The 113,042-nt window shown below is 67.7% G+C and carries 117 protein-coding genes, 2 tRNA genes, 5 pseudogenes and 1 riboswitch (2 of these 125 running past the window's edge); of the genes and pseudogenes, 87 read left to right on the forward strand and 37 right to left on the reverse strand.

The window, feature by feature from the left end; genetic code table 11:
* The 4 genes in view from V9G04_04135 to V9G04_04150 are tightly spaced (at most 35 nt apart) and all read right to left on the reverse strand, a layout consistent with a single transcriptional unit that may run on beyond the window.
* On the reverse strand, window positions 1-470 hold the 5' portion of the coding sequence (locus tag V9G04_04135) for an acyltransferase (protein MEI2712491.1). Its footprint begins 598 nt before the window's first position; 470 of the gene's 1,068 nt are visible here — the first part of the coding sequence; it begins with the start codon at window positions 468-470; its stop codon lies off the left edge, out of view.
* 35 nt (window positions 471-505) lie between these two features.
* Entirely contained in the window at window positions 506-1,405 is a 900-nt protein-coding gene (locus V9G04_04140; GenBank protein MEI2712492.1) for a glycosyltransferase, read from the reverse strand.
* The gene (locus V9G04_04145) at window positions 1,398-1,793 is read right to left on the reverse strand and encodes a DUF2304 domain-containing protein (protein ID MEI2712493.1); all 396 of its coding nucleotides are present in this window, start codon (window positions 1,791-1,793) and stop codon (window positions 1,398-1,400) included. The genes V9G04_04140 and V9G04_04145 overlap by 8 nt, the downstream gene beginning before the upstream one ends.
* Window positions 1,790-2,572, reverse strand: a complete 783-nt coding sequence (locus V9G04_04150) for a glycosyltransferase family 2 protein (protein MEI2712494.1) — start codon at window positions 2,570-2,572, stop codon at window positions 1,790-1,792. The genes V9G04_04145 and V9G04_04150 overlap by 4 nt, the downstream gene beginning before the upstream one ends.
* Before the next feature lie 98 nt (window positions 2,573-2,670).
* Here V9G04_04150 and V9G04_04155 point away from each other — a divergent pair, with 98 nt between their 5' ends.
* From V9G04_04155 to mnmA, 10 genes are all read left to right on the forward strand, one after another.
* Window positions 2,671-3,387, forward strand: a complete 717-nt coding sequence (locus V9G04_04155) for a TIGR03936 family radical SAM-associated protein (protein MEI2712495.1) — start codon at window positions 2,671-2,673, stop codon at window positions 3,385-3,387.
* The gene (locus tag V9G04_04160; protein ID MEI2712496.1) at window positions 3,384-4,577 is read left to right on the forward strand and encodes a winged helix DNA-binding domain-containing protein; all 1,194 of its coding nucleotides are present in this window, start codon (window positions 3,384-3,386) and stop codon (window positions 4,575-4,577) included. Before V9G04_04155 ends, V9G04_04160 begins: the two co-directional genes overlap by 4 nt.
* 347 nt (window positions 4,578-4,924) lie before the next feature.
* Window positions 4,925-8,092 (forward strand): Rne/Rng family ribonuclease, encoded by a 3,168-nt coding sequence (locus tag V9G04_04165; protein ID MEI2712497.1) that lies wholly within the window; start codon window positions 4,925-4,927, stop codon window positions 8,090-8,092.
* 181 nt (window positions 8,093-8,273) lie between these two features.
* Window positions 8,274-8,585, forward strand: coding sequence for a 50S ribosomal protein L21 (gene rplU, locus V9G04_04170; protein ID MEI2712498.1), 312 nt, complete (start codon window positions 8,274-8,276; stop codon window positions 8,583-8,585).
* A 57-nt stretch (window positions 8,586-8,642) separates the two neighbouring features.
* A complete protein-coding gene (gene rpmA / locus V9G04_04175; protein MEI2712499.1) occupies window positions 8,643-8,897 on the forward strand; it encodes a 50S ribosomal protein L27 in 255 nt (84 codons plus the stop codon).
* A gap of 84 nt (window positions 8,898-8,981) precedes the next feature.
* Window positions 8,982-10,526 carry a GTPase ObgE gene (gene obgE, locus V9G04_04180; GenBank protein ID MEI2712500.1) on the forward strand — a complete coding sequence of 515 codons (1,545 nt, stop codon included), beginning with the start codon at window positions 8,982-8,984 and terminating at the stop codon, window positions 10,524-10,526.
* Window positions 10,523-11,635: a glutamate 5-kinase gene (proB, locus tag V9G04_04185; GenBank protein ID MEI2712501.1), complete on the forward strand. Its 1,113-nt coding sequence runs from the start codon at window positions 10,523-10,525 to the stop codon at window positions 11,633-11,635. The genes obgE and proB overlap by 4 nt, the downstream gene beginning before the upstream one ends.
* 66 nt (window positions 11,636-11,701) lie before the next feature.
* Window positions 11,702-12,688, forward strand: coding sequence for a matrixin family metalloprotease (locus V9G04_04190; GenBank protein MEI2712502.1), 987 nt, complete (start codon window positions 11,702-11,704; stop codon window positions 12,686-12,688).
* A 60-nt stretch (window positions 12,689-12,748) separates the two neighbouring features.
* Window positions 12,749-13,924 (forward strand): cysteine desulfurase family protein, encoded by a 1,176-nt coding sequence (locus tag V9G04_04195; protein ID MEI2712503.1) that lies wholly within the window; start codon window positions 12,749-12,751, stop codon window positions 13,922-13,924.
* Window positions 13,924-15,030, forward strand: coding sequence for a tRNA 2-thiouridine(34) synthase MnmA (gene mnmA / locus V9G04_04200; GenBank protein ID MEI2712504.1), 1,107 nt, complete (start codon window positions 13,924-13,926; stop codon window positions 15,028-15,030). Before V9G04_04195 ends, mnmA begins: the two co-directional genes overlap by 1 nt.
* A 369-nt stretch (window positions 15,031-15,399) precedes the next feature.
* Here mnmA and V9G04_04205 read toward each other — a convergent pair whose 3' ends face one another.
* Window positions 15,400-16,098: a hypothetical protein gene (locus tag V9G04_04205; GenBank protein MEI2712505.1), complete on the reverse strand. Its 699-nt coding sequence runs from the start codon at window positions 16,096-16,098 to the stop codon at window positions 15,400-15,402.
* Window positions 16,099-16,228: 130 nt separating this feature from the next.
* Here V9G04_04205 and V9G04_04210 point away from each other — a divergent pair, with 130 nt between their 5' ends.
* Window positions 16,229-17,221, forward strand: a complete 993-nt coding sequence (locus V9G04_04210; protein MEI2712506.1) for a methionine synthase — start codon at window positions 16,229-16,231, stop codon at window positions 17,219-17,221.
* Window positions 17,222-17,686: 465 nt separating this feature from the next.
* Here V9G04_04210 and V9G04_04215 read toward each other — a convergent pair whose 3' ends face one another.
* Both V9G04_04215 and V9G04_04220 read right to left on the reverse strand, forming a co-directional pair.
* A complete protein-coding gene (locus V9G04_04215) occupies window positions 17,687-19,309 on the reverse strand; it encodes an MFS transporter (protein ID MEI2712507.1) in 1,623 nt (540 codons plus the stop codon).
* Window positions 19,310-19,332: 23 nt separating this feature from the next.
* Window positions 19,333-19,929, reverse strand: a complete 597-nt coding sequence (locus tag V9G04_04220; protein MEI2712508.1) for a TetR/AcrR family transcriptional regulator — start codon at window positions 19,927-19,929, stop codon at window positions 19,333-19,335.
* A gap of 136 nt (window positions 19,930-20,065) precedes the next feature.
* Here V9G04_04220 and V9G04_04225 point away from each other — a divergent pair, with 136 nt between their 5' ends.
* The 6 genes from V9G04_04225 (at window position 20,066) to V9G04_04250 (ending at window position 25,092) form a co-directional block, all read left to right on the forward strand.
* Window positions 20,066-21,193: a hypothetical protein gene (locus V9G04_04225; GenBank protein ID MEI2712509.1), complete on the forward strand. Its 1,128-nt coding sequence runs from the start codon at window positions 20,066-20,068 to the stop codon at window positions 21,191-21,193.
* 36 nt (window positions 21,194-21,229) lie between these two features.
* Window positions 21,230-23,374, forward strand: a complete 2,145-nt coding sequence (gene ligA, locus V9G04_04230) for an NAD-dependent DNA ligase LigA (GenBank protein ID MEI2712510.1) — start codon at window positions 21,230-21,232, stop codon at window positions 23,372-23,374.
* Between the two features lie 10 nt (window positions 23,375-23,384).
* Entirely contained in the window at window positions 23,385-23,678 is a 294-nt protein-coding gene (locus tag V9G04_04235) for a hypothetical protein (GenBank protein MEI2712511.1), read from the forward strand.
* Window positions 23,679-23,757: 79 nt separating this feature from the next.
* Window positions 23,758-24,456, forward strand: coding sequence for a hypothetical protein (locus V9G04_04240; protein ID MEI2712512.1), 699 nt, complete (start codon window positions 23,758-23,760; stop codon window positions 24,454-24,456).
* On the forward strand, window positions 24,437-24,733 hold the full coding sequence (locus tag V9G04_04245) for a hypothetical protein (GenBank protein ID MEI2712513.1): 297 nt from the start codon (window positions 24,437-24,439) through the stop codon (window positions 24,731-24,733). The genes V9G04_04240 and V9G04_04245 overlap by 20 nt, the downstream gene beginning before the upstream one ends.
* Window positions 24,733-25,092: a hypothetical protein gene (locus V9G04_04250; GenBank protein MEI2712514.1), complete on the forward strand. Its 360-nt coding sequence runs from the start codon at window positions 24,733-24,735 to the stop codon at window positions 25,090-25,092. The genes V9G04_04245 and V9G04_04250 overlap by 1 nt, the downstream gene beginning before the upstream one ends.
* Before the next feature lie 276 nt (window positions 25,093-25,368).
* On the opposite strand, the gene V9G04_04255 is transcribed toward V9G04_04250, so the two are convergent.
* Window positions 25,369-25,953, reverse strand: a complete 585-nt coding sequence (locus tag V9G04_04255; protein MEI2712515.1) for a hypothetical protein — start codon at window positions 25,951-25,953, stop codon at window positions 25,369-25,371.
* Between the two features lie 27 nt (window positions 25,954-25,980).
* The gene (locus V9G04_04260; GenBank protein ID MEI2712516.1) at window positions 25,981-26,700 is read right to left on the reverse strand and encodes an isocitrate lyase/phosphoenolpyruvate mutase family protein; all 720 of its coding nucleotides are present in this window, start codon (window positions 26,698-26,700) and stop codon (window positions 25,981-25,983) included.
* A 55-nt stretch (window positions 26,701-26,755) separates the two neighbouring features.
* On the opposite strand from V9G04_04260, the gene gatC reads away from it, so the two are divergent.
* The 8 genes from gatC to V9G04_04300 all read left to right on the forward strand — a co-directional run bounded on the left by gatC (window position 26,756) and on the right by V9G04_04300 (window position 35,911).
* Window positions 26,756-27,067, forward strand: a complete 312-nt coding sequence (gatC, locus tag V9G04_04265; GenBank protein MEI2712517.1) for an Asp-tRNA(Asn)/Glu-tRNA(Gln) amidotransferase subunit GatC — start codon at window positions 26,756-26,758, stop codon at window positions 27,065-27,067.
* Window positions 27,064-28,605, forward strand: a complete 1,542-nt coding sequence (gatA, locus tag V9G04_04270; GenBank protein ID MEI2712518.1) for an Asp-tRNA(Asn)/Glu-tRNA(Gln) amidotransferase subunit GatA — start codon at window positions 27,064-27,066, stop codon at window positions 28,603-28,605. The genes gatC and gatA overlap by 4 nt, the downstream gene beginning before the upstream one ends.
* Window positions 28,602-30,143, forward strand: coding sequence for an Asp-tRNA(Asn)/Glu-tRNA(Gln) amidotransferase subunit GatB (gene gatB, locus V9G04_04275; protein MEI2712519.1), 1,542 nt, complete (start codon window positions 28,602-28,604; stop codon window positions 30,141-30,143). The genes gatA and gatB overlap by 4 nt, the downstream gene beginning before the upstream one ends.
* Before the next feature lie 242 nt (window positions 30,144-30,385).
* Window positions 30,386-30,457, forward strand: a riboswitch (cobalamin riboswitch).
* Window positions 30,458-30,560: 103 nt separating this feature from the next.
* Window positions 30,561-31,631 (forward strand): hypothetical protein, encoded by a 1,071-nt coding sequence (locus V9G04_04280; protein MEI2712520.1) that lies wholly within the window; start codon window positions 30,561-30,563, stop codon window positions 31,629-31,631.
* Complete coding sequence (locus V9G04_04285) at window positions 31,628-32,494, forward strand: hypothetical protein (protein ID MEI2712521.1); 867 nt, start codon at window positions 31,628-31,630, stop codon at window positions 32,492-32,494. Before V9G04_04280 ends, V9G04_04285 begins: the two co-directional genes overlap by 4 nt.
* A complete protein-coding gene (locus tag V9G04_04290; protein MEI2712522.1) occupies window positions 32,491-33,567 on the forward strand; it encodes an energy-coupling factor transporter transmembrane component T in 1,077 nt (358 codons plus the stop codon). The genes V9G04_04285 and V9G04_04290 overlap by 4 nt, the downstream gene beginning before the upstream one ends.
* Complete coding sequence (locus V9G04_04295; GenBank protein ID MEI2712523.1) at window positions 33,564-35,135, forward strand: ATP-binding cassette domain-containing protein; 1,572 nt, start codon at window positions 33,564-33,566, stop codon at window positions 35,133-35,135. The genes V9G04_04290 and V9G04_04295 overlap by 4 nt, the downstream gene beginning before the upstream one ends.
* Window positions 35,132-35,911: an ECF transporter S component gene (locus V9G04_04300; GenBank protein ID MEI2712524.1), complete on the forward strand. Its 780-nt coding sequence runs from the start codon at window positions 35,132-35,134 to the stop codon at window positions 35,909-35,911. Before V9G04_04295 ends, V9G04_04300 begins: the two co-directional genes overlap by 4 nt.
* A gap of 4 nt (window positions 35,912-35,915) precedes the next feature.
* On the opposite strand, the gene V9G04_04305 is transcribed toward V9G04_04300, so the two are convergent.
* Genes V9G04_04305 through V9G04_04315 form a run of 3 tightly spaced genes read right to left on the reverse strand, consistent with a single transcriptional unit; the run spans window position 35,916 to window position 38,542 of the window.
* Entirely contained in the window at window positions 35,916-37,037 is a 1,122-nt protein-coding gene (locus V9G04_04305; GenBank protein ID MEI2712525.1) for a PQQ-dependent sugar dehydrogenase, read from the reverse strand.
* Window positions 37,038-37,086: 49 nt separating this feature from the next.
* A complete protein-coding gene (locus V9G04_04310; protein MEI2712526.1) occupies window positions 37,087-37,959 on the reverse strand; it encodes an EamA family transporter in 873 nt (290 codons plus the stop codon).
* 10 nt (window positions 37,960-37,969) lie between these two features.
* Window positions 37,970-38,542, reverse strand: a complete 573-nt coding sequence (locus tag V9G04_04315) for a PadR family transcriptional regulator (protein MEI2712527.1) — start codon at window positions 38,540-38,542, stop codon at window positions 37,970-37,972.
* A gap of 41 nt (window positions 38,543-38,583) precedes the next feature.
* Here V9G04_04315 and V9G04_04320 point away from each other — a divergent pair, with 41 nt between their 5' ends.
* From V9G04_04320 to V9G04_04330, 3 genes are all read left to right on the forward strand, one after another.
* On the forward strand, window positions 38,584-39,552 hold the full coding sequence (locus V9G04_04320) for an ATP-binding cassette domain-containing protein (protein ID MEI2712528.1): 969 nt from the start codon (window positions 38,584-38,586) through the stop codon (window positions 39,550-39,552).
* Window positions 39,549-40,385, forward strand: a complete 837-nt coding sequence (locus V9G04_04325; GenBank protein ID MEI2712529.1) for an ABC transporter permease — start codon at window positions 39,549-39,551, stop codon at window positions 40,383-40,385. Before V9G04_04320 ends, V9G04_04325 begins: the two co-directional genes overlap by 4 nt.
* A gap of 400 nt (window positions 40,386-40,785) precedes the next feature.
* The gene (locus V9G04_04330; protein ID MEI2712530.1) at window positions 40,786-41,517 is read left to right on the forward strand and encodes a hypothetical protein; all 732 of its coding nucleotides are present in this window, start codon (window positions 40,786-40,788) and stop codon (window positions 41,515-41,517) included.
* Window positions 41,518-41,570: 53 nt separating this feature from the next.
* Here the strand turns inward: V9G04_04330 and V9G04_04335 are convergent, their stop codons facing one another.
* Complete coding sequence (locus V9G04_04335) at window positions 41,571-42,068, reverse strand: threonine/serine exporter family protein (protein ID MEI2712531.1); 498 nt, start codon at window positions 42,066-42,068, stop codon at window positions 41,571-41,573.
* A gap of 39 nt (window positions 42,069-42,107) precedes the next feature.
* Window positions 42,108-42,800, reverse strand: a pseudogene (locus tag V9G04_04340) (threonine/serine exporter family protein).
* A gap of 262 nt (window positions 42,801-43,062) precedes the next feature.
* Here V9G04_04340 and V9G04_04345 point away from each other — a divergent pair.
* The 4 genes from V9G04_04345 to V9G04_04360 are packed head-to-tail and all read left to right on the forward strand — an operon-like array spanning window position 43,063 to window position 47,378.
* On the forward strand, window positions 43,063-43,515 hold the full coding sequence (locus tag V9G04_04345; protein ID MEI2712532.1) for an SRPBCC family protein: 453 nt from the start codon (window positions 43,063-43,065) through the stop codon (window positions 43,513-43,515).
* A 58-nt stretch (window positions 43,516-43,573) separates the two neighbouring features.
* Window positions 43,574-45,256 carry a dihydroxy-acid dehydratase gene (gene ilvD, locus V9G04_04350; GenBank protein MEI2712533.1) on the forward strand — a complete coding sequence of 561 codons (1,683 nt, stop codon included), beginning with the start codon at window positions 43,574-43,576 and terminating at the stop codon, window positions 45,254-45,256.
* A complete protein-coding gene (locus V9G04_04355; protein MEI2712534.1) occupies window positions 45,256-46,128 on the forward strand; it encodes a hypothetical protein in 873 nt (290 codons plus the stop codon). The genes ilvD and V9G04_04355 overlap by 1 nt, the downstream gene beginning before the upstream one ends.
* 41 nt (window positions 46,129-46,169) lie before the next feature.
* Entirely contained in the window at window positions 46,170-47,378 is a 1,209-nt protein-coding gene (locus V9G04_04360; protein ID MEI2712535.1) for an aminotransferase class V-fold PLP-dependent enzyme, read from the forward strand.
* Here V9G04_04360 and V9G04_04365 read toward each other — a convergent pair.
* Window positions 47,365-47,811, reverse strand: a complete 447-nt coding sequence (locus V9G04_04365) for a hypothetical protein (GenBank protein MEI2712536.1) — start codon at window positions 47,809-47,811, stop codon at window positions 47,365-47,367. The genes V9G04_04360 and V9G04_04365 overlap by 14 nt on opposite strands.
* Window positions 47,812-47,853: 42 nt before the next feature.
* Here V9G04_04365 and V9G04_04370 point away from each other — a divergent pair, with 42 nt between their 5' ends.
* The 13 genes and pseudogenes from V9G04_04370 (at window position 47,854) to V9G04_04430 (ending at window position 60,287) form a co-directional block, all read left to right on the forward strand.
* Window positions 47,854-48,579: a GNAT family protein gene (locus tag V9G04_04370; GenBank protein MEI2712537.1), complete on the forward strand. Its 726-nt coding sequence runs from the start codon at window positions 47,854-47,856 to the stop codon at window positions 48,577-48,579.
* Between the two features lie 13 nt (window positions 48,580-48,592).
* Window positions 48,593-49,000, forward strand: coding sequence for a VOC family protein (locus V9G04_04375; GenBank protein MEI2712538.1), 408 nt, complete (start codon window positions 48,593-48,595; stop codon window positions 48,998-49,000).
* Between the two features lie 19 nt (window positions 49,001-49,019).
* Complete coding sequence (locus V9G04_04380; GenBank protein ID MEI2712539.1) at window positions 49,020-49,694, forward strand: 4a-hydroxytetrahydrobiopterin dehydratase; 675 nt, start codon at window positions 49,020-49,022, stop codon at window positions 49,692-49,694.
* Window positions 49,695-49,963: 269 nt separating this feature from the next.
* A pseudogene (locus V9G04_04385) lies at window positions 49,964-51,736 on the forward strand (acetolactate synthase large subunit).
* A gap of 7 nt (window positions 51,737-51,743) precedes the next feature.
* Window positions 51,744-52,274 (forward strand): acetolactate synthase small subunit, encoded by a 531-nt coding sequence (gene ilvN / locus V9G04_04390; GenBank protein MEI2712540.1) that lies wholly within the window; start codon window positions 51,744-51,746, stop codon window positions 52,272-52,274.
* Between the two features lie 57 nt (window positions 52,275-52,331).
* Window positions 52,332-53,360, forward strand: coding sequence for a ketol-acid reductoisomerase (gene ilvC / locus V9G04_04395; protein MEI2712541.1), 1,029 nt, complete (start codon window positions 52,332-52,334; stop codon window positions 53,358-53,360).
* A gap of 95 nt (window positions 53,361-53,455) precedes the next feature.
* Window positions 53,456-54,484, forward strand: coding sequence for a hypothetical protein (locus tag V9G04_04400; GenBank protein ID MEI2712542.1), 1,029 nt, complete (start codon window positions 53,456-53,458; stop codon window positions 54,482-54,484).
* Between the two features lie 42 nt (window positions 54,485-54,526).
* A complete protein-coding gene (gene efeU / locus V9G04_04405; protein ID MEI2712543.1) occupies window positions 54,527-55,384 on the forward strand; it encodes an iron uptake transporter permease EfeU in 858 nt (285 codons plus the stop codon).
* Between the two features lie 28 nt (window positions 55,385-55,412).
* On the forward strand, window positions 55,413-56,570 hold the full coding sequence (gene efeO / locus V9G04_04410; GenBank protein MEI2712544.1) for an iron uptake system protein EfeO: 1,158 nt from the start codon (window positions 55,413-55,415) through the stop codon (window positions 56,568-56,570).
* A complete protein-coding gene (efeB, locus tag V9G04_04415; protein ID MEI2712545.1) occupies window positions 56,571-57,791 on the forward strand; it encodes an iron uptake transporter deferrochelatase/peroxidase subunit in 1,221 nt (406 codons plus the stop codon). It abuts the gene before it with no gap.
* Between the two features lie 64 nt (window positions 57,792-57,855).
* Window positions 57,856-58,461 (forward strand): nicotinamide riboside transporter PnuC, encoded by a 606-nt coding sequence (gene pnuC, locus V9G04_04420; GenBank protein MEI2712546.1) that lies wholly within the window; start codon window positions 57,856-57,858, stop codon window positions 58,459-58,461.
* Window positions 58,458-59,474 carry an AAA family ATPase gene (locus V9G04_04425; protein MEI2712547.1) on the forward strand — a complete coding sequence of 339 codons (1,017 nt, stop codon included), beginning with the start codon at window positions 58,458-58,460 and terminating at the stop codon, window positions 59,472-59,474. The genes pnuC and V9G04_04425 overlap by 4 nt, the downstream gene beginning before the upstream one ends.
* 108 nt (window positions 59,475-59,582) lie before the next feature.
* Entirely contained in the window at window positions 59,583-60,287 is a 705-nt protein-coding gene (locus V9G04_04430; protein MEI2712548.1) for a DsbA family oxidoreductase, read from the forward strand.
* Window positions 60,288-60,291: 4 nt separating this feature from the next.
* Here V9G04_04430 and V9G04_04435 read toward each other — a convergent pair whose 3' ends face one another.
* Together V9G04_04435 and V9G04_04440 are read right to left on the reverse strand one after the other, a co-directional pair.
* Window positions 60,292-60,579, reverse strand: a complete 288-nt coding sequence (locus tag V9G04_04435) for a YdeI/OmpD-associated family protein (protein MEI2712549.1) — start codon at window positions 60,577-60,579, stop codon at window positions 60,292-60,294.
* A 15-nt stretch (window positions 60,580-60,594) separates the two neighbouring features.
* On the reverse strand, window positions 60,595-60,864 hold the full coding sequence (locus tag V9G04_04440) for a hypothetical protein (protein ID MEI2712550.1): 270 nt from the start codon (window positions 60,862-60,864) through the stop codon (window positions 60,595-60,597).
* Window positions 60,865-60,991: 127 nt separating this feature from the next.
* Here V9G04_04440 and serA point away from each other — a divergent pair, with 127 nt between their 5' ends.
* On the forward strand, window positions 60,992-62,599 hold the full coding sequence (gene serA, locus V9G04_04445; GenBank protein ID MEI2712551.1) for a phosphoglycerate dehydrogenase: 1,608 nt from the start codon (window positions 60,992-60,994) through the stop codon (window positions 62,597-62,599).
* A gap of 92 nt (window positions 62,600-62,691) precedes the next feature.
* On the opposite strand, the gene V9G04_04450 is transcribed toward serA, so the two are convergent.
* On the reverse strand, window positions 62,692-64,125 hold the full coding sequence (locus V9G04_04450; GenBank protein ID MEI2712552.1) for a PLP-dependent aminotransferase family protein: 1,434 nt from the start codon (window positions 64,123-64,125) through the stop codon (window positions 62,692-62,694).
* A gap of 61 nt (window positions 64,126-64,186) precedes the next feature.
* On the opposite strand from V9G04_04450, the gene V9G04_04455 reads away from it, so the two are divergent.
* Window positions 64,187-64,876 (forward strand): hypothetical protein, encoded by a 690-nt coding sequence (locus tag V9G04_04455; protein MEI2712553.1) that lies wholly within the window; start codon window positions 64,187-64,189, stop codon window positions 64,874-64,876.
* A 1-nt stretch (window position 64,877) separates the two neighbouring features.
* Here V9G04_04455 and V9G04_04460 read toward each other — a convergent pair whose 3' ends face one another.
* A complete protein-coding gene (locus V9G04_04460; protein ID MEI2712554.1) occupies window positions 64,878-65,444 on the reverse strand; it encodes a class I SAM-dependent methyltransferase in 567 nt (188 codons plus the stop codon).
* Window positions 65,445-65,689: 245 nt separating this feature from the next.
* Here V9G04_04460 and V9G04_04465 point away from each other — a divergent pair, with 245 nt between their 5' ends.
* From V9G04_04465 to V9G04_04475, 3 genes are all read left to right on the forward strand, one after another.
* A complete protein-coding gene (locus V9G04_04465; GenBank protein MEI2712555.1) occupies window positions 65,690-65,818 on the forward strand; it encodes a hypothetical protein in 129 nt (42 codons plus the stop codon).
* A 48-nt stretch (window positions 65,819-65,866) separates the two neighbouring features.
* A complete protein-coding gene (locus V9G04_04470; protein MEI2712556.1) occupies window positions 65,867-66,928 on the forward strand; it encodes a 3-isopropylmalate dehydrogenase in 1,062 nt (353 codons plus the stop codon).
* 99 nt (window positions 66,929-67,027) lie between these two features.
* Window positions 67,028-68,101 carry a branched-chain amino acid aminotransferase gene (locus V9G04_04475; protein MEI2712557.1) on the forward strand — a complete coding sequence of 358 codons (1,074 nt, stop codon included), beginning with the start codon at window positions 67,028-67,030 and terminating at the stop codon, window positions 68,099-68,101.
* 45 nt (window positions 68,102-68,146) lie between these two features.
* Here V9G04_04475 and V9G04_04480 read toward each other — a convergent pair whose 3' ends face one another.
* Window positions 68,147-68,269 (reverse strand): hypothetical protein, encoded by a 123-nt coding sequence (locus V9G04_04480; GenBank protein ID MEI2712558.1) that lies wholly within the window; start codon window positions 68,267-68,269, stop codon window positions 68,147-68,149.
* 12 nt (window positions 68,270-68,281) lie between these two features.
* Between V9G04_04480 and V9G04_04485 the strand changes: the two genes are divergently transcribed.
* From V9G04_04485 to V9G04_04515, 7 genes and pseudogenes are all read left to right on the forward strand, one after another.
* Complete coding sequence (locus V9G04_04485; protein ID MEI2712559.1) at window positions 68,282-68,695, forward strand: DsbA family protein; 414 nt, start codon at window positions 68,282-68,284, stop codon at window positions 68,693-68,695.
* On the forward strand, window positions 68,692-68,817 hold the full coding sequence (locus V9G04_04490; GenBank protein MEI2712560.1) for a hypothetical protein: 126 nt from the start codon (window positions 68,692-68,694) through the stop codon (window positions 68,815-68,817). Before V9G04_04485 ends, V9G04_04490 begins: the two co-directional genes overlap by 4 nt.
* Window positions 68,818-68,872: 55 nt before the next feature.
* Window positions 68,873-70,645, forward strand: coding sequence for a serine/threonine-protein kinase (locus V9G04_04495; protein ID MEI2712561.1), 1,773 nt, complete (start codon window positions 68,873-68,875; stop codon window positions 70,643-70,645).
* A 133-nt stretch (window positions 70,646-70,778) separates the two neighbouring features.
* Window positions 70,779-72,366: pseudogene (cimA, locus tag V9G04_04500) on the forward strand (citramalate synthase).
* A 103-nt stretch (window positions 72,367-72,469) separates the two neighbouring features.
* On the forward strand, window positions 72,470-73,855 hold the full coding sequence (locus tag V9G04_04505; GenBank protein ID MEI2712562.1) for an amidase: 1,386 nt from the start codon (window positions 72,470-72,472) through the stop codon (window positions 73,853-73,855).
* Window positions 73,856-73,966: 111 nt separating this feature from the next.
* Complete coding sequence (locus V9G04_04510) at window positions 73,967-74,590, forward strand: LysE family translocator (protein MEI2712563.1); 624 nt, start codon at window positions 73,967-73,969, stop codon at window positions 74,588-74,590.
* Between the two features lie 11 nt (window positions 74,591-74,601).
* Window positions 74,602-75,159, forward strand: coding sequence for a GNAT family N-acetyltransferase (locus tag V9G04_04515; protein ID MEI2712564.1), 558 nt, complete (start codon window positions 74,602-74,604; stop codon window positions 75,157-75,159).
* 64 nt (window positions 75,160-75,223) lie between these two features.
* Here the strand turns inward: V9G04_04515 and V9G04_04520 are convergent, their stop codons facing one another.
* From V9G04_04520 to V9G04_04530, 3 genes are read right to left on the reverse strand one after another with little or no spacing between them, the layout of a single operon-like run.
* Window positions 75,224-75,829, reverse strand: a complete 606-nt coding sequence (locus V9G04_04520; protein MEI2712565.1) for an energy-coupling factor transporter transmembrane protein EcfT — start codon at window positions 75,827-75,829, stop codon at window positions 75,224-75,226.
* Window positions 75,826-76,518 carry an ABC transporter ATP-binding protein gene (locus V9G04_04525; protein ID MEI2712566.1) on the reverse strand — a complete coding sequence of 231 codons (693 nt, stop codon included), beginning with the start codon at window positions 76,516-76,518 and terminating at the stop codon, window positions 75,826-75,828. The genes V9G04_04520 and V9G04_04525 overlap by 4 nt, the downstream gene beginning before the upstream one ends.
* Window positions 76,515-77,117: a biotin transporter BioY gene (locus V9G04_04530; protein MEI2712567.1), complete on the reverse strand. Its 603-nt coding sequence runs from the start codon at window positions 77,115-77,117 to the stop codon at window positions 76,515-76,517. The genes V9G04_04525 and V9G04_04530 overlap by 4 nt, the downstream gene beginning before the upstream one ends.
* Before the next feature lie 237 nt (window positions 77,118-77,354).
* Between V9G04_04530 and V9G04_04535 the strand changes: the two genes are divergently transcribed.
* Window positions 77,355-77,822 (forward strand): TetR/AcrR family transcriptional regulator C-terminal domain-containing protein, encoded by a 468-nt coding sequence (locus V9G04_04535; protein MEI2712568.1) that lies wholly within the window; start codon window positions 77,355-77,357, stop codon window positions 77,820-77,822.
* On the opposite strand, the gene V9G04_04540 is transcribed toward V9G04_04535, so the two are convergent.
* The gene (locus V9G04_04540) at window positions 77,795-78,394 is read right to left on the reverse strand and encodes a pentapeptide repeat-containing protein (protein MEI2712569.1); all 600 of its coding nucleotides are present in this window, start codon (window positions 78,392-78,394) and stop codon (window positions 77,795-77,797) included. The two genes, V9G04_04535 and V9G04_04540, sit on opposite strands and share 28 nt — an antisense overlap.
* Window positions 78,384-78,677 carry a DUF2087 domain-containing protein gene (locus V9G04_04545; GenBank protein ID MEI2712570.1) on the reverse strand — a complete coding sequence of 98 codons (294 nt, stop codon included), beginning with the start codon at window positions 78,675-78,677 and terminating at the stop codon, window positions 78,384-78,386. The genes V9G04_04540 and V9G04_04545 overlap by 11 nt, the downstream gene beginning before the upstream one ends.
* A 1,069-nt stretch (window positions 78,678-79,746) precedes the next feature.
* Here V9G04_04545 and V9G04_04550 point away from each other — a divergent pair.
* On the forward strand, window positions 79,747-80,145 hold the full coding sequence (locus V9G04_04550; GenBank protein MEI2712571.1) for a DUF2237 domain-containing protein: 399 nt from the start codon (window positions 79,747-79,749) through the stop codon (window positions 80,143-80,145).
* 118 nt (window positions 80,146-80,263) lie between these two features.
* Here the strand turns inward: V9G04_04550 and V9G04_04555 are convergent, their stop codons facing one another.
* Together V9G04_04555 and V9G04_04560 are read right to left on the reverse strand one after the other, a co-directional pair.
* On the reverse strand, window positions 80,264-80,779 hold the full coding sequence (locus V9G04_04555) for a hypothetical protein (GenBank protein ID MEI2712572.1): 516 nt from the start codon (window positions 80,777-80,779) through the stop codon (window positions 80,264-80,266).
* 246 nt (window positions 80,780-81,025) lie between these two features.
* Window positions 81,026-81,919: a 3-methyladenine DNA glycosylase gene (locus V9G04_04560; protein ID MEI2712573.1), complete on the reverse strand. Its 894-nt coding sequence runs from the start codon at window positions 81,917-81,919 to the stop codon at window positions 81,026-81,028.
* A 99-nt stretch (window positions 81,920-82,018) separates the two neighbouring features.
* Between V9G04_04560 and V9G04_04565 the strand changes: the two genes are divergently transcribed.
* From V9G04_04565 to V9G04_04615, 11 genes are all read left to right on the forward strand, one after another.
* Window positions 82,019-83,065, forward strand: coding sequence for an ECF transporter S component (locus tag V9G04_04565; protein ID MEI2712574.1), 1,047 nt, complete (start codon window positions 82,019-82,021; stop codon window positions 83,063-83,065).
* On the forward strand, window positions 83,025-83,846 hold the full coding sequence (locus tag V9G04_04570; protein ID MEI2712575.1) for a fumarylacetoacetate hydrolase family protein: 822 nt from the start codon (window positions 83,025-83,027) through the stop codon (window positions 83,844-83,846). Before V9G04_04565 ends, V9G04_04570 begins: the two co-directional genes overlap by 41 nt.
* Window positions 83,839-85,308, forward strand: coding sequence for a glutamate--tRNA ligase (gene gltX, locus V9G04_04575; protein ID MEI2712576.1), 1,470 nt, complete (start codon window positions 83,839-83,841; stop codon window positions 85,306-85,308). The genes V9G04_04570 and gltX overlap by 8 nt, the downstream gene beginning before the upstream one ends.
* Window positions 85,309-85,311: 3 nt before the next feature.
* Entirely contained in the window at window positions 85,312-86,256 is a 945-nt protein-coding gene (locus tag V9G04_04580) for a CPBP family intramembrane glutamic endopeptidase (GenBank protein MEI2712577.1), read from the forward strand.
* Between the two features lie 63 nt (window positions 86,257-86,319).
* A tRNA-Gln gene (locus tag V9G04_04585) sits at window positions 86,320-86,391 on the forward strand.
* 96 nt (window positions 86,392-86,487) lie between these two features.
* Window positions 86,488-86,563, forward strand: a tRNA-Glu gene (locus V9G04_04590).
* A 220-nt stretch (window positions 86,564-86,783) separates the two neighbouring features.
* Window positions 86,784-88,346, forward strand: a complete 1,563-nt coding sequence (locus tag V9G04_04595; GenBank protein ID MEI2712578.1) for an AlkA N-terminal domain-containing protein — start codon at window positions 86,784-86,786, stop codon at window positions 88,344-88,346.
* Complete coding sequence (locus tag V9G04_04600) at window positions 88,343-88,828, forward strand: methylated-DNA--[protein]-cysteine S-methyltransferase (protein ID MEI2712579.1); 486 nt, start codon at window positions 88,343-88,345, stop codon at window positions 88,826-88,828. Before V9G04_04595 ends, V9G04_04600 begins: the two co-directional genes overlap by 4 nt.
* Before the next feature lie 57 nt (window positions 88,829-88,885).
* A complete protein-coding gene (locus V9G04_04605; GenBank protein MEI2712580.1) occupies window positions 88,886-89,473 on the forward strand; it encodes an NUDIX hydrolase in 588 nt (195 codons plus the stop codon).
* 38 nt (window positions 89,474-89,511) lie between these two features.
* Window positions 89,512-90,003: a SigE family RNA polymerase sigma factor gene (locus V9G04_04610; protein ID MEI2712581.1), complete on the forward strand. Its 492-nt coding sequence runs from the start codon at window positions 89,512-89,514 to the stop codon at window positions 90,001-90,003.
* Window positions 90,000-91,169 carry a hypothetical protein gene (locus V9G04_04615; GenBank protein ID MEI2712582.1) on the forward strand — a complete coding sequence of 390 codons (1,170 nt, stop codon included), beginning with the start codon at window positions 90,000-90,002 and terminating at the stop codon, window positions 91,167-91,169. The genes V9G04_04610 and V9G04_04615 overlap by 4 nt, the downstream gene beginning before the upstream one ends.
* 55 nt (window positions 91,170-91,224) lie before the next feature.
* On the opposite strand, the gene V9G04_04620 is transcribed toward V9G04_04615, so the two are convergent.
* Both V9G04_04620 and V9G04_04625 read right to left on the reverse strand, forming a co-directional pair.
* Window positions 91,225-91,614, reverse strand: a complete 390-nt coding sequence (locus V9G04_04620; GenBank protein ID MEI2712583.1) for a hypothetical protein — start codon at window positions 91,612-91,614, stop codon at window positions 91,225-91,227.
* Between the two features lie 47 nt (window positions 91,615-91,661).
* A complete protein-coding gene (locus tag V9G04_04625; GenBank protein MEI2712584.1) occupies window positions 91,662-92,384 on the reverse strand; it encodes an IclR family transcriptional regulator in 723 nt (240 codons plus the stop codon).
* A gap of 104 nt (window positions 92,385-92,488) precedes the next feature.
* Here V9G04_04625 and leuC point away from each other — a divergent pair.
* From leuC to V9G04_04640, 3 genes and pseudogenes are all read left to right on the forward strand, one after another.
* A pseudogene (gene leuC, locus V9G04_04630) lies at window positions 92,489-93,892 on the forward strand (3-isopropylmalate dehydratase large subunit).
* Between the two features lie 95 nt (window positions 93,893-93,987).
* Window positions 93,988-94,588: pseudogene (gene leuD, locus V9G04_04635) on the forward strand (3-isopropylmalate dehydratase small subunit).
* A 138-nt stretch (window positions 94,589-94,726) separates the two neighbouring features.
* The gene (locus V9G04_04640; protein MEI2712585.1) at window positions 94,727-95,377 is read left to right on the forward strand and encodes an HU family DNA-binding protein; all 651 of its coding nucleotides are present in this window, start codon (window positions 94,727-94,729) and stop codon (window positions 95,375-95,377) included.
* 46 nt (window positions 95,378-95,423) lie between these two features.
* Here the strand turns inward: V9G04_04640 and cofC are convergent, their stop codons facing one another.
* Window positions 95,424-96,074, reverse strand: coding sequence for a 2-phospho-L-lactate guanylyltransferase (gene cofC, locus V9G04_04645; protein MEI2712586.1), 651 nt, complete (start codon window positions 96,072-96,074; stop codon window positions 95,424-95,426).
* Between the two features lie 98 nt (window positions 96,075-96,172).
* On the opposite strand from cofC, the gene V9G04_04650 reads away from it, so the two are divergent.
* Together V9G04_04650 and V9G04_04655 are read left to right on the forward strand one after the other, a co-directional pair.
* Window positions 96,173-96,937, forward strand: coding sequence for a lysophospholipid acyltransferase family protein (locus V9G04_04650; GenBank protein ID MEI2712587.1), 765 nt, complete (start codon window positions 96,173-96,175; stop codon window positions 96,935-96,937).
* On the forward strand, window positions 96,934-97,941 hold the full coding sequence (locus V9G04_04655; protein ID MEI2712588.1) for an NAD(P)H-dependent glycerol-3-phosphate dehydrogenase: 1,008 nt from the start codon (window positions 96,934-96,936) through the stop codon (window positions 97,939-97,941). Before V9G04_04650 ends, V9G04_04655 begins: the two co-directional genes overlap by 4 nt.
* Window positions 97,942-98,000: 59 nt before the next feature.
* Here V9G04_04655 and V9G04_04660 read toward each other — a convergent pair whose 3' ends face one another.
* Genes V9G04_04660 through V9G04_04670 form a run of 3 tightly spaced genes read right to left on the reverse strand, consistent with a single transcriptional unit; the run spans window position 98,001 to window position 100,267 of the window.
* Window positions 98,001-98,612, reverse strand: a complete 612-nt coding sequence (locus V9G04_04660; protein ID MEI2712589.1) for a hypothetical protein — start codon at window positions 98,610-98,612, stop codon at window positions 98,001-98,003.
* Window positions 98,612-99,157 carry an RNA polymerase sigma factor gene (locus tag V9G04_04665; GenBank protein MEI2712590.1) on the reverse strand — a complete coding sequence of 182 codons (546 nt, stop codon included), beginning with the start codon at window positions 99,155-99,157 and terminating at the stop codon, window positions 98,612-98,614. The genes V9G04_04660 and V9G04_04665 overlap by 1 nt, the downstream gene beginning before the upstream one ends.
* A gap of 30 nt (window positions 99,158-99,187) precedes the next feature.
* Window positions 99,188-100,267 (reverse strand): PLP-dependent transferase, encoded by a 1,080-nt coding sequence (locus V9G04_04670; GenBank protein ID MEI2712591.1) that lies wholly within the window; start codon window positions 100,265-100,267, stop codon window positions 99,188-99,190.
* Window positions 100,268-100,298: 31 nt separating this feature from the next.
* Here V9G04_04670 and V9G04_04675 point away from each other — a divergent pair, with 31 nt between their 5' ends.
* Entirely contained in the window at window positions 100,299-101,423 is a 1,125-nt protein-coding gene (locus V9G04_04675; protein MEI2712592.1) for a D-alanine--D-alanine ligase family protein, read from the forward strand.
* A gap of 86 nt (window positions 101,424-101,509) precedes the next feature.
* On the opposite strand, the gene V9G04_04680 is transcribed toward V9G04_04675, so the two are convergent.
* Together V9G04_04680 and V9G04_04685 are read right to left on the reverse strand one after the other, a co-directional pair.
* Complete coding sequence (locus V9G04_04680; GenBank protein ID MEI2712593.1) at window positions 101,510-101,983, reverse strand: DUF3515 domain-containing protein; 474 nt, start codon at window positions 101,981-101,983, stop codon at window positions 101,510-101,512.
* Between the two features lie 31 nt (window positions 101,984-102,014).
* The gene (locus V9G04_04685) at window positions 102,015-102,251 is read right to left on the reverse strand and encodes an Lrp/AsnC ligand binding domain-containing protein (protein MEI2712594.1); all 237 of its coding nucleotides are present in this window, start codon (window positions 102,249-102,251) and stop codon (window positions 102,015-102,017) included.
* 88 nt (window positions 102,252-102,339) lie between these two features.
* Here V9G04_04685 and V9G04_04690 point away from each other — a divergent pair, with 88 nt between their 5' ends.
* Window positions 102,340-103,332: a thiamine-phosphate kinase gene (locus V9G04_04690; GenBank protein ID MEI2712595.1), complete on the forward strand. Its 993-nt coding sequence runs from the start codon at window positions 102,340-102,342 to the stop codon at window positions 103,330-103,332.
* 151 nt (window positions 103,333-103,483) lie between these two features.
* Here the strand turns inward: V9G04_04690 and rpmB are convergent, their stop codons facing one another.
* Window positions 103,484-103,669 carry a 50S ribosomal protein L28 gene (gene rpmB / locus V9G04_04695; GenBank protein MEI2712596.1) on the reverse strand — a complete coding sequence of 62 codons (186 nt, stop codon included), beginning with the start codon at window positions 103,667-103,669 and terminating at the stop codon, window positions 103,484-103,486.
* 218 nt (window positions 103,670-103,887) lie between these two features.
* Between rpmB and V9G04_04700 the strand changes: the two genes are divergently transcribed.
* From V9G04_04700 to V9G04_04740, 9 genes are all read left to right on the forward strand, one after another.
* The gene (locus V9G04_04700) at window positions 103,888-105,558 is read left to right on the forward strand and encodes a DAK2 domain-containing protein (GenBank protein MEI2712597.1); all 1,671 of its coding nucleotides are present in this window, start codon (window positions 103,888-103,890) and stop codon (window positions 105,556-105,558) included.
* On the forward strand, window positions 105,558-107,765 hold the full coding sequence (locus V9G04_04705) for an ATP-dependent DNA helicase RecG (protein MEI2712598.1): 2,208 nt from the start codon (window positions 105,558-105,560) through the stop codon (window positions 107,763-107,765). The genes V9G04_04700 and V9G04_04705 overlap by 1 nt, the downstream gene beginning before the upstream one ends.
* Before the next feature lie 7 nt (window positions 107,766-107,772).
* On the forward strand, window positions 107,773-108,363 hold the full coding sequence (gene rsmD / locus V9G04_04710; protein MEI2712599.1) for a 16S rRNA (guanine(966)-N(2))-methyltransferase RsmD: 591 nt from the start codon (window positions 107,773-107,775) through the stop codon (window positions 108,361-108,363).
* On the forward strand, window positions 108,363-108,842 hold the full coding sequence (gene coaD, locus V9G04_04715) for a pantetheine-phosphate adenylyltransferase (GenBank protein ID MEI2712600.1): 480 nt from the start codon (window positions 108,363-108,365) through the stop codon (window positions 108,840-108,842). The genes rsmD and coaD overlap by 1 nt, the downstream gene beginning before the upstream one ends.
* A gap of 100 nt (window positions 108,843-108,942) precedes the next feature.
* Window positions 108,943-109,518, forward strand: coding sequence for a YceD family protein (locus V9G04_04720; protein ID MEI2712601.1), 576 nt, complete (start codon window positions 108,943-108,945; stop codon window positions 109,516-109,518).
* 10 nt (window positions 109,519-109,528) lie between these two features.
* Window positions 109,529-109,714 carry a 50S ribosomal protein L32 gene (rpmF, locus tag V9G04_04725; GenBank protein ID MEI2712602.1) on the forward strand — a complete coding sequence of 62 codons (186 nt, stop codon included), beginning with the start codon at window positions 109,529-109,531 and terminating at the stop codon, window positions 109,712-109,714.
* A 59-nt stretch (window positions 109,715-109,773) separates the two neighbouring features.
* Complete coding sequence (rnc, locus tag V9G04_04730; protein MEI2712603.1) at window positions 109,774-110,445, forward strand: ribonuclease III; 672 nt, start codon at window positions 109,774-109,776, stop codon at window positions 110,443-110,445.
* Window positions 110,438-111,283 (forward strand): bifunctional DNA-formamidopyrimidine glycosylase/DNA-(apurinic or apyrimidinic site) lyase, encoded by an 846-nt coding sequence (gene mutM, locus V9G04_04735; GenBank protein ID MEI2712604.1) that lies wholly within the window; start codon window positions 110,438-110,440, stop codon window positions 111,281-111,283. The genes rnc and mutM overlap by 8 nt, the downstream gene beginning before the upstream one ends.
* Window positions 111,284-111,594: 311 nt before the next feature.
* Complete coding sequence (locus V9G04_04740) at window positions 111,595-112,008, forward strand: hypothetical protein (protein ID MEI2712605.1); 414 nt, start codon at window positions 111,595-111,597, stop codon at window positions 112,006-112,008.
* Window positions 112,009-112,023: 15 nt separating this feature from the next.
* On the opposite strand, the gene V9G04_04745 is transcribed toward V9G04_04740, so the two are convergent.
* On the reverse strand, window positions 112,024-112,692 hold the full coding sequence (locus V9G04_04745; GenBank protein MEI2712606.1) for a methyltransferase domain-containing protein: 669 nt from the start codon (window positions 112,690-112,692) through the stop codon (window positions 112,024-112,026).
* Between the two features lie 23 nt (window positions 112,693-112,715).
* On the opposite strand from V9G04_04745, the gene V9G04_04750 reads away from it, so the two are divergent.
* Window positions 112,716-113,042: the start of an FAD-linked oxidase C-terminal domain-containing protein gene (locus V9G04_04750; GenBank protein MEI2712607.1), read on the forward strand. 1,047 nt of this gene lie beyond the right edge of the window; 327 of the gene's 1,374 nt are visible here — the first part of the coding sequence; the start codon lies at window positions 112,716-112,718; its stop codon lies off the right edge, out of view.

Below are 113,042 nucleotides of genomic sequence, written 5' to 3' on the forward strand. Positions count from 1 at the left end.
GGCACCACGAGATAGCAGAAGAACTCGGCCGGCAGTGTCCACAGTGAGCCGTTGACGGCGAAGGGGTAGGGCAGTTGCTCCCAGACGCCCGGCAGCGGATAACGCGCCCGCATGACCAGGTTGTTGAGGTAGTCCCACGTGGCCGAACTGCGGAAGTAGTCGCCCACCGGGAGGCTGGTCACCAGCGGCCCGATCACGAAGACGCAGATCAGGACACAGGCGATCAGCGCGGGCATGATCCTCAGCAGGCGCGCGGCGAAATAGGAGAACAGGTCTCGTTTGCGCACCCAACTGATCGTGATCAGGTAGCCACTGATCGAGAAGAAGATCACCACACCGAACGTCGAGATCGCATAGCCGAGGAAACCGGGCACCTCGGCTGGGCGGCCCACCAGGTGGAAGGCGTGTCCGAGGATCACCATGGCCGCGCCGATCAAGCGCAAGGCGTCGTAATTGTTGCTGCGAGTCATCGCGCAGGACGCTACCGCTCAGTGTGCCGGTCGGCCTAAAGCAGCGTGGCGGCGTGACGTACGACCGCGCGCAGCGCTTGCGGGTCTCGCGACTTGAGCGCAGCCGGGACCAGGGTCAGGCCGTGCAAGCGGGATGTCCAACGCAGCCGGGCGGCTCGCCTCGCCTTGGGCCAGCCTCGCGCGGCCATCTGGTCGACGGCTTGGGCGTAGTAGGTGCGCTCGTCGGGCAGGCGTCGGCCGGTCAGCAGGCTGGCCGACGACGCGCTCTCGGTGTGGCGCCGGTAGGCGAAGACGACCTCGGAGTCGAGGACCAGCGACTCACCCCCGACGGCCATGTCCACGACCAGTGCCATGTCCTGGATGATCGGCAGGCCGTCGCGGAAGGGATAACGCCGGATCACCTCGGTGCGAAACACCAACGACGGCCAATACAGCCAGTTGCCGTGCAGCAGGCTCGTAGCCAGCCGTTCGCCTCGAAGGACCAGTGGAGCGTCGGCGTGGGGACGCAGCGCGCGCTTGACCTTGTCGCCGAGCGGCTCGGCCGGATCTCCGTGCTCGTCGATCACGCGTACGCCCGGCTGGATGATGCCGGCGTCCGGGTGCCGCGCGTGCAGCGCCAGTACCCGGGAGACGAAGCCGGGCAGCATCAGGTCGTCGCAGCCCAGGAACATCATCAGCGGCAACTGCGCCAGATCCCGGCACGCCTCGTAATTGGCGGTGATGCCCAGGTTGACCTCGTGGCGTACGTAGCGGATGCGCGGGTCGGTCTCGGCTGCGAAGTGGGCGGCGACCGACTCGTCGGGATAGCAGTCGTCCACGATCGTGAGCCGCCACCGGGCATCTTCTTGGGAGCGGACGCTCTCGACGGCGTCGTAGAGGAGTTGAGGGTCGCCCCAGAAGGGCAACATCACCTCGAGCAGCGGCGCGTCACCCATCCTGGTCGGGCTCCTGCTCACTCGTGCGTGGATTCTCGCCCCGCTGCTCGTCGAGTCGTCGTACGTCCAGCCGCAAGAGCGCGAGTTCCTCGGCCAGGGTCCGGGTCTGTGCCTCCAGGCGACCGAGCTCATAACTGTGCTGCAGGCTCAAGACCAACAGCACGATCGAGGCGACGAAGAAGAGCAGGTTGGTCGGCACTTCGAGGCCGATGAACCGGCTGATTCCCTCCAGAACGGGCGGGAACGCAGCGAGGATGAATGCCCCGACCGAGATCACGAACCAGATGACGGCGTACTTTTCGCGCAACCGGTGGCGGCGCATCATCTCGAACAGCGTGAAGAGGATGATCAGCGAGCTCGTGAGTCCCAGCAGGATCGGGCCGGTCATGAGGCGGCCTCCTGCTGCCCCTGGGTGATGACCGAGTGGGTGGCGCCCTCGTCGAAGGCGGCCGGCCATTTGCGTACGAGCGCCAGGCCGAGCGCGACGACGGCGCGCATCAGATAGAGGGCGGCGCGGGCCGGGGACGTGCTGGCCCGACCGGTTCGGCGAGGGCGCATGTCCACCGGGATCTGCACGACCTTGCAGCCCATCCTGCTGGCGATGACCAGCGATTCGACGGTGTCGCCGAGGTATTCGGCCGGGTAGTGCGCTGCGAAGATGGCGATGGCGCGACGGTTGCCGGCACGAAAGCCCGACGTGGTGTCGGTCAATCGAGCCCGCGTTACGAGGGAGAGCACCCGCGCGAGCAGCACCATCGCCCAACGGCGCGGGCCGCGGACCCGATAAGGGTCGTCGGCGTGGGCGAACCTTGCTCCGATCGCCACGTCGCAGTGGTCGAGCGCTGCCACGAGTCCGGGGAGGAACCGAGGATCGTGCTGGCCGTCGGCGTCGATCTGGACGGCCACGTCGTAGTCGTGGCGCAGCGCGTAGCGATAACCCGTCCGCATGGCGCCCCCCACGCCGAGGTTGAACGGCAACTCGCACACCAGGGCTCCGGTCTCACGAGCGCGCAACACGGTGGCGTCGCCGGATCCGTCATCGACCACGAGCACGTCGACCTCGGGGTTGGTCGCCTTGATCTCGGCCAAGGTGTCGGCGATCGAGCCCTGTTCGTTCCATGCCGGGACGATCACCAGAACGCGCGGAGTCGGGCTCGGGTGGGGCATGTACGAAGGCTAGCAACGGGCAACCTGGCGCAGCGGCTCACCATTAGGCTCGTCCTTCGAGCAGGGCCAAGAACAAGGCCAGAAACAAGGAAGGTCCCGTGTCTCGCGAGCAACCACCCCAGCAGGCACCGCCGGTACAGCGGCTTCGGATCCGGTACGCCAAGCGCGGCCGACTCCGGTTCACCTCCCACCGTGACTTCTCCCGGGCTTTCGAGCGTGCGGTGTTTCGGGCTCGGTTGCCGATGGCGTACTCCTCGGGCTTCAACCCGCACCCGCGGATCTCGTACGCCGGTGCCTCACCGACCGGCGCGGCCAGCGAGGCCGAATACCTCGAGATCGGCCTGCGTGAGGTGATCGACCCCGTGGTCGCACTGGCTGCGTTGGCCGACTCGTTGCCCGACGGGCTCGACGTGCTGGAGATCGTGGAGACCCCGACGGAGAACCGCACCTCGTTGACCGAGCGGCTGACGGGCAGTCGGTGGCGGATCGAGGCATCGGGTGCCGGTGAGCCGGCCGCCGCGGCGGTGGCGACCTTCCTGGCGACCGACGAGCACCCGGTTCAGCGGATGACCAAGAAGGGTTTGCGTACCTTCGATGCCCGCGCTGCTGTGATCGCGCTGGTCGTCGCGACCAGCGATGAAGGCCGGCTCGTGCTGGATCTGGTGCTCAGGCACGGTGAGCCCTCGGTGCGTCCCGATGATGTCGTACGCGCCCTAGTCGAGGCCGGTGCGGTGTTGGACGGCCCACTGTTCAGCCGGCTCGCCCAGGGAGTCCTCGACGATTCCACGGGTGAGATCGGCGATCCGTTCGCGTGAACTTCGTGCGTACGGTCAGCGACGCCGAACGTCGAGCGCGACTCGGTCTCAGGCACGCGCTCGCCCCCGGGGCGCGGCTGGGTTCGGCCGAGGAGGTCACCGATGCTCTGGTCGTGTTGCATTCGACCGAACCGCCGACGGTGCACCTGTCCGCCGCCGCGCGGTTGCGCGATCCTTCGCTGGACGAGGTCGAGCGCGCCCTCTATCGAGACCGGACGCTGGTCAAACAACTGGCGATGCGGCGCACGCTCTTCGTCTTTGCCCGCGAGTTGCTGCCCGCGGCCTGGGGGAGTGTTTCTGCGCGAGTGGCGCAGCAGGAAGCGGCCCGGCTTGCCAAGGAGATCGTCCGACATGGCGTCGCCGAGGACGGTGAGGCGTGGGTAGCGACGGCATGCGCTGCTGTGCTCGCGCGGTTGCGAGGCGGCGACGAGATGTCCGCGACCGCGCTGCGCGAGGAGTTGCCGGAGATCGAGGGGCGCACCCAGGCAGACCCGACCCGACGCTGGGCGGTGGCGCAATCGTTCGCGCCACGCGTCCTCACGCTGCTAGGTGCGCGCGGGCAGGTCGTACGCGGGCACAACGCCGGGCATTGGCGCATCTCCAAACCGCTGTGGACGGCGACGTCGACGTGGTTGGGAGACGTGCCTTCTCCCTGGACCCGCGAGGCGGGGTACGCCGAGTTGGTGCGCCGGTGGCTGGCCCGTTTCGGTCCCGGCACCGAGGCCGACCTGGTCTGGTGGCTGGGCGCCACCAAGGCAGCCGTACGACAGGCGCTCATCGACGTGGAGGCGGTCGGCGTCGGCCTGGAGGACGGCAGTGCGGCCTGGTTGCTGCCGGACGATCTGGACGAGGTCTCGGCTCCGGAGGAATGGGTCGCCCTGCTGCCCACCCTCGACCCGACCACCATGGGATGGCGGGGCCGCGACTTCTACCTGGATCCGAGGTTGACGCCGTTCCTGTTCGACACCAACGGCAACGCTGGGACCACGATCTGGGTGGACGGCCACATCGTGGGTGCGTGGGTGCAAGACGAGCGAGCGCGGGTCGTGCCGGTCGTGCACGCGGGAGTGACGGCACGACAACGAGCCTTGATCGAGGCCGAGTCGGAGCGACTGACCGGGGTCCTGGACGGTGAAGAGGTCCGCAGTGTCTACAAGTCGGCTCTGATGAAGGGTGAGCCGCTCCCGTGATCGCGGCGTCGCCCGCTCCAGTGTGATGTTGTGCGATACTGACCCTCGATCGAGGCACCCCGGCCCGTCCGGAGTGCTGAGATCCGACGACGTTCTCGCCGGTCCTGATGCCCGTCCGCGGGCCTGGGGTCCCGGCACGACGAGTCCGATCGCCGCCAGCCCGCGACGCGGCCTGAACCACAGGCCCAGCGACCGCGGTAGGCCGACGATCTGGCCCGTTCGACGCACCAGCGGGGAGTGTCGCCGCCACGCAAGCTTTGTGCGGCCCGGACCGCGCCCGTCCGATCTCGGACGAGCACGTCCTCGGGTTGCGCCTACCTCCGCAGCGATGCGGACTGAGGAGCACCATGCTCGACAACGAAGATCTCTCCGGCGAATCGACCCGCGAGGCAGCGGCGCCCGACACGCCCACAGACACTCCCACAGATTCAGGGCCTGGCACGCCGGAGGCGGCCGCGGCCCCCGTGATCCGCAAGACCACCCGCAAACGGGCCACCAAGAAGGTCGCGTCCACTGACCCGACGAGCGAGGGTCAGGACACGTTGCCGCCGCGCGACGCCGCGGCAGACCAGTCGGTGGACTCGACGTCCACCGAGGAGAGTCAGCCTGCCAAGACACCGCGCAAACGGGCACCTCGCAAGCCCAAGGCCGTCGAGGTGGCGCTCGACGAACTGGCTGCGGAGGCTGCCCCCGTGGACGAGAGCAACTCCGAAGCGGCGAGTGCGGCGCCCGCGAAGAAGGCCCCCCGCAAGCGCGCCTCGCGCAAGAAGGTGGCGCCCGAGACGCCAGACGCGACGGGTTCCGTGGAAGCGGCGGATGCCTCGCAGGACACCTCCGAATCGTCGGATCGACCCGCGGTCGGGGCGCCGCTGTTCCAGGCGCCCGAGACTGCTGCTGCCGAGACTGCCGCCTCCGAAAAGGGCGGCTCGCAGAAGTCGAAGTCCACGCGCAGGCGGAAGAAGTCCAGCCCTGCCGTCGAGCCCGAGGCAACCGAGGACACGGCGCCGGACGAGGCCGGCGAGTCAACTGACCCGGAAGCGGAGACCACACCGGACTCGGGGAGCGGTGACGAGTCCGCCGAGACCTCCGAACGCCAGACTGATGACGGCGAAGACGCCGTTGCCGACGACGCTGACGACGACTCCTCGGACGACGACTCCGGGCAGGGCCCGGCGCGGCGTCGTCGCCGCAGGGGAGGGCGTCGCCGTCGTCGTCCCGGTGCTGGCGACGAGTCCGATGCCGAGGCGTCCGACGCCGAGGGTGAGTCGGGAGACCCCCAGGCCGCCGACGATGCCCAGGAGTCCGAGAGCACGACGTCACGTCGTCGCCGTCGGCGCCGCCGGGCGGGCGAGGAGAGCGACAACGCCTCCGACGACCCGGCCAACACCGTCACCCGCGTACGCCGTGGTCGCTCCGTGGAGGACGAGATCACCGCGGTGTCGGGGTCCACTCGCCTGGAGGCCAAGAAGCAGCGTCGCCGCGAGGGTCGCGAGGCCGGCCGTCGCCGCGCGCCGATTGTGACCGAGGCGGAATTCCTGGCCCGGCGTGAGTCTGTCGACCGGGTGATGGCCATCCGTCAGCGCGACGATGTCACCCAGATCGCGGTCCTGGAGGACAAGGTGCTCGTCGAGCACTATGTCGCGCGGGAGTCGCAGACGTCGCTGATCGGCAACGTCTACCTCGGCAGGGTGCAAAACGTCCTGCCGTCGATGGAGGCCGCTTTCATCGACATCGGCAAGGGCCGCAACGCCGTGCTTTATGCCGGTGAGGTCAATTGGTCGGCGCTGGGCCACCCGGAGGGACAGCCCCGCAAGATCGAGTCGGTGCTCTCGTCGGGGCAGGCCGTGATGGTCCAGGTCACCAAGGACCCGATCGGGCACAAGGGTGCTCGTCTGACCAGCCAGATCTCGTTGGCCGGTCGATTCCTGGTCTACGTGCCCGACGGCACCACGTCCGGCATCTCGCGCAAACTGCCTGACACCGAGCGCACCCGCCTGCGTACGGTCCTCAAGGACATCGTCCCCGACACCGCCGGGGTGATTGTGCGCACCGCGGCCGAGGGCGCCGCCGAGGACGAACTCACGCGTGACGTCGAGCGGCTCAAGGCCCGCTGGGACGACATCGAGAAGAAGGCCGGCAAGGGCAACTCCCCGCAGTTGCTCTATGGCGAGCCCGACCTGACGCTGAAGGTCGTGCGCGACCTGTTCACCGAGGACTTCGCCAAGCTCGTCATCGAGGGTGACGACGCCTGGGACACCGTGCACGGGTACGTCGAGCACGTGGCCCCCGACCTGGCGGAGCGGATGGAGAAGTACGACCCCGCCGAGGCGAACAACGGCGGTCGCGGCCTCTTCACGCAGCTGCGCATAGAGGAGCAGATCCACAAGGGCCTGGACCGCAAGGTGTGGCTGCCCTCGGGTGGTTCTCTGGTGATCGACCGCACCGAGGCGATGACCGTGGTCGACGTCAACACCGGCAAGTTCACCGGTTCCGGCGGCAACCTGGAAGAGACCGTCACCAAGAACAACCTCGAGGCAGCCGAAGAGATCGTGCGCCAACTGCGGTTGCGCGACATCGGCGGCATCATCGTGGTCGACTTCATCGACATGGTGTTGGAGTCCAACCGCGATCTCGTGCTGCGTCGCCTGGTCGAGTGCCTGGGTCGCGACCGCACCCGTCACCAGGTCGCGGAGGTCACCTCGCTCGGCCTGGTGCAGATGACCCGCAAGCGGATCGGCACCGGGTTGTTGGAGGCATTCTCGGAGTCGTGTGATGCCTGCTCCGGCCGCGGTGTGATCGTGGCCGAGGCGCCGGTCGAGCCGAAGCGGTCGCCCGATGACAACGGCGGCGGTCGCTCCCGGCGTACGCGTGGAGGCCGCGGTCGCGGCGACAACGACGCGTCCGGCAACAACTCCGGCAACGGTCGGGGCACCGGTTCGAACGGCAACCAGAACGGAAGCCAGAACGGCAACCCGGCCCGTCCGGCCGTCCCGAGCCCCCGCGATGTAGCGGCGATGGCCAAGCCGGAATCTGGCGAAGCCGCGGAGCCCGCGGAGGTGGCCGAGCCCGTCGAAGCGCCGGAGGCGGTGGCTTCTGTCGAGTCAGCCGTGTCGGAACCGACTGCACCCGAGCAGAGCGTGCCCGACGCAGCCGAGCAGCCCGCTGCTGACACAGCCGAGCGGTCCGTTGCCGCGCCGCGGGTCGTGACCCGGACGCGTCGGCGAGCCGCGAGCCGCCCCGCGGGCCCGCCGGTGGTCTCCGACGGCGCAACTCCGGCGGAGTCGGCCCCTGACGCGGCCGGCGACGCCACGTCTGAGGGCGACCCGGCTCCCGGGAGCGACCAGAGTCTCGAGCGCGACCAGAGTTTCGAGAGCGACCAGAGTTTCGAGAGCGACCGGGCCCCCGAGGGCGGCTCAGTCGCCCAGGAGGCTCCCGAAGCGCAAACCGGTGCCGCAGACGAGTCGGGGACGACTTTCGAGCACGTCCCGGTCAAGCGCCGGGGGCGCAAACGCTGAGCACTCGCCGACGGAGCGCGAACGGGGGCCCGCGTTTTGGCCCGGTGACACCCGATCCCGTACTGTTGCTCCTCGGCGTGTTCCGCATGCCGCCCGCGTGCCCCACCGCTCCATATGGTCGGTTGGCGCGCACCGGGTTCCACAGTTTTAGCAAGCCGAGCAGTTCGACGAGGAGAGTGCCGTGTACGCGATCGTGCGCAGTGGCAGCAAGCAGCAGAAGGTTGCCGTGGGCGACGTCATCGAGATCGACCGCCTCGACCCCAAGGTGGCCGGTGAGGGTGACGTTGTTTCGCTTCCCGTCGTGATGGTCGTCGACGGCGACAAGGTCACCGCGACCGGTCTCGACAAGGCCAGCGTCAAGGCCGAGGTCACCGGTGCCACCAAGGGCCCGAAGATCGTCATTCAGAAGTACAAGAACAAGACCGGGTACAAGAAGCGCCAGGGTCACCGCCAGAAGTACACCCAGGTCAAGGTCACCGACATCTCCCTCTGAGTCTCGGCCCGGACACCAGGACCAGACACAGCCTCATCGCGAACAAGGACTGAAGAAATGGCTCACAAGAAGGGTGCCGCGAGCACCAAGAACGGTCGTGACTCCAACGCCCAGCGCCTCGGCGTGAAGCGCTTCGGCGGACAGGTCGTCAAGGCCGGCGAGATCATCGTGCGCCAGCGTGGCACGCACTTCCACCCGGGCGCAGGCGTCGGTCGCGGTGGCGACGACACCCTGTTCGCGCTCCAGGCCGGTGCCGTCGAGTTCGGCACCAAGCGTGGTCGCAAGGTCATCAACGTCGTCCCGGGCGAGTGACGCACCGGCGACACTGAAACTTCTGCGCGAAGGGCGTCCCGATCTCGGGGCGCCCTTTCGCAGTTCTCAACCCCAGGAGCACCCATGGCAGTCCCCACGTTCGTCGACCGTGTCACCTTGCATATCGCGGCCGGACGCGGCGGCAACGGCGTGGCGAGCGTGCACCGGGAGAAGTTCAAGCCGCTCGGTGGCCCGGACGGCGGCAACGGCGGCCCGGGCGGCTCGGTGATCCTGCGCGTCGACCCCGACGTCACGACGCTCATCGACTACCACCACAGCCCGCGGCGCAAGGCCGAGAACGGCGGACACGGAGCCGGAGGACACCGCAACGGTGCGCACGGCAGCGACCTGGTCCTGCCTGTTCCGGACGGGACGTTGGTGGCGGCCCGCGACGGCGAGGTGCTGACGGACCTGGTCGGGGCTGGCAGCGAGATCGTGATCGCGCAGGGCGGAAAGGGGGGTCTGGGCAACGCGGCGCTGGCCAGCAGCAAGCGCAAGGCACCCGGCTTCGCACTGCTGGGCGAGCCGGGCGACGAGCTGGAGATCGTGCTCGAACTCAAGGTCGTCGCCGATATCGGCTTGGTCGGCTTCCCCAGCGCGGGCAAGTCAAGTCTGATCGCCTCGATCAGCCGGGCGCGGCCCAAGATCGCCGACTATCCGTTCACCACGCTGGTGCCCAACCTGGGCGTCGTGCGCGCTGGCGACACCACCTTCACCGTCGCCGACGTCCCCGGTCTCATCGAAGGGGCTGCCGAGGGTCGCGGTCTCGGGCACGACTTTCTGCGCCACATCGAACGATGCGCGGCGATCGTGCACGTGGTCGACACCGCGACGATCGAGCCGGGCCGCAACCCGGTCGACGACCTGGAGATCATCGAGGACGAGCTGCGTCGCTATGGCGGCCTTGAGGACCGTCCTCGGCTGGTCGCGCTCAACAAGATCGACGTGCCCGACGGCGCCGACATCGCCGAAATGGTCCAAGAGGATATCGAAGAGCGCGGGCTGCGGGTCTTCCCGGTGTCCGCAGCCTCGGGTGCGGGCACCCGCGAACTGATCTTCGCGATGGCGCAGATCGTCGAGCAGGCCCGCAAGGAGCGGCCCGCAAGCGAGGCCAAGCGGGTCGTACTGCGACCGCGCTCGGTCGACGGGGCCGACGACTTCACGATCTCCGAGACCGAGGACGGTTGGCGCGTACGCGGCACCCGCCCCGAACGCTGGGTCCGCCAGACCGACTTCTCCAACGACGAGGCAGTCGGCTTCCTGGCCGACCGCCTCAACCGACTCGGTGTCGAGACCCGGCTGCTCGAACTGGGCGCGCAGGAGGGCGACGCCGTGCTCATCGGTCACCCCGACAACGCGGTCGTCTTCGACTTCAAGCCGGGCATCGACGCGGGCGCGGAGAATCTCGCCCGCCGCGGCGAGGATCAGCGCTTCCACGAGCAGCGCCCCGCTGCGGGGCGTCGACGCCAGATCGACGCGGCCTTCCCCGAGCGAGGCGAGAACGAAGCACGTGCCGACGTGGCGCGGCGCATCGACCGCCCAGATGAATACGGGCCGAGCAGTTATGAGATCGGGTCGCAGGAAGACCCGGACTGGGCGGAGTACGACCCGAGCCGAGAAGAGTCGTGACCAGACGCCAGGTCGCCGCCGCCAAACGGATCGTCGTCAAGGTCGGCTCGTCCTCCCTGACCACGGCAGCAGGTGGCATCGACCCCGAGCGCGTACGAGCGTTGGTCGATGTCCTCGCCGGGGTGCGATCACGTGGGGTCGAGGTGGTGCTGGTGTCGTCCGGCGCCATCGCGGCCGGTCTGGCTCCGCTCGGGCTCGCCAAGCGCCCCAAGTCGCTGCCCGCGCAGCAGGCCGCCGCCTCGGTCGGTCAGGGCCTGCTGGTGCACCGCTATACCGAGGAACTCGCTCGCCACGGCGTGATCGCCGGCCAGGTGCTGCTCACGGTCGATGACGTCACCCGGCGCAGCCACTACCGCAACGCCTATCAGACCTTCGCCAAGCTGCTGGACTTCGGCGTCCTGCCGATCGTCAACGAGAACGACACGGTCGCTACCTCCGAGATCCGGTTCGGCGACAACGACCGGCTGGCCGCGCTGGTCTCGCACCTGGTGCATGCCGACCTGTTGGTGTTGTTGTCCGACGTCGACGGTCTCTATGACGGTGACCCGCGCAACCCGGGCACGTCACTGATCCCCGAGGTCGCCTCCTTCGACGACCTCGCCCACGTGCGGATCGGCAAGACCGGCGCAGCCGGGCTCGGCTCCGGCGGAATGCAGACCAAGGTCGAGGCGGCTCGGATCGCGACCGGAGCCGGGATCCCGGTCGTGCTGACCGATGCCCCGAGCGCTGGTCGCGCCCTCGCCGCGGAGGAGGTCGGCACCCTCTTCCGGCCGACTGGGCGGCGCCGACCGACCCGTCTGTTGTGGTTGGCGCACGCCACCGAACCCAGGGGCCGACTCGGGCTGGACGCGGGCGCCGTACGCGCAGTGGTCGAGCGCCGCGCATCTCTCCTGGCGGCCGGACTCACCGGAGTCGAGGGCACCTTCTCGTCTGGAGACCCGGTGGATCTGGTGGACCCCGACGGCACCCCCGTCGCCCGAGGGCTGGTGAACTTCGACTCCGTGGAGATCCCGGCCCTGGTCGGGCGTACGTCTGCCGAACTCAAGCGAGATCTCGGTGCCGGCTACGAGCGCGAGGTCGTGCACCGCGACGCCCTCGTACTGCTCTGAATTCTGCCGTCCTCCACCTCGGACGGGTGTGCCCGCGTGCTCGGCCCAACGCGTACGCTGCCGCTCATGTCTTGGATGACCCGCCTGCGTCTCCTCGGCGCTCTGCTCGGCCTGACGGTCTCGGCTGCTCTCGTGGCGGCGCCTACTCACGCTGCGCCCACCCACGCTGGGCCGAGCGCCGACGTGGTGCTCGCACGCGCCTGTGCCGGCCAGGCGCCGATCGAGGCGACCGTGCTGGCGCGTGGCGCCGCCTGTGACCTGACCGGGCGGTTGGTCGTCTCCGGCGGCGCATCCGCGGTCGTACCCCCGCAAGGGCAGGCCGTGGTCTCGGTGGGCGACTCCGGATCAGGTGCGCCCCAGCGGTTGATCGTGGAGCACTTCGACGGGGTCGTACGCACCCGTACCACGCTGCCGGGCGACCTCGACAAGGCCCGAGCCCCCCTGCCCGCGTGCCAGGACAAGGCCTACAAGCTCTACCCGGACGCACCGCGGTGGAAGAGTCGGCTGCGCTATTCGTACAACAAGACCGGCCAGCTGGCGGGCTTCTCCACCAAGGCGCAACTGCGCGCGGTCAAGCGTGCGGGTCGCACCGTCTCCTCGGGTCGCAACGACTGCGGCCTGGACGACAAGATCGACGCGTACGTCGGCTATCTGGGCACCACCTCGCTCAAGCCCGGTATCCGGGCGACCAAGGACGGAGCCAGCTGCGGCGCTCAGGACGGCAAGAACGTCGTCGGCTGGGGCAAGCTCGGCGGGGACAGTGCCGGCTGGACGTGCTTCTACTACGACGGCAAGGGCCGGATCTTTACCGCCGACATCCTGCTGGAGGCCTCCGACGGTCTGGGTGTGGGCGTCGACCCGAAGTGCACCGACGTGTTGGACCTCCAGTCGCTGCTTACCCACGAGTTCGGGCACGCGTACGGCCTGGACCACATCTCCGAGGCGCACTGGAACCTGACGATGCCGCACCTGCTGCCGTATTGCAGCAAGGAAGACCGCACGCTGGGGCTGGGCGACTACCTGGGCCTGAAGAAGCTGTACGGCCTGCGCTGAAGGAGTTCTCGATAGGGGACAACCTGGGAACAACCTGGCGGCATCTAGGCTTGATCAGCCATGACTGTCTATCTCGACCACGCCGCGACGACGCCGATGCTGCCCGTCGCCGTCGAGGCGTTGAGCGCGCGGCTGAGTGATGTGGGCAACCCGTCGTCGCTGCACGCGTCGGGGCGTGCGGCCCGTCGAGTGGTGGAGGAATCGCGCGAGACGATCGCCGCCGCGCTCAACTGTCGCCCCGGTGAGGTGGTGTTCACCTCAGGTGGCACCGAGGCCGACAACCTGGCCGTCAAGGGAATCTTCTGGTCGCGCCGAGACGCCGACCCTCGACGCGTACGCATCCTGTCGACGGCCGTCGAGCATCATGCGGTCCTCGACCCGCTGATCTGGCTGGCCGAGCACGAAGGCGCCGAGGTCGAGTTGCTGCCGGTCGACGAGGAGGGCCGTCTCGACGTCGCGGCATTGGAGGCGGCGATCGCGCGCGATCCCGACTCGGTGGCGCTGGTCACCGCGATGTGGGCCAACAACGAGGTCGGCACCGTGCAACCACTGGCCGATGTCACCCGGATCGCGCGTGCGGTGGGGATCCCGGTGCATACCGACGCCGTCCAGGCCGTGGGTTCGGTTCCGGTCGATTTCGCCACGTCAGGCGTCGACGCGCTGACCTTCACCGGGCACAAGCTGGGTGGACCCTTCGGGGTGGGGGCGCTGGTCGTACGCCGTGAGGTCGACGTGACGCCGCTGGATCACGGCGGGGGACAGGAGCGCATCCGTTCCGGCACGCTGGACACTCCCGCGATCGCGTCGATGGCGGCTGCGGTCGAAGCCGCGGTGAAGTCCCAAACCGAGCATGCTGCGCAGGTGAGCGCGTTGCGAGACGACCTGGTCCGCCGTGTCATCGAGGTGGTGCCGGACGCCCATCTGCACGGAGCTGGGCCCGGACCCGAGCGGCTGCCCGGCAACGCCCACCTCGGCTTTCCAGGCTGCGAGGGGGACTCCCTGCTGATGCTGCTCGACGCGCGCGGCATCGAATGTTCGACCGGCTCCGCGTGCTCGGCCGGCGTACCTCAGCCCTCCCACGTGCTGCTCGCCATGGGATGCGAAGAGGAGCAGGCCAGGCACTCGTTGCGCTTCACGTTCGGGCACACCTCGGTGCCAGGCGACGTCGACGCTGTGGTGACGGCGATCGGACCGGCCGTCGAGAGGGCGCGCTCGGCCAACTCGAGGATGCGCTGATGCGGGTCGTCGCCGCGATGTCCGGGGGAGTCGACTCGGCGGTCGCCGCCGCGCGCGCCCACGAGGCGGGCCACGACGTGGTCGGCGTACACCTCGCGCTGTCGCGCAACCCCGCCTCTTATCGCTCCGGCGCTCGCGGCTGCTGCACCATCGAGGACAGCAACGACGCGCGCCGCGCGGCCGACGTGATCGGCATCCCGTTCTATGTCTGGGATCTCTCCGAGCGCTTCCACGAAGACGTGGTCGAGGACTTCATGGACGAGTACGCCGCAGGGCGTACGCCCAACCCCTGCCTGCGTTGCAACGAGAAGATCAAGTTCGCCGCTGTATTGGATCGGGCTTTGGGGCTGGGCTTCGACGCGGTCGCCACGGGTCACTACGCCGAGTTGCGGCAGGGCGCGGACGGGCTGATCGAGATGCATCGCGCGGTCGACCACGCCAAGGACCAGTCGTACGTCCTCGGCGTGCTCGACCAGGACCAGTTGCGGCACGCGATGTTCCCCCTGGGTGACACCACGAAGCCCGCCGTACGCGAAGAGGCGGCCCGCCGCGGTCTTCTCGTGGCCGACAAGCCGGACTCGCACGACATCTGCTTCGTCGCCGACGGCGACAACGCCGGCTGGTTGCGAGAGAAGCTCGGCGAACGGGCGCCCAACCATGGTGGCGCGATCGTCGACGAGGCCGGTGAGGTGGTCGGGTCGCATGACGGGACGTACGCCTTCACCATCGGCCAGCGCAAGGGGCTGCGGATCGGTCGCCCGGCACCCGACGGCAAGCCGCGTTTCGTTCTCGACATCGAGCCGGTGTCGGGCACTGTGACGGTCGGCCCCCGCGAACACCTGGCTGTCACCGCGATCGCGGCCGACCGGCCGCGCTGGTGCGGCACGGTTCCCACCGTCCTCGACGGCGAGGATGTGACGGTGCAGTTGCGCGCGCACGGGGACGAGCACCGCGCGCAGGTCGTTGTCGAGGGCGAGCACGTGTCGATCGAGTTGCTCGACCCGGCGTACGGCATCGCGCCCGGCCAGGCCGCGGTGATCTATGCGGGCAGCCGGGTGGTGGGTTCGGCGACCATCGTGAGCACGACGCGCAGACCCGGTGGTTGAGGGGGCCGCGTCTGCGGCCGTCTCGAAACCCCTGCCCATCGGCGACGATCGTGCGTACGATCCGGCGACCCGGTGGTTGAGGAGGCCGCGTCTGCGGCTGTCTCGAAACCAGGGTCCATCGGCGACGCTCGTGCGTACGATCCGGCGACCCGGTGGTTGAGGAGGCCGCGTCTGCGGCTGTCTCGAAACCAGGGTCCATCGGCGACGCTCGTGCGTACGACCCGGCGACCCCGGTGGTTGAGGAGGCCGCGTCTGCGGCCGTCTCGAAACCCCTGCCCATCGGCGACGCTCGTGCGTACGATCCGGCGACCCCGGTGGTTGAGGAGGCCGCGTCTGCGGCCGTCTCGAAACCACTGCCCAGGCGATCACTTAGGGCGCCGATGTCTGAGTTGCGCCCGGGCTGGGCACCTCGGTCGGGGTCTCGGTGGGCTCCACGGTCGGAGTCTGGGTTGGCGTGACCGTGACGGTGACGGTCGGTGTCGGCGTGGGGGCGCCGGTTGGGGTGGTCACTTCGGTGGTGATCGATCGGGTCGGCTGCTGGGTTGGCTTCTGGGTTGGCTTCTGGGTCGGCTTGTGCTGTGAGTCGCGGTCAAAGACGTGGCCGACCGTCGTACCGCTGCCCGAGTTGCCCTTGGTGACAGTCGAGATCGGTTTGCCGGTGACCTTCTCGACGACCGTCAGGCCGCCCAACCCAAGCCCGAGTGCGAGTGCGGTGCCGAGCGCGACCGGCTTCCACGAGACCTCCTTGAGCCGCGTGGTCAGGCGGGGTTTCGCGCCGAGAGTGACCGATGTCCCGTCGCGCGAGGGGCGCACCGACCGGCGTACGGCCTGGGTGCCCTTGTCGAGCGAACGCGAATAGACAGCACCGCCGATCGTGGCGCACAGGCTGCCGACCGCCGCGCCGATCACGGTGCCGGCAACGCCGAGCCACGAGGCGAACACCGCCGCAGTCATGGCTGCCAGCGCCGAACCCATCACCTGAGGTGCGCTCAGGCCGAGGCCGGAACTTTCGTCGGGAGTGTGATCGTCGCCGGTGTGGTCGTCGGGAGTGGGATTCTCGGGATCCACGAGTGAATCCTTCGAGGGGGAACGCATGCTGAGACTTTCCGGGTCGAGTGCAGGTGGCCTATCTCCATAGGACGAACGACGCCGCCGCTCAGTTTCGTGATCCCGCCCACGCCCGACGAGACTGACGCCCATGGCTCTGGCGACCGCGATCGGCTCCTACCCCGGCTCGGATTCGCGGGCGTACGACGAGTGGGTGCGTGTCGTCTTCGGCGAGTTGTCCGTGCCGCATCTACCCGAGCTGCCCGGTCGAGGTGCGCACGCTTCGATGACGGGGCGTGCGCTGGGGCTCGTGGCTGAGTTGGGAGCCGATCTGCAACCAGCGGGCTGGCGTCTGACCGGATCCGGAGGCGGAGTCGACCAACGGCGGGCGCGGTCGCTGCTGGCGCAGGATCTCGACGCGTTGGAGGAGCACGCGCAGGGATATTCGGGCGTGTTCAAGATCCAGGTCGCCGGGCCGTGGACGCTGGCCACGACCGTCGAACGCCCGCGCGGAGACAAGGTTCTCGCCGACCACGGGGCGCGTCGCGAGTTGGCCCAGGCGCTGGCAGAGGGCGTACGGGGTCACGTCGCAGACGTACGCCGTCGGCTCCCGGACGTCACGCAGCTGATCGTCCAGGTCGACGAACCTGTGCTGTCGTCGGTGTTGGGTGCACGGGTGCCGACCGCGTCGGGATTCGGTCGGCATCGCGCGGTCGAACCAGCCGAGGTGTCGGCGGCCCTGGGGTGGACCTTCGCGGCCGTCGTGGAGTCGGGTGCGCACCCGTGGGTACATTCGTGCGCCACCGATCCGGGCCTCGCGCTGCTGGCCGGCGCCGGGGCTGCGGGTCTGGCTGTGGATCCGGCCATCCTCGGTGCTGGTGCGTGGGACGAACTCGCCGAAGCGGCCGACTCCGGTCTGGTCGTGGCGCTCGGGGTGACCCCCAGTGTCGAGCCAGGCCCCGCCCCGCCCGACACGGCTCTGGTGGGCTCGGTGTCGCGGGTGCTGGACATGCTCGGTCTCGATCCGGAGTCGCTCGGCTCGCGCCTGGTCATCACGCCGTCGTGTGGCCTGGCCGGTGCGTCGTACGACTGGGCGCGCCGCGCGCTCTCCCTGACGACGAGCGTGGCGCGGGCGCTGAGTTAGGGCGGGTTTGGCGCTCCTTCGGTCCTGCAGCAGCCGCCAACCTTCTCGGCCGAGGGCGTTCGTGAGCTTGGCCCCGTACGAGTTCACGCGGACGCGCGAACGCGTACGGGTTGGATCGTTCCAGCCGCACCAGTTCACGCGTACGCGCGAAGAGGTACGGGGGCCTCGTCCGGCACACCTCGCTGCGCTCGGCGTACCTCCCTCGACGTCCTCGCCTCACCCCATTCTGAATTGGGGTGAGGGCTGCGGGGCTCGGCTCCGGCAGGCCCTGCGGGCCTACCTCCACCTCACTCCTCGCCTCACCCCATATTGAATTGGGGTGAGGGCTGCGGGGCTCGGCTCCGGCAGGCCCTGCGGGCCTACCTCCACCTCACTCCTCGCCTCACCCCATATTGAATTGGGGTGAGGGCTGCGGGGCTCGGCTCCGGCAGGCCCTGCGGGCCTACCTCCACCTCACTCCTCGCCTCACCCCATATGCAACGCGGCGTCGGGGTGCTCCTGCGCGTCCTGGGCCAAGTCCTCGTGCTTGACGTCGAGGAACAGCCACACGATCGACGAGGCCAGCAGCAGCATGCAGCTGCCGACCAGGAAGGCGGTGGTCGCACCGTGCGCGAAGCCGGTCAGCCCGGCCAGTCCGCCGAGTTGGTCGGGCGTCAACGGCAGGTGGCCCTTCTCCGCAGCCGCCACCAGCGTCGGTGCGATCTCGGCCGTGCGCTGCGAGGCGAAGTGCAGCGCCACGGTCGACAGGGTCGCCAGGCCGAGCGCGCCGCCGACCTGCTGCATGGTGTTGAGCACCCCGGACCCGATGCCGGAGTCCTCGGCGCGCAGATTGTGCAGCGCGGTGAGGGTCAGTGGCACGAAGTTGAGCCCCATCCCGAATGCCATCAGCAGGATGAACGGCATGACGTGGGTCCAATAGTTCACGTCCTGGCCCAGGTGGCCACCGCCAGCCACGGTGGACAGAATCCCCGAGGCGTCGTCAGGCACTGAGAGACGGCTGAAGCCGAACAGCGCGGTGGCCGCCAGCAGGGTGCCGATGCCGGACAGGAAGCGCGGGTCCACCTTCGCGATCAGCTTCGAGGCGGTGGTCGCCGAGAGGATCATGCCGACCGAGAACGGCAGGAAGGACACACCGGTCTTCAGCGGCGAATAGCCCATCACCAACTGGGTGAACAGCGACAGGAAGAAGAACATCGCGAACATCGCACCCGGCACGATCATCATCACCACGAACGCGACGCGACGACTCTTGCTGTTGAACACCCGGAACGGCAGCAGCGGGTGCTCGACGCGCGTCTCGATCAACATGAAGACCCCGATCAGAGCGGCGCCGGCAAGCAGCGACACGATCGTCCAGGTGTCGGTCCAGCCGTGTGCCTCCTCGCCCGCGCGGGTGAGTCCGAACACGATCGCGAGCAGCCCCGCGGTCGCGGTGACGGCGCCGGGCACGTCGAGTTCGCCGTCGTGGCGGTCCGACTCGGGCAGTACGCGCGGGGCGAAGAAGGCCGCGAGCAAGCCGACGGGCACCACGAACAGGAACGTGTAGCGCCACCCCGCGATGCCGAAGGGGTGGTCCATGCCGGTCAACCAACCCCCCAGGAGCAGTCCGACCGCGGCACCGATGCCGGCCATCGCCGCGTACACACCGAATGCCCGGTTGCGCGCCGGACCGGGGGCGAACGTGGTGGTGATCAGCGCCAGGGCGGCGGGGGACGCCATCGCGGCGCCGGTGCCTTGCAGGGCACGAGCGGCGAGGAGTACGAACTCCGTTTGGGCGGTCCCGCCGATCAGGGAGGCGGCGGCGAAGACGAGGACGCCGACCATGAAGATCCGACGCCGCCCAAAGAGGTCGGCCAGGCGGCCGCCGAGCAGCAGGAAGCCGCCGAACGTGAGGGCGTACCCGGTCACGATCCACGACAGGTTGGCTTGGGAGATGTCGAGGTCGGCGCCGATGTAGGGCAGCGCGATGTTGGCGATCGTACCGTCGAGCACGACCATCATCTGGGCCATGCAGATCAGCACGAGGGCCCAGCCTGGATGACGCGCCGGGGACTCGGTTTCGGGCTCGATGGTGCTGGCAGAGGTCATGAGGATGCCTTCGAATAGTGGGGTCAGTGGGCCGTCGAGAGCCCGACGGCGGGCAGGATGACGGTGTCGACGATGCGCTCGATGAGCGCCGGCGTCGCGTGGTCGCCGAGCAGGAAGGCCCGGTGCAAGGTGATGCCCGCCAGCGCGGGCGCGATCAGATCGAGATCGAGGTCGTCGGCGATCTCGCCGCGTGCCTGCGCACGGACGTACGCCTCTCGGGTGCGAGCCATCTTGGAGCCGATGAAGTCACGCCGATAGATATCGGCGAACTCAGGGTCACGCGTCATCGCCGTGACCAGGACCGACAAGATGGTCTGCGCGCGCTGATCGGTCAGCCCGCCTTGTCCGCAATGCAGGGTGATCAGGTCGCCGCGCAAGGTGCCCGTGTCGACCTCGGGGGAGGTGCCCTTGAACGACATGATCGTGGCCACCACGAGCTCGGGCTTGCCGTTCCAGCGCCGATAGAGCGTCGCCTTTCCGGCCTTGGCGCGCGTCGCGACGGCGTCCATGGTCAGCCGGTCGTACCCGACCTCTTCGAGCACCTCGAGGGTGGCGTCGTAGATCTCCTGCTCGCGGTCGCCCTCGACCCGGGGGCGGGTGGCGGTCTCGGCGGGGGACATGGCGGGGGACTCCTTGGATGGAACGGAACGGTTTCGTTTCATGCAGCGTACGGAAGGGTCTCGTTCGATCCAACTCAGCAACGATTCGGTCTAGACCGCTTCCGCGGCTGCGGGCACCGGGCGTACGTTCGCGCGCATGCGACGACTGGGCGTACTCCTTCTCCTCTTCTCGGCGTTCGCGCTGCCCGGCGCGCAGGCCCAGGAGCTGGTGCCGATCACGTCAAGGGCGGTGGCCTGGGTGATGTTGCAGCACGCGCCGAGCGACACCGACTCGCGCGGCGCGATGTGGACGGACAAGTGGCCGACGCTGCGTGGCGTCAAGGGTGCCGACTTCCGATACGACGCCCGAGGCGACAGCGACGGCGACCTGCTGCGCGCGTACGTCTGGCCGCGAGCCGACGAGCCGTACGCCTGCTCCGAGTACAGCACCTGCGTGGAACTCGCAGGGCCCGGCGAGACCCAGGTGATCCTCGGCTGGCAGGAGTTGGAGCCCGAGGAGGACCCCGGCATCGTCTTCGTGACCGCGATCCATGGCACCGAGGCGAGCACGGCCTACTACGCAGGACCGAGCATCACGAAGGATCCCCGCAAACTGGACCTGCCGATCCCGGTCGAGACCCTGGTCGCGATCGCCACCGACCCCCGACTGCGGCTGCAGACCACGCCCGACGTGGTGGCGGCCGGTGAGACCGTGGCCAAGTGGAAGGGCGGCGAGCAGGACCCGAGCCAGTGGGACATCGTGCCCAGCAACCACCGAGCCCAGATCGGCGCGATGCTGATCTCGCGGGGAGGCTGGGCCTATTACAAGCGCGTACGACGCTCGCCCCAGCGATTCGCGTTCGGTGAGGGCGCCCTCGGCGGCCGGGCCGATCGCAGGTGGATCGCCGAGGGCGACCCCAGCGTGATCGACGTCGTCGCCAGCCCCAACTGGCCGCGTTGGCTGGCCGAGAAGCCGTGCCAGGACGAGAAGTTCGCCGGGCGCTGCCGGAAGTTCAAAGGTAAGCGAGGGCCGGTGTGGTTCTTCTACAAGCCCGGCAAGGGTACGCAGCCGGGCTTCGCCTGGGCACTGCAGCGGCGCGTCGACCAGGTGATCGCGATGCGTACGCAGCCTCGTCGCGGTCAGATCCCGAAGGGTTTCCGGGCGGCTCAACTCAGCGTCGATTGGTGGGGGAGCATGGAACGCACGGTCAAGCAGCCACTGGTCGGCGTGACCACCGAGCGGCGCGTACTCGATTTCACCCGCGAACAGTTCGGCAGGTCCTGATTCCGGCTGTCGGTGGCTCGCGGCAGAATCGTCCCCATGCCTGACGTGACGCCTGCCGACGACGACACCGCTGTCGAGGCGGCGCCGCCCGAAGCGCGCGAGCGGCACCAGGAGTTGTCGGAGGAGATCGAGGACGCCCGCTGGCGCTACTACGTCCTCGACGACCCGACCCTGTCCGATGCCGACTTCGACGCGCGCCTGCGCGAGTTGGAGGCGCTGGAGGAGCAGTTCCCGGAGTTGCGCACGCCCGACTCGCCCACGCAGAAGGTCGGGGGCGCGGTGTCGACCGAGTTCACGGCCGTCGACCACCTGCAGCGGATGGAGTCACTCGACAACGCGTTCAGTTTCGAGGAACTGGCCGCGTGGCACGCGCGGTTGGGTCGCGAAGGCATCGACGATGCCGCTCTGCTTTGCGAGCTCAAGGTCGACGGTCTCGCGATCAACCTGCTGTACGAGCAGGGCCGTCTCGTGCGCGCGCTCACGCGCGGCGACGGGCGGACCGGCGAGGACGTGACGCCGAACGTACGCACGATCGCGTCGGTGCCGGACCGCCTGACCGGCTCCAACGACTTCCCGGTGCCGGGTTTGATCGAGGTGCGCGGTGAGGTGTTTCTGCCCGCCGAGGCCTTCGAAAAGCTCAACCGCTCGATGAGTGAGGCCGGCAAGGCGATGTTCGCCAACCCGCGCAACGCCGCTGCGGGGTCGCTGCGGCAGAAGGACCCGCGCGTGACGGCCACGCGTGACCTCGGCATGGTGTGTCACGGGATCGGCGCGCGGGAGGGCTTCGAGCCGCAGGCGCAGAGCCACGCCTATAACGCGCTCGCCGCGTGGGGCCTGCCGACGTCAGATCAGGTGCGGGTGCTGCCGACTCTGAAGGACGTCGAGGCGTTCGTCGAGCACGTCGGCGAGCACCGGCACACGATCGTGCCCTACGAGATCGACGGAGTCGTGGTGAAGGTCGACTCGGTGGCGCTGCAGCGCCGCCTGGGCTCGACGTCGCGGGCGCCGCGGTGGGCGATCGCGTTCAAGTACCCGCCTGAGGAGGTCAACGCCAAGTTGCTCTCGATCGAGGTCAACACGGGGCGTACGGGGCGGGTCACGCCGTTCGGGGTGATGGAGCCGACCCGGGTCGCCGGATCGACCGTGGAGCGGGCGACGTTGCACAACGCCCACGAGGTCAAGCGCAAGGACGTACGACCCGGCGACACCGTCATCTTGCGCAAGGCCGGCGACGTGATCCCCGAGATCCTCGGACCGGTGCTCGCGCTGCGCCCCGAGGGACTGCCCGAGTGGGTGATGCCGTCGGCGTGTCCGTCGTGCGGCACCGAACTCGTCGAGCAGAAGGAGGGCGACAAGGATCTGCGCTGCCCCAATCACCGAGCCTGTCGCGCCCAGGTGCTCGACCGGGTGTTCCACGTGGCCGGGCGGGGATCGTTCGACATCGAGGGGCTCGGCAGCGAGGCGGCGTACGCACTCCTCGAAGCCGGCGTGATCGAGAACGAAGGGGATGTCTTCGATCTCGATCACGCCGCCCTGATGCGCACCGAGCTCTTCACACGCGCGGCCAAGAAGACCGAGGCGGATGCGGCCATCGACGGCCGGATGCTGTCTGCCAACGGCGAGCGATTGCTGGCCAACCTCACTGCGGCTGCGCAGAAGGCGCCGCTGTGGAGGGTGTTGGTCGGACTCTCGATTCGCCACGTCGGTCCGACGGCCGCGCGGGCGTTGGCGAACGAGTTCGGGTCGTTGGCGGCGATCCGCGGTGCCTCGTTGGAGCAACTGGCTGCGGCCGAGGGGGTCGGCCCGATCATCGCCGAGGCGGTGCGTGAATGGTTCGACGGACCGGAGTCCGACTGGCACGTCGCGATCGTCGAGAAGTGGGCGGAGTCGGGCGTACGCATGGAGGACGAGCGCGATGCGTCGGTCGCCCGGACGCTGGAGGGCCTGACGATCGTGGTGACCGGGTCGTTGGAGGGCTTCTCGCGAGACTCGGCCAAGGAGGCGATCATCAGCCGCGGCGGCAAGGCGGCAGGGTCGGTTTCCAAGAACACCGACTATGTGGTCGTCGGCGAGAATGCCGGTTCGAAGGCGGACAAGGCCGAGGCGTTGGGACTGACCATCCTCGATGAGGCGGGATTCGTGCAGTTGCTCGACGACGGCCCCCCGTCGGCAGCGGAGTAGATTGCCCGCCATGGACCAACCGCGTGAAGAGTCGACGGCTCGCGCGATGGGGCGCGCCGTGCAGGGCGTCCTGCTCGAGCGCGTGATGGTCGGCGTGGCGTTGATGGCACTCGTGGTGGTGGCTGCGGGTTTCCTGGAGGCGACAGGCGGCGTACGTCTCGCGGTGGTGGGCGTCGGCGCAGTGAGTCTGCTGGGCTGGTTGATCTGGTTGCGCAGCCGTTGGTCGGATCCCATCTCCTGGGCGTTCGGCCTGTCCGCCTTGGTGGCGCAGATGGCCGCCTTCTTCCTGGCCGTCACGAGTTGATCACGACCCCTGCGCCGTTTGTGACGCGCTCGTCGCGGGCATGACTTCGTGACCGAACGAGTCGAACGAGGATGCTGTCGTGAGTGTGATCCAAGTAGAACTGTCCGATCTGCGCGGCTATGCCAGTCTGGTCGATCGCGCCGGACAAGACGCCAAGCAGTTGCAAGGCGATGCGATGTCTCAGATCGCCGATGGTGACTTCGGCCGGATCCTGGAGCTGGTCACCGGCGAGTACGAATCGCTGCTGCCCGCCTTCCACGCCATCTTGGGCGAAGACAGCACCCGGCTCGATCAGACCGCAACGGGACTGCGTCAGGTCGCGCGCGACTTCGCCGAGACCGACAAACGCGTCTCTCAGACCTTCGGGATCGGCAAGGCCATCACCGACGATGGTGATGCCAGCGGATTCGGTGACGTGGCCGGAATGTCATTGTTCTGCCCGGCCTCGGGCAAAGAGTTGCCCCAGATGAAGTTCGGATTCCCGTTCGACCAGGCCTGCGACCTGGCCAGCATGGCCGGACTGCCAGACCCCCGCGACTGGGTCACCCGTCAGGTGGCGGGCGACATCGGCAAGGCCGACCGTCAGGCCGCGGCGTGGGATATGTATGCCGAGGCGGCTCTCAGCGTGCGTACCAACCTCGAGCACGGGCAGCGCGCCATCAAGAAGACCTGGCTCGGCGAGGCAGCGGTGGCTTCGGACGCCAAGGCCGCGGAAATGGGTCTCGGCGATGAAGGCGCAAAGCGGTGCGATGACGCAGATGGGTGCGCACCTGCGTGACATGGTCGACGAGGCGATGAACATGGCCCAGTTGGTCTTCGACACCGTGAAGTTCTTCGTCAGCGTGATCTCGGCCGGGTGGACGTACGCCTCGATCCCGCTCTATGGCCAGTGGAAGCTGGTCAAGACGCTGAAGGAGGCCTGGCACCTGATCAACAACGCCCGCAAGGTCATCTCGGTGTTCTGGAGTTTCCTGAACGTGATGAAGGGCTGCATCAAAGGCCTGGTCATCTCGTTCACGATCGATGACCTGCCGGCCACGCCCACGGCACCGTGATGGATGCCGCACTCGAAGCGCAGTTGGCCGCCGCGCGCGCCGAACTGCACAACACGATGGCGCACGCCAGAGCGGCCCTCGACGCGGCGAAGGTACGGCTGGCGCCCACCCGCGAGGAGACCGAAGAACTTCAGCGGCAGGCGCGCTCAGGCGAACTCGGTGAGGACATGCGCGAACTGGCGCGCCACATCGACGCAGGCCGTACGTCGTGGGCGGAGGTCTTCGACGGCTCGTCGCCCTACGCGGAACTCATCCGCGACCACATGACCAGGATGGGTGAGGAGCACGGCGAGGCGGCTCGCCGTGCGATCGAAGAGGACGACGACTTCGACCCTGACGCGACTTCGCCTGGAGTGTGATCGGGCGCCGGGCGGGCCGGGATCGGTGGTTGAGGAGCGAGCGTCAGCGAGCGTCTCGAAACCACGCCGCACACGCACGGGGAGGTGGTTTCGAGACGCGCCTGCGGCGCTCCTCAACCACCGGGGAGCGGGCCGGGATCGGTGGTTGAGGAGCGAGCGTCAGCGAGCGTCTCGAAACCACCACACACGCGCACGGGGGATGTGGTTTCGAGACGCGCCTGCGGCGCTCCTCAACCACCGGGGGGAAGTGGTTTCGAGACGCGCCTACGGCGCTCCTCAACCACCGGGGAGCGCGCGGGCATCTCCAGGGCCGGCCTCGAGTTCGCCTGCAACCGAACGGCTGAGGTACGCGTGCACGTGCGCTGCGAGCTCGCCCACCGGACGAGGGGGCAGGTACGCAGACGCGCCTGCGTCCAAGAGGCGACTGACCGGACCGGAGTAGTGGATGCCGTACTCCTCGTCCTCGATCTCGGTGATCAGCACCCGGGCGTTGGGGAACTGCATCCGCAAGATGCCGAGCAGTTGCGGGCTGACCGGGTGCGTCAGGAGTACGTCAGCGGTCTCCGGTGCGTCGTGCAGATCGAGCACCAGGTAGTCCGAACCGAACTCGTCGGCGAGCCGGCGCAGGCCTGCTGCCGACAGCTTCATCGCGGTCGCGACGACGGTGACCCCTTCGCGGGTAGCGGCGCCCTCCGGGGCCTCCGGCGCCGAGATCACCGTCCCCTCGACCACGTTGGAGCGGAACTCCAACGTGCCGATCTCACGTCCTGAGTGGGCCAGAGTCACCGGCGCACCCTCGACGGCCGCTTCCAAAAGCACTCGGACCGACTCGGGCACCTCGTCGAGATCCAGGAGTGGCATCACCCCAGCAAAGCACGGGGGAGGGCGTCAGCAGAGAGCCCGCGCCGTCGCGACCGCTGCGTCGTACGCCGCCCAGGTCAACGCGCCACCGGTCGACACCCGGCGTACGCCCAGGCGAGCCAACTCCCGCAATGGCAGATGCGAGCCGGCAGCCAATTGGTTGACCGGACGACCCAAGGCAACGAGGGCGGAGACGGACGAGGGGTCGTTGAGCAGAGGCGCATAGAGCACGTCTGCCCCGGCGTCTCGATAGGCGGTGAGCCGATCAACCGGGTCGTCTGTTGACGACAGGCCATACAGCGCTGCCTCGCAGCGGGCCGTGACGACCAATCCGTACGAAGCAGCCGCAGAACACACCTCGTCGACCCGTTCGACGGCTTCGGAGAAGGGCACCAGTGCCTCGGTGGCCGGGTCGTAGTCCTCGATCGACAACCCGCTGGCCCCCGCCGATGCCAGCAGGGAAACAGTGCGCGAAACGCCTCCGGGCGAAGACGGGAAGCAGAGCTCGGCATCGACGTTGAGCGGGATCGACAGCACGGAGGTCAGCAGCGAGACGTGCGCCAGCAATTCGTCGCGGGTGACCTGCTGGTCCTGCTTGCCCAAGGTGGCGGCGTGGCCGGAGCTGGTGGTGGCCAAAGCCGGAAACCCTGCCTCGGCCAAGCGCAGAGCCGAGCCTGCGTCGAAGGCATTGGGCATCACGAAAAGCCCCGAGGAGTGCAGGTCACGGAAGGTTGAAGTGAGACTCACCAGGACCACGATGCCAGTTCGGAGCGCACTGGGCAGCGGCCCTAGGATCGTCCCCATGTCTGACGCCCCTGCCTCGATCACCAGGGACGAGGTGGCGCACCTGGCCAACCTCGCCCGGATCGACCTCGACGATGCCGAGCTCGACAAGCTCGCACCCCAGTTGAGCGTGATCCTCGAATCCGTCGCATCGATCAGCGCGGTCGCGAGTGCCGACGTACCTCCGACCAGCCACCCGATCCCGATGACCAACGTCTTCCGCGACGACGTCGTCGTACCCGGTCTCAGCGCCGAGCAGGCGTTGAGCGGCGCTCCGCAGGCCGAAGACCAGCGCTTCGCCGTCCCGCGCATTCTGGGGGAGGAAGCATGATCAAGCAGACCGCGGCCCAGATGGCCGACGCGCTCGCGAACGGTGAGGTCACCAGCGTCGAACTCACCCAAGCCCACCTCGACCGGATCGACGCCGTGGACGGAGCCGTCCACGCCTTCCTCCAGGTCGACCACGAAGGTGCCCTTGCGCAGGCCGAAGAGTCAGACGCCCGCCGGGCCGAGGGCAAGGCGCAGAGCAACCTCGACGGCGTACCGATCGCCGTCAAGGACGTCCTGGCGACCCAGGGCCTCCCGACGACCGCGGGCTCCAAGATCCTCGAGGGCTGGATCCCGCCCTATGACGCGACCGTCGTACGCAAACTTCGTGCTGCCGGTCTGCCGATCCTCGGCAAGACCAACATGGACGAGTTCGCGATGGGTTCGTCGACCGAACACAGCGCCTATGGGCCGACGCGCAACCCCTGGGACCTCGACCGGATCCCCGGCGGCTCGGGCGGCGGCTCGGCCGCGGCCGTCGCGGCGTACGAAGCGCCTCTCGCCATCGGCACCGACACCGGCGGTTCGATCCGGCAGCCGGGTGCGGTGACCGGCACGGTCGGTGTGAAGCCGACGTACGGCTCGATCTCGCGCTATGGCCTGATCGCGCTGGCCAACAGTCTCGATCAGGCGGGGCCGGTCACGCGTACGGTCCTCGACTCGGCGTTGCTGCACGAGGTGATCGGCGGGCACGACCCGCTGGATTCGACGTCGATCAAGGACCCCGTCGGCGGCCTCGTGCAGGCAGCACGCCAAGGTGCGACCGGTGATCTGAGTGGCCTGAGAGTCGGCGTGATCACCGAACTGTCCGGCGACGGCTGGCAACCCGGCGTCATGGCGCGTTTCCACGAGACGGTGGAGATGATCACCGCGGCTGGTGCCGAGGTCGTCGAGGTGTCCTGCCCGACGTTCGTACACGCGCTGGCGACCTATTACCTGATCCTGCCGGCCGAGGCGTCGAGCAACCTCGCGAAGTTCGACGCGATGCGTTATGGCCTGCGTGTCGTGCCCGAGGGCAGTCCGAGCGCCGAGGAGGTCATGCGTGCGACGCGTGACGCGGGCTTCGGTGATGAGGTCAAGCGCCGGATCATCTTGGGCACGTACGCCCTGTCGAGCGGTTATTACGACGCCTACTACGGCCAGGCGCAGAAGGTCCGCACCCTGATCACCCGCGACTTCGACGCGGCCTTCGAGCAGGTCGATGTGCTGCTCTCGCCGACGGCACCGACGACCGCGTTCAAGCTCGGCGAGAAGCTCGACGACCCGCTGTCGATGTATCTCAACGACCTCGCGACGATCCCCGCCAACCTTGCAGGCGTACCTGGCATCTCCGTGCCGGGCGGACTAGCCGAGGAAGACGGCCTGCCGGTGGGCATCCAGGTGCTCGCACCGGTGCTCGCCGACGACCGCGTTTATCGGGTGGGTGCCGCGATCGAGGCGCTGGGCGAACAGAAGTGGGGCGGGCCGCTGCTGGCGCAAGCCGCACCGCTGGTTGAGGAACGAGCGGAGCGAGTGTCTCGAAACCAAGGGGGCAACGAATGACTGACACGTTGATGGCCTGGGACGACGTCTTGGCGGCGTACGACCCCGCCCTCGGGCTCGAAGTGCACGTCGAGCTCAACACCAACACCAAGATGTTCTGCGGCTGCCCCGCGGCGTTCGGTGGCGAGCCCAACACGCACGTCTGCCCGACCTGCCTGGGCCTGCCCGGTGCGATGCCGGTCGTCAACGGCAAGGCGGTGGAGTCCGCGATCCGGATCGGGCTGGCGCTGAACTGCCAGATCGCCGAATGGTGCCGGTTCGCCCGGAAGAACTACTTCTATCCGGACATGCCGAAGAACTTCCAGACGTCGCAGTACGACGAGCCGATCGCGTTCGACGGTTATCTGGATGTGGATATTCAAAACACAGCCGGTGAAACCGAGACTTACAGAGTCGAGATCGAGCGCGCGCACATGGAGGAGGACACCGGCAAGTCCACCCACATCGGCGGCTCGACCGGACGTATCCACGGCGCCGACTACTCCCTGGTCGACTACAACCGCGCCGGCATCCCGCTGATCGAGATCGTCACCAAGCCGATCCTTGGTGCGGGGGAGAAGGCGCCCGAGGTGGCGCGCGCGTACGTCGCTCAATTGCGTGACCTCATCGTGGCGCTGGGCGTCTCCGAGGCGCGGATGGACCAAGGCAACCTGCGCGCGGACGTGAACCTCTCGCTGGCGCCCAAACCGGTGGTTGAGGAGGGCGACGAAGGAGCCCGTCTCGAAACCACGCTCGGCACTCGCACCGAGACCAAGAACGTCAACTCGTTCCGTTCCGTCGAGCGGGCCGTACGTTTCGAGATGCAGCGCCACGGCGCGATCCTGAGCGGCGGCGGTTCAATCCTGCAGGAGACGCGGCACTGGCACGAGGACACCGGCATCACCACCAGCGGCCGGGAGAAGTCCGACGCCGAGGACTACCGATACTTCCCCGAGCCCGACCTGGTGCCGGTCGCCCCGAGCCGTGAATGGGTCGAGGAACTGCGTGCGACCCTGCCGGAGAACCCGACCGCCAAGCGGGCGCGACTCCAGTCCGAGTGGGGCTTCACCGACCTGGAGATGCGCGACACCATCGGTGCCGGCGCATTCGGACTCGTGGAGGAGACCATCGCCGCCGGGACGACCCCGCAGACCGCGCGCAAGTGGTGGCTGGGCGAGATGGCGAGGCGCGCCAACGAAACCGGCACCGAGATCGCCGAACTCGGCGTAACCCCTGCCGACGTGGCGGGCGTACAAAAACTCGTCGACGCGGGCACCCTCAACGACAAGTTGGCACGTCAGGTCTTCGACGGCCTGCTCGCTGGAGAAGGTACGCCCGACGAGATCGTCGCCGCTCGCGGCCTCGCGATCGTGTCCGACGAGGGTGCGCTGGGCGCGGCGGTCGACAAGGCGATCGCGGAGAACCCCGACATCGCCGACAAGATCCGCGACGGCAAGGTCGCCGCCGCAGGTGCCTTGATCGGCGCGGTGATGAAGGAGATGCGCGGCCAGGCCGACGCGGGTCGCGTACGCGAACTCGTGCTGGAGCGGCTCGCCTGACGGCCATGAGAGTCCCCGGCTGGCCGGTGACTTTTGGGGTGTGTGACCGATGAGTTGGTTACTAACCGTGAGAGTCCCCGGCTGACCGGTGACTCTTTGGGTGTGTGACCGATGCATTGGTTACGCACCATGAGACTCCCCGGCCGGCCGGGGACTCCGAGTGGGCGGTCGTCTCGTGCGAGTAGTACGCTCGCCGCGCGGCACTGAGTCGCACGAACACACAACACAACACGCTCGCCGTGGGGGAAGCCGGTCCGAATCCGGCGCTGACCCGCAACCGTGAGCCCTGAGCGATCAGGGGAGCCGGAACACCCACGTCGTACGCGTCCCGAACACACGCTGTCGTGGAACACGGCGGGTTCGTCCGGACTATTGGGTAGGTCCGGCTTCCCGCCCACAGCGGGAAGGAATATCGATATGCATCTCAAGCGTGCCACCGGCCTGATCGGGGCCACCGCCGCACTCACCCTCGTGGCTGGCGCCGTCCCGGCGCAGGCCGCCCAGACGCCGGAGGAGTACGCCGCCGGCTGGCTGGCCAAACAGGTCACCGACGGGGTCGTGCACAATGCCGAGTTCGACTTCGACGACTGGGGCTTGACCGTCGACGTGGCCTTCGCGTTGCTCGACAACGAGGGCAAGAGCGACACCACCAAGGCGATCAACAAGGGCCTGAAGAAGAACATCCGCACCTACGTCACCGGCGCCCCGTCAGGCTCGACCGATGTGTACGCCGGGGCGGCTGCCAAGGCAGGTGTCTTCGCCGACGTGGTCGGAGCCAACCCGCAGAAGTACGGCGGCCTCAACCTCGTCAAGACCGTCGAGGGTCAGGTGAGCACCGACTCCCTCACGCGCGGACGGCTGCAGGACACCAGCGAATACGGCGACTACGCCAACGTGCTCGGCCAGGCGTACGCCGTGCGTCTGCTCGCGGTGGAGGGATCGAGCAAGACGCGGGCGGCCACGCGGTTCCTGCTCAAGCAGCAGTGCAAGTCCGGCTTCTTCCGGCTGAACTTCAGCGCGGCCGACGCCGACCAGACCTGCGACGGCTCGACCGGTGACGCAAAGGCGCCCGACACCGACGCCACCGCGATTGCGGCGCTGCAGTTGGCGGCGCTGCCCAAGCAGAGCAAGGCGGTGAAGACCGCCATCAAGAAGGCCGGCAAGTGGCTGGTCAAGACCCAGCGCAAGAACGGCGGCTTCGGCGGCGGGGTGGCGACGAGCAAGCCCAACAGCAACTCCACCGGTCTGGCCGCGTCGGCGCTGATCCTCACCGGCAATTGCAGGCCGGCCGCCAAGGCGGCTCGCTTCCTGTTGAAGCTCCAACCGGAGACCGTGAAGGGCACCGAGCTCAAGGGTCAGCGCGGCGCGATCGCGTACGACAAAGCCGGCCTCAAGGCCGGTCTGGCTGACGGTATTACCGACTCCACGCGCGACCAGTGGATCCGCTCGACCGCCCAGGCGATCAACGGGTTGAGCGGCTGCGTGTGAGTCTCGTCGTACGACTGCTCGTCGCGGCATTCGCAGCGGTGGGGCTGAGTCTGATCTCAGCCCCACCGGCTGTCGCGACCTGCACCTCAAGCGGTGGTGTCACGATCGTCGCGGAGTTCCGCGAGCTCGGTGGTGGCACGGCCGAATCGTGCAACCCCTCCGGTGGTGGCCAGGTCGCGGCGCGGCTGATCACGGGGGCTGGCATGGCGATCACGTACGCGCAGCGGATGCCCGGGTTCATCTGCCGCATCGCGGGCGTGCCCACCGAGGATCCGTGCGTGAACACCTCGCCCGAGTCGGCCTATTGGGGCCTGTATTGGACCGACGGCACCTCCGGGAAGTGGACCTACTCGTCCCTAGGCGTGACCGCGTTGAAGATCCCGGCGGGCGGTTCGGTCGGGCTTGCCTGGCAGGGCAGTGGCGTACGCGGCGCCCCCACCGTCGCGGCCCCGCTGGGTCAGGCGCCGAAGCCGACCCCCTCTCCTTCGACCAGGCCTTCGCCGACCAAATCGCCCCAGCCTTCGGCACCGCCGCCAGCCGCCACGAGCACGCTCCCCGTGAGCAGCAGCGCGCCCGTCCAGACCACGCCGAGCGCGGCTTCGACTACGCCGCTGCCGACGACGACAGCGACCTCGAAGTCCGCCAAGGTCAAGCCGTCGAACACCGAGTCCGCGAAGACCAAGGAGCCGGCCTCTTCCGCGAGCACCGAGACCACCGCACCGCAGCAGCAGGCCCAACCCCCGACCGACGCGTCGCAGCCGAGTGAAGGTGACTCGCTGCCGCTGCCGTTGATCCTGCTCGTGCTCGGTCTGCTCGGCGGGGAAGCTCTCGGCGCCACCGTGCTCAGGAACCGACGTACGTGAACCGCGAGCTCCACCCCGGAGCGTGGTGGATCTGGGCGCTCGGGTTGGCGGCCGCCGCGACCTTCACGACCAACCCGTTCGTCCTGCTGATGCTGGTCGCCACCGCCGCGATCGTCGTCGCGCTGCGGCGTAGCGAACAGGCGTGGGCGGGGTCGTTGCGGCTTTATGTCTGGCTGGGCGTGTGGATCCTGGTGATCCGGATTCTGTTCCGGATCGTCTTCGGGGTCGATCAAACAGGGGGCCACGTGCTGCTCAACCTGCCCGAGATCCCACTGCCAGACTGGGTGGCCGGGGTCCGGCTCCTCGGCCCGGTGACGCGAGAATCGCTGTTGGCCGGGGCGTACGACGGCCTGCGCCTGGCCACCATCGTGATCTGCGTGGGTGCGGCCAACTCGCTGGCCAACCCCAAGCGGCTGCTCAAGTCGGTGCCACCCGCGCTCTACGAGGTGGGCACGGCGCTGGTCGTGGCCGTCACCGTCTTTCCCCAGCTGGGTGAGTCCCTGCGACGCGTACGCGCCGCGCAATCGCTGCGCGGAGCCCCGTCGGGACGCATTCGAGGCCTGCGTCGCCTGGTCACGCCAGTGCTGGAGGACGCGCTCGAACGCTCGCTGGCACTCGCCGCGGGCATGGACGCACGCGGTTATGGGCGCGCCCCCGGGCTCTCGCGCGGCCAGCGTCGCGTCACGGGCGCCTTGCTGCTGGCGGGTCTGTGCGGCTTGAGTGTCGGTGTGTACGCCGGACTCGACACCTCGGTGCCGCGCTGGCTCGGCTGGCCGATGCTGCTGCTCGGTGTCACGCTGGGTGCGCTCGGCGTCTGGAGCGCGGGTCGGCGCGTCACCCGGACGCGCTATCGCCCCGATCCCTGGGCGCTTCCGGAGTGGCTGGTGGTGGCCTGTGGCCTGGCGGCCACGGTGCTGATGTGGCGCGTCGCCGCGTCCCAGATCCCGATCGCCTTCCCCGATCTCGCCGTGCTTCCTGGCCTGTCGGTGTTGGCGCTCGCGGCCCCGCTGGCCGGTCTGCTGCCGGCGTTCCTCACCCCCGCACCCCCGACCAGACTGGAGGTCGCGGCGTGATCGAGTTGCGCGACGTCACCTTCGCCCACGATGGCTCCGCGCCGGTGCTGGCGCGGGTCGACCTGACGTTGGACGAGGGCGAACTCGTGCTCGTCTGCGGCCGTACGGGAGCGGGCAAGTCCACGCTGCTCGGCGTGCTGACCGGGCTGGTGCCGCGCTTCACCGGCGGAACGCTTTCGGGTGACGTGCTGCTCGATCACAAGTCGATCCTGCACACGCCGCCGCGCGATCGAGCCCACGACATCGGGTACGTCGGACAGGATCCGCTGGCCGGCTTCGTCACCGACACGGTCGAGGAGGAGTTGGCGTACGGCATGGAGCAACTCGGCCTCGCGCCCGCGACGATGCGGCGCCGGGTCGAGGAGACGCTCGACCTGCTCGGCATCGCCGACTTGCGGCACCGTGACCTTCGTACGCTCTCCGGTGGTCAGCAGCAGCGCGTCGCCATCGGCTCGGTGCTCACCACCCACCCGCGGCTACTCGTGCTCGACGAGCCCACCTCGGCGCTGGACCCCACGGCGGCCGAGGAGGTGTTGGCGACGCTCACGCGTCTCGTGCACGACTCGGGGCTCACCGTGCTGCTCGCCGAGCACCGTCTGGAGCGGGTGGTGCCCTTCGCGGATCGGGTCGCGGTGCTGTCCGGTGATGGATCCGTGCGCGTAGACGAGCCGTCCGCCGCGCTCGCGACCGCCCCCGTCGCCCCGCCGATCGTCGAGCTCGGCCGGACGCTGGGCTGGTCCCCGTTGCCGCTGACGGTGCGCGATGCCCGACGCAAGGCGCGCGGTTCGGAGTTGCCGCCGTTGCCTGAACCGGTCACGCAGGACGCGGGAGACACGGCGCTCACCGCCCGGGGGCTCGTGGTCGCGCACGGTCGTACGCCGGTCCTGAAGGGTGTCGACCTCACGTTGGCGCTCGGCCAGATCACCGCGCTGATGGGCCGCAACGGGTCGGGCAAGTCGACCCTGTTGTGGACCTTGCAGGGTTCGAAGTCCCGCGAGGCCGGCCGTCTGGAGATCGCGCGCCAAGACCCGGCCCACGTCAGCGCCGACCAGCGTCGAAGTCTGACCGGGCTCGTCCCGCAGACGGCCGCCGACCTGCTCTATCTGGAGACTGTGGCCGACGAGTGCGCGGCCGCGGACTCGGGCACCGGGACCGCCCGAGACCTGCTCGACCGGCTCGCGCCGGGCATCGCCGACGACACCCACCCACGCGACCTGTCCGAGGGGCAGCGACTCGCGCTGGCGCTGGCGATCGTGCTCACGGCGACTCCACCCGTACTCCTGCTGGACGAACCCACCCGCGGCCTGGACTATCCCGGCAAGCGGCAACTGGCCGAGATCCTGCACGGACTCGCCGCGCAGGGGCGAGCCGTCCTGGTGGCCACCCACGACGTGGAGTTCGTGGCACAGGTCGCTGATCGGGTCGTGGTGCTGGCCGAGGGCGAGATCGTCTCCAGCGGCCCCACGGCACAGGTCGTGGCCGAGTCCCCGGCCTTCGCCCCGCAGGTCCACAAGATCCTCGGTCCGCCCTGGTTGCGCGTGGAAGACGTCACGAAGGCACGCACGTGATCGGGCTCGGACTGCGGTCGCGGATCGTGCTCGCCGCCGCCTCCGCGCTCGGTCTGATGATGCTGTGCTGGCCACTGCTCGTCCGGGTCGACCCGGGGCAGCGGATCGATCCGCCGTTCCTCTTCCTGTTGCTGTTGCCGCTGGTGATCGTGGTCGTGCTCGCCGACCTGAGCGAGGGCGGGATCGATGCGCGGGTGCTGGCGATCCTGGGTGTGCTCAGCGCCATCAACGCGGTGATGCGTGCGGTGTCGGCCGGGGTCGCCGGGGTCGAATTGGTCTTCTTCCTGCTGATCCTCGCGGGGCGGGTCTTCGGGCCCGCGTTCGGCTTCGCGTTGGGGTGTACGTCGTTGTTCGCCTCGGCGTTGCTGACGGCCGGGGTCGGGCCGTGGCTGCCCTTCCAGATGCTGGTGTCGGCGTGGGTGGGCATGGGCGCGGGGTTGCTGCCGGGGCGAGACCGGGTGCGAGGACGCTGGGAGATCGCGATGCTCGTGGTGTACGGGATCTTCGCGGCGTACGCCTTCGGCATCTTGATGAACCTGTCCGGCTGGCCGTTCCTGCTCGGCATCGAGATCCCAGGACACGAGGGTGGGCTGTCGTACGTGGCGGGGGCGCCGCTGCTGGAGAACCTCCAACGCTTCACGGTCTACACCCTGCTGACCTCGACGGGGTCATGGGACACCGGCCGCGCGATCACCAACACGCTCGCGTTGCTCGTGCTCGGCCCAGCCGTGCTGCATACGCTGCGGCGCGCGGCACGGCGAGCCCGGATCGGCTGAGGACTCACCCCGGATCGACGACCAGGATGCGGTCGTCCTGGTCGGCCGGATCGCCGCGACCGTCCTTGTTCGACGTGGTCACCCACAGGTTGCCGTCAGGTGCGACGACGACCGTACGCAACCTGCCGTAGTCGCCCATGAAGAACGACTTCGGCTCACCCGCGCCGTCGCTGGTGACCGGGATTCGCCAGAGCCGCTCGCCGCGCAGACCGGCCATCCACAACGAGCCGTCGAGGTAGGCCAGGCCGCTCGGTGAGGCGTCGGAGGTCGGCCAGACCGCCCGTGGTTCGGTGTAGTCACCGTTGCCGCCCTTGCCCTCGACCAGCGGCCAGCCGTAGTTGTCGCCGGCCTCGATGAGGTTGAGTTCGTCCCAGTCCGACGCGCCGAATTCGGAGGCCCAGAGCCGGTCGTCCTCATCGAACGCCAGCCCCTGGATGTTGCGGTGACCCAGGGTCCAGACGGGGGAGTCCTCGTCGGGGTTGCCGGAGGCCGGGTCGCCGTCGGTGGTGATCCGCAGGATCTTGCCGCCCAGCGAGTCGCGATCCTGAGCCAGTTCGGGCTCACCCGCCTCACCGGTGGCGACATAGAGCAAGCCGTCCGGACCGAACTCGATCCGACCGCCGTCGTGGATGAACCCGTTGGGGATGGCGTCCAGGATCACCTGCTCGTCACTCAGGCCGTCCTCGCCATAGGAATAGCGGATGATCCGGTTGTCCTCGGCCGTCGTGACATAGACGAAGATCCAGCCGTCGTCCTCGTACGTCGGGGAGACTGCGATGCCGAGGCTGCCGCCTTCGCCGTTGGGGGCGGACTCGTCGAGGGTCCCGACCTGCTCGACCTCGCCGTCGGCGATCCGCAGCAGTCGGTGCGAGTCGCGCTCGGTCACCAGTGCCGAGCCGTCGGGCAGGAAGTCGATGCCCCACGGCACCGCAAGTCCGCTCGCGACGGTGTCGACGACCTTGGGCTGGCCCGACCCGGTCGGGCTGTGGGAACTGGTGGTGGTCTCAGGGGTGCTGGCTTCGCTGGTCTCGGGCGCCTGCGTACGCGTGTCCGGTTCCTCCTCGGCGCAACTCGCAAGCAGCGTGAGCGGCAAGGCGACGGCGACCAGTCGGAGCAGGCGTGACATGAGCCAATCCTGCCGGAGGTCTGGTCACCCACCCACCAGGCCGATTCCCTCAGTTCGCGACCGGCTCGGCGATGACGGCAGGGTGGGATCGCGCCGCGCCGACCGACGCAGCGATCACGCACGCCATCGCGACGAGTTGGATCGGCTCCAGCATCTCGTGCAACAGCAGCGCCCCCGCGAGAGCTGCCGCAGCGGGTTCGAGGCTCATCAGGATCGAGAGCGTCTGCGCGGGCAGGGTGCGCAGCGCAATGAGTTCGAGCGAATACGGCACCACCGAACTCAGCAACCCGACGGCAGCGCCGAGCGCGAGCAGACGCGGGTCGAGCAGTGCCTCCCGGCCGGACCAGATCGCTGCGGGGGCGACAAGGACCGTCCCGACGATGCTGGCGATCGTGAGTCCGGTCAGCCCCGGCCACGCGCGCCCCGTACGTGCAGACAACACGATGTACGACGCCCAGGCCGCTCCCGCCAGGAGGGCGAGCAGCACGCCGGCCAGCGTGACGGACGTACGCTCGAAGCCCAGCAGTGCGACTCCGGCCGCGGCCAGTGCGGCCCACACCAGATCACGAGGTCTGCGAGACGCGAGCACGGCCAACGCGAGTGGTCCGACGAACTCGATCGTGACCGCGATGCCCAGCGGGATCCTGGAAAAAGACTGATAGATCGCCCAGTTCATCGACACCAGCGCGACGCCGAAGGCGATCACCGTGCTCCAGTCGGCACGCGTACGACCGCGCATCGCGCGCCGGGTCGGGCGCCAGGTCACCGCCGCGAAGAAGACCGCGCTCGTGGCCAGACGCAAGAAGACCATGGCCGTCGGGTCGATCTCGTCGAAGAGTCCCTTGGCGATCGCCGCGCCGAACTGCACCGACAAAATGCCGATGAGCACCAGCCACACGGGGGAAAGGGCCGGTCGGTGCACGCAGCGGAGCCTAATCCGCCTCCTCGGCCAACTTCTCGATCAGCCGCTCGGTGATCTCGCGCTCGGAGTCGAAGTGGGCCAGTCCCCAATCGGCTACCAGAGACGGGTAGCGGTAGTCCTCTCCCGGACCGTCTGCCGACGTGAGCATCCGGCGTACGTCCGCCAGGTCGGCCCGCGCTGCCGCCACCTCGACGAGGTAGTCGCGCAACATGTCGGTGAGTGCTGCTGGACTGGTGACATGGCCGTTGATCAGGCGCAGAGCGACCGGGTGCTTCCAGATCGGGAAGCCCGCAGGCTCCTCGTGCATCCACACGCGCAGCGCGAGCCGACCGCGTGCGCTGATCTTGTAGCGAGTCGAGCGACCCTCGCCCACCGCGACCACCAGACCGTGCTCGGCCAGGCGTGCCAGTTCGGTGTAGATCTGCGACATCGCCGGCGACGTCCAATAGAAGCGCATGGTGATGTCGGCGCGCTGCTTGAGTTCATACCCGGTCACCACCGGGTCGCCGAAGGTGAGCAGGCCCAGCAGGGCGTACGCCGTGACGGGCAGGCGGGGAGAATCAGTTGGCTCGGTTCCGGGCACGGTGCTAGCGTACTGTTCCTAATCGGAATAAGGGAGTGAATGTGACGCAATCGCCCGCGATCGAGGCGCGCGGCCTGGTGAAGCACTTCGGTGACACCGTCGCCGTCGATGGTGTGAGTTTTTCCGTGCCACAAGGCACGGTGCTCGGCCTGCTGGGACCCAACGGGGCCGGCAAGACGACCACCGTGCGGATGATGACGACGCTGACCGAGCCCACCTCGGGCACCGCCACGGTGGCAGGTCATGACGTGATCGCCGATCCGGCTGCCGTACGCCGCAGCATGGGGCTCACCGGGCAGTCCGCGACGGTCGACGAGTTGCTGACCGGGCGGGAGAACCTGCGCCTGATCGGCTCGCTCTACGGCCTGGACGCCAAGACCATCAAGCGGGTCAGCGACGACCTCCTGGAGCGGTTCTCGCTCACTGACGCCGCCGATCGCACGATCAAGACCTATTCGGGCGGCATGCGCCGCCGCCTCGACCTGGCAGTCAGCCTGGTCGCGACACCGCCGGTGCTGTTCCTCGACGAGCCCACCACCGGGCTCGACCCACGCAGTCGCGTGGAGTTGTGGGACGTGCTGCGCGAGTTGGTCAACGACGGCACCACCTTGCTGCTGACCACGCAATACCTCGAGGAGGCCGACCAGTTGGCCGACAACATCGTCGTGATCGACCGAGGCAAGGTGATCGCCGAAGGCACACCCATCCAGCTCAAGGACGCGTCGGGCAAGGCCGCGCTCGTGGTCACCGTGTCGCGTTCGGAGGATCTGGAACGCGCCGCCGCGTTGGTGCACAGCCTGATCCCGGAGGCGTACGTCGATGCGCCCGCGCGCCGCATCACCGCTCCGGCAGAGGGGCTGTCCGATGTGACCCGGATGGCCGCGCTGTTCGACGGCACCGACATCGACCTCGACGATCTGGGGCTGCAACGGCCCAGCCTGGACGACGTGTTCTTGCACCTCACCGGCCATCGAGCCGAGGAGAGCGCGGACGAGGAGGTGCCGGCGTGAACAGGAACAGCCATATCGAACGCCCGGTGATCCACGAGACCTCGTTGTGGCAGCAGTCGCTGGCGATCACCCGACGCAACCTGATCCACATCAAGCGGATGCCTGAGATGTTGATGGACGTCACCGTCCAACCGGTGATGTTCGTGATGTTGTTCGCGTATGTCTTCGGTGCCTCGATCCAGGTGCAAGGCGCCGCGTCCGGCTATCGCGAGTGGCTGCTCGGCGGGATCATGGGCCAGACGATCGCGTTCGCCTCGTTCATCGTGGCAGTGGGCCTGACCGCCGACATCGACAAGGGCATCGTCGACCGGATGCGGTCGCTGCCGATCAACCCGGCCGCGATCCTCGTCGGGCGCAGCCTGTCGAGTCTGATCCACTCCAGCATCGGCATCGCGGTGATGTCACTGACCGGCCTCGTGGTCGGCTGGCGGATTCGCGGGTCATTCCTCGACGCGGTGCTGGCGTACGCACTGCTGCTGATGTGGGGCTTCGCGATGATCTGGCTGGGCATCCTGGTCGGCTCGGCGCTGCGTTCGGTCGAGGCGGTGCAGGGAGTCATGTTCACCACGATCTTCCCGCTGACGTTCCTGTCCAACGCGTTCGCGCCCACCGAGCGGATGGGCACCGTGCTGCGCGCCATCGCCGAGTGGAACCCGATCTCGGCGCTCGTGCAGGCCGTCCGCCAACTGTGGGGCAACACCGCACCCGCCCCCGAGACGGCGCACCTGCCGCTGCAGCACCCGGTCATCGCCACGTTGTGCTGGACGATCGGCATCTCGCTGGTGATCGCCCCTCTCGCCTTGCGCGCCTTCCGTCGTCGTACGGCGGACTGAGCCCGCAATCATCCACCTCAACCTAGGAGAACTCGCATGAGCAGCACTCTGGTGATGGTCGGCACCCGCAAGGGACTGTGGATCGGCCGCTCGGACGAAGCCCGACAGGACTGGTCGTGGTCAGGTCCGCACTTCCAGATGGAGGACGTCTACTCCGTCCTCATCGACAAGCGTGGCGACGCGCCGCGGCTGTTGGCCGGGTGCTCGTCGAGTTGGTTCGGACCGCAACTGCGGCGTTCGTCGGACCTGGGACAGACCTGGACCGAGACACCGAATGGGGCGATCAGATTTCCCGAGGACACCGGCACGGCACTGGAACGGATCTGGCAATTGCAACCGGGCCTGGAGGACGGCGTCATCTGGGCGGGCACCGAGCCGGCGGCGATCTTCCAGTCACGTGATGACGGGGAGAAGCTTCGAGTTGGTGCGGTCGTTGTGGGACCACCCGCACCGTCCGCAGTGGCAGGGCGGGTACGGCGGGCAGGCCTTCCACACGATTCTGCCGCACCCGAGCGACGGCGCGGCGGTGCTCGCGGCGATGTCCAGCGGTGGGGCCTACCGCACCGAGGACGGGGGCGACTCGTGGTCTACTTCCAACACCGGGGTGAAGTGCGACTTCATGCCCGGCATGGAGCCGGTGACCTATCCCGAGTTCGGCCAGTGCGTACACAAGATCGCCCGCGACGCGGTCGACCCCGAGCGGCTCTATCTGCAAAACCACGGCGGCGTCTACCGCTCGGACGACGGTGGCCGGACCTGGAAGGACATCGCGCCGGGTCTGCCGGCCGAGTTCGGGTTCGCGATGGTGGCCCATCCGACCAAGGCCGACACGGCCTACTGCTTCCCGATCGCCGATGCGGGCGCTCGGTGGCCGGTCGACGGCCGCGCTCGGGTCTACCGTACGAGCGACGCGGGCATGTCCTGGGACGAGCTCGGTGCGGGCCAGTTGCCGAACGAATACTTCGCGGCGGTGATGCGCGATGCGATGTGCGCGGATGATCACGACACGCCCGGGCTCTATTTCGGCGGACGCAACGGCACCGTCTTCGCCTCGCCCGACGAAGGTGAGACCTGGGCTGAGATCCATTCGGGCCTGCCCGACGTGATGGTCGTGCGCGCCGCCAGGATCTGAGTCAGCAGATATCCCCGCCGAGTCGGCAGATATCCCCGCCGAGTCAGCACCTTTTACGCAGCGGGCCGCCTCCGCCCGCGCGGCAGCACCAACGTCAGACCGAGCTTGCGCCGCGCGACGTACCCCCCGGCCGAGACACCTGCGGCCAAACCCATCCCGATCCCCATGGCCGCGACCAGTTCCGACAGCCCCGGACCAACCCGACCGGTCGGCTGGTCGATCAGTAGGTAAAGCCCCCGATAGACCGCCAGGCCCGGCAGCAACGCCACGATCGCTGCGGTCGTCATCGCTTGCTCCGGCACCCGCAGTCGCGAATGACCCAGTACGCCGAGCGCCCCCGCCGCTGCGGCGGCGATGGCGACACTGACGGAGTTCTCCAACTCGAGTCGGGCGACGAGCACATAGATCGCCCAGACGAGCGACGCCATCAGTCCCGCGATCAGCGAGGCACGCACGCGGGTGTAGGTCGACAGGGCGAACCCCGCACCGATCCCGGCGGCCGCGAGGGTGCCCAGGACCGGATCGGAGATGACCGCGATGTTGCCGGACATCTCGATGGGCACCTGCAGACGTTGGGCGAAACCCAACACGGTGGAGATGCCGATCGCGATGCCGACCGTCAACACCACGACCTCGAGCCCGCGCGCAGACGCTGTGACGTAGTTGCCGTCGATCGCGTCCTGGGCCGCGCCGACGACGGTCAGCCCCGCGAGGAGCACCACGATCCCGGCGATCGCGACCAAGGACGGGGCCTGGGCGCCAGGCAGTCCGAAGCCTCGATCCTCGGCCAGATAGAGGCCGACGGCGACCACAGTGGGCAGTGCCGCACCCAGCACCTGTACGAAGAACGGCGCGAATCCCCAGCGCGCCAGCACCAGAGACATGCGATACACCACCGCCGCCGACAGTCCCGCGAGCAGACACGTCACGAAGCCACCGCCGAACAGGACCACGACGCCGGCACCGATCAGCGCCTGCCCGAGTGTCACCACCCAGAGCGAATAGGGGTGCGGCGCCGACAACGCTGCAGCGAGTTGCGACCGTACGTCCGCGATGTCCGGCATCCCTCCCTTCGGGCTGTCCTCGACCAGATCGACCAGTCGCTGCACGGATTCGAGCCGTGAGTAGTCCAGCGTGCGCAGGCGTACGACTCGCATCACCGTCAGCGGGTCTTCGTCGAGTCCGCGGTGCATCGAGACGGTGAGCGAGGTGAAGGTGACATCGACGTGAGTCGAGCGCATGCCGTACGCGTGGGTGAAGCGCAGCACGGCATCCACCACGACACTGGCCGAAGCTTCCGGTCGTCAGCATCGCCTCACCGATCCGGAGGGCGACATCGATCACGGCGCGCGCATGCTGCTGGGAGACGTCGTCGCCGCCGGGCATCGCGATCGCCGGTACGCCTGGCGTGCTCGCCCGCAGAGCGGCTCGCAGATGCTCGCGCCAGGACTCCGACACCGACGGCGTCGTCGGCTTGGGCGGTTGTGGCGGCGTGGTCACGTCGCCCAGGGTAGGAGACGGTGGGGTGGCCCTACGATGGCCGTCATGGCTGAGTTCTCCCTGGCGCGCAGCACCACGATCGCGGCGGATCCCGCGCGGGTGCACGACCTGATCGACGACTTTCGTGAGTGGCCGGACTGGTCACCCTGGGAGGGAATGGACCCGGAGCTCAAGCGCACCTATTCGGGCCCGACGCGTGGAGTCGGCTCGCACTACGCCTGGCAGGGCAACAACAAGGCAGGGGAGGGCTCGATGGAGATCACCGAGTCCGACCAGTCGAAGGTCGTGATCGATCTGCGCTTCGTGAAGCCGTTCAAGGCCGAGAACATCTCGCGCTTCGACCTGGCGCAGAGCGGGGACGCCACCCAGGTGACCTGGACGATGACCGGCCAGCGCAACTTCTTGATGGGCCTGCTCGGACCCGTGTTCTTCGACAAGATGATCGCCAAGGACTTCGAGAAGGGTCTGGCTCAACTCAAGGTCGCAGCCGAGTCCTGATGTCCCAACGACCGGAGGCTGGTCACAGGCCCTTACGCCGCCGGAATACTCTTCGGACATGAGCGACACGCCCGACCTGAAGCCCCGTAGCCGCGACGTCACCGACGGTCTCGAACGCGCCGCCGCCCGCGGCATGCTGCGCGCGGTCGGCATGGGCGACGACGACTGGGAGAAGCCGCAGATCGGTGTGGCCTCCTCGTGGAACGAGATCACGCCGTGCAACCTGTCCCTCGACAGGCTCGCCAAGGCGGTCAAGAACGGCGTGCACGCGGCCGGTGGCTACCCGTTGGAGTTCGGCACGATCTCTGTCTCCGACGGCATTTCCATGGGCCACGAGGGGATGCACTTCTCGCTGGTCTCGCGTGAGGTCATCGCCGACTCGGTCGAGACCGTGATGATGGCCGAACGCCTCGACGGGTCGGTCCTGCTCGCAGGCTGCGACAAGTCCCTGCCGGGAATGTTGATGGCAGCCGCGCGGCTGGATCTGGCCAGCGTCTTCTTGTACGCCGGCTCGATCATGCCGGGCCAGGTGGACGGAGAGGATGTCACGATCATCGATGCCTTCGAGGCGGTCGGTGCGTGTCTGGCCGGCAAGATGACCCGCGAAGAGGTCGACAAGGTCGAGCGCGCGATCTGCCCCGGCGAGGGCGCGTGCGGTGGCATGTACACCGCGAACACCATGGCCAGCGTCGCCGAGGCGCTCGGGATGTCGCTGCCCGGCAGCGCCGCCCCGCCGGCCGTCGACCGCCGCCGCGACGGCTTCGCGCATCGCTCGGGCGAGGCGGTCGTCCACATGCTGCGCGAGGGCATCACGGCGCGCCAGATCATGACCAAGCCCGCCTTCGAGAACGCCATCGCCGTCGTGATGGCGCTGGGCGGCTCCACCAATGCGGTGCTGCACCTTCTCGCGATCGCCCGCGAGGCGGAGGTCGACCTGACGCTGGAGGACTTCAACCGGATCGGGGCGAAGGTGCCGCATATCGGCGACCTCAAACCGTTCGGCCGCTTCGTGATGAACGATGTCGACAAGATCGGCGGCATCCCCGTCGTGATGAAGGCACTGCTCGACGCCGGACTGATGGACGGCGACTGCCTCACGGTCACCGGCAAGACGATGCGCGAGAACCTGGAGGCACTGGCGCCGCAACACCTCGACGGCGACGTGTTGCGTACGTTCGACGCCCCGATCCACAAGACCGGCGGCATCACGATCCTGCATGGCTCGCTGGCCCCCGAGGGAGCGGTGGTCAAGAGCGCGGGCTTCGACGACACCACCTTCACCGGCACCGCGCGGGTCTTCGACGGCGAACGCGCGGCCCTCGACGCCCTGGCTGAAGGCGCGATCAAGGCCGGTGACGTGGTGGTGATCCGCTACGAAGGCCCCAAGGGCGGACCGGGCATGCGCGAGATGCTGGCCATCACCGGCGCCATCAAGGGCGCCGGCCTGGGCAAGGACGTCCTGCTGATCACCGACGGTCGCTTCAGCGGCGGTACGACCGGACTCTGCGTGGGCCACATCGCGCCGGAGGCGGTTGACGGCGGGCCGATTGCGTTCGTACGCGACGGCGACCCGATCACCCTCGACGTGGCGGGCATGTCGCTCGACGTGACCATCGACGAGGCTGAACTCGCCGACCGCCAGGACGGGTGGGTGCCCAACCCGCCCAAGTACACCCGCGGCGTGCTCGGCAAGTACGCCAAGGTCGTGCAGTCAGCCGCGCACGGGGCTGTCTGCGGCTGATGCTTCGTTCTCGGGTTCTGGGTCTGCTCGTCGTCCTTGCCGTGGTGGCCGGCGGGCTGTCGGCGTACGCCCTGACCGGTCGGGTCCCGCAACTGCCCGGCGGTGGCACCAAGATCTTCGGCAACGACCGCGTCCTGATCGCGCACTACGGTTTCGCGCACCCGAGCACCTCGATGGTGCTCGGGCAGCGTTCGCCGGATCGGGCGTACGAGAAGATGGTCAAGCAGGGCAAGAAGTTGACGCGTCCCGGCGAGCAGGTGCTGCCCGTCTACGAACTGGTCGCCACCATCGCCGACCCAGACCCCGGCACGGACGGCAACTACAACCACGACCTGCTGCACTCCAAGGTGCAGGAATACATCGACGCGGCGCACCGCAACAAGGCGTTGTTGTTGCTCGACATCCAGCCCGGCCGAGAGTCGTTTCTCGACGTGCTCAAGCGCTGGGAGTGGGCGCTGAAAGATCCCTGGGTCGGCGTCGCGCTCGATCCCGAGTGGCGGATGAAAGACGACCAGATCCCCGGTCAAGACATCGGCTCGGTCTCCGCACGGGAGTTGAACCGTACGTCGCGCTGGCTGGCCCGCCTGGTCGAACGCGAGCGGCTGCCGCAGAAGGTCTTCCTCTTCCATATGTACAAGTCCGGCAACGTCCGGGGGCTCACGAAGGTGAAGAGACGCGCGGAGCTCGCCACGGTGCAACACATCGACGCGGTCGGCACTCCCGCGGGCAAGACCGCGACCTACCGCGCACTGGCGAAACCAAAGCGCTTCACCACCGGCTTCATGGTGTTCCTCGACCTCGACGACCCGCGAATGGGTGGCAAGGCTGTCCGCAGGATCGACAAAGCGATCCGCTTCGTGTCGTATCAGTGAGGCTTGTTCCCCTGGGCCAGGAGTTCGGCTAGAACCGGACTATGCAGTCCGCCGCCGCACTCGATGCCGCCGACCCGCTCGCCGAGCACCGCTACCGCTTCGTCGGGGCCACCTCGCCGTTGGTCTATTTCGACGGCAATTCGTTGGGGCGCCCGTTGACCGAGACGGCAGTCAGGATGGAGCAGTTCGTCCGCGAAGAGTGGGGCGGGCGGCTGATCCGGGGCTGGGACGAGAAGTGGTACGACCTGCCGCTCACGCTGGGTGACGAGATCGGGCGGGTCTGTCTCGGTGCTGTTCCCGGGCAGACATTCGTCGGCGACTCCACGACCGTGCTGCTGTACAAGCTGATCCGCGCCGCCGTGGACGCGGCTCCTGCCGGGCGCGACGAGATCGTCGTCGACACCGACAACTTCCCGACCGACCGCTATCTGGTCGAGTCGATCGCGGCCGAGCGCGGGTTGAAACTTCGCTGGATCGAGGTCGACCGTACGCTCGGCGTCACCGCTGAACTCCTCGCCGACGCCCTGTCCGAGCGCACCGCCCTGGTGGTGGTGTCGCACGTGGCCTACCGCTCTGCCTACCTCCTCGACGCCGCCGAACTCACCCGGCTGACCCACGAGGCCGGTGCCGCGATCCTGCTCGACCTGTGTCACTCGGTGGGGTCGGTCCCGCTGGCGCTCGACGAGTGGGGTGTCGACTTCGCGGTCGGGTGCTCGTACAAATATCTCAACGGTGGCCCCGGCTCGCCCGCATTCGGTTACGTCGCGACCGAGCGTCAGGGCATTTCCCAGCCGATCACCGGCTGGATGGGCCACGCCGATCCGTTCCTGATGGGGCCGGGGTACGCCCCGGCGGCCGGGATCCGGCGTTTCATCTCCGGCACACCCCCGATCACCGCCACACTCGGGGTTACCGACATGCTGGCACTCATCGAGGAGGCCGGGATCGAGGCGGTCCGGGCCAAATCGGTGGCGCTCACCTCGTACGCGGTCGAACTCGCCGACGAACTGCTGGCTCCGCTCGGGGCGAGCATGGCCAGCCCCCGCGACCCGACGCAACGTGGCGGACATGTCACGGTGCACCACCCCGCGATGAAGCAGGTGGTCGCGGCGCTGTGGCAGCGCGACGTCATCCCGGACTATCGCGATCCTGGCGGCCTGCGGATCGGGTTGTCGCCGCTGTCCACCTCGTTCGCCGAAGTCGAGGCGGGTCTGCGGGCGACCCGAGACGTCCTGGTCAGTGCTTCTTGACCCAGATCAACTCGTCGGCGGCCCACTTCGTCAGGGCGACCTCGGTGAGTCTGGCCAGGGCGTCGGCGATGGGGAGATCGCCGTATTCGTTCGCGTGCTCCTCGCCATAGGCCTGACCGACCGCGTTGTTGTGCCGGTCGACCTTGGAGTCGGTCAGGTCCGGGGTGCCTACCTCCTGCGCCTCGGCGATCGAGGCTGCCACATCGCGGCCGAACCGCGCGGTCAACAACGACTGCCAGATGAAGTGGCGCACCGCGTTCTGCCGTCCCGGCTCGCCCGCCTGACCGGCCGCCACGCGCAACGCCTGGCCGGAGATCATCACCACCTGTGCCGCGCCCGCCGGACCGAGTCCGGCGCTCAGCGCCGCCTTGGAGAGCCGCGGGATCGCGGTCGTGGCCTGCCTGGCCTGCTGAAGCAATGAGGAGAGCGCCATACGTCGATCCTGCCAGGCCGCGCGTCGCCCTAGGGTGAGGTCGTGACGCTCGAACGCCAGCACCCCGAGATCGCCCGCACCAACGAGTACCACCAGCCCCTCGGCGCTGACCTGGGGGAGTGGCAGGGTGCGGCGCATCCCGATAAGCGCACACTGGAAGGACGGTTCGTACGTCTCGAACCTCTGGCCGCCGAGCACGCGCAGCCCCTCTTCGACTCCCTCGGAGGCGACGAGAACGCCGACCTGTGGACCTATCGACTCGACCTGACCCCGCCCGACTCGGTGGCCGAGGCCGCGCGACTCCTGGCCGCTGGAGCCGGCGACACCGACCACGTGACGTACGCCGTGATCCCGCTGACCAGCAGTCAAGCCAGTGGCATGACGAGTCTCTATCGCATCGATCCGGGCAACGGTTCGATCGAGGTGGGCGGCATCATCTATGCCCGCAACGTGCAACGGACTCCCGCGAGCACCGAGGCGACGTACCTGGTGATGAAGCACGTCTTCGAGGATCTCGGCTACCGGCGTCTGGAGTGGAAGCTCGACTCGTGCAACGAGCCGAGCGCTCGGGCGGCTGAGCGGCTCGGGTTCAGCTACGAGGGTCGTCACCGCAATGCGATCGCGTACAAGGGACGCAATCGCGACACAGACTGGTATTCGATGCTCGACACCGAATGGCCCGAGGCCAAGTCGCGGCTGGAGGCGTGGCTGGCTCCGGAGAACTTCACCGACGAGGGCGAGCAGCGCGAGCCGTTGGCGCGAGCGTGACAGGCTGGTCGGCATGGAACAGCGACTGAGTTTCGTGACCCTGGCCGTACGCGACCTGGCCGCGAGCCGCGCGTTCTATATCGACGGACTCGGCTGGGAACCCGACCTCCAGGCGCCGGACGTGTTGATGTTCCGCGTGGCCGACAAAGTGATCCTGTCGTTGTGGGATGCCGAGAGTTTCGAGGCCGAGGTCGGTGTGCCGCCGTCGTACGGCACCCCGCCGCTCACGCTCGCGCACAACCTGCGGACCAAGAAGGGCGTCGACTCGGTGCTCGAAACCGCCCGGCGTCTCGGGGCCGAGGTGCGCGGAGCGCAGGAGCGAGAGTGGGGCGGCTACTCGGGCTACTTCAGCGACCCGGACGGCTTCCGTTGGGAGATCTGCTTCAACCCCGGCGTGATCGGCCAGAGCGTTCTGCCCTGATCCGTGGCATGGTCGAGGTATGACCGATCCCAAGCAGAAGCTGTCCGCGACCGAGATCCGCGATGCCGACCTGGGCGACTGGCGCCAACTGCTGAGCGGGATCCGAGCCAGATTCAAGACCGGCGATTTCGCCACCGGGCTCGCGCTGGTCGACCGCATCGGGGAGGCCGCAGAGGCGGCGAATCATCACCCCGACATCACCCTCACTTACCCCGAGGTGATCGTCACGCTCAGCAGCCACGATGTCGGCGGCATCACCAGCCGAGACCTCGACCTGGCGCGCCAGATCAGTGCGTACGCCGCCGAGGCGGGTGCGAGCGCCGACACCTCGTTGCTGACCCAACTCGAACCCGGCCTCGACACCCGCAATCCCGAGGCCAACGCGCCGATCTATGCGGCCCTGCTGGGCGCAGACCTCGACAACGGCGAGCCAGTCGACCCCAGCGGCCAGGTGCCGACGCTGTGGTGGCAGACCCCCGAGCACGGCGAAGATGAGCCCGCTCTGCCCGCGCAAGATCACGAGCAGCGCTGGCACCTCGACGTGTGGGTGCCCTACGACGACGCCGAGCGGAGGCTCCAGGCGGTCCTCGATGCCGGCGGGACACTCGTCAGCGATGACGCGGCCCCGGCGTACTGGGTGATCGCGGACGCGGACGGCAACAGGTCGTGCATCTGTACGACCCACGGGCGCTGACCCGCGGGTCCACGCCCCAGACCCTGCGGCTCAACCTGCCAGATCGTGGGACTGGCGTACCAAATAGTGGGACGCATGGAAGACTGGGTTGACGCGGCATGACCCCGGCAGCGACGGTTAGCGCATGCGCAAGGACATTCTTGTACGCACGCGACGCGTGAGGTGATCCGGACACCCAGTCCCCACCACGCGCGTCAAACCCTCGCTGCCACAATGGCCGGGGGTTTTTTTGTTGGGCAAACCGGCCTCGGTCGGAGCAGAGCCAAGCACCAGACGAAGGAAGCACGATGAGCGAGCAGGACGGCACCATTACCGGCGCCCAGAGCCTGATCCGATCCCTGGAGAACGCAGGCGTCACCGACATCTTCGGCATCCCAGGGGGCACGATCCTCCCGGCGTACGACCCCTTGATGGACTCGACGAAGATTCGGCACATCCTCGTACGCCACGAGCAGGGCGCCGGCCACGCGGCGCAGGGGTACGCCGCCGCCACCGGTCGCGTCGGTGTCTGCATGGCCACCAGCGGCCCCGGTGCGACCAACCTCGTGACTCCTCTGGCCGACGCGCACATGGATTCCGTGCCGCTGGTCGCCGTGACGGGTCAGGTCAACGCCAACGCCATCGGCACTGACGCGTTCCAAGAGGCCGACATCCGCGGCATCACGATGCCGATCACCAAGCACAACTTCCTGGTCACCGACCCGCGCGACATCCCTCGTACGATCGCCGAGGCTTTCCACATCGCCTCCACGGGGCGACCTGGGCCGGTGCTCGTGGACATCGCCAAGTCGGCGCAGACGGCGCGCACCACTTTTGAGTGGCCGAGCGAAATCGTGCTCCCGGGCTACCGTCCGATCACCAAGCCGCACCACAAGCAGATCCGCGAGGCGACCCGGCTGATCCTCGACGCCAAGCGTCCGGTTCTCTACGTGGGCGGCGGCGTGATCCGAGCCGGCGCCAGCCGGGAACTTCGTGCTCTCGCGGAGTTCACCGGCATGCCGGTCGTCACGACGCTGATGGCGCGCGGAGCGTTCCCCGACAGCCATCCCCAACACCTCGGCATGCCCGGCATGCACGGCACGGTCGCCGCAGTCGCGGGCCTGCAGCGCAGTGATCTGATCATCAGCCTGGGTGCTCGCTTCGATGACCGGGTGACCGGCAACCTCGATTCGTTCGCGCCGGGCGCGCAGGTGATCCACGCCGACATCGATCCTGCGGAGATCGGCAAGAACCGGTATGCCGACGTCCCGATCGTGGGCGACGCCCGCGAGACGATCGTGGAACTCCTCGCCTCCCTCCAAGCCGAAGCCGACAAGGGCAACACTGGCGACTACGAGGCGTGGGTCGCGTTCTTGTCGGGGACCAAGAAGCGATACCCGCTCGGGTACGACACCCCCGCCGACGGCTCGCTGGCCCCGCAATACGTCCTGGAACGACTCGGCGAGATCTCCGGCAGCGAGACGATCATCACCGCGGGTGTCGGTCAGCACCAGATGTGGGCCGCGCACTACGTCGGTTATGAGCACCCCAACACGTGGATCAACTCCGGCGGCCTCGGCACGATGGGGTACGCCGTCCCGGCTGCGATGGGTGCGAAGGTGGGTCGCCCCGACGCCACGGTGTGGGCGGTCGACGGCGACGGTTGCTTCCAGATGACCAACCAGGAGTTGGCTACCTGCGCGATCAACGACATCCCGATCAAGGTCGCGATCATCAACAACGAGTCGCTCGGCATGGTGCGGCAGTGGCAGACGCTGTTCTACAACGAGCGCTACTCCAACACCGACCTGCACAGCAAGCGGATCCCCGACTTCGTCAAGCTCGCCGACGCGTACGGCTGCGTGGGTCTGTCGTGTGAGTCGCCGGACCAGGTCGACGCCACGATCGAGAAGGCGATGGCCATCAACGATCAGCCGGTCGTCGTCGACTTCCGCGTCCACCGCGATGCGATGGTGTGGCCGATGGTCGCCGCCGGCACGTCCAACGACGACATCAAGTACGCCCGCGACCTCGCGCCCGACTTCGACGACCAGGATCTGTGAGGCCACGATGACGACACACACCCTCTCCGTGCTGGTCGAGGACAAGCCAGGCGTCCTGGCCCGCATCGCCGGACTGTTCTCGCGGCGCGGCTTCAACATCGAATCGCTGGCCGTGGGTCCCACGGAGCACGACGACATCTCGCGGATGACCATCGTGGTCAATGTCGAGGAGTCGCCGCTGGAACAGGTGACCAAGCAACTCAACAAGCTGGTCGAGGTCATCAAGATCGTCGAACTCGACTCTGCGGTCGCCCGCGAACTCATCATGGTCAAGGTCAAGGCCGACCACGAGAGCCGTGGCAACGTGCTCGATGTGGCCAACCTCTTCCGAGGCCGCGTCGTGGATGTCTCACCCGACACGGTGACCATCGAGGTGACCGGCAACTCCGACAAGATCTCCGACATGTTGCGGGTCCTGGAACCCTTCGGCATCCGCGAACTCGTCCAGTCGGGCATCGTCGCGATCAGCCGGGGCTCGCGATCGGTCTCCGAGCGCACCCTCAAGCCGGTCTCGGTGCCGGTGACTCCCGCGGTCTGATCCAGACGCACAGCAAGACCAAGCAGTTCCACACCCAACCAAGAAAGAGAGCCACCAGTGGCTGAGATGTTCTACGACGACGACGCTGACCTGAGCCTGATCCAGGGCAAGAACGTGGCCGTCATCGGCTACGGCAGCCAGGGTCACGCCCACGCGCTGAGCTTGCGCGACTCCGGTGTCGACGTCCGCGTCGGCTTGCAGGAGGGCAGCAAGTCGCGCGCCAAGGCCGAGGCCGAGGGCCTGCGGGTCGTGACGCCCGCCGAGGCTGTCGAAGAGGCCGACGTCATCGTCATCCTCGCGCCCGACCAGGTGCAGCGCACCCTGTACAAGAACGAGATCGAGCCCGGCCTGACCCCCGGCGACACGCTGGTCTTCGGCCATGGCTTCAACATCCGCTTCGGCTACATCACCCCGCCCGAGGGCGTCGACGTCTTCATGGTGGCGCCCAAGGGTCCTGGCCACCTCGTACGCCGTGAGTACGTCGACGGACGCGGCGTCCCGGTCCTGGTGGCGGTGGAGAAGGACGAGTCGGGCAACACCTGGCCGCTCGCGCTGTCGTACGCCAAGGGCATCGGTGGTCTGCGTGCCGGTGGCATCAAGACCACCTTCGCCGAGGAGACCGAGACCGACCTGTTCGGTGAGCAGGCGGTGCTGTGTGGTGGCGCCTCCAAGTTGGTGCAGTACGGCTTCGAGACGCTGATCGAGGCCGGCTACCAGCCCGAGGTGGCGTACTTCGAGTGCCTGCACGAACTCAAGCTCATCGTCGACCTGATGTACGAAGGCGGCATCGCCAAGCAGCGCTGGTCGGTCTCGGACACGGCCGAGTACGGCGACTACGTCTCCGGCCCGCGGGTGATCACCCCTGACGTCAAGGCCAACATGCAAGCTGTGCTGGCCGACATCAAGAACGGTGCCTTCGCCGAGCGCTTCATCAACGACCAGGACGCCGGTGCGCCGGAGTTCAAGGCGTTCCGTGAGGCCGAGGAGAAGCACCCGATCGAGCAGACCGGCCGCGAACTGCGCAAGCTGATGGCGTGGGTCAAGAGCCACGACTCCGACTACACCGAGGGCACCTCCTCGCGCTGAGCGACCACAACGGGGGTTGAGCGGACCGCGGTCCGCTCAACCCCCGTTTCGTACGCTCGACACCAGGGACCGGCCGCATCTGTGACAATCGCCCGGTGAATCTTCCCGCGACCAATCGCGACCTGTCCCTCGACGCTGTTCGCGCCGCCGCGGTGATCTCGATGTTCGTGGCCCACGTGGCTCCCACGCCGGGACCGATGGCGATCCTCGGCCTTTCCGAGTTCTTGACCTTCCCGCTCTTCGGTCTACTCGTCGGCGCCGGATCCGAGTTGGGGTCGCGGCGCCGCTCCTACCTGGCCCACCTCTTCGGCGCGTTGATCCGCGGGATCGCGTTGATCGTGATCGGCATCCTGCTCGTGCGCGCGGGATCTCAGGTCCTCATCGTGCTCGTCCCACTAGGCGTGTTGACGATCCTCTTGGCGCTGGTGCCGCGACTGCCGTGGCCTGCCTGGGTCGGGATCGGTGTGGTCTCGGCGGTCGTGGCGCCCGCGGTGTCGGCCTGGGCGCCGGGTTTCGCGGCAGCCGATCCGGCTGCGACGTGGCGAGGCCTGATGATCCACGCGGTGGCGCACTCGCGCTACCCGTTGGCGGTGTTGGTGTTGATGGCGTCTCTGGGCGTGCTCATCGCGCGTTGGGTGGTGCCGGTCGACGGCAGCCGGACCGAGGGGCGTACCTGCCTGCTGGCAGGCCTGGGCTTGCTCGGGCTCAGTGGCGTGCTGTCGGTGGCGCAGACGCGTGGACTCATCACGATCCACGCCTATCAGACCACCCCGCTGGAGATGGTGTTCATCGCCGTGCTGGCCTCGGCGGTGACGCTCACCGTCTTCGGTGCTGCTCGCCTGCTCCCGCGCGCGGTCGTGCAACCGCTCGCGTGGGTGGGGGAGATGACCTTGACGTTGTACGTCTTGCAGATCCTCTGGTTGGCCTACTACGTGCACCACATCGCCCTGGGCGACGACAGTTGGCTCAACCTGTTCATCCTGATCGCCGGCTCGTTCGTGGTGGCGGTCGCCTGGGGACTGCTCCGCCTGCCGCGTCCGTGGACTCGGGGACCGGTCGAGGGGCTCGTCACGGCGGTGGTGGACCTGGTGCCCGCCGGCCGGCGTGCCCCAGATCTCACTTGAAATTAGGTTAGGCACACCTAAAACTGGTGTTACTCTCGATTAGTGTTCGCCAACTATCTGATCGGCCTGCGCGAGGGCCTCGAAGCCGCCCTGGTTGTCAGCATCCTGGTCGCCTATCTGGTGAAGTCGCAGCGCACCCATCTGCTGCCCCGGATCTGGGCCGGGGTCGCGCTCGCGGTGGTGATCAGTCTCGGGTTCGGCGCCTTGTTGACCTTCGGCCCGCGCGGCCTCACCTTCGAGGCCCAAGAACTCATCGGCGGCACGTTGTCGATCATCGCGGTCGGCTTCGTCACCTGGATGGTCTTCTGGATGGCCTCGGCCGCCAAGGGTCTGGGCGCCGAGTTGCGCGGGCGCATCGATGACGCGGCCGAGGCCGGACGCTGGGCGTTGGCCTTGGTGGCGATGCTGGCCGTGGGTCGTGAGGGCTTAGAGACCGCGTTGTTCCTGTGGGCGGCGACCAAGGCCACCACCGACGGTGGTGGCGCCACGTGGCAGCCGCTAATCGGGGCCGGGCTCGGCATCGTCACGGCGGTGCTCCTGGGGTATCTGATCTACCGCGGCGCCGTTCGGATCAACCTGAGTCGCTTCTTCACCTGGACCGGGGCGTTCTTGATCATCGTCGCGGGCGGCGTGCTGGCGTACGGCATCCACGACTTGCAGGAGGCGCGCTTCCTGCCCGGCCTGCACACCCTGCTCTTCGATGTCTCCGAGCAGATCCCGCCGACCTCGTGGTACGGCACCTTGCTGAAGGGCATCTTCAACTTCTCCCCACGCACCACGGTCTTCGAAGGTATCGCCTGGCTGGCGTACGTCATCCCCGTGATGACCCTCTTCCTCCGCTCGATCCGCCGTCGCGATCGGGCGGCGGCCCCCCAGGCGCCCACTCCGGCCGCCGTCTGACCCACCCGTTCGAACGAAAGCACACATCATGCGTCGACTCCTGCCCACTCTCGCCGTGCTCGTCCTGGGCGGCGCTCTTGCCGGCTGCACCGAGAACGTCTCCAGCGCCGGGTCAGGTGACGAGCGCACCATCGCGGTGGAGTCGTCCGCCGATGCGTGCGACCTCTCTGCCGAGGAGGCGCCGGCCGGCAAGCTCACCTTCACGGTCAAGAACACCGGCTCGGACGTCACCGAGTTCTACCTCCTGGCCGAGGACGGCCTGCGCATCGTCGGCGAGGTGGAGAACATCGGTCCCGGCCTCACCCGCGACCTGACGCTGGTGGCGCCCGAGGGGTCGTACGTGACTGCGTGCAAGCCGGGCATGGTGGGCGAGGGCATCCGCGGTGACTTCACCGCCACCGAGTCGGACGAGGAGGTGGACGTCTCCGCCGCCGACGCCGAGTTGGTCGACCAGGCGCTGGCGAACTACGCGGCCTATGTCGAGGACCAGACCCAGCAGTTGGTCGAGAAGACCCACGAGTTCGTCGACCTCTACAAGACCGGGGACGATGACGCCGCCCGTGCGCTCTACCCGGTCGCGCGTACGCACTGGGAGCGCATCGAGACCGTCGCCGAGTCCTTCGGCGACCTCGATCCCAAGATGGACGCACGCGAGGCCGACCTCGCCGAGGGCGAGAAGTGGACCGGCTGGCACCGCATCGAGAAGGACCTGTGGCCCCAGCGCGCCGAGGACTACGTCGCGCTAAAGCCCAAGCAGCGCGCGAAGTACGCCGACGACCTGATGGCCAACACCGAGATTCTCGGTGAGCGGGTGCCCGAGCTGACCTACACCGTGGACCAGATCGCCAACGGTTCGCGCGGTCTGCTCGACGAGGTCGCGACCGGCAAGGTCACCGGCGAGGAGGAGTACTGGTCGCGTACCGACCTTTGGGACTTCCAGGCCAACGTCGACGGTGCGCGGGTTGCCTTCGACGGGGTGAAGCCGATCGTGGCGAAGAACGATGCTGAGCTCGCCGAGCAGATCGACACGCGGTTCGCCGAGCTGCAGACCCTGCTGGACGAGCACAAGGAGGGCGACGGCTTCGTGACGTACGACCAACTCAGCGCCGAGCAGGTCAAGGCCCTCTCCGACGCGGTCAACGCGCTCAGCGAGCCGTTGTCCAAACTCGCTGCAGCGGTGATCTGAGTGCGCGTCTCCCGGCGCGGACTCTTCGGCACCGGAGCCGGTGCTGCGGTGAGCGTGGGTGCTGCCGCGTTCGTCTCGGCAGACGCCAGGCAGGTCACCGCAACGACGGATCACGCGTACGACTTCTTCGGCGTACACCAAAGCGGCATCGTCACTCCGGCTCAGGATCGTTTGCACTTCGCCGCGTTCGACGTGACCACGAAGGACGTCGACGAGTTGCGGTTGCTCCTGGCCGAGTGGACCGACGCAGCCGCGCGGATGATGCGCGGCGAGTCAGCGGGGGAGATCGGCGCGACTAGCGGGGACTACGACGCCCCACCCGACGACACCGGGGAAGCGATCGGGCTGGACGCGAGCGGCCTCACTATCACCTTCGGTTTCGGGCCGTCGCTGTTCGACGATCGGTTCGGCCTGGGCGACAAACGGCCAGACGCACTCGTGCGGCTGCCGCACTTCCCGGCCGACAATCTGGACCCGGCCCGCAGCGATGGCGACCTCTGCGTCCAAGCCTGCGCACAGGATCCCCAGGTGGCGGTGCACGCGATCCGCAATCTGGCGCGGATCGCCATGGGACGTGCGGCGATCCGCTGGTCACAGCTGGGCTTCGGGCGTACGTCCTCGACGTCGGTCAGCCAGGACACGCCACGCAATCTCTTCGGCTTCAAGGACGGCACGATGAACGTCAAGGCCGAGGAGACCGATGCGCTCGACGAACACGTGTGGGTGGGTGACGGGTGGCTCGCGGGCGGCAGTTATCTGATCGCACGGCGGATCAACATGACGATCGAGACCTGGGACCGGCAGTCGCTGCGTGAGCAGGAACTGGTGATCGGCAGGTCCAAAGCCGAGGGTGCTCCGCTGTCGGGTGGTGAAGAGTTCACCGAGCCAGACTTCGCCTTGACCGGGCGAGAGGGGCTCCCTCTGGTCGACCCCACCTCGCACGTGGCCATGGCGCACCCCGACAACAACGGTGGCGTACGCATGCTGCGTCGTGGCTACAACTTCGTCGATGGCACCAACGCCCTGGGTCGACTCGACGCGGGCCTGTTCTTCCTCGCCTACGTGGCCGACCCCGCCACGCACTACATCCCCATGCAGACGGCGATGGCGCGCACCGACCGGCTCTCGGAATATCTCCAGCACACCGGCTCAGCGCTGTTCGCGTGTCCTCCCGGCGTACGACGTCCAGGTGGGTCGATCGGAGACGCACTGTTCGCATAAGAGTCAGTTTGACAATAGCCGTCCAACCGCACACTATGGTCATAATGACCATAAGGAGGATGTCTTGTCAGGTTGGACTCTGAGCCCGGTCGAGATTGCGGGCTTCATCACCGGCGCGCTGTGCGTGTGGCTGGTCGTACGCCGCAATGTCTGGAACTTCCCGCTCGGCATCGCCAACAACGTGTTCTTCTGGCTGCTCTTCATGCAGGCCGGGTTGTACGCCGACGCCTGGCTCCAGGTCGTCTACCTGGTCCTTGGTGCGCTCGGGTGGTACTGGTGGCTCTACGGCGGCGCGGACCGGACAGCCCTGGTCGTACGCGACACCCCGACGTGGGGCTGGGCAGTGGTGGGGACGTTCGTTGTCGTCGCGACCGGCGTGATCTATGCGTTGTTGACCTCGCACACCGACTCGACTGTGCCGCTCGCGGACGCGCTCACGACCGCCCTGAGCCTTGGTGCGCAGGTGATGCTCAACCGGAAATGGATCGGCAACTGGTGGCTGTGGATCACCGCCGACGTGCTCTATGTGGTGCTCTATTGGCACAAGGACCTCTACCTGACCTCGATCCTCTATGCCGGGTTCATGGTCCTGTGCGTCGTCGGCCTCAACCAATGGCGGTCGGCCCGTGATGCTGCGTCGGCCGAAGCCCGTGAGGCGGTGGCGGTGTGAGGCACGACCACGCACTGGTCCTGGGCAAGTTCTATCCCTTCCACGCCGGTCATCAGCAGTTGCTCCGTGCCGCCAGCGGCGCGTCGCACCGAGTCACCGTCCAGGTGCTCGGGAGCCGAATCGAGAGCATCCCGGTGTCGGTGCGGGCTGACTGGATCCGCGCCGAACACCCGGAGGTGCACGTCGTCACCGGGATGGACGAGACACCTGTCGACTTCCACAACCCCGCGATCTGGGACCTGCACATGCAGGTGATCGAGACGCTGCTCGATACCCCAGTCGACGCGGTCTTCACGTCCGACGAGTACGGCGCGGAGTTGGCGCGCCGACTCGACGCGACGTGGGTCCAGGTCGATCCCGGCCGACAAACGCTCCAGGTGTCGGGCACCGCGATCCGCGCCGACGTCGCCGGGCACTGGTGGGCGCTGCCCGCTGCCACACGGCAGGGACTGTGTCGTCGCGTGGTGGTCCTGGGTGCCGAGTCGACCGGGACCACGACGTTGAGTCGCGCGCTGGCCGAGCATTACGCCGTGCCGTGGATTCCCGAGTACGGCCGCTGGTGGAGCCAGATCCGGCCCGGCGGGTTGTCTGCGTCTTGGCACAGCGCCGAGTTCGACCTCATCGCAGTGGAGCATCAGCGCCAGGAGGTCGAGGCGATGCGACGGTCCGCGCGACCTCTGGTCATCTCCGACACCGACGTGCTGGCCACCATGATCTGGCATGAGCGGTATGTCGGTGGGTCGTCGCCGACCGTCCATGCTCGCGCCCAGACGTGGAAGCCCGATCTCTACCTGCTCACCGGCGATGAGATCCCCTTCGTCCAAGACGGCATGCGCGACGGCGAGCATCTGCGCCACCAGATGCAGGACCGGTTCCGGGAGGTGCTTGCCACCTCAGATGTGCCGTGGAGTGAGGTGCGGGGCGCTCCCGAGGAGCGGCTGGCGCAGGCGGTCGTACGCATTGACGCCCTGCTCGCGCGTGGCTGGCAGCTGGCCGATCCGCTCACCCGCTAACACCCAAAGAACTGCGGCCACGGGGCGGGTCAGCGTGACTCGGAATCGTGTCCCGGCCGCAGTTCTTCCGCGTGGGAAGAATGCGCCCACCCCCGGGGTTGTCCCTCCATGCAGATCGATATCTGGTCCGACGTCGTGTGTCCGTGGTGCTACATCGGCAAACGCCGACTTGAGCAGGCTTTGCGCCACTTCGAGCACGCGGACGAGGTCGACATTCGCTGGCATTCGTTCCAACTCGACCCGAGTGCGCCGGACACGCCGGTGGAGACGGTGGCCGAGGCGCTGGGGCGCAAGTACGGCGGGGGTGTCGAGGCCGGCAAGTCCATGATCGACCGCGTCGAAGCCGTCGCGGCCGAAGAGGGGATGATCTGGCGCCACCACGAGTCCCAGCGCGTGGGCACGATCGACGCGCATCGCCTGCTCCACCTCGCGCACGCCGAAGGTGGCAACGCGCTGCAAAGCACACTCAAGGAAGCGCTCTTGCATGCGTATTTCATCGAAGCCGCCAACGTCGCCGACCACGTCGTAATCCGCGAGATCGCAGTGAGTGCGGGCCTAGATCCGGCGCGTGTGGATGCGGTGTTGGGCAGCGACGAGTACGCCAGTGACATGTGGGCCGATATCGAGCAAGCGCAGGCCTTTGGCGCCAATGGGGTGCCGTTCTTCGTGTTCGAGAACAAGTACGCCGTCTCGGGTGCACAGCCCGTCGCGGTCTTCACCGACGTGCTCACGAAGGTCTGGGCCGAGTCGCACCCGACCTTGCAGACGCTCGCCACCGGCGAAGAGTGCGGCCCTGACGGCTGCGCGCTCTGAGCGTCTACTGGGCCTTCTCGCCCCGCGCGGCCTTCTCGGCGGTCGTACGCACGCGCGTCTCGCGGGTCTCGGGCCGCTTGGCCAACACGATCCACGTCAGGATCAGCTTGCGCGCCGAAGGCGACCACGAGTCCCAGTGTTCGCGCGCGCCCGGGTGCGCGTCGAAAGCCGCGTCCAGATCGCCGGGCACGATCAGGTCCTCGACAGCGTCCATCAGGGTCCACATCCCCGAGGCCTTCGCTTCAGCGACTGCGGCCTCGCCGGCCGGCTCCATCAGTCCGGCTGACTCCAACTCGGCGATCCGGCCCTAGTTGATGCGCGTCCAGACGCTGCCCTTGCGGCGCGGCGAGAACCACAACATCGACCGCTGTTCGTCGACCGGCTTCTGCGTGGAGTCGACCCAGCCGAACCGCAACGCCTGTCGTACGGCCTGCTCGTAGGTCACGGGTCGCTCGGCTGCTCGTCGCGGGCTCACCAGCCAGACGCCGGTGGGTTGACTGTGATGGGCCGCTAGCCAGTCCGTCCACTCGCTCTCGTGACGAGGTTCCACGCGTTCGGCGTCATCCATCACACCCACGCGTCAGACTGTGTCAGATCCCTATGGCCGGACTCACGTCCTACTCGGCGGCGCCACGCGTTAGCATCGGTCACGCACAGCGTCGTGCGTCCGATCTCGATCGAGCCGATACCTCAAGGACCCCGCTGTGACCGCAGAGACCAACGCCGCAAAGCGCCCCGTCGTACTGATTGCCGAGGAGCTCAGCCCCGCCACCGTCGAGGCGCTTGGCCCCGACTTCGACATCGTGCACTGCAACGGCGCCGACCGCGCCGAACTGCTTCCCGCGATCGCCGAGGTTGACGCGATCTTGATTCGTTCCGCGACCAAGGTCGACGCAGAGGCACTGGCCGCCGCTAAGCGCCTGAAGGTCGTCGCGCGCGCCGGTGTCGGGCTGGACAACGTCGACGTCAAGGCCGCCACCCAGCACGGTGTGATGGTCGTCAACGCGCCCACCTCCAACATCGTCAGTGCCGCAGAGCTCGCCGTCGCGCTGATGCTGGCTGCGGCCCGCCACATCAGCCCGGCCCACGCGGCCTTGCGCAACGGCGAGTGGAAGCGGTCGAAGTACAACGGCATCGAACTCTTCGAGAAGACGCTCGGCATCGTCGGCCTGGGCCGCATCGGCGTCCTGGTCGCACAGCGGCTCGCGGCCTTCGGTATGGAGGTCATCGCGTACGACCCCTACGTCCAGCCCGGTCGCGCCGCGCAGATGGGCGTACGCCTCGTCGACCTCGACACGCTGCTCGCCGAGTCGGACTTCATCTCGGTGCACCTGCCCAAGACGCCCGAGACCAGCGGCCTGATCGGCGCGGACCAGCTCGCCAAGGCCAAGTCCTCGCTGGTGCTGGTCAACGCCGCTCGTGGCGGCATCGTCGACGAAGACGCCCTCTATGACGCGCTCAAGACGGGCGGGATCGCTGCCGCCGGGCTTGACGTATTCGCCACCGAGCCGTGCACCGACAGCCCGCTCTTCGAGTTGGAGAACGTCGTCGCCACGCCCCACCTGGGCGCCTCCACGGACGAGGCGCAGGAGAAGGCTGGTGTCTCGGTCGCGCGCTCGGTGCGCCTGGCGCTCTCGGGTGAACTCGTCCCGGACGCGGTCAATGTGCAAGGCGGTGTGATTGCCGAAGACGTACGCCCGGGGGTTCCGCTGACTGAAAAGCTCGGCCGGGTCTTCACCGGTCTGGCCGGCGAGGTCGCCCAGCAACTCGATGTCGAGGTGCGTGGCGAGATCACCGACTTCGACGTCAAGGTGCTCGAGCTCGCCGCGCTCAAGGGTGTCTTCTCCGACGTGGTCGAAGACCAGGTGTCCTACGTCAACGCCCCGTTGCTCGCCGCCGAGCGGGGGACAGCCGTACGCCTGATCGCCGATCCGGAGAGCCCGGACCACCGCAACCTGATCACGATCCGAGGCACTCTCGCCGACGGTCAGCAGATCTCGGTCAGCGGCACGCTGGTCGGGATCAACCAGCGGGAGCGGATCGTCGAGGTCAACGGCTTCGACGTCGACCTGGAGCCGACCGAGCACCTGGCGTTCTTCCGCTATTCGGATCGTCCCGGCATGGTCGGCACGCTGGGCCGCATCCTCGGCGAGGCCGAGGTCAACATCGCGGGCATGCAGGTCGCGCGTGATGGCAAGGGCGGTTCCGCCCTGGTCGCGCTTTCGGTCGACTCGGCGATCGATGCCGAGGTGCTCGACGAGATCAGCACCGCGATCGAGGCCGAGTCGGTGCGCGCGATCGACCTGGACTGAGCCGGCCATTCCGCGGGTTGAGCGGACTCAGGTCCGCTCAACCCCCGGCGAGCCGGGGGCTGAGCGGACAAACCGGGGGCTGAGCCGGGCCGTCACGCCACCAAGATTCGGCCAGTAGGCCGATCCAGCTGACCGGCCGAGCCGTCGATCACCTGCGCCCAGGCGCGAGCGATCCGGCGTACGGCCTCCTCCAACTCGTCCGCCGGGCGCACCCAGGGAATCCGGACGTGCTCGTTCAGCCCGCCTTCGGGCGCGAACACCGGACCGGCCGCGAACGCCACCCCTGCTAACTCGGCCTGCGCGGCGATGTCGGTGCCGACGTGCCGTGGCAGTCGGCACCACAGCGCCAGGCCTCCGTCGGGCACCCGGAAGGACCACTCGGGCAGGTGCGTACGCACCGCCGACACCAAGGCGTCTCGTTGCTCGCGCAAGCGGGCTCGGTTGCCCTCGACCACCTCGGGGTGGCGGGTCAGCAGGGCGGTGAGGACGAGTTGTTCGAGCACGGGCGCACCGAGGTCGATGCCGACGCGGGCTTTGACCAGGCGGTCCATCACGTCGTGCGGTGCCCGGATCCAACCCAGCCGCAGACCACCCCAGTGCGACTTGCTGGCGCTGCCGATCGTGATCGCCTCGGGCGCATACGACGCAAAGGGCGGTGGCATCGCGACGCCCAACCCCAGTTGCTGGTGTGCTTCGTCGATCACCGGGCGGACGCCATGTCGGGTCAACCGCGCAGCGAGCTCGGCCCGCGCCTCGTCTGCCAGCAAGAGCCCGGTGGGGTTCTGGAAGTCCGGGATCAGGTACGCCAGTCGCGGCTTGGTGTCGGCGGCCGTCTTCACCAGGGCATCGAGATCCCAGCCGTCATCATCGACTACCGCGGCGGCGATCCGGGCACCTGCCGAACTCAGGGCGCGGGTCGCGTTGGGATAGGTCGGTGCCTCGACCAACACCCGGTCGCGGGTCCCGGTCAGTGCATGCGCGACGATCGACGACGCCGCCAAGGCTCCTGGAGTCACCATGATCTGGCCCGGTGAGGTGGGCAGCCCCCGAGCCTCGTACGCCGCCGCGATCGCGGCCTGCGCCACGGGCAGTCCGAGTGGGTAGTAGCCCTGACCCCCGAGATAGGCAGGCAGATCCTCCATCGCCTCGGCGTACGCCTCCGCCAGTCCGGGCGGGGCTGACGTGGCGGCGCAGTTGAGGTCGATCAGATCGTCGCGATCACCCAGCGGCAACAGTGCCCGGTCGTGGGCGCGCTCGCGCCCACCGGGGACCCGGGTGAACGTGCCTGCGCCTTGGCGGGCTTCGGCATAGCCGGATTCGCGCAAGGTGACGTACGCCCGGGTCGCGGTGGTCCGCGACACCCCCAGCGCTTCGGCGAGATCGCGCTCGCTGGGCAGGCGTACACCCAACCCAACCCGGCCGTCGCCGATCACCACGCGCAGCGCGTCGGCGAGTCCGGCGTACGCGGGGGAGCGAGTGAAGTCGCCGATCAGGGAAGCGGCGCGGGCGGCACTGAGGGACTTCATCAGGCCACCATCTCAGAATTGGCTATTTCGTGGAAGGCCAATCTTGGGTGATCATCGGAGAGTGACTACCCCGACCGTCTCCCTCACCGATCTCGGACCCGTCGCCCAACTGCGTGCCGGGCGCCTGGGTCGGAGGCTGCCGCAGTTGTTCCTCGGCCTGGTGCTGTACGGCGTCTCGATGGCGTTCATGGTGCGTTCGGCGCTCGGGACGATGCCCTGGGATGTGCTGCACTGGGGTCTGGCACGCAACGTGCCGTTCTCATTCGGGCAGATCGTGATCGGCTTGTCGTTCTTGATCCTGCTGCTGTGGATCCCGCTGCGCGAGGTGCCCGGCCTGGGCACCATCGCCAACTCGATCGTGATCGGCCTCGCCGCCGACGCGACCCTCAGTCTCGTAGACGCGCCATCAGGTTGGCTGGCGAGGATCGCCCTTCTGCTGGTCGCGATCTTCCTCAACGGTGTGGCGACGGCGTCCTACATCGGGGCGCAGTTCGGCCGCGGTCCGCGCGACGGACTGATGACCGGCCTCGCGCGGGTGACGGGTCACTCGATCCGGCTCGTACGCACGGTGCTGGAGGTCGTCGTCGTACTCATCGGCCTAGCGCTCGGGGGAGTGCTCGGCGTGGGCACGATCCTCTATGCGTTGGCCATCGGGCCGCTGACGCAACTGATGCTGCCGTGGTTCCTGGTCGAGTTGGACGTGCCCGGGGGCCAGGTGCCGCAGCCCGCGGTGACACAAGAAGCGATCTGAGCTAACGCCGGGTCGCGATCAGCGTCGCGGCGTCGGGCGCCACCATCACCTCGACAGCGGTGAAGCGCTCATCGGTCAGCCACTGCTCGCGCAAGATGTCGACGCGGCCGTACGAGATCGGCGGCCACGACTCGCACGGGGTGAAGTCGTCGAGCACCACGAGCCCGCCGGGCTCCACCAGGTCGGCGACCTTGTCGACGCCCACGGACTCCGGGTCACCCGAGTCCATGAAGAGCAGTGAGAACGGGCCACGGTCTTGCAGCATCGACCAGTCGGCTTTGAGCACCTCGACCTGGTCGTCGTCGGCGAAGATCTGGGCGGCGGCGTCGGCCAGGCGTTCATCGAGTTCGGCGGTAAGGATCTTGGCGTTGCCATTCACGCCCGAGCGCAGCCAGGCCGTGCCGACGCCGGTGCCGGTGCCGAACTCGGCCATCGTGCCGGTGCGGGTCGCGGCTAGGGTCGCCAGCAGGCGACCGGTTTCGTTGCGGCAGAACGAGACGAAGCCGGCTCGTCGCGTCACGTCGAAGGCGCGCGACACGATCTCGGGCAGTTCCTGGGGCGCGCTCATCCGTCGAGTCTTTCATGTTGAGCGGCGCGTCTCAGGATGCGAACTCTTGCGGAACGCGGCTGACAGACCGCGGAGCCAGGCGTACAGTCGCCGCATCATGCGGAGCGTGTTCGTACTTATTGAACGCCGCGGCGAGGCTCGCTAAGACCGGGCCACCTCGTCGCGGGTTCGGCGTACGCCGCGACAGGCCTGGTCTCCTTCTCGTCAGATCTCCTTCTGACACCAGCCTTTGTTGGAGTCCTCCGATGTATGACATGTATCCCGACGCCTGGGGCCCTGCGGCCCACAACCCCGACAACCCGTACTCGTACGAGAGCGTCCAGGCCCGGCTTGATGCGCGAGACGCGTCAGCACCGCGGCCCGACGACAACTAGGTTCTCGGTTCATGACCTCCTCTGATCTTTCGCAAAGCTTCGACCGATATCCGGCTCGCCGTCATCCCTGGCGACGGGATCGGTCAGGAAGTCACCGCCGAAGCACTCAAGGTGCTTGACGCCGTGACCTCCTCCGCCCTCTCGGACGTGAAGTTCGCACCTACTCGTTATGACCTCGGCGCGGAGCGTTACCTCGCCACCGGTGAGGTGCTGCCCGAGTCGGTGCTCGCGGAGATCAAGGACCACGACGCGATCCTGCTCGGCGCAGTGGGCGGCAAGCCCAACGACCCCAATCTGCCTCCGGGGATCCTGGAGCGGGGCCTCTTGCTGAAGCTGCGGTTCGAGCTCGATCACTACGTCAACCTGCGCCCCTCGAAGATCTATCCGGGCGTCACGTCACCCCTGTCCGCACAGACGCTGGGTGACACCGAGGTCGACTTCGTCGTGGTCCGGGAGGGGACCGAAGGGCCTTACACCGGCAACGGTGGCGCGCTTCGGGTCGGCACGCCGGCCGAAGTCGCCACCGAGGTCAGCGTCAACACGGCGTACGGCGTCGAGCGAGTCGTGCGGGATGCGTACGCCCGGGCGCAACGCCGCCCCCGCAAGCACCTCACCCTGGTGCACAAGACCAACGTGCTGGTGCACGCGGGGTCGGTGTGGTGGCGGCTGTTCGAGCAGGTCGGTGCGGAATACCCCGACGTGACGACCGACTACATGCACATCGACGCCGCCATGATCCACATGACGACCAACCCCGGCCGCTTCGACGTGATCGTCACCGACAACCTCTTCGGCGACATCATCACCGACCTTGCCGCCGCGATCACGGGCGGGATCGGACTGGCGGCGTCGGGCAACGTGAACCCCGATAAGACCTTCCCGTCGATGTTCGAGCCGGTTCACGGCTCAGCCCCAGACATCGCCGGTCAGCAGATCGCCGACCCGACCGCCGCGATCCTCTCGACCTCCTTGCTGCTCGACCACCTCGGCTTCGCCGATGCGGCCACCGCCGTCGAGGAGGCCGTCCTTGCCGACCTCACCGAGCGTGCCCCGGGCAGCACCCGGCGTACGTCCGAGGTCGGCGACGCGATCGCGTCCCGCTTGGCCTAGGAATCACCCCGAGCCCACCGCGGCAGTGCTGGCCGAACTGCGCTCTGACTCGGTCGGTCGAGCGGAGTCGAGACCAAACCGACCCGTTAGGTTGAACACATGGACATCAGCATCACCCGCACCGAGTCCCCGGTCGATCCCGCCGCGCGCGCGGAGATCCTGGCCAACCCCGGTTTCGGCAACCACTTCACCAACCACATGTTCACTGTCGAGTGGACCCCCGATGCTGGCTGGCACGCCGCGCGGATCGAACCGTACGGCCCGCTCTCCCTCGATCCCGCGACCGCGGTCCTGCACTACGCGCAGGAGACGTTCGAGGGGATGAAGGCCTATCGTCACGACGACGACTCGATCTGGCTCTTTCGCCCCGACAAGAACGGTGAGCGGATGGCGCGATCCTCGCAGCGGCTGGCCTTCCCCGAGCTGCCGGTCGAGGACTTCGTGTCAGCTGTCGCCGCGCTCGTGGACGTCGATCGTGACTGGGTGCCTGGGAGCGAGGGTGAGAAGTCGCTGTATCTGCGGCCCTTCATGTTCGCCTCCGAGCGATTCTTGGGCGTACGCCCCTCCCAACACGTCACCTTCATGGTGATCGCCTCGCCCGCCGGGGCGTACTTCAAGGGCGGGGTCAAGCCGGTCACACTGTGGCTCTCCGAGCAGTTCACCCGTGCCGGCAAGGGCGGCATGGGGGCGGCGAAGACGGGCGGCAACTACGCGTCATCGTTGGCCGCGCAGCGGGAGGCGATGAGCCAGGGCTGCGACCAGGTGGTCTTCTTGGACGACCAGGAGTTCCGCTATATCGAGGAACTCGGCGGAATGAACCTCTTCTTCGTCCACGCCGACGGTCATATCGTCACACCAGAAACCGGCACGATCTTGGAGGGCATCACGCGCGCCTCGATCATCGAGCTCGCGGGCACGCTCGGTCACCGTGTCGAGGAGCGCAAATTCTCGATCGAGGAGTGGCGCGACGGCATCGCCTCGGGGGAGATCACCGAGATTTTCGCGTGCGGTACGGCCGCGGTCGTGACCCCTGTTGGCGCGCTCAAGTCACCCCACGGGGAGGTCGCCGCGCCAGTCTCAACCGATCTGACGATGAAGATCCGCGACTCACTGGTCGGGATGCAGTTCGGTCGGGTCGAGGACTCGTTCGGCTGGTTGCATCGCGTTGTCTGAACCTGCGTTGACTGATCCCGCGCAGCCGATGTCGGCTGGGGACTCCTAAGACACCAGCGCCTCGCGGTCTCTGCGCTCGTTCATGCGTACGGAGTCCGGCTCGGCCGGGCTGCTCGTGTGTGCCGCCCTGATCGCCTTGGTGTGGGCGAACTCGTCGTGGTCCGACACCTACGTCGACCCGTGGCAGACCGAGTTGTCGTTGCGTCTGGGCGACGGCGGCATCACGATGGATCTGCACCACTGGATCAACGACGGTCTGATGGTCGTGTTCTTCTTCGGCGTGCTGCGGAGGCCGCTGGTCGGCAGGGCCGGTTCTGGGACATGCACCAACGACTCTTCGAGCATCAGGAAGCACTGGCGTTCGATGACCTGCTCGCGCACGCGGCGGCACTGCAGCTGGACCTGGAACGCTTCGTGGACGACCTGGAGGACGAGCGCACAGAGCGCCTGGTCGCCCAACACGTCGAGAGTGCCGCAGCCAGTGGCGTACGAGGCACTCCGACCTTCTTCATCGGTGACCGCCGCCATGTCGGGCCGCACGACGCACGCACCCTGATCGCCGCCTTGGAGTCGCAGCGTCGCCGGCAAGCATGAGGTTTCTCTCGCGCACTGACATCCCGGCGTTCGGCAACCGCCCCGCCCCCCGCGGCACCGGCAACAAGGTCAAGGGCAACAAGGTCAAGGGCAACAAGGAAGGTCAGTGCCGCCGCATGTGATCGGGTTGCAGCCGACGTCCCAAGATCTGCACCCCCTCGCGGCTAATCTCTTCAGGTGGCCACCTTCCCGCCCGGTCCGCCTCCGGGGCTGACCGTCAACGGGTACGAATTGCTGACCCGCATCGGCGAGGGCGGCATGGGGGTCGTACACCTGGCCAGGCGTCCCGGTGGGACGCGGGTGGCGTTGAAGGTGCTGCGACCGCACATCATCGGCGGCGAGGAGGCACGTCAACGGTTGGCCCGTGAGGTCAACTCGTTGGCCCGCATCCAGTCTCGCTATGTCGCCGAGATCGTCGACGCCGATCCCTGGGGGGACATCCCCTACGTCGCGACGCGCTATGTCCCGGGTCTTTCGCTGCACGATTTCGTACGCGAGGAAGGGCCGATCACCGGCCCCGACCTCGACCACTTCGCGCGGTGCCTGGCCGAAGCGCTGGCCGCAGTGCACGCCCAAGGCGTGCTGCATCGCGACATCAAGCCGTCCAACGTGTTGATGGAGGGACGTACGCCGGTGCTGATCGACTTCGGCCTCGCCCGCGTCGCCGACGATCCGCGCCTGACTCACACGGGTTGGCTGCTGGGAACACCGGGCTATCTGGCGCCCGAGATCCTGTTCGGCGACGACGCTTCGACGGCATCGGACATCCACTCCTGGGCTGCGACAGTCGCGCTCGCGGGCACGGGCAGTCCGCCGTTCGGCCGCGGCCCTGCCGTTGCGGTGATGGATCGGGTGCGGCGGGGGGAGTACGTCCTCGACGGCCTGCCTCCGCGTTTGCGCGGAATCGTGGTCGCCTGCCTGGCGCCAGAGCCGACCGCTCGCCCCTCCTTGCCCGACCTGCGCGACGCGCTGCGGCTGCCCGAGTCGCCGTTCACCGCGCCCGTACGCCCGGTCGAGGCCGAGGACGTCTTCACCGCGCCCCTGGCCTTGGCGGCGTTGGCGGGGGCCACCGACAGCACTCAGGTCGAGCCGGACCACCATGAGTCGCACCGGCAAGAACCACAGGGTCGCGAGGACCAGTGGCGTGAGCCGAGGGGGCGCGAGTCGGCGTGGGGCGAGGAGCCCCGGCGCGAAGAACAATGGCCCGAGGATCGCTGGGCCGGCGACAGTTGGACCGATTCGTCGCCCGTCCACGAGCAGGAGTGGCCGACCGTCCCGGCGCAGCAACGCCACGATCCGACCACGCCCTACTGGCAGGACCACCATGGCTATCCGCCCGCTCCGGCGCCCCTCCCCGCGCCGCACCGCGCTCGGCGTACGACTCTGTTCCTCGCGCTGACGGTGGTGATAGGGGCGCTCATCGCGGCGGTGCCGTACGTGATGAGCGCCGCCGCCATCATCGGCGCCTGGCTGCTGCGCAGCGGGTCGATCGCCGCCGAAGCCGCGAGTGCGCGCCGCGAACTGCGGGGCCGACCGAGTTGGACCGACGGCCCGCGCGTGCTGATGGCAGCGCCGTGGCACCTGGTCCGGTCCATCCCCGGCACCCTGATGCTGGTCGTGTGGGGGATCGGGGTCGCGACCGCGGTGTGGCTCTTCGCGTTCGCTCTCAACCTGACGATGGCGCAGACGCTGCTGGCCTGCGGCACGACCTTCGCCGCAGCGCTGGGGCTCGGCCCGGGAGGACGACGCGTACGCGGCCCGCTCACCCGAGTCATCACGCCACTGTCCGCGTCGCCGCGTGGCTTCTTAATCGGACTCGCCGTCGTCGTCGCCGTGGGCACGATCGCCGCCTACGTCGCGTTGACCAGCGGACCGGACTGGACCCCGGGTAACGGGCGGCCTTTCGAGCACCTTGGTCTCACCGATCTGCTCCGCGGAATTCCCGGCTGAGGCGATGTGGCAGACTCGGCGGCGTGCAGCACCGAGTGATCATCATTCGCTAGCGCGTCGACCACCCTCGACGCGCAGACCTCTCGTACCCACGGGAGGTTTTTTCACGTCCGGAGCCGAAAAGAGAGACCCGATGGACCTGCAGGGCGCCTTCCACGTCTATGACACGACCCTGCGCGACGGCGCGCAGCAGGAGGGGTTGAACCTCTCCGTGGCCGACAAGCTCGCTATCGCGCGGCAACTCGACGGACTCGGTGTCGGCTTCATCGAAGGGGGCTGGCCGGGCGCGAACCCCAAGGACACCGAGTTCTTCCGGATCGCGCGCGACGAACTCCAGCTTGAGCACGCCCGACTGACCGCATTCGGCGCGACCCGGCGCGCAGGGGTCGCAGCGGCCGACGACCCGCTCGTCGCGGCGCTGCGTGACAGCGGCGCCTCGGTGGTGACCCTCGTGGCGAAGAGCCACGACCGGCACGTCGAGAAGGCGCTGCGTACGACGCTGGAAGAAAACCTCGCCATGGTGCGCGACACCGTCACCCACCTGCGCGCGGAGGGACAGTCGGTCTTCCTCGATGCCGAGCACTTCTTCGACGGCTATCGCGACAATCGCGACTACGCGCTGGAGGTGCTGCGGGTCGCGGCCGAAGCAGGCGCCGAGGTCGTGGCACTGTGCGACACCAACGGCGGCATGCTGCCGAGCTGGGTCGGCGACGTGGTGGGCGACGTGATCGCCTCGACGGGCGCGCGGGTGGGGATTCACTGCCACAACGACACCGGCTGTGCGGTCGCGAACACGCTCGCGGCGGTCGATGCGGGCGCGACTCACGTGCAGGGCACGATCAACGGGTACGGCGAACGTACGGGCAACGCCGACCTCGTCTCGGTGGTCGCCAACCTGGAGTTGAAGCTTCGACAAGCAGGTGCTGCCACAAGGGCTCTTGTCCGAAGCCACCCGGATCGCGCATGCGGTCGCCGAGGTCACCAACGTGCCGCCGTACGGTCGTCAACCGTACGTCGGCGCCTCGGCGTTCGCGCACAAGGCCGGGCTGCACGCGAGTGCGATCAAGGTCGACCCGGATCTCTATCAGCACATGGACCCACTCGGCGTCGGCAACGACATGCGCCTGCTCGTCTCCGACATGGCCGGCCGCGCGACCATCGAGCTGAAGGGTCGCGAACTGGGCTACGACCTGTCCGACGATCGCGAACTCGTCACCCGGATCACCACTCGGGTCAAGAACATGGAGCAGTCGGGCTACACCTTCGAGGCGGCCAACGCGTCATTCGAACTCCTGCTGGCCGAGGAGGTCGAGGGGCAGCGGCCGTCGTACTTCGACATCGAGTCCTGGCGCGTGGTCACCCACACCCCAGACGACCCGTCGGCCGAGGCGCTGTCGGACGCGACGGTGAAGGTACGCACCGGCGGTGAGCGCTATGTCGTCGCGGGAGAGGGCAACGGTCCGGTCAATGCGCTCGACCACGCCCTGCGTACGGCGCTGAGCCAGGCCTTCCCCGAGGTCGCGAAGTTCGAACTCATCGACTACAAGGTGCGCATCCAAGACACCTCGCACGGTACCGACGCGGTGACCCGCGTGCTGATCGAGACCTCCGACGGCGAGACCTCGTGGGTGACCGTCGGCGTCGGCCACAACGTCATCGAAGCTTCGTGGGAGGCGCTGGTGGACGGGCTGACGTTCGGCCTGCGCCGCCACGCCCGCTGAGTCAGCAGATATCCCCGCCGAGTCAGCAGGTCTTCCCGCCGAGTCATCAGATATCCCCGCCGAGTCAGCAGATATCCCCGCCGCAGCGCCCTACCGTGGGTGCATGGCGCAGTTGCACGACCTGACCTCCCTGGAGCAGGGCACAGCGATCAAGGACGGCGAGGTGTCGCCGATTGAGTTGGTACGCCACTACGCCGAGCGGGCCGACGAGGTCGGGGCGTACGTCACGCGCACCACCGAGCAAGCGGTCGAACACGCGCAACGACTGGGATCGCGCCCGGCCGACGCGGGCCCGTTGTGGGGTGTGCCGACGGCGATCAAGGACCTCAACGCGACGCGTGGAGTGCGTACGACCTTCGGTTCCGCGATCTGGCGCGACTTCGTGCCGGCGTACGACGACCACGTCGTGACGAAGATCGAATCGGCAGGACTCATCAGCCTCGGCAAGACCAACACCCCGGAGTTCGGCTCGCCCTGCTACACCGAACCTGAAGTTGCACCGCCGGCCGTCACGCCATGGGATCGCACCCGGATGGCAGGCGGGTCGTCAGGGGGCGCAGCGGCGGCAGTGGCGGCTGGCCTGGCGCCGATCGCCCAAGGCTCCGACGGCGGGGGCTCGATCAGGATTCCTGCATCATGCTGCGGGATCGTCGGCCTCAAGCCCAGCCGGGGGCGCGTCTCCAGCGGCCCCCTCTTTGGCGAGCCGGTGGGCTTGTCCACCAACGGCCCGTTGGGGCGTACGGTCCGCGATGTGGCGGCGTTCCTCGACGTGATGGCCGGCCCCGTCGTCGGTGATCCGTTCTGGGCGTCGCCGGGGGACTTTCTCCCGGCGTGCGAGCGGGAACCGGGACGGCTGCGGATCGCAAGATTCATCGAACCGGTGATCGCGGACGTCGAGATCCACCCCGAGGTGGTGCGTGCATACGACGACACCAGTGTGCTGCTGGCCTCCCTCGGACACGAGGTCGTCGACATCGAGGTGCCGATGTCGCGCGAGGCAGTGCCGGTCTTCGAGACCTGTTGGAGCGTGCTGACCGCGCTTTCGGTGCGACCCGGCGACGAGGAGTTCGTACGCCCGCTCACGCGATGGCTGGCCGAGCGGGGGCATCGGGTCAGCGGACCCGAGTTCGGTCTTGCCCTTGGAGAGATGCGCCGGTTTGCGGCGGGTGCTTTGCAGGCGCTGGCTGCGTACGACGCGGTGCTGACCCCGACCATCGCCCAGCCGCCGCCGAGGGTCGGCGCGTTGCGCAACGACGAGGATCCGGAGGCCGACTTCGAGGCGCAGAAGGCACTCACGCCCTGGACCTCAGCCTGGAACGTCACGGGGATGCCCGCGATCTCGCTGCCGTTGCACTGGACGCCGGACGGGCTGCCGGTGGGGGTCATGCTGGCCGCCCGACCCGCTGAGGAGGAGCTGTTGCTGGCCCTGGCCACTCAGGTCGAGCAGGCGGTCGGTGGGTTCACCGGTCGTACGCCTCCAGGCTGGTGAGTCAGCAGCTATTCCCGCCGAGTCGGCAGCTATTCCCGCCGAGTCGGCAGCTATTCCCGCCGAGTCAGCAGAAATGTGCGCAGAATCCCCGCATTGGCCCACACTTCTCTCGTGCCGTCGACTCACCAATGGATCGCGTTCTTGATCGCGTCGATCCTGTTCATCCAAGTGCCAGGCCCGAGCCTGCTCTTCACTATCGGTCGCGCGCTCACGGTCGGGCGTACGGAAGCTCTGCTCAGCGTGGTCGGCAACGCCCTCGGGCTGGTGGCCCAGGTCGTCCTGGTCGCGTTGGGATTAGGCGCGATCGTCGCGGCGAGCACCCATGCGTACACCCTGATCAAGGTCGCCGGCGCGCTCTATGTCGTCTGGCTGGGCATCAATGCGATCCGGCACCGCGGTGATGCGCGTGAGGCGATGGCCACGGGCGTGCCGATCCGACGCGGTCACCCCGTGCGGATCGGTTTCACGGTCGGGCTGACCAATCCGAAGACGATCGTGTTCTTCGTGGCCTTCCTGCCGCAGTTCACCGACCCCGGCGGCTCGGTCGGCTTGCAGTCGCTGATCCTCGGCATCGTGTTCGCGATCCTGGCCGTGATGTCCGACTCGATCTGGGCGCTGGCGGCCGGCAAGGCGCGCGACTGGTTTGCCAGCAAGCCCACGCGTCTCGATGGACTGTCGGTGGCCGGTGGCACGATGATGATCGGCCTCGGCGGCCTGCTCGTCGCGAGCGAATAGCGGTGCGGTCGGTGCAGGTGACGACCTGGACGTTGGAGATGCGTACGCCACCTCTTGGCGCGCGCCCGCCGATCCCGGCAGGCGTACGCATTGAAGTCGCGCCGGCCATCTCCCCGGAGTACGCCCGTTTTCTCTACGCGCTCGTCGGCGGCCCCTGGCATTGGGTCGATCGGCTCACGTGGTCGCGCCAAGAGTGGCTGGCAGAGATCGCGCGCAGCGAGTTCCACGTCGCGTACGCCGAGGGGGTCCCGGCGGGTTACGTCCAACTGTTTGCTGAAGACTCGTCGGTCGAGATCCGGTATTTCGGGCTGACGGAGGCCGCCATCGGGCGCGGACTCGGCGGGGCGCTGTTGGCGTACGGCGTCGACCAGGCCTGGTCTCTCCCGCAACGACACGAGGTCGAGGAGGTCGTACGCGTGTGGGTGCACACCTGCACCCTCGACGGCCCGGCCGCGTTGGCCAACTACCAGCGGCGCGGCTTCGAGATCGTCGGCGAGGTCACGGCTGAGGAGGAGCGCCCCGCCGATGCGCTCGGGGCGTGGACCTCGACCACGGGACTCGTCTGCTGACTCGGCCGGAAGTTCTGCTGACTCGGCGGGAAGTTCTGCTGACTCGGCCGGAAGTTCTGCTGACTCAGTCGAGGCCGCGGGCCGCGAGCGCGTCGCCCGTCTCGTACGCCCGCGCAACCACGCGGATCACGAAGGGCGTGAGGTACGCGCGGGGGTGATTGCCCAGCCCACGTGCCCGGGCGGCATCTCGGGTTTCGACCGCCAACGCCAAGATCGCGGGCAGCGCCCCGATCGCCAGGGAGATCGTCAGCGCGACGCGTTCGGGATTGACGCCGAATCGCCGAAATGGCCCGAGCCACGCGATGAACGCATCGAGCATGGCCTGCATCGAGGTCGTTGCGGACAACGTGACGGCCAAGATGGCCAACGCCACCACGTCCAACAGGGTCTCGACCGCCTTCGCCCCGCCGTACCACCACCACTGCAACACCGCCGCGAAGACCGCGAACAGCAGCACGGTCCGGGTCGTACGCCATAACACCCGCAGCGGCACCCGTCCCGATGCCGCGATCAGCAGTGATGTGACCAAGGCGACGCAGGCGAACCACGGGTCACGTACGCCCACGATCACCAGCGACAACACCATCAGCGCGAGCACCTTCGCGCCGACGGGAAGTCGATGCAGCCAGGTGCGACCGGGGTGATAGACGCCGACGAGGATGCTGCTCACGAGGCGTCACTCAACGCCATGTAGTGGTCGACGCCCTCCGCGGCGGGACCGTCGAAGACCACGTGCGCACGATCGAGTACGAGCACCCGGTCGCACTGGGCAGCCAGCGAAAGATCGTGGGTGACCAACACCAGTTGCTGCGAGAGCCCGAGCAGCACCGAGGCGATCAGACGCGCGTTGGCGCGATCAAGCAGGGTGGTGGGCTCGTCGGCGATCAAGATGCGCGGCGAGACCGCCAACACCCCTGCCAGAGCGAGCAGTTGGCGTTGGCCCCCTGAGAGCGAATGCACCGAGTCGTCGGCGTGCGCAGCCAGGCCGAAGTCGGCCAGGACTTCCAGCGCGCGCGCCCGACGAGAGGCCCGCGGGACCGTACGCCGCAACGAGAGTTCGACGTCTTCTACGCACGTCGGCATCACCAGTTGCGCCGACGGATCAGTGAACGAGAAGGCGACAAGGCGGCGTACGGCAGCCGCGTCTCGCGCCACGTCGAGCCCATCCACGACGACGCGCCCGGTCGAAGCCAAAACCAGCCCGTTGATCAGCCGCGCCATCGTCGACTTGCCCGACCCATTGGCGCCGATCAAAGCCACCCGCTGCTCGGACAGTGTCAGCGACACCGGCGCCAGGATCTCGCGCGTCCCGCCGCCCGCCAAGGGGACCGAGACTGCGGCGCCCTCGAACGAGATCACGTGCGCGAGAGCAACCGGGGGAACGCCCGGTGCACCTCGGCGGCGATCAACGCGACCAGCGTCGTCTTGACCAGGTCGCCGATCCAGAAGGGGGTGTCGTACGTCAACGCCTCACGCCACGACACGTCGAAGAAGTGCTGCATCCACGCAATCCCCATCGGGTGGATCACCAAGAAGCTGGCCGCGATCGAGCAGAGGAAGACGAAGGCCGCCCGCGTACGCCGCCCGCCCGCGACGTACTTCACCAGGTAGCCACCCACCAGCGCCGCGATCGGGAACGACCACAGGTAGCCTGCGCTCGCGCCCGTGAACACGCCGAGCCCCGAGGAGTGCTCGGCAAAGACGGGCAGCCCGATGGCGCCGAGCAGCAGATAGAGAGTGGCGGCCAGGAAGCCGCGGATGGGGCCGAGCAACACGCCGCCGAGCATGATTGCGAACGTCTGCAAGGTGACGGGCACGCCGGTGCCGGTCGGGATCGCGCCGATGTACGCGCACACGCAGGTCAGCGCGGCGAACGAGGCGATCAGCGCCAGGTCGGTGGCGCCGAAGGCCTTGTTCGACGCCGAGGTCGTGGGTGGCGTGGAGGTGGAGGTGGACACGTGTTGCTCCCGGGGTACGGCTAACCTGAACAGCGTTCAGGTTAGCGTGTGATCGGCCGGAGTCGGCAGGAGGACCACGATGCGTCACCGCCGCGAGGATGTCGTACGCAGTGCGCTCGCGCTGCTGGACGCTGTCGGCCTCCCCGACCTCACCATGCGTCGACTCGCAAAGAGCTAGACGTCCAGCCCAGCGCGCTCTATCACCACTTCCCGGACAAGCAGTCTCTGCTCGCGGCGGTGGCCGACGCGATCTTGGCCGAACGCAATCGCGTGCCTGAGGCAGGCGACTGGCAGGCGCGCGCCATGGCGGTGTGCCAGGACCTGAGACGCGTGCTGCTCGCGCACACCGACGGTGCCGAACTCGTGGCCTCGATGTCGGCGTTCGGCCTGGGCGGCAGGGGAGCGTACGAGGACCTGCGCGCCATCTTGGGAAGAACTGCGGCCGGGGTCGAGGTGCCAGCCGGTCCGACCGCCCCTGCGGCCGCAGTTCTTCCGCGAGAGGGGGGTCTGACCGACCGCGCCGCAGGTCGAGCCGCCCGGACGCTGCTGCACTTCGTCTATGGGCACGCGGTGGATGAGCAGACGTACGACCAACTCGCCCGGTTCGGCGCGGTAGCCAAAGACCGAGACGCGGGTGACTTCGCGGCGGGCGTCGAGCTGATCCTGGCCGGGATCGCTCAGGCGGTGTCGACCACGACGCCGTGAAGCTCGGCGAGCAACACCGCGCCCGTCAGGTCGAGTTGCAGACCTCGAATCGAAGCAGCGGTCAGGTCAACGCGATCCAGGGATGCGCCGCGCAGGTCAGCGCCCTCTAACTGAGCGCCTTGCAGCGTCACGCCGTCGAGTTGTGCGTCGCGCAAGTCGGTCGTACGCAGGTCGGCCAACGACAGATCCGACTCGCGCAGATCCACGCCCGACAGGTTCAGTTTGCTCAGGTTCGCACCGCGCAGTCCGACCCCGCGCCACTGCCCGCCGAGCACTTTGATCGGTCGCAGCGTGCACTCGCTGAAGTTCGACCCGGTGAGCTTGCACGCGGTGAAGACCGCGTCGAAGAAGTTCGTACGCCGAAAGTCGCAGCCCACGAAGGCAGTGCTGTCGTGGACGGAGGCGTTGAAGCGGCAGTTGTGAAACGTGCAGTCGGTGAAGCGCGCCCCTCGCGTCTGGGCCTCGCTGAAGTCGACTTCGGTGAAGGTGCAGTCGGTGAAGACTGCGGCACCGAGGTCGTCGCCATACCAATCCTCGTCGCGAAACTCGATGCCGTGCTGGTCAAGACTCATGGGGCTCAACTCGCCAATATCGACCGTCCTCGCGAGCGAGGAACTGATCCTCAATGAGATAGCGCCGCAGGGCCGCAAAGTCGGGATGGAAGCCCGTGAGGATCTCGTTGACTTCCGCCTCTGGATACGACCGCCCGACTTCGAACGATTCGGACAAGTGATCGAGCACGAGGAGCAGTTTGGCCCGCTTTGAAGGGATCGTACGAAGGCTGCCATCGGGCGCCAGGAAGTTGTTGACGACGCGTTGCTCGTCGGGAGTCAGCACCGGGCCACCGTAGGTCATCTCTCCAGAACTCCTTGACTGTCACGATGTGGGCGCGCCGACTGTCGCGGTGAAGAGTTGCGCAATCGCTGTGTTGTTCGTCTTCTTGTGTGCCGCGCCTGCTGACGCTAACGATCAAAGTTACCGATGGCTCTCGAGCAAGAACAACGTCACGGGCTGGTCGGGTGTTCAAAACGTCCGGACTGACCCAAGCGTCGGTGCCACCAATGACAGCCTCGTGCATCCAGTTCAGGTTGGATTCCAAGATGGCATTACCTTTCTCGCAGTGGGTACGTATAAGGGCGTTGGGGCTGGAGGCGCGGGGGGAGTTTGCCAAAATGATTTCGACGCCAAATGGAGAATATGTCGACTCTCGGGCGTTCAACGTGTATCTCCCACCTCTCGATTGAAATGAGCGTGCTACATGTCGCGTAGTCGAGTTCTTCATTGCGTCACCTTGGCAATATTGTTGGGAGGGTGCGGCTCGACCACAGCAATCGAACATTCGCAACTCGCCGAACCTGGAACCGGGTGTACAAGGGCCGACGTGATGACGACGCCAGACCATGTTGTGAGCACCAAGCGCCAGTGGGGTCCAGCGCCACTTCCCATACATGCCGCGAACCCCAGCGATGCGGCCCTGGCCCGAGCGCTTTTGCCGGAGCGCATTGGCGGTCTGCCCGTTCGAGGGGTTGTCGATAACGGCGCCGTTCAAGCCGGAGTTTCCTACTTTGGACCCGTTGATGTCGAGGGACTCACCGTCCCTGAGTTTGAGGGGCGCGGGGGGATCATGCTGGTGAGAAGCGTGCTCGCTGAGGGGACCGGGCCCGAGGAGATGACCCATTTGTTGGACGGTCGGGTACTGCGCGTTGAGGTTGGATCGCACTCTGGCGTTGCGTACGAGAACTCGCCGACTGGGTCTGGCTCGACGTTCAGCGTGGTGTGGAGCGACGACACCTATGTCAACTGGCTCAGCGGGTCGGGCTCAGCCGATCGTCTTGTGAATGCGGCGCGCAGTTGGGTCTGCGCCGACGAACTTTTGACACCAAGTCAGTAACACCGCGCCCACCGACATGGCAGGCTCCGGGGCGTGACCGAACTCAACGTGCTCGGCGGCCAGCTCGAAGAGTGCGGCCTCGACCCCGTCACCGGCTGGAACCGCAACGGGCACTGCGAATGCCTGGACGACCCCGGGCTGCACGCGGTGTGTGCCGTGATGACCGAGGAGTTCTTGGCGCACCAACTCTCGGTAGGCAATGACCTGGTGTCGCCGATGCCTGAGTACGGCTTCCCGGGCCTTGTTCCCGGCGACCGCTGGTGTGTTGTGGCGATCCGGTGGCGTCAGGCGTACGAAGCGGGGCTCGCCGCGCCGGTCGTCCTTGCCGCTACCTCCGAGCTGGCTTTGCAAGTGATCCCGCTAGAGATGTTGCGCGAGCACGCGGTCGACATCCCGGACGACCCGGGTGCGTGGCTGGGCGACCCACAATGAGTGATTACGTGATCGGCGAGGCCGACGCAGCACTCGACCACCGGTGGGCTGGTGTGGTTTCGAGACGCGCGTGCGGCTGCTCCTCGACCACCGGTGGGGGCCTGTGATGCCCCGTTTGTCAGTTGAACTTGGTCAGCCCGCCACCGATGTAGGTGAGGTTGGGAGAAGCCACGATCGACGTGGAGTAGGCACACGGCCCCGTGTGTGGTTCGTAGGTAGTGGTGCCGGTCAGCCACCGCAGGAACGTCACGGTGTAGGTGATCGTGTACGACATGAGGTAATGGCTGCTACTCCAGTCGGGGTCAGGGCCGGGCGCGTTGTAGGCGAAATCCATGAAGTCGGCGCGCACCCACATGGCCCCGCCGGCGCCCAGCACGTACGGTGAGTCCGCGTTCTGCAACAGGTTGGTGCCGGTGTGGGCGACTCCAGCCTGGTCATAGCCGGTGACAGTGTTGATCTGGAACCGGAAGCCGGTGGTGCCAGCCGGAGCACAGGCGGAGTTGATATAGATGTCGCCGAGATTCAAGTTCACTCGACTCTGCCCGCTGAAGACGTTTCCGTTCTGCGCGGTCACGGTAAAGGTCGGAGCCGACAACACCGTGTGCACCACGCAGGCTGTGGTGGGGCATGGCACGAGGCTGGTGGCGTAGGCTGGTGCGGCACTGACAGCAGCTACTGCGGGGACTGACCACACAGCCCCTTTGGTCACGCTACGGCGAGTAGGTCGAATGGTGGTCATGTCAGGGCCTCCTGAGAATAGCGCGGGATCGATGACCCCAGGGTTGAGTCGCCATTGAAAACCCCAGACTCCGGGCAAGTCAAGCGAACGTTTCTTTTTTTACTGTGATCGACATCACAAAACGGCCGCGTCGGCCCTAGGTCATCGCGCTGGCGGCCCTGCAGCGGCGAGCAGCCGCTCACACTCCACGACCAACCGCTCACGAATCGGCCTCGCCCGTTCGCTGAACGCCTTCTGGGCGGTCACATATTCAGCCTTGCCGTCTGCCGTCTCGATGCAGACCGGAGTCCACGGCTCACCCGTGGGGTCGAGCACGATCCCGGTCAAGTCGTACGGCGCGGCGCGCATGTCGAGGATGCGGATATCCCACGCAAGCTCGAAGGCGTCCATGAGAAGAGCCGAGGCGATCAACGGCATCAACCTGACTGCAACCTTGCCGTAGAGATCCATGTTGGCGTGCAGGCATCCCGGCTGCTCGTACGAGGCCCGGTCATCGCGCCCAGGCTGCAACGTGTTCAACGGGCGCGCCGGCGCGGTGAAGAATCGGAACGCATCGAAGTGTGAGCAGCCGATCCGGTGCGAGTCCACCACGGCGTCGGTCCCCGAAGACCCGAGCCGCAGCGGCCAGTCGTGGCGGGTCTCGGCGCTGCGATAGACCATGGCCCACTCGTGCAATCCGAAGCACCCGAATGTGCCCGGCCGCGATGCCGTCGCGCAGAGCAAGGTGAGCAACCTGCGAAGCAACGGCACCTGCTGGCCGAGATGGTCGTCGCAGACCGTGGCGACGCCGTCGGCGGACACGGCGTAGCCGCGCATCGAGTCGTACGACATCGCCCCTGCGAGACCGACTCCGTAGCCCGGATGCCACTGCCGCAACGCCGCCGGCCGATGTGAGTAGTAGGTGAACAGGAAGTCATGGACCGGATGCTTGATTCCCGCTTCGCGGCGCGCGAGATGGGTGGAGACGTACGACTCCACGCGAGCAGCATGCGCATGTGCAGCCTTGCGCCACGTCTTCTCGGCAATCACGTCCACGGCTGCCAAGACTAGGCCGCGGGTCAGGAACGCGGTCTGCGAGATCGCGCCCCTGCCACAGATCCGCCCGTTAGGGTGACGCAATCAGGAGGGGAAGCGATGTCTAGCCGTCAGCAGCAATCCATCGATGAACTCGTCGAGGCGCTGCAGGAGATGCGGGCCAGCCGCAACTATCCCTCGTACGCCGATATCGCCGCAGAGGTGGGCCGCATTCGGGTGGGACGCGGCACCCCCAGCGAGCGGGCACGTGTGGCGCGTACGACCGTGTACGACGCGTTCCGCACCGGTCGCCGACGACTCGACTCCACGCTCGTGGCGGACATCGTGCGAGCCCTGGGTGGCAGCGAGACGGAGGCAGAGGACTGGGCGAAACGGTGCCATCGCGCGGTGCAGCAGGCGCCGCTCGCACTGGTCGCCGAAGTCCGCGAGTCCGCGCCGGATCCCGAGACATCCCCTGCCGTAGTCGAGGTCGAGCCCGCCGAGCAGGTGGTCGTGGAGATGTCGACCAAGGCCGCGTGCGCGATCGCGCTCGTGTGTGTGCTGGCGAATCTGCCCGGCCGCGTGATCATCGACTTCCTCTCGCTTCCGCTCTACCTCGACATGATCGGGACGGCGTTCGCCGCGATCGCGCTAGGTCCCTGGTGGGGTGCCGGTGTCGGGCTGACGACCAACTTGCTCGGTGCCGCCATCACCGGCCCTGTCTCCATCCCGTTCGCGCTGGTCAACGTGGCGGGCGCGCTGGCATGGGGCTACGGCGTACGCCGCTGGCGCCTCGGGCGCTCCATTCCGCGCTTCTTCGCACTCAACACGCTGGTGGCCTTGGTGTGTTCGGTCGTCGCCATCCCGATCATCTTCCTGACCAGTCATGGCATCACCAACCATCATGGCGTCTACGAGATCTCACAGACACTGGTCCATGCCACGCACAGCATGGTGATGTCGGTGTCGATATCCAATCTCTTGACCTCGTTGGCGGACAAACTGGTCTCCGGGTTCGTCGCGCTGGCGGTGATCGAGACGATGGGCGCGAGGGGGCGCAGTCGGCTTCCCGCCGCCTGGCTGACCGAGCCTGACGACCCAATCACCCGCTCGCTAACCTCGCCCCATGCGCATCTGCCGATTCACCGCGCCTTCGACCGAAGGTGAGCCCAGGTACGGCGTCCTGACCGGAGACCTTGACGAGTTCGGCCAACCCGGCGAGGACGCGGTCATCGTCGAACTGGTCGGCGACCCGCTCTTCGCGGGCGTCAAGCCCGCCCAGACCGAGCACCGCCACGCAGACGTACGCCTCCTCGCGCCGGTGATTCCCCGCAGCAAGGTGGTCGCGATCGGACGCAACTACGCCGATCACGCCAAGGAGATGGGCATGGAGATCCCCGAGGAGCCGCTGATCTTCCTCAAGCCCAACACCAGCGTGATCGGTCCCGGCGATCCGATTCACTACCCACCGCAGAGCAGCAACGTGCACTTCGAGGGAGAACTCGCGGTCGTGATCGGCCGAATCTGTCGCGATGTGCCCGTGGAGCAGGCCACTGACGTCATCTACGGCTACACCATCGGCAACGACGTGACGGCACGCGACCTGCAACGCAAGGACGTCCAGTTCACCCGCGGCAAGGGGTTCGACACGTTCTGCCCGCTCGGGCCGTGGATCGAGACCGACCTGGATCCGGACGACTTCACCCAAGGTCGGTCGGTGCAGACCTACCTCGACGGTGACCTCAAGCAGGACGGCAACACCCGCGACCTGATCTTCGACATCCCCACCCTGATCGCCTACGTCACCAGCGTGATGACGCTCTTGCCCGGGGACGTGATCCTCACCGGCACGCCGGCAGGCGTCGGCCCGATGGAGGTCGGCAGCGAGGTCGAGGTCGCGATTGAGGGGCTCGGTGCGCTCACGAATACAGTGATGCGTCGTGAGTGACTCCGCTGTTCGCGTCCGCTTCTGTCCGTCCCCGACCGGCTCGCCACACGTCGGCTTCGCCCGTACGGCTCTGTACAACTGGGCCTTTGCGAGGCACGCTGCTTTGAACGGCAGGGGTGGCACCTTCGTGTTCCGCGTGGAGGACACCGACAAGGAGCGCAGCACCCAGGAGTCGTACGACGCGATGCTCGGCGCGATGCGCTGGCTCGGCCTCGACTGGGACGAAGGCCCCGAGGTCGGAGGTCCGCACGGCCCCTACCGCCAGTCCGAGCGCAGCGAGATCTACGCCGACGTGCTCGCCAAGCTGCGCGAGTCGTCGTACACCTACGACTGCTTCTGTCACAACGACGAGGTCGACGCGCGCCGCAAGGCGGCCGGCTCCAAGGTGATGGGGTACGACGGCTTCTGCCGCGAACTGAGCGCCGAGCAGCGGGCCGCGTTCGAGGCCGAGGGCCGCAAGCCGGTCGTACGCTTCCGGATGCCCGACGGCTCGATCACCTGGAACGACCTGGTGCGCGGTGAGATCACCTTCGAGACCCAGTACGTTCCCGACTTCGCGCTCGCGCGCGCCAACGGTGACCCGCTCTACACGCTGGTCAACCCCGTCGACGACGCGCTGATGGAGATCACCCACGTGCTGCGCGGCGAGGACATCCTCTCCAGCACCCCGCGGCAGATCCCGTTGCACGAGGCGCTGGTGGCGCTGGGCATCTCCAAGGTGGTGCCGCAGTTCGGGCACCTGCCGTTCGTGACCGGCGAGGGCAACAAGAAACTGTCCAAGCGCGATCCCGAGTCGCACCTGTTCATGTACCGCGACCAGGGCTTCCTGCCCGAAGGCCTGCTCAACTACCTGGCGCTCCTGGGCTGGGCGATCTCGGCCGACCGCGACGTCTTCTCGCTGGCCGAGATGGTCGAGGCGTTCGACATCGCCGACGTCAACCCCAACCCGGCTCGCTTCGACATGAAGAAGGCCGAGGCGATCAACGCCGACCACATGCGGATGCTCCCGCTCGACGACCTGACCAAGCGGGTGCTGAAGGTGCTCAAGGACGCGGGCGTGATCAAGCGTCCGGTCAGTGACGCCGACGCGCAGATGCTGGAGCAGGCGATGCCGCTGGTCGCGGAGCGGATGAACAAGCTCAACGAGGCCGTCGACATGCTCGGCTTCCTGTTCGTCCCCGATGCCGAATTCGCTCGAGTTGACCAGATCGACGACGCGGGGCGTGAGGTCGTACGAGCGGCGTACGACGCCCTCGACGGCCTGCACCCGTGGGGGACCGCCGCGATCGAGGAGGCGCTGCGGACCTCGCTGATCGACGGTCTGGGACTCAAGCCGCGCGTCGCTTTCGGACCCGTACGCGTTGCCGTCACCGGCCGTCGGGTCAGCCCTCCGCTGTTCGAGTCGATGGAGTTGCTGGGCCGCGACCGTTCGTTGGCGCGCCTGCGCGACGCGATCGGCTGAGCAGTGCGGCTGCCCTATCACCTGATCCATCTCGGGGGTCGTCCGGGTTGGTGGCGTGGGCTGCTCGGCCTGATCGCGTCCGTGCTCACGGTGTTCGCGTGTGCCTCCGTCTTCGCGCTGGCGCCATTCATGATCTGGTACGCAGCGACAGGTCAGCCGGTCGGTGATCGACTTGGAGAGTTGGGCGACCTGTCCGATCCCACGCCGGCCGCGCTGGCGTACCTCAACCTGATCCTGGCCTCCTCGATCCCGGTCACGATGCTGATGACCTGGGCCTTGCACGGGCTGCGGCCGGGCTGGCTCAACTCGATCCTGGGCCGGATGCGTTGGGGCTATTTCTTGGTGTGCCTGGGGCTGTCGGTGCTGGCCTTGATCATCACGCTGGCGGTGTCGATCGTGCTCCCGGAGCAGGCCGGCAGTGTGTCCGGTTCGGTCAACGAATGGACGCCCACGCTGCGTGACTTCGTCCTCGTCGTTCTTCTGCTCACCCCACTGCAGGCTGCGGGGGAGGAGTACCTCTTCCGCGGTTATCTGCTCCAGGTGTTCGGCGGCTGGTCGTGGAAGCTGGGCGAGAAGACCTCCGCTGCGATCGCGATCGCGGTCACCTCGTTGCTCTTCGCGTTCGCCCACGGTGCGCAGGACCTGCCGATCTTCTTCGACCGGTTCGCCTTCGGTGTGGTCGCGGGCACGCTCGTCGTGATCACCGGCGGGCTGGAGGCCGGTATCGCGATGCATGTGCTGAACAACTTCCTGGCCTTCGGGCTCGCTTTGGCGTTCAGCGATATGGCGTCCGCGCTCAACCCGAGCGGCGGCACCTGGTGGAACTTGCCCGTCACGCTGACCCAGTCGCTGACCTACCTGGTGCTGGCGTCGTACGCAGCCCACCGGATGGGCCTGACCCGACGCACAGAGTCCGACGTTTTGGCGGCCCCGAGGGCGGCTGGGTAAGGTTCGTCTTCGGCTCGTCAGAGCCGTCATGAGGGTTCCGGCCGCCGTGCCAGAATACCCCCATGGGGTATGGTGTAATTGGCAGCACGACTGATTCTGGTTCAGTTAGTCAAGGTTCGAGTCCTTGTACCCCAGCGATCCACCCACGCGATCCGATCCGACTCGGCTCGCGAGGATTTGGAGCGAATCTCCAGCCTGGCTAGAGTTTCGCTTCGTTGCGTGAGCAATCACGCCCCCGTCGTCTAGTGGCCTAGGACGCCGCCCTCTCAAGGCGGTAGCGCCGGTTCGAATCCGGTCGGGGGTACCACGAGTGCACGGCCCCGGATCAGCGAAGCTGCCGGGGCCGTTCTGTCGACCTGTCGCGTCTGCTCCGTGTGAGGCCGCCGACCTGTCGCGTCTGCTCCGCGTGAGGCCGCCGACCTGTCGCGTCTGCTCCGCGTGAGGCCGCCGACCTGTCGCGTCTGCTCACCACTGCGATGTCTGATTCCCGCTAGCACGTGCCTTCCGGTGGCGCGATGATGGTGTGCATGAGCGCCCCGCCGTTGGATCACGAGACGTGTTATCGCGCGGTCTCGGGTCGCGACCGCAGGTTCGACGGGGTCTTCTACACCGCGGTGAAGACCACCGGAATCTATTGCCGGCCCTCCTGCCCTGCTCGTACGCCGGCCTCCCGCAACGTCACCTTCCACCCCACCGCCGCCTCGGCGCAGGCAGCGGGCTTTCGCGCCTGCAAACGATGTCTGCCCGACGCGACGCCGGGCAGTCCGCGGTGGGACGTCAACGCCGACACAGCAGGTCGGGCGATGCGGCTGATCAATGACGGGGTCGTGGATCGTGCTGGCGTCGAGGAGTTGGCCAGGCAGGTCGGTTATACGTCTCGGCACCTCAACCGGCTGCTCGTCGCGGAGGTTGGTGCAGGCCCGCTCGCACTCGCTCGCGCCCGCAGGGCACAGACGGCCCGCGTACTCGTGGAGACCACCGACCTGCCGCTGACCGACGTCGCCTTCGCCGCGGGGTTCAGCAGCGTGCGGCAGTTCAACGAGAGCTTCAAAGAGGTGTACGACGCGGCGCCACGCGAACTGCGGCGTGGTTTCGAGACGCGCGCGGGGCGCGCTCCTCAACCACCGGAGGCAGAGCGCGGTCCTCACCCGTCGAAGGCGCCGGGCGTGACCCGTCTGCCGATCCGGTTGGCCGTACGCACTCCGTACGCCGGCAAAGCGCTGCTCGCCTTCCTCGCCCCGCGCACCGTGGCCGGAGTCGAGACCGCACGCATCAACCCCGGCGGCGAGGGGACTTATGCCCGCACGCTCCGTCTGCCCCACGGGGTGGGCGCCGTCGAGGTGCACTTGAGCGATCACGAGGAGGTCGGCACTGCGCAGGTCGACGCCACCTTGCACCTGGCCGATCTGCGCGATCTGGGCGCGGCCGTCGAACGCACCCGGCGACTCCTGGATGCCGACGCGGACCCGCTCGCAGTGAGCACCGCGTTGGAGAGCGACAAGATCCTCGGCCCCCTGATCGCCCACCACCCCGGCCTGCGCGTCCCCGGCCACGTCGACGGTGAGGAGATCGCCGTACGCGCCGTGCTCGGCCAACAGATCAGCGTCGCGCGAGCACGCACTCTGGCCGGCGACTTGACCGAGAAGCACGGTCAGCGCATCGAGACTTCGTACGACGACCTCACCCACCTCTTCCCGACGAGCGACAGCCTGAGCCGACTAACGCCCGAGGACTATCCGATGCCGCGCGCTCGAGGCCGAGCGTTGATCAGCCTGACCAAGGCGCTGGCCGACGAACAGATCCGGCTCGACCGGAGCACTGATCGACATGACGTACGCGAGGCGCTGCTGGCCCTGCCGGGCATCGGTCCGTGGACGGCCGACTACATCGCCATGCGAGCACTTGGCGACCCCGACGTCTTCTTGGCGACCGATGTCGGCATCAAGCACGCCTTGACGAATCTCGGCCACGACCCGACACACGCCGAGCGGCTCGCAGACACGTGGCGGCCTTGGCGCTCGTACGCCCAGATCCACCTCTGGCAGAGCCTGCACGACGTGCAGGACCAAGAGCAGCAGGAGAAGATATGACCGTGCACACCGTGATGGCCTCCCCGATCGGCGATCTGCGCATCGTCGAGCAGGACGGCGCGATCACCGCGATCGAGTTCAGCCCGTTCGTCGACTCCGACGGTCGCCCGCGCGGCGCCCGCGACGATGCGCACCCGGTGCTTCGGCAGGCGGTGCAGCAACTCACCGAATACTTCAACCGGGAGCGACAGGCGTTCGACCTACCGCTGGCGCCCAAGGGCAGCGACTTCCAGCACAGCGTGTGGAAGGAACTCGCGCTGATCGGCTTCGGAGAGACCGCGACGTACGGTCAGATCGCACACCGCCTCGGGCGTACGAACGCCGCCTCTCGCGCCGTCGGCCTGGCCAACGGCTCCAACCCGATTCCGATCGTGATCCCGTGCCACCGGGTGATCGGCGCCAACGGCACGCTGACGGGCTATGCCGGCGGGGTCGAGCGCAAGCAGATCCTGCTCGACCTGGAGCAGGACGCGTTGTTCTGACGCGTTCGTGACCCCTCGGCGAGAGTTCGTGACTCCTCGGCGTGGGAGGGTCGGGGGATGAGCACCGACGGCCGGACCGAGCAAGCGACCCACGACGCCGGGGGCTGGCAGACCGTGGAGTCGAGGGTGGCGTACGAGAACCCGTGGATGTTCGTGCGCGAGGACAAGGTGATCCGGCCCAACGGCGACGACGGGCTCTATGGCGTCGTCCACTCGCGCAATCCAGCGGTCTTCATCGTCGCGCTGACCGAGGACGACGAGGTCGTCATGATCGAGACGTTCCGGTACACGACGCAGACGTGGTCCCTGGAGGTGCCCGCCGGCAGTACCGATGGCGAAGACCCGTTGATAGCGGCCGAACGCGAACTCGCGGAGGAGAACGGCCTGGCCGCAAGCGAGTGGATTCCGCTGGGCGGGTACTTCGCCCTCAACGGGATCGCGCACTGCCCCGAGAGTGCCTACCTGGCGCGCGGGCTCACCACCGTCGACGACCCCACCGAGCACCAGGCCGAGGAAGGAATCCGGACCGTACGCCGCGTCCCCTGGCGCGAGGTGCTCGAGCTGGTCAAGTCCGGTGGCATCCAGGATTCGGGCACGATCGCGCCGCTGATGCTGGCGGCGGTCCACCTGGGCCGGGTGTCGTGACCCTCCAACCAAAGCCGCCACTCACGCGTTGACCGGGTATGGACACCGATGAGGCGTACGTCGAATGGGCCACAGCGGCTCAACATGGCCTGCTGCGCTTCGCGGTGCTTCTGACCGGTGACCGTCACCGGTCCGAGGATCTGGTCCAGGAGGCGCTGACCAAGGTGGCCCAGCGCTGGCGGAGCCTGCGCGACGGCAACCCCACGGCGTACGCCCACCGGATCCTGGTGCGCGACAACATCAGCTGGTGGCGCCGACATCGCCGTGAGGTCGTTCGGGAGCCGGAGGACCGTCCGACGACGGACCTCGATCCGAGCAGACGCATCGATCTCGAGCGTGCCCTGTCGACGCTCACGCCTCGCCAGCGTGCGGTGATCGCGCTGCGCTTCTACGCCGACCTCACCGAGGCGCAGACAGCCGACGCGATGGGCGTGGCGATCGGCACCGTGAAGAGCCAGACCCATCTCGCCCTGAGGCGCCTGCGCGAGGCTGCGCCGCACCTCGCCGAACTCTTGGAGGACCCGCGATGACCGAGACACGCTTGACTGAGCTGCTGCACGACACCGTCAGCGACGTGCCCGCTCCGCTGCCGGGAGCGGTCGACACGGCCTGGCGTCAAGGCGTACGCCGCCGGCAGCGTTCGCGCACCCTGATGTCCGCTGCGGCTGTGGCGGTGGTGGCCGTTGGCGCGGTGGCGGTCGTACGCCCCGGGTCGGTCACCGATCTGTTGTCGCCCGATCGCGGGAATCTTGCCGCGAGTGAGTCACCGAGCATCTCCAGCACCCAGCCGGGGAGCTCGGCCGCCCCGGATGCGCACTATCAGAGGGTGCCGGTCTGGTGGGCGCCCGATGCTGCGGACGAAGCCTCGTTGCCGTGGGTTGGGCCGAATCCCGAAGAACAGTTCCTCGACCTATCCGCGGATCGGCCGATGATCGAAGCGGGCACGCGACTGCTCGGGGTGTTCGAGGTCTTCGACGACCAGGGCCGTTGGAAGCGCTTCGTCGGGGTCGACGAGGCTGGTCGTTCCTGGACCATCCCGACCGGGCGGATCGCGGCCAACCATGACGAGGGCGGGAATGTGGCTGCGGTTCTCGCGCCCAATGGCGGACTGTCACCGGACGGCTGGACGATCCTGTTCGCCCAGGTCGACGACCTCGTGCTGCTCGATCTGCACACCTTGGAGCAGCGGATCATCGCGACCCCTCGCTATCTGGCCGAGGGCGCCGAATGGCTCAACCCCGACACCATCTGGCTGCCCGACGAGCTCGCAGCCGACAGTGGTCGCACCGTCGACCTCGACGGCAACGAGACCGGACGCAGACCCCGCATGACGTTCACCGGGCTGCCTATCGCGAATGGCGACCAGATGTACGGCTCGTGGGCCGGGCGTCCCGGCGAGGTGGCGCAGGCGGCGTTCCTGGCCGGGCCGGTCGAGGGTGGGGCGTACGCCAACCCCGAAGGCATCGTGGTCTCGGGAGCGAACCGATCCGTGCTGGCGCTGTCGGTCGAGGGGCGAGGCAAGACGTGCTGCAACGTTGCCGGCTGGCTCGACGACTCGTGGTTGGGCTTCACGTCGAAGAATCGCCTGCTGGCCTGGCGGGTCGGCTCGGGTGAGGTCGCCAAGGTGGCGGAGTTCACGGGGTTGGACGGTGCGTGGTTCACCTCGAGTTGGGCGCGCGACTCACTGAGTGACTGAGTTTGTGGTGCTTGCTGGTGCCACTGGGTGACACCGGCAAGCACCACAAGGGGCTTCAGTGAGCGGTGCCCAGGCTGGCTCGGCCGAGCACGGCACCGAGCAGGGCCGGCGCGAGGATCAGGCCGACCGTGAACGGGATCGTGAAGAGATCCGCGAGGATCAACTCCAGCGCTTCATCGCCCGCTTCGAGGATGGCCCGGGTGACCAGCCAGCCGACGGAGACGACGAGCGCCACGATCGTCCATGCGGCCAGCGTCTTCGGCAGGTCCTGGCGTCGGCCGTCGAAGAATGCCCAGATGACGCTGATGACGACCAGGGCGGCGAAGATCATCAGGCCCGCGCCGATGTTGGGGTCGCCCTTGGTGGCGGTGAGGTCGATGATGAGGTACGCGACGACGAGGACGGCGGTGATCGCGGCGGTCCGGATCAGGATCAAGGAGGTCATGATCTCAGGCTGATCCCGTCAGGCTGCTCGCGCATCGACCGGCGTACTCACTCAGCAGCGGCGCGACGCAGTGATTCGCTGAGCCGTTCGGCTGCGGCGAGCACCGCGGGAGCGTGCATCCGGCCCGGTTGGCGAGTGAGACGTTCGAGCGGACCGGACACAGAGACCGCCGCGATCACCTTGCCGCCGGGGGAGCGTACGGGCGCCGACACCGACGCCACGCCCTGCTCGCGTTCGCCGATCGACTGGGCCCAGCCGCGGCGGCGGATGCCGGACAGTGCGGTGGCGGAGTACGCCGCGTTCATCAGGCCGCGCTGCATCCGCTCGGGGTCCTCCCAGGCCAGCAAGACCTGGGCTGCCGAACCAGCGCGCATGGTGAGTTGGGAGCCGATCGGGATCGTGTCGCGCAGGCCCGACGGGCGTTCGGCAGCGGCGACGCAGATGCGGTGATCGCCCTGACGCCGCCACAGCTGGGCGGACTCCCCGGTGATGTCGCGAAGGCGTGCCAGGATCGGCCCGGCCGCTGCCAGCAGGCGGTCCTCCCCGGCCGCAGCGGCGAGTTCCGAGAGCCGCGGACCGAGTACGAAGCGGCCCTGCATGTCGCGCGAGACCAAGCGGTGGTGCTCCAGTGCGACGGCGAGTCGGTGAGCGGTCGGTCGGGCCAGGCCCGTGCTGGTCACCAGGGTCGCCAGCGTCGCCGGTCCCGACTCAAGAGCAGTCAGCACCAGGGCCGCCTTGTCGAGAACACCCACGCCGCTTCCGTTGTCCATATGGCGATATTCTCATCTCACACTCTAGGATGGCAAGTAGTACGGTGTGCGACGTACGACACCGAGGTGCAAGCAGTAGGCCGAGAAGCAGAAGTGAGGATCAGATGGGCAAGACCCTGGCAGAGAAGGTCTGGGATGAGCACGTGGTGCGGTCGGCCGCAGGGGAGCCGGATCTGCTCTACATCGACCTTCACCTGATCCACGAGGTCACCAGTCCGCAGGCGTTCGACGGACTGCGTCTCGCGGGCCGTCCCGTACGACGCCCCGAACTGACGCTGGCGACCGAGGACCACAACGTCCCGACGATCGACTGGGACAAGCCGATCGCCGACCCGGTGAGTCGTACGCAGGTCGAGACGCTGCGCAAGAACGCCGAGGAGTTCGGCATTCGGCTGCACCCGCTCGGAGACATCGAGCAGGGCATCGTGCACGTGGTCGGTCCACAACTGGGACTCACTCAGCCGGGCATGACGATCGTGTGCGGTGACTCCCATACCTCCACCCACGGCGCGTTCGGTGCGCTCGCGTTCGGCATCGGTACGTCCGAGGTCGAGCACGTGCTGGCCACCCAGACGCTGCCGCAGGCCAAGCCCAAGACGATGGCTGTCACCGTCGAGGGTTCGTTGCCGGACGGCGTGACCGCCAAGGACCTGATCCTCACCCTGATCAGCAAGACCGGCACTGGTGGCGGTCAGGGCTATGTCGTGGAATACCGCGGCCCGGCCATCGAGGAACTCTCGATGGAGGTCGCGGATGACGATCTGCAACATGTCGATCGAGTGGGGCGCCAAGGCTGGTCTGATCGCCCCCGACCAGACCACCTTCGACTACATCGAGGGCAAGGCCGGCGCTCCCAAGGGCGAAGACTGGGTCGCTGCAGTCGAGCACTGGCGCACGCTCGTGCACCGACGAGGACGCCGAGTTCGACAAGGAGATCGTGCTCGACGCCTCGAAGATGACTCCCTTCGTGACCTGGGGCACCAACCCGGGCCAGGGTGTCGCCGCTCGGTGCCGACGTGCCCAGCCCCGACGACTTCGAGGACGAGGTCGACAAGATCGCGGCCGAGAAGGCGTTGACGTATATGGGTCTGGAAGCCGGTACGCCGATGCGCGAGATCAAGGTCGACACCGTCTTCGTCGGCTCGTGTACCAACGGTCGCATCGAGGACCTTCGGCTGGCCGCGGACATCGTCAAGGGCCGCAAGGTGGCCGAGGGCACCCGGACTGCTGGTGGTGCCGGGCTCGGTGCGCGTACGCCTGCAGGCCGAAGAGGAGGGCCTCGACGTGGTCTTCAAAGAGGCTGGCGCCGAATGGCGGGGCGCGGGGTGCTCGATGTGCCTAGGCATGAACCCCGATCAGCTCGCTCCGCGGCGAGCGCAGCGCCTCGACGTCCAACCGCAACTTCGAAGGCCGGCAGGGCAAGGGCGGGCGTACGCACCTCGTCTCGATCCGCCGTTGCCGCCGCGACCGCGATCCGGGGCACGCTGTCGTCGCCCGCCGATCTGTGACCTCGACTTTGCTCGATCAACCGAACACCGCTGGTTGAGGAGCGCCATAGGCGCGTCTCGAAACCATCTCGATCAACTGGCTCAAAGGAACTGACATGGATGCCTTCTCCACCCACACCGGTGTCGGCGTGCCGCTGCGCCGCAGCAACGTCGACACCGACCAGATCATCCCGGCCGTCTACCTCAAGCGCGTGACGCGTACGGGGTTCGAGGACGGGCTGTTCGCAGCCTGGCGCGACGACCCGGACTTCGTGCTCAACAAGCCGGCGTACGCCGCGGGCTCGGTGCTTGTCGCCGGACCCGACTTCGGCACCGGCTCGTCGCGCGAGCACGCCGTCTGGGCGCTGCAGAACTACGGCTTCACGTGTCGTGATCGCGCCCCGGTTCGCCGACATCTTCCGGGGCAACTCGGGCAAGGCCGGTCTACTCGCAGCACAGGTCGACGAGAAGGTCGTCGGCGCGCTGTGGTCCTACCTGGAGGCCAACCCGGGCGCCACCATCACCGTCGACCTGGAGACCAAGACAGTCAAGGCGGGCGAGGGGCCGGACGCGATCGAGGATTCCTTCGACATCGACGACTACACGCGGTGGCGCCTGCTCGAAGGACTCGACGACATCGGCATCACCTTGGGCCACGAAGCCGACATCTCGGCCTTCGAGACCGAGCGCCCGGCTTTCAAGCCGGTGACGCTCTGACGGATCAGAACACCTGCCCACACGGGGAAATCAACGTCTTCCCCGGCGTGGCGCGTGAGTGTGTCGAGGAACATGCCTAGCGTGAAACCAGCGCTGGGCAGTCCGTCCGGCTCCGAGTGTTCATTGGAAGGGAAGCTAGTGAACAAGTCACAGCTCATCGACACGCTGGCCGCACGGTTCGAAGGCAACCGCAAGGCCGCTCAGCACGCGTTGGAGTCCGTGCTCGACACCATCACCCGTGAGGTCGCCAAGGGCGAGAAGGTCGCGATCACCGGTTTCGGCTCGTTCGAGAAGCGGGTCAAGGCTGCCGGCTGGGCGCGCAACCCCGCCACCGGCGACCGGATCCGTACGAAGAAGAAGGCGGTCCCGAAGTTCACTCCGGGAGCGGACCTCAAGAACGTCATCTCCGGCGCGAAGAAGTTGCCCAAGTTGACGATGGCCGCTCCGGCCGCAGCGGTGAAGGCGGCAACGGATGCTGCTGCCGCGGTCAGCAAGGCCGCCACCCCTGCTAAGAAGGCCCCGGCTCAGAAGGCTCCGGCGAAGACGGCTGCTAAGAAGGCTCCGGCCAAGAAGGCTCCGGCGAAGACCGCGGCTAAGAAGGCTCCGGCCAAGAAGGCTCCGGCGAAGACCGCGGCGAAGAAGGCCCCCGCCAAGACGGCTGCCAAGAAGGCCCCGGCGAAGACCGCCGCAAAGAAGGCTCCCGCCAAGGCCGCTGCCTCCAAGGCTCCGGCGAAGAAGGCCACGGCCAAGAAGGCGCCTACCAAGAAGGCTGCTGCCAAGAAGTCCTGACGCGACACCTGCGTCGGTTGAGGGCGGATTCCGTTGGGGTCCGCCCTCAGTCGTCTGCTGGCACCAAGAGCAGTTGTGCGGTCGCCAACACCTGGGCCGTCGCGGGTCCGACCCCCAACTCGATCGCAGCTCGCAGACTGTCCAGATCGTCCACGTCGAGCCGCAACGTGGGCACCGCGACCAGCAGTTCGGCCGCACCGGTGGCGCGATGCCGGTTGCGAGAGTCTGCGCCGAACGCCGGCCGGAAGTCGCCACCCGCATAGAGCGCGGTGCCGGTGCCTTGGGAGTCTGCGACGAATCCGCCGGTCACCGGGTCGACGGCGGCCAGTGCGTCGTCAAGCTCGTCGGGGCGCAGTGCCGGATGGTCGGCCAGCAGCGCGGCGGGTGTCAGATCCGGGCACGTGTGGCGTACGTGCTGGGCTGCCACGCGCAGCGCCGCGTTGAGTCCCGCGCCGGGATCGGCCAGCACGACGTCTCCCGCGGCTGTCGCGACCGACGTTACGGCCGGGTCGTCGGTGATGACCACGATCAGCGCGACTCGTACGGCAGCTCGAGCCGCCGCCAGAGTGTCGATCGCGAACGCCGCAGCCAACTGCGTACGCCAGGGTGCGGCGGCACCGCCAAGTCGCGACTTCCCGAGGGTGCTGGGTTTGACGGGCACCAGCACGGCGTACGACATCTCGGACATCGCGCCCATCTTGTCAGGTGACGTGGGTGGCGTGGGCCACATCGGCACTCGTCTGCGAGTAGCCTGCTGCCCGGTGCGTTGGCGCCGATTCTTCGGAGGTGTAACTGGTGCGCGTACGCAAACTGACGGACACGCGGCTGTGGCCGTTCACCGTGGGTGAGAGCGTGCTGCGTCCCTTCGTCTTCCCGTGGTTCAACCGGCGTTGGATCGACGGCGAGAAGGTGCCGCACACGGGCGGCTGCGTGATCGTGGTCAACCACATCTCCCACCTCGACCCGCTGACCATCGCGCACTTCGTCTATGACCACGGCCGGGTACCGCGGTATCTGGCGAAGTCGGGCTTGTTCAAGAACAAGGCGCTCGGGGGGTTTCTTCGGGCGGCCGGGCAGATCCCCGTCGAGAGGCTGTCGCGCAACGCGGTGGGGGCGTACGACGCCGCGGTCGCGGCAGTCAACCTTGGCCAGGCCGTGATCGTTTATCCCGAGGGCACACTGACCCGCGATCCTGACCTGTGGCCGATGCGAGGCAAGTCGGGGGCCGCGCGGATCGCGTTGGCGACCGGTTGCCCGGTGATCCCGATCGGGCAGTGGGGCGTCCACGAGGTGCTGCCGCCGTACGCCAAGAAGCCCGACCTGTTCCCACGCAAGACGATCGCGATGAAGGCCGGCGACCCCGTCGACCTGTCGGATCTGCTCGGTCAGAAGCCGACCGCCGAGGTCGTCCAGCAGGCCACCGATCGGATCATGGCGGCGATCACCGAGCTCGTCGCCGACCTGCGTGGCGAGTCCGCGCCGACGACACGCTTCGACCCGCGTCAGGCCGGCGTGGGAGAGATCGGCAACCCCAACGGCAAGAAGAAGAGGACGTCATGAGTCGTACGAAGACCGCCGTACTGTCGGCGGGTTCCTGGGGGACCGCCTTCTCGATCATCCTCGGCGATGCCGGCAACGACGTGTCCTTGTGGGCTCGTCGTCCCGAGTTGGCCGACGCGATCAACAGCACGCACGAGAACCCCGACTACCTGCCCGGCATCGAGCTGCCCTCGACGGTGTCGGCGACCGCCGACTACGCCGAGGCGCTCTCGGACGCTGAGGTCGTGGTCTTCGCAACCCCGTCGCAGACCTTCCGCCAGAACCTTGAAGGGTGGACCCCCTACCTTCGCGACGACGCGGTCATGGTGTCGCTGATGAAGGGCGTCGAACTGGGGTCCTTGAAGCGGATGAGTGAGGTCATCGCGGAGGTGACCGGCGCTGGTGACGACCGGATCGTCGTCGTGAGCGGCCCCAACCTGGCCAAGGAGATCGCCCGGCGTGAACCCGCGGCCTCGGTGGTCGCGTGCGCGGACGAATCGGTCGCCCAACGGGTGCAGGATCTGTGCCACACGCCGGCGTTTCGGCCCTACACCTCGACCGACGTGCTCGGCTGCGAGCTCGGCGGGGCGTACAAGAACGTCGTCGGGCTCGCGGTCGGCATGGCCGTCGGGTTGGGCTTCGGTGACAACACCACCGCCTCGGTGATCACCCGCGGTCTGGCCGAGACCGCCCGCCTGGCGATGGCCTTGGGTGCGAATCCACTGACGCTGATGGGCCTGGCCGGTCTAGGTGACTTGGTCGCCACTTGCTCGTCGCCGCTGTCGCGCAACCGTACGTTCGGCGAGAAGCTCGGCCAGGGCATGACGACCGAGGAGATCTATGCCTCGACCCGACAGGTGGCCGAGGGCGCGAAATCCTGTGCGTCGCTGCTGGCGCTGGCCCAAGCCACCGGAGTCGACGCCCCGATCGCCGAGCACGTCACCGCGGTGGTCAACGGCGACATCACCGCCAAGGACATGATGGCGTCCTTCATCGCGCGCGACACCAAGGCCGAGACGGACTAGACACCCGATGGGCACGCTAGGACCCCGGTTCTCCGGGGGTTGAGCGGACCAGGGACCGCTCAACCCCCGAAAAGTTCGGGCTCCCCGGGCTTCGCGGGGACCGGGCGGCACGGCGCAACCGGTCCGGTCGCGACATCGAACTCCAACGAGACGCGTACGCCCTGGTCGCTCGTGACGCCCTCGGGGAGATCTTCGGCGAGTTGTTCGGGGGCCATCGGTTCTGCCGACCATGCCAGCACGAAGGTCTCGCCCTCGCGGATCGCGCCAGGCGGGATCATCACGGCGATGTGGTCATCGCCGACCGAGGTTTTCAGACCGGTCAGTGTTCGAGACACGACGGTGTATCGCCCGGGCGCGCAGGTCTGGAGTTTGGAGAGATAGGTGATGTCGGCGGCGATGCCATGCTCCTCCAGCGCTCGCTCCAGTCCGGCCGCATCCTCGGGTGCGTTGATCTCCACTCGGATCTCGCCGGCGTTGCCCTCTTGGACCGAGTACGCCGGGGTCGGGCCGAGTCCGGGCACGATGAGTACGCCCGCGATGGCGGCGGCTGCGGTGGCACCCAAGGCGGCCAGTCGACGTGTGGGACGGGCTCGCTGGGGCCGTTGCCTGGCTAGCTCATCTTGCAACTGGTGCAGCAGGGCGGTTTCGAAGGAATCGAGTTGGGTGTTCATCAGATCACCTCGGTAGGGATGAGTTCGGGAAGGGACAAAGCCATTGCTGCCCTGGCGCGGTGGTAGCGGACCCGGGCGTTGCCGGCGGTAATGCCGAGACGCTTGGCTGCCTCGGTTAGGGACAGTCCGTCGATGGCGACGAGTTCCACAACCTCGCGTTGCTTGGCAGGCAACGCCGAGAGAGATCGATAGAGCTGCCGGGTGGCGCGTTCGGCGTCCAGCCGTTCGTTGATCCGATGCGTCGATGCGTCGTCGAGCAGCGCCCGACCGGACAGCCGCGACACGGCGCGCAACTCGCGGGCGCGACGCCGATGATGTCCTGCCACCACATTGCGCGCGATGCCGGCCAGCCACGCGGCCGGTGGACCGTGCGACTCCTGATAACGCGCCGCTGATTCGATCGCTGCGACGAAGATGTCCGCCGTCAGGTCGGCTGCGGTTTGGGCATCATCGACGCGACGAGCGACGTACGAGCGTACGAACGGCAGGTGCTCGCGATAGAAGGCCTCAAGGGCTTCTGGGTCGTGCCCGATCGTCGCGCTCACATCTGTTCTTCGCCGATGGGGCCTGCCGCGTTACAACGTGTCGAGGGTCGCGCAGAGATCCGCCCAGAGATCCTCGACGTCCTCGATGCCGACGCTCATGCGTACCAGGGATTCCGGCGTTGTGGCAGGTTCGGTCGCCCAGCGTCGACGGCGTTCGAAGGTCGACTCCACGCCACCGAGAGACGTGGCGTTGGACCACAGAGTCGTGCCGTGCGTCAGCGCGTCGGCGGCCTCGGCGCCGCCGGTGAGCTCAATGGCCAACATCGCGCCGGACCCGGGATAACGCACCAGCGAGATCGCGGGGTGTTCCGCCAATCGCGCGGCGAGTTCGGCGGCGTTGGCGCACGACCGCTCGAAACGCAGCGGGAGCGTACGAAGTCCGCGCAGCGCGAGGAACGCCTCCATGGGGCCGGGGATGCCGCCGGTGAGTTCGCGCCGGTGCCGAAGCACCTCGTGGATCCGCTCGTCGCGGGTAACAAGCGCGCCCATCAAGACGTCGGAGTGACCAGCGATGAATTTTGTCGCGGAATGCACGACGATGTCGGCACCCAGGTCGAGCGGGCGTTGCAACAACGGCGTGGCAAATGTGTTGTCGACGACCACGGCGGCTCCAGCAGCATGCGCCGCTTCGATCAGTGGCACCAGGTCGGTGACCTCCATTGTCGGATTGGCAGGGGATTCGAGCCACACCAAAGCCGTGTCGTCGTCCATCGAGTCGATGACCGCCTGGGTGTCGGTCATGTCGACCAGCAGGGTCTTGATCCGCCCGCGAGATTCGAGATCGGCCAACTCTTGGATCACGCCCATGTAGCACTTTTCGGGCGCCAACACCGTCGCCCCTTGCGCGACCAGGTCAAGCACCACCGTTGCGGCAGCCATGCCGCTGGCAAAGCTCAGTGCGCGGCCCCCTTCCAGTGCCCCGAGCGCATCCTCGAAGGCCACCCAGGTGGGGTTGCTGGCGCGGGCATAGCCGACCTCCGCGCCCGCGACGTACGTCGAGGTGAACGTGACCGGCTCGTTGAACGCCGCACCCGCGACCTTCTCGGGCCGCCCGGCGTGCACCGCAGTGGTCGCGGGCGAGTGGTGGCGTACGGGCATGTCATCGGCCATGCCAGCAGACTAAGGCCGTACGCTCGACGCGATGAACGAGCACCGGAAACCACGTGTCGCGGTCGTCTTCGGCGGCCGTTCCAGCGAGCACGGCATCTCCTGCGTCACCGCGGGTTCGGTGCTCGCCGCCATCAACCGGGACAAGTACGACGTGGTGCCGATCGGGATCGCGACCGACGGCGGCTGGGTGCTCGAATCCGGGGATGTCTCGCGTCTGGCGATTGCCGGACATGACGACCCGTTGCCTTCTGTTGACGCGAGTTTGCCCACTGTCATGCTTTCCCAGGCTGGCGCCAACACCGATCTGGTGGTGACCGAGGTGGGCGCGCCCCCAGCGGTGTTGGGCGAGGTCGATGTGGTCTTCCCCTTGCTGCACGGCCCGTGGGGTGAGGACGGCACGATCCAGGGGATGTTGGAGATGGCCGGCGTACGTTATGTCGGCGCCGGCGTGCTCGCCTCGGCCGTCGGCATGGACAAGGCGTTCATGAAGATCGTGCTCCAATCGGCCGGGCTGCCGGTCCTCCCGAGCGTGACCGTCACCCGCCGTGATTGGGAACGCGACCAACTGTCGTGTCGCGACCGGATCTCCTCGCTCGGCTTCCCCTGCTTCGCCAAGCCTGCACGCGGCGGTTCGTCGTTCGGGATCTCCAAGATCCACGACTCCTCCGAAATCGCGGCCGCCATGGAGGTGGCGATGCAGCACGATCCCAAGGTGTTGATCGAGCAGGCTGCGCCGATCGGCTCGCGGGAGGTGGAGTGCGGCGTACTCCAATCTCTCGACGGCGATCCAGAGACCTCGCTGCCGGCCGAGATCCGGATCGGTGGCGACCACGAGTTCTATGACTTCGCGGCGAAATACCTTCCCGGCGAACACACCAGCCTCGAAGTGCCGGCCGATCTGCCTGACGACGTGATCGCCCGGATGCAGGCCCTGGCTGCCCAGGCCTTCACTGCGCTGGACTGCGAGGGACTGGCGCGGGTCGACTTCTTCTATCTGCCCGACGGCTCGCTGGTGATCAACGAACTCAACACGATGCCGGGCTTCACGCCGGTGTCGATGTATCCGGCGATGTGGGCGGCCTCCGGGGTGGACTATCCGGACCTCGTCGATCGGCTGATTTCGCTGGCGCTTCGGCGCGACACGGGGCTTCGCTGATCGGCGCCCGGCGTGGGCGTCGAGCGGACTGTGGTCCGCTCAACCCCCAACGAACCGGGGGCTTAGCGGACAAATCGGGTGCTCAGTCACCCGCACGCGTCGATTTTCGTCAACGTACGCTTGATCGGGCGCGCCAACTCGACCAGAGCCGCAGCGACTCCTTCGGGTCGATAGCGCCCGGGTACGACCAGCGAGACCGCGGGCGCGCGGTCGACCACGGTGATGGTGACGTCGGCAGCCGAGTGCGCGGCCTCGTCGGGGTCGGCGAACCACGCCACCCCGTTGGCGATGTCGCACGTCGAGATATCCGTGAAGGACGAGGGCTTGGAGACACCGCATGTCAAGACGTACGCCGGATCGCCCCATGCTGCCCCGGGCGCGTTGTCGGGGTCGATGGGGCGACGCAACTCGTCGGCCAGTGTCTTGGGCAACGCGTCGACGAGCGCGGCGCACGCCGCGCGATCCGGCCCGGACAGATCTGCGGTCTCGATCGACACCTTGCTCGATCCGCAACCTGACACGGCCACCAGCAGTGCGAACATGGCGACGCCCCGCACCACTGGTGCGAGGCGTCGTGAGGTGGTGGACAACTCAGATGTGGACGACCGGGCAGGTCAACGTACGGGTGATGCCGTCGAGGGTCTGGACCTTGGCGACCACGAGCTTGCCGAGCTCGTCGACGTTCTTGGCCTCAGCGCGCACGATCACGTCGTAGGGACCCGTGACATCTTCGGCCAGCGTGACGCCCTTGACGCCCGCGATCGCCTTGGCGACCTCGGCCGCCTTGCCGACGTCGGTCTGGATCAGGATGTAGGCCTGCACGACCATCTTGGGCTCCTCTGCTGGTGGGTTCTGCGTGGTGATCTGGGCGGGCGCCGCGCGCCCGAGCCCTGCTCAACCTACCGGATCTGATGAGATGGCCGCATGGCATCCTCTGCTCCTCGGACCACCAGCGCAGCCGTCTTCGAGCAGACGTTGGGCGAAGCTGGGGGAGTTCGGTCTGATTGAGGCGCTCACGCCGTTGTTGGGTGGCCAGGACGACGAGCGCATCCTGATCGGTGCGGGCGACGACGCTGCCGTACTCCGCATCAAGACCGGCCACGTGGTCGTCTCGACCGACGTCATGGTGGAGGGCCGCCACTTCCGCCGTGAGTGGGCCGAGGCGCAAGATGTCGGCCACCGTGCTGCTGCTCAGAACCTGTCGGACATCAATGCGATGGGTGGTCGTGCGACCGCGTTGACCGTCGGCCTGGCAGCCCCGGCAGGCCTGCCCGTCGAGTGGGCCTTGGATTTCGTACGTGGTGTGGTCGCCGAGGCGGCCCTCGTCGGTGCGAGTGTCGTCGGAGGAGATCTGACTCGTGCGGATCAGATCGTCATCTCGATCACGGCGCTCGGGGCGTGCACGATCGCTCCAGTCTTGCGTTCGGGTGCCGAACCAGGGGACGTACTCGCGCTTGCCGGGCGCCAGGGCTGGGCCGCCGGCGGCCTGGCCGTGCTGGGGCGGGGTTTTCGCTCACCCCGCGCGCTGGTGGAGGCCTATCGACGCCCCGAACCTCCCTACGACGAGGGCGTACGCGCTGCGGAGGCGGGCGCCACCTCGATGATCGACATCTCCGACGGCCTGCTGGCCGAGGCCGGGCATCTTGCGGATGCCTCGGGAGTGGCGATCGACGTACGCAGTGCCGCGTTCACCGTGCCCGAGCCTCTGCAAGCCGTCGGCTCGGCACTCGGTGCGGATCCGCTCGGCTTCATCCTCGGCGGTGGGGACGACCATGCGTTGCTCGCGACATTCTCCGAGGCGTCTGCTGTCCCGTCCGGGTGGTCGGTGATCGGCACCGTCCGAGAGGGGGCTGGTGTCACGGTCGACGAGGAGGCGTACGACGGCCCGACAGGGTGGACGCACTTCTGACGGCTCCGTGTGACCGAGTCTCACGGTTCGTGACCTATGCATCGGTTACACACCGTGAGAGTCCCCGGCCGGCCGGGGACTCCGCGTCCGGAAATAGCTCCGAAATAGCGAAACGGCCCGCCCGAAGGGCGAGCCGTCAGCGAAGGGCGAGTCAGCGAGAGACCTTGCCGGCCTTGAGGCAGGAGGTGCACACGTTGAGGCGCTTGGGCGTGCCGTTGACCTTGGCCCGCACCCGCTGGATGTTGGGGTCGAACCGGCGCTTGGTGATCTTGCGCGACCACGGACGGTTGTTGCCGAAGTTCGGGCTCTTGGCACAGATGTCGCAGACGGCGGCCACCGGGCACTCCTGAAAAGTCGAGGTTGGAACGGAATCGGCCCGCGCGGTCGGCAGCAGGCAACCGAAGAAGAGTATCCGACCTGGACCGAGAGCCGAAATCCGCGCGGATACCCCGGACGCCCCCTGCCGTCGGTGCCTGGGACTAACCTTCACCGCAGCGTGACCGCGGTCACCCCAAGAGCATTCCCGACAGGCCAATCCCGAGAGGCGAGGACATCATGGAGCAGGTGCCACCCGGCAGCCACATCGCGCTGTCGGTCGTGCTCCGCTTTGCCGACATCGCCGCCGACGCCCTGAGCGCGGCGCGCGAAGAGATCGACGCACTCAACGTCTATCCGGTGCCGGACGGCGACACCGGCACCAACATGTTCCTCACCATGGCGGCCGGTCGTGACGCGATCCGCGAAGCCGCCGACCAGGGTGCCGACCTACCGACCGCACTCGCCGCCCTCGCTCGCGGCGCGTTGCTGGGCGCGCGCGGCAACTCCGGCGTGATCTTGAGCCAGATGCTCGGTGCCGTCTCTGCGCGCATCAGCAAAGCGACGGCAGACGAACGCAACGCCGTGATCATGGCCGAGGCGCTCAGCGAGGCGACCGAGGCGTCGTACGCAGCTGTCGGCACCCCTGTCGAGGGCACGATCTTGAGCGTGTCGCGTGCGGCGGCCGAAGCGGCGCGTGAGCAGGCGGCGCAGGAGAATGCCCGCGCGGGGGAGGTGTTCACGAAGGCGGCGCACGCGGCACGCGAGGCGCTCGCACGTACGCCCGAGCAACTCCAGGTGCTGCGCGATGCGGGGGTTGTCGATGCCGGCGGGCGCGGACTGAGCGTGATTCTCGACGCGGCCGAGACGGTCTTGACCGGGCGCAGACCCGCGACCGTACGGCCCACGCTGGGGCGGCACACCATTCCTCTCGTCGCGACCCCGGCTGACCAGCCCGTTGTGGGCGTCGACCTCACCGAGGGCGGCCCGGCGTACGAGGTGATGTATCTCCTCGACGCCGAAGACTCGGCGATCAATGGATTGAAGGAGACGCTGGCCGGGCTCGGTGACTCGTTGGTCGTCGTGGGTGGCGCCGGGCTGTGGAACGTGCACGTACATGTCGACGACGTCGGTGCCGCGGTCGAGGCTGGGATCGCCGCCGGTCGACCCCACCGGATCAAGGTGACCCATTTCGCCGAGCAGGTCCAGGCGGCCAAGGCGACTCGTGCGGCCACGCACTCGCGTGGCAGATCTGTCGTGGCAGTGGCGGCCGGTCCGGGGTTGTCGACGCTGTTCTCCGATGCCGGGGCGATCGTGGTGGAGGGAGGTCCCGGGCGTCGGCCTTCCACCGGCATGCTCTTGGAGGCCATCGAAGCATCCGGTGCCCACGAGGTGATCGTGCTGCCCAACGACGCAGATTCCGTACGCGTGGCGGAGTACGCCGCGCGCACCGCCGAGCACGACCACGGGCTGCGCGTCGCGGTCATCCCGACGCATGCGCAGGTCCAGGGGTTGGCCGCGCTGGCCGTGCACGAGCCCGGGCGGGCTTTCGACAGCGACGTTCTGGAGATGACCGCGACAGCCCGGCACACCAGACACGGCGCCGTCACGATCGCCGCCAAACATGCGTTCACCAGCGCGGGCGAATGCGAGGTCGGCGATGTCCTCGGCGCCATCGACGGCGACTTCGTGGTGGTCGGCGATGACGCGGACGAGGTGGCACGCGCCATCGTGGCGCGCCTGCTCGGCGGGGGTGGTGAGTTGATCACGCTCGTGTCGGGCGTTGACGAAGGCGCCCACGCCCTGGCCGAGACCTGCCGTGACTGGATCGAGGAGAGCCACCATCTGGTCGACACCACCGTCTATGCGGGCGGACAGGACCGCTATCTGTTGCTCATCGGAGTGGAGTAATGACCGGTATCTCACCCGAGAGCCCGCTTGCTTCGGTCTTCGGCCGCTCCCATAACAAACGCAAACTGGTCGAGGACGGCCTCGGGATCACCAGTGTGGGTCAACTTCTGCGGCATTTCCCACGTCGCTACATCACGTCCACGGAGATCTCGGAGGTCGCGACCCCGGTGGAGGGACAGCAACTCACGATCATCGGTGAGGTCCGCTCCTGCGACAGCGCCGACTTCTTCCGCGGCAACCGGCGCCAATACCGCACCACCGTGCGGCTGCGCACCGACGGACCCGACTTCAGCGTCACGCTGTTCAGCCCGTACGCCAAGCAGGCCCAGGCCTATGAGGATTCCTACCCGCGGGGCAGCCGCGTGCTGTTCACCGGCAAGGCCAAACTCTTCCGGCAGAGCTGGCAACTTGAGCAGGCACACGGGTTCGCGCTGGGCAGCCAGGATGCCAGTGGGCTGAGCAAGCTCATCCCGGTGTATCCGCTCACCGCGAAACTCTATTCATGGGACCTGCAACGGGTGATCGCGTCGGCGCTGGACATGGTCACCGGGGTCGAGGACGTATTGACTCCAGCGCTGCGCGAACGCTTCGAGGTGCTCGACGTGATGCAGGCGCTGCGCTGGATCCACGGTCCAGACGAGTGGTCGCAATTGGGGGCGGCGCAGAAGCGGTTCCGTTTCGAGGAGGCGCTGACCCTGCAACTGGTGATGGCGCGGCGACGGGCCGCGCTGCGCGACCAGGGGGCCCAGGCGCGCGGTGGGGCGCGCGAGGGCCTGCTCGCCGCCTTCGACCGGCGGTTGCCGTTCTCGCTGACCCAGGGGCAGCAGGACATCGGTGACCTGATCGCCGGCGAACTGGCGTTGCCGCATCCGATGAACCGGCTTCTGCAAGGTGAGGTCGGCTCCGGCAAGACGCTGGTGGCACTGCGCGCAATGCTCCAGGTCGTCGACTCGGGAGGACAGGCGGCCTTGCTGGCCCCGACCGAGGTGCTTGCCCAGCAGCACTACAGGTCGATCAGCGCACTGCTGGGTGACCTGGCTCAGGGCGGCATGCTCGGCGGGGCCAGTGAGGGCACCCAGGTCGTGCTGTTGACCGGCTCGATGAACAAAGCGGCACGTCAGGAGGCGTTGCTCGACATCGTCTCCGGCGAAGCGGGGATCGTGATCGGCACGCATGCGATCTTGCAACAGCACGTGGAGTTCGCCGACCTCGGACTTGTGGTCGTCGACGAACAGCACCGCTTCGGCGTGGAGCAGCGAGCCGCGCTTACCGACAAGGCGGGCACCCCACCGCACGTCCTGGTGATGACTGCGACGCCGATCCCGCGCACGGTGGCGATGACGGTCTTCGGCGACCTGGAGGTCTCCACGCTCGCCGAGCTTCCCGCCGGCCGTGCCGAGATCACTACCAACGTGGTCCCGCTCGCCGACCAGCCACACTGGATCGATCGGGTGTGGCAGCGCGTACGCGAGGAGGTCGAGGCGGGCCATCAGGTCTATGTGGTGTGTCCGCGGATCAGTGCCGACACCGGCGAGGAGGGTGAGTCGGACCAGCTCGACTTCGACGAGGACGGCAACCCGCTGCCGCCCAAGCGCACCTTGGCCAGCGTCGAGGAGGTGTCCGCGGATCTGGCAGACGGCGCTCTGCGGGGCCTGCGTGTGGCGCCGTTGCACGGTCGTCAGCATCCAGATGACAAGGACCGTACGATGCGCGCGTTCGCGGCCGGACAGATCGACGTGCTGGTCTCGACGACCGTGATCGAGGTCGGGGTCGACGTCCACAATGCGACCGCCATCGTGCTCCTGGACGCCGACCGCTTCGGCGTCTCGCAGTTGCATCAGTTGCGTGGGCGGGTCGGTCGTGGAGGCCTGCCGGGGCTGTGCCTGCTGGTGTCCCACGCCGACCTGGGCTCCGATGCCCGGGAGCGTCTGGATGCCGTGGCCGCCACCACCGACGGATTCGCCCTCAGCAAGGTCGACTTGGAGGCCCGCCGCGAGGGTGACGTGCTGGGAGCCAGCCAGTCCGGCGTCCGTTCCAGTCTGGTGAGCCTGCGGGTGCTGCGTGATGAGAAGACCATCGTCTCTGCCCGAGAAGCCGCTGAGGCATTACTCTCCGAAGACCCGGAACTCGAGACCGCCCCGGCACTCGCGCAGGCGGTTTCTCGGGTCGAGGCGTCCAGCGCCTCAGAGTTCCTGGACAAAGGTTGAAATTGAGATGACGCGGATCATTGGCGGCAAAGTCGGTGGACGGCGCCTCCGGACGCCTCGAGGTGGGGCCACCCGGCCGACCTCCGATCGCGTGCGCGAGGCGCTGTTCTCGGCTGTGGAAGCCTGGTGCGGGTCACTGTCGGGGCTGCGGTTCCTGGATCTGTACGCCGGCTCCGGTGCGGTCGGGCTGGAGGCGTGGTCGCGTGGGGCCGGGGTGGTGACACTGGTCGAGCAGGACCGGCGTACGGCTGCGCTGATCCGCGCCAATGCCCACGAACTCGGGTTTCGCGCGGCAGACGTGGTCGCGGCCTCGGTCCGAAGCACGCTCGCCACCGCGCCCCGGGCCCCGTTCGACGTCGTCTACTCCGATCCGCCCTATCCGCTCGCCGACGATGCCGTGGCCGGTGATCTCGCCCAACTGGTCGCCAACGGTTGGCTGGTGCCAGATGCGCTGGTCATCGTGGAGAGGTCCGCTCGAGGCGCTGATCTGGGGTGGCCTGGCGGGCTCCGGAGCCATCGAGACCGGACCTATGGCGACACGCGCCTTTGGTACGGTCACGCGAGCCAACACGCCGCAGACTCGCAGGAGGACGACTGATGCGCCGCGCGGTCTGCCCCGGGTCCTTCGACCCTGTCACCAACGGTCACCTCGATGTGATCGCCCGCACCGCCCGACTCTTCGACGAGGTCGTCGTAGCGGTCGGCGTCAACGTCTCGAAGAGTCGACTGTTCGACCCCGAAGAGCGGCTGGCGATGCTGGAGCGGGCCACCGCGGATCTGGCCAACGTACGCGTCCAGGGCTTCACCGGGCTGATCGTGGACTTCTGCCGCGAGATCGACGCCGTGGCGATCGTCAAGGGGCTGCGCGGCTCGACCGACTACGAGTACGAACTCCCGATGGCCCACATGAACAGCCACCTCACGGGGGTCGAGACGGTCTTCGTGCCCGCGGCAGTCGGCAACGCGTTCGTCTCCTCCAGCCTGGTCAAGGAGGTCGCCGGGATGGGCGGCGACATCGCCGGGTTGGTGCCGGAGTTCGTACGCGAGGCCCTGCTCGCCAAACTGTCCACCCGTTGACCCGCGGGTTGTGGCGGTGGAGACCGTCGGTTTGGGCGCCGGGCTTCCGGCTGGCTAAGATTCCGGAGATTTGTTGTGCCCGATCACGGGAAGTGAACTCTTGAACCGCCTCGACCCGAGAGCGCCGCTCGTGCTCGACACTCGCGAGCTCGGCCGCCGCCCGGGGTCGTCGCGTCAAGTGTCACGGACCGTGCCGGCCCCAGCAGATCTTGGTATCGAAGTCCTCGCTGTCCCCCAAGATGCGCCGGTCGAACTCGACCTGCGTCTCGAAGCGGTGATGGAGGGGGTGCTGCTGAGCGGCACGGCGACAGCCGAGCTCGCAGGGGAGTGCGTACGGTGCCTGGAGCCGATCCGCGACGAAGTCGTGGTCGACCTGCAGGAACTCTTCGTCTATCCCGATCAGCAGGACTCGGCTCGTGATCACGGAGATCACGAGTTGGCCGACGAGACCAGCCGGCTCCAGGACGACCTGCTCGACCTGGAACCCTTGTTGCGGGACGCGGTGGTGCTTGCACTGCCATTCCAGCCGTTGTGTGCCGACGACTGTCCGGGACTGTGCATCGAATGTGGTGCACGGCTCGCGGACGATCCGGACCACACGCACGGTGAGGCGATCGATCCGCGCTGGGCCTCCCTGGCGGCACTTCAGCAGGACCCCGAAGCAGAGAAGTCTTAAGGAGATCACCATGGCAGTTCCGAAGCGGAAGATGTCGCGCAGCAACACGCGTCACCGTCGTTCGCAGTGGAAGGCCGTTGCGCCGACCCTGGTGACCTGCGCCAACCCCGCCTGCGGTGCCAAGCACCTGCCGCACCGTGCCTGTGGCACGTGTGGGCAGTACGGCGCCAAGGGCGAGCGCCGCCAGGTCATCTGAGCCGGACCGGTCCACTGACCAACTACCCCGAGTTGCGTGCTGCGCTCGGAGATCCGACGTTGGATCCCGAGCTGCTCGAACGCGCCCTGACGCACCGGTCGTACGCCTATGAGAACGGCGGCATCCCGACCAACGAACGTCTGGAATTCCTCGGGGACTCGGTGCTCGGCGTCGTCGTCACCGAGACGCTCTATCTGACCCACGAGGACCTGTCCGAGGGTCAGTTGGCCAAGTTGCGCGCAGCCGTGGTCAACGCGAGGGCCTTGGCCGAGGTCGCGGTCCGGATCGGCCTGGGCCGCCACATCAAGTTGGGCCGGGGCGAAGAGGCGACGGGCGGTCGCGAGAAGGCGTCCATCCTCTCCGACACCGTCGAGGCCGTCATCGGAGCGGTTCACCTCTCCGGCGGCATCGAGGCGTCGGGGCCGGTCGTACACCTGCTCTTCGACCCGTTGATGGAGACGGCTGCCAGTCTCGGGGCGGGGTTGGACTGGAAGACCTCGCTTCAGGAACTGACCGCGTCGCGTGGGTTGGGTGTGCCGGAGTACGTGATCGCGGCCGAAGGCCCCGACCACCTCAAGGTCTTCACTGCGCAGGTCCGGGTGCTCGACGACTTGTATGGCCATGGGGTCGGGCGCTCCAAGAAGGAGGCCGAGCAGTTGGCGGCCTCCACTGCTTATGCCGAGTTGGCGGCTGTGCCCGGCGAGCCGGTCGCGCCGGCCACCGATGCCTGAACTTCCCGAGGTCGAGGTCGTCCGAGCCGGTCTCGAGCGTCACGTCGTCGACCGCGAGATCGAGTCGGTGCAGGTCCTGCACCCTCGACTCGTACGCCGTGATCTGCTCGGGCCAGAGGGGTTCGCGCTGGCGTTGATCGGCCGGCGATTCGTCGCGGCCCGGCGCCGAGGCAAATATCTGTGGCTGCCGCTGGACAACGACGATGCCCTGCTCGGCCACCTGGGCATGAGCGGGCAGATGCTCGTCCAACCGGCCGGTGCGCCCGACGAACGCCACTTGCGGGTGCGCTTCGGACTTGGTGCGTTGGAGCTGCGTTTCGTTGATCAGCGCATGTTCGGCGGCTTGCTGTTCTCCGCTGGAGGCGCCGAGTTGCCAAGGGAGATCTCGCATATCGCGCGTGACCCGCTCGACCCCGAGTTCGACGAGGGGGAATTCGTACGGCGCGTGCGCGCCAGCGATTCAGCGATCAAGCGGCAACTGCTCAACCAGAGCTTGATCTCGGGCGTCGGCAATATCCATGCCGATGAGGCCTTGTGGCGTGCTGGCATCCACGGCGAGCGTGCCGGATCGCGATTGTCACGAAAGCAGGTGCTGAAGCTGCTTGGTCATGCACGCGACGTGATGGGTCAAGCGCTCGGTGAGGGCGGCACCTCGTTCGACGCGCTTTATGTCAACGTCAACGGAGAGTCGGGGTACTTCGATCGCTCGCTGAAGGCGTACGGCCAGGAGGGGCTGGAGTGCGAGCGTTGCGGCGCGCCGATTCGCCGGATCGCGTTCATGAACCGGTCGTCCTACTTCTGCCCACGCTGCCAGCCACGACCTCGGTCGCCCCGGTAGCGAACGCTGGAATTGATGTAGGGCTGACAAGCCCGTCAGGCCATGCGCGCACGGAGCACCTCCGCCGAAACCGGGTCTTGACGCCTAGCAGTGCTTGCCGGATCATCACACTCGCTTTGGTGGATCGAGGGCCTTCGGGAGGCTCGGCAGTGTCACGTTCACGGCCGCATCGATGACGGCGAGCACCTCAGTCACGCTCCCGATCATCTTCAGTACCGCTGGGGGGGACGCCGCCGGGGAGCGCGACGGTCACGGGCACCCTGGATGCCGGGTCCGGGGGTGCCTGTACCTCCTCATCAGCGACCACCACTGTGGCGCTCGTTCCTGATGTCAAGGCGGAGGTGCCCATGCCATCAGAGGGCTTGATCAAAACCGGGGAACCCATCTCTTTTACTTTCGCATTCACCAATGTCGGGATGGCCGACACGTCCGGCACGAACACTGTCAGGATCAACAAGGCATCCGATCCGGGGACATGGGACGCCACCAGTGTTCCGGCGGGATGGACCTTGGTAAGCGGGACGCCGGATGCGTACTTCGAATATGTCACGACAGATCCGACCTACACCCTTGCCGTCGGCTCATCGGTCAGTTTCAATTACACCTACACGAAGACCTCGACGCTAGTCGGGGTCGCGATCGTCGGCGGGCAGGTAGTGAACGGATCTGGCGGAGAGACAAACTACTGGAACAACCGCCAGGACCTGTTGATTCAAAGCCAGTAGTCGGGCCCCGAGGGGTCAACGCGCAGCGCTTCCATGGCGCTCAGACTCGGCTTCTTGATGCTTAAGACCGACTGAATAGACCGAGACCGCCCAGTCGCTGTCGGGGGCGTACGGATGGAACTCCCAGGTCGCGAACCGGTGCTCCTTGACCAGCCCAGCCGCAGCGGCGTCGACGTCCAACTGGTCGGGCGTGTAATAGCGCTCGCTGAAGAAGCCGAACGCGATTCGCCCGCCTGGCCGCAGCACGGACGCCAGATTCGCCACGATCTGCGCCTCGGTGCCCTCGGCCACGAAATGCATCACGTTGCCCGCGCACACGATCACGTCGTAGTTCTCCGCCAGCCCGCGTTCGGCCAACGCAGCACCCGAGAGTCCGGCCAGATCGAGCACCGCTAGCGGCACTTCGGGATAGAAGCCTTGACCACGCTCGATCAGCAGTGGGTCGGCGTCGATGCCGACTGCCTGGTGACCGGCGCGAGCCAGGGCAGCCGCGACTCGACCGGTGCCGCAGCCGGCATCGAGGATGCGCGACCCACGAGCCGCCATCGCGTCGACGAAACGAGCCTCACCGTCGATATCACCGCCGTCTTCGGCGATCTTGATGAACCGCTGGGCGTACTCCTCGCGACCGGCAAGGTCTCGGTGCTCGAACCAGCGAGGAGCTGCGGGACTGTCGTTGCTCACGACTGGATGGTTGCATGAGGGCCATGACCGATCTTGCTGCGCCTCTTGACGATCTGGTCGCCAGCCTGCCCGACGGCGTGGTGATCACCGATCCCGCAGGGCTGGAGAAATACCGGTTCGACTGGTCCAAAGACCCGGATGCGGGCACGCCGATCGCCGCAGTGCGAGCAGAGACGGCCGAGCACGTGCAAGTGGCCGTACGTTGGGCCGCGCAGCATCGGGTCCCGGTGGTGCCCCGTGGGGCGGGCAGCGGGTTGTCTGGCGGGTCGTCGGCCGTCGACGGCGGCATCGTGATCTCGCTGGAACGCATGCGCGCCATTGAGATCGACACCGCCTCGGGGGTCGCGGTG

It is taken from the genome of Nocardioides sp., assembly GCA_037045645.1.
Taxonomy (GTDB): domain Bacteria; phylum Actinomycetota; class Actinomycetes; order Propionibacteriales; family Nocardioidaceae; genus Nocardioides.

Bases quoted from the DNA above. Each gene is read 5' to 3' on its own strand.
- V9G04_04140 (MEI2712492.1), bottom strand. From the start codon at position 1,405: ATGGGTGACGCGCCGCTGCTCGAGGTGATGTTGCCCTTCTGGGGCGAC.
- V9G04_04145 (MEI2712493.1), bottom strand. From the start codon at position 1,793: ATGACCGGCCCGATCCTGCTGGGACTCACGAGCTCGCTGATCATCCTC.
- V9G04_04150 (MEI2712494.1), bottom strand. From the start codon at position 2,572: ATGCCCCACCCGAGCCCGACTCCGCGCGTTCTGGTGATCGTCCCGGCA.
- V9G04_04165 (MEI2712497.1), top strand. From the start codon at position 4,925: ATGCTCGACAACGAAGATCTCTCCGGCGAATCGACCCGCGAGGCAGCG.
- rpmA (MEI2712499.1), top strand. From the start codon at position 8,643: ATGGCTCACAAGAAGGGTGCCGCGAGCACCAAGAACGGTCGTGACTCC.
- obgE (MEI2712500.1), top strand. From the start codon at position 8,982: ATGGCAGTCCCCACGTTCGTCGACCGTGTCACCTTGCATATCGCGGCC.
- V9G04_04190 (MEI2712502.1), top strand. From the start codon at position 11,702: ATGTCTTGGATGACCCGCCTGCGTCTCCTCGGCGCTCTGCTCGGCCTG.
- V9G04_04195 (MEI2712503.1), top strand. From the start codon at position 12,749: ATGACTGTCTATCTCGACCACGCCGCGACGACGCCGATGCTGCCCGTC.
- mnmA (MEI2712504.1), top strand. From the start codon at position 13,924: ATGCGGGTCGTCGCCGCGATGTCCGGGGGAGTCGACTCGGCGGTCGCC.
- V9G04_04210 (MEI2712506.1), top strand. From the start codon at position 16,229: ATGGCTCTGGCGACCGCGATCGGCTCCTACCCCGGCTCGGATTCGCGG.
- V9G04_04215 (MEI2712507.1), bottom strand. From the start codon at position 19,309: ATGACCTCTGCCAGCACCATCGAGCCCGAAACCGAGTCCCCGGCGCGT.
- V9G04_04220 (MEI2712508.1), bottom strand. From the start codon at position 19,929: ATGTCCCCCGCCGAGACCGCCACCCGCCCCCGGGTCGAGGGCGACCGC.
- V9G04_04225 (MEI2712509.1), top strand. From the start codon at position 20,066: ATGCGACGACTGGGCGTACTCCTTCTCCTCTTCTCGGCGTTCGCGCTG.
- ligA (MEI2712510.1), top strand. From the start codon at position 21,230: ATGCCTGACGTGACGCCTGCCGACGACGACACCGCTGTCGAGGCGGCG.
- V9G04_04235 (MEI2712511.1), top strand. From the start codon at position 23,385: ATGGACCAACCGCGTGAAGAGTCGACGGCTCGCGCGATGGGGCGCGCC.
- V9G04_04245 (MEI2712513.1), top strand. From the start codon at position 24,437: ATGGGTGCGCACCTGCGTGACATGGTCGACGAGGCGATGAACATGGCC.
- V9G04_04250 (MEI2712514.1), top strand. From the start codon at position 24,733: ATGGATGCCGCACTCGAAGCGCAGTTGGCCGCCGCGCGCGCCGAACTG.
- V9G04_04255 (MEI2712515.1), bottom strand. From the start codon at position 25,953: ATGCCACTCCTGGATCTCGACGAGGTGCCCGAGTCGGTCCGAGTGCTT.
- gatC (MEI2712517.1), top strand. From the start codon at position 26,756: ATGTCTGACGCCCCTGCCTCGATCACCAGGGACGAGGTGGCGCACCTG.
- gatA (MEI2712518.1), top strand. From the start codon at position 27,064: ATGATCAAGCAGACCGCGGCCCAGATGGCCGACGCGCTCGCGAACGGT.
- gatB (MEI2712519.1), top strand. From the start codon at position 28,602: ATGACTGACACGTTGATGGCCTGGGACGACGTCTTGGCGGCGTACGAC.
- V9G04_04280 (MEI2712520.1), top strand. From the start codon at position 30,561: ATGCATCTCAAGCGTGCCACCGGCCTGATCGGGGCCACCGCCGCACTC.
- V9G04_04305 (MEI2712525.1), bottom strand. From the start codon at position 37,037: ATGTCACGCCTGCTCCGACTGGTCGCCGTCGCCTTGCCGCTCACGCTG.
- V9G04_04330 (MEI2712530.1), top strand. From the start codon at position 40,786: ATGACGGGGAGAAGCTTCGAGTTGGTGCGGTCGTTGTGGGACCACCCG.
- V9G04_04335 (MEI2712531.1), bottom strand. From the start codon at position 42,068: ATGTCCGGCAACATCGCGGTCATCTCCGATCCGGTCCTGGGCACCCTC.
- V9G04_04345 (MEI2712532.1), top strand. From the start codon at position 43,063: ATGGCTGAGTTCTCCCTGGCGCGCAGCACCACGATCGCGGCGGATCCC.
- ilvD (MEI2712533.1), top strand. From the start codon at position 43,574: ATGAGCGACACGCCCGACCTGAAGCCCCGTAGCCGCGACGTCACCGAC.
- V9G04_04355 (MEI2712534.1), top strand. From the start codon at position 45,256: ATGCTTCGTTCTCGGGTTCTGGGTCTGCTCGTCGTCCTTGCCGTGGTG.
- V9G04_04360 (MEI2712535.1), top strand. From the start codon at position 46,170: ATGCAGTCCGCCGCCGCACTCGATGCCGCCGACCCGCTCGCCGAGCAC.
- V9G04_04365 (MEI2712536.1), bottom strand. From the start codon at position 47,811: ATGGCGCTCTCCTCATTGCTTCAGCAGGCCAGGCAGGCCACGACCGCG.
- V9G04_04375 (MEI2712538.1), top strand. From the start codon at position 48,593: ATGGAACAGCGACTGAGTTTCGTGACCCTGGCCGTACGCGACCTGGCC.
- V9G04_04380 (MEI2712539.1), top strand. From the start codon at position 49,020: ATGACCGATCCCAAGCAGAAGCTGTCCGCGACCGAGATCCGCGATGCC.
- ilvN (MEI2712540.1), top strand. From the start codon at position 51,744: ATGACGACACACACCCTCTCCGTGCTGGTCGAGGACAAGCCAGGCGTC.
- efeO (MEI2712544.1), top strand. From the start codon at position 55,413: ATGCGTCGACTCCTGCCCACTCTCGCCGTGCTCGTCCTGGGCGGCGCT.
- V9G04_04430 (MEI2712548.1), top strand. From the start codon at position 59,583: ATGCAGATCGATATCTGGTCCGACGTCGTGTGTCCGTGGTGCTACATC.
- V9G04_04450 (MEI2712552.1), bottom strand. From the start codon at position 64,125: ATGAAGTCCCTCAGTGCCGCCCGCGCCGCTTCCCTGATCGGCGACTTC.
- V9G04_04460 (MEI2712554.1), bottom strand. From the start codon at position 65,444: ATGAGCGCGCCCCAGGAACTGCCCGAGATCGTGTCGCGCGCCTTCGAC.
- V9G04_04465 (MEI2712555.1), top strand. From the start codon at position 65,690: ATGTATGACATGTATCCCGACGCCTGGGGCCCTGCGGCCCACAACCCC.
- V9G04_04475 (MEI2712557.1), top strand. From the start codon at position 67,028: ATGGACATCAGCATCACCCGCACCGAGTCCCCGGTCGATCCCGCCGCG.
- V9G04_04490 (MEI2712560.1), top strand. From the start codon at position 68,692: ATGAGGTTTCTCTCGCGCACTGACATCCCGGCGTTCGGCAACCGCCCC.
- V9G04_04505 (MEI2712562.1), top strand. From the start codon at position 72,470: ATGGCGCAGTTGCACGACCTGACCTCCCTGGAGCAGGGCACAGCGATC.
- V9G04_04540 (MEI2712569.1), bottom strand. From the start codon at position 78,394: ATGAGTCTTGACCAGCACGGCATCGAGTTTCGCGACGAGGATTGGTAT.
- V9G04_04545 (MEI2712570.1), bottom strand. From the start codon at position 78,677: ATGACCTACGGTGGCCCGGTGCTGACTCCCGACGAGCAACGCGTCGTC.
- V9G04_04565 (MEI2712574.1), top strand. From the start codon at position 82,019: ATGTCTAGCCGTCAGCAGCAATCCATCGATGAACTCGTCGAGGCGCTG.
- V9G04_04570 (MEI2712575.1), top strand. From the start codon at position 83,025: ATGCGCATCTGCCGATTCACCGCGCCTTCGACCGAAGGTGAGCCCAGG.
- V9G04_04595 (MEI2712578.1), top strand. From the start codon at position 86,784: ATGAGCGCCCCGCCGTTGGATCACGAGACGTGTTATCGCGCGGTCTCG.
- V9G04_04600 (MEI2712579.1), top strand. From the start codon at position 88,343: ATGACCGTGCACACCGTGATGGCCTCCCCGATCGGCGATCTGCGCATC.
- V9G04_04605 (MEI2712580.1), top strand. From the start codon at position 88,886: ATGAGCACCGACGGCCGGACCGAGCAAGCGACCCACGACGCCGGGGGC.
- V9G04_04610 (MEI2712581.1), top strand. From the start codon at position 89,512: ATGGACACCGATGAGGCGTACGTCGAATGGGCCACAGCGGCTCAACAT.
- V9G04_04615 (MEI2712582.1), top strand. From the start codon at position 90,000: ATGACCGAGACACGCTTGACTGAGCTGCTGCACGACACCGTCAGCGAC.
- V9G04_04620 (MEI2712583.1), bottom strand. From the start codon at position 91,614: ATGACCTCCTTGATCCTGATCCGGACCGCCGCGATCACCGCCGTCCTC.
- V9G04_04625 (MEI2712584.1), bottom strand. From the start codon at position 92,384: ATGGACAACGGAAGCGGCGTGGGTGTTCTCGACAAGGCGGCCCTGGTG.
- cofC (MEI2712586.1), bottom strand. From the start codon at position 96,074: ATGGGCGCGATGTCCGAGATGTCGTACGCCGTGCTGGTGCCCGTCAAA.
- V9G04_04655 (MEI2712588.1), top strand. From the start codon at position 96,934: ATGAGTCGTACGAAGACCGCCGTACTGTCGGCGGGTTCCTGGGGGACC.
- V9G04_04660 (MEI2712589.1), bottom strand. From the start codon at position 98,612: ATGAACACCCAACTCGATTCCTTCGAAACCGCCCTGCTGCACCAGTTG.
- V9G04_04670 (MEI2712591.1), bottom strand. From the start codon at position 100,267: ATGGCCGATGACATGCCCGTACGCCACCACTCGCCCGCGACCACTGCG.
- V9G04_04675 (MEI2712592.1), top strand. From the start codon at position 100,299: ATGAACGAGCACCGGAAACCACGTGTCGCGGTCGTCTTCGGCGGCCGT.
- V9G04_04685 (MEI2712594.1), bottom strand. From the start codon at position 102,251: ATGGTCGTGCAGGCCTACATCCTGATCCAGACCGACGTCGGCAAGGCG.
- V9G04_04690 (MEI2712595.1), top strand. From the start codon at position 102,340: ATGGCCGCATGGCATCCTCTGCTCCTCGGACCACCAGCGCAGCCGTCT.
- V9G04_04700 (MEI2712597.1), top strand. From the start codon at position 103,888: ATGGAGCAGGTGCCACCCGGCAGCCACATCGCGCTGTCGGTCGTGCTC.
- V9G04_04705 (MEI2712598.1), top strand. From the start codon at position 105,558: ATGACCGGTATCTCACCCGAGAGCCCGCTTGCTTCGGTCTTCGGCCGC.
- rsmD (MEI2712599.1), top strand. From the start codon at position 107,773: ATGACGCGGATCATTGGCGGCAAAGTCGGTGGACGGCGCCTCCGGACG.
- coaD (MEI2712600.1), top strand. From the start codon at position 108,363: ATGCGCCGCGCGGTCTGCCCCGGGTCCTTCGACCCTGTCACCAACGGT.
- rpmF (MEI2712602.1), top strand. From the start codon at position 109,529: ATGGCAGTTCCGAAGCGGAAGATGTCGCGCAGCAACACGCGTCACCGT.
- mutM (MEI2712604.1), top strand. From the start codon at position 110,438: ATGCCTGAACTTCCCGAGGTCGAGGTCGTCCGAGCCGGTCTCGAGCGT.